This window comes from Oceanobacillus rekensis, from assembly GCF_002153375.1.
Classification (GTDB): Bacteria; Bacillota; Bacilli; order Bacillales; family Amphibacillaceae; genus Oceanobacillus; species Oceanobacillus rekensis.
Genome location: NZ_MTBQ01000001.1, coordinates 1 through 115,343, shown reverse-complemented (window position 1 = coordinate 115,343; position 115,343 = coordinate 1). Strand labels below are relative to the sequence as shown.

The window sequence follows — 115,343 nt, the reverse complement described above, 5'->3', positions numbered from 1 at the left end:
TACTATAGCAGCTTACTACAAGCTGCTTTTTGTTTTTTTAAAGTAACATGGTTTCAACGGAAGGAAATATGGGAAACATGATGTATATGTATAATAAATCGGTTTACACTATTTCATCACTGATTTGATGCATATTTCCAAGATATGGGGTTCGTTCTGTGTTTTATTAGGCACGCTTCGGAGTTCTCCAGCAAATAAATATTGAATAAATCGATACTTTTTGTTGAATTTTATTTCAAACTCAGTTAAGATAAGCCTTGTCATCACTTGAAGCGGATGGCATTTGATAAAAACAGGCAACCAAGTGAGCAAATTTTCACTTCGATGAATTTATTTGTTCCCATGTCGAATTAAACATTTTGGGAGGAGGTGAATGTCATGAACAAAACAGACTTAGTAAATGCAGTAGCTGAGAAAAGCGAGCTTTCTAAAAAAGACGCAACAAAAGCTGTAGACGCAGTATTCGAATCTGTCATGGATTCACTTAAAAATGGTGAAAAAGTACAGTTAATCGGTTTTGGTAACTTTGAAGTTCGTGAGCGTTCAGCACGTAAAGGACGTAATCCACAAACTGGAGAAGAGATTCAAATTCCTGCAAGTAAAGTTCCTGCTTTCAAACCAGGAAAAGCCCTTAAAGATAGTGTAAAATAATATACATAGGGCCTGAAGGGGGCACGTAATTATACGTGCCCTTTTCCTATGTTTTGAATAAGTGAAAATGATTGACTTTAAAATATGATTAAGACATATTATATATAAAAAAGGTAGGTAATATACATGAGTGATTCATCTGTTAACACAGATTTCTTTGTTGTTAAAGCATTGGAAGATGGTGTGAATGTAATTGGTTTGACTCGAGGCAATGATACCAAGTTCCATCATTCCGAGAAGCTCGATAAGGGAGAAGTAATGATTGCCCAGTTCACTGATCACACATCAGCGGTTAAAGTAAGGGGCAAAGCGGTTATCCAGACGAGCCATGGAGAACTGGAAAACAGTTAAAAATACATACAAGTTATTTGCTTCAGTGCGTGTTCAAATAGATGGATTAAAAAAGATGGAGAAGTTCATGGCACCGTAGCTCTTGAGTAAAGGGCTTGCGCGTGATGTCGTGACTTCTATATTGTCCACAGTTCTTTCGATAGGACGAGTAAGTGCGTGGCGGTCTTAGTAGAAGAAGATCTGTATCGCTTACTAGAAACATTAATCCGTCATTTTTACCGGACTATTCAAACAATCTCTTTCATCAGTATTCAATCGTTTTTATCACAGATAAAATATGCTATAATAACTAGAGTACGTGAAAGGATGAAAGGACCCAGGTGATACCTTTGAACACTTCTATCACAGAAATTCAGAATATAAGGGGTCTTCTAGAAGATAAACTACAACATAAATATCTGGAAAAGTATATACAAAAGCCCAAAATTGATGAAGAAAAGCTAAGAATTTTAACTTCTTTAGTTAACAACAAGGTATCGCTTAATCCAATCCAGAGGGAACGATACATAATTACAGCGATGTTGGTCCAGATTGCACTTGATACACATGAACTCGTACCAGTACGCAATGAGTGGGACGAAACGAAAGAAGATAAACTGACAAAACAACTTAGGGTTTTAGCAGGTGATTATTACAGTGGTTTATATTATTTACTATTATCTGAAATAGAAGACTTTGACTTTATACATACACTAGCTAGCGCCATTAGGAAGATTAATGAGTATAAAATAATGCTTTACTATAAAGAAGTGGAGTCATTTGAGGAATTCATTGTATTAACCAAAAAAATAGATTCTATGCTGATTTTGCATGTTGCTCAATTTATATATGGTAGCACCCTTGATCAGGTGATTTCCGATTGGTTATTTACAGACAGAATGACACGCGAGATAAAAGAAATGCAACTAAATGGTGAATTCCCATTATATGAAATATGGCAGGCAATAGATGAAACTAGCAATTATTCTGTTTTTATTACTAAAATTAATGGAATCATTTATGAAAATAGAGTGGAACTTCCCAGCCTAATTTCAAATCTCCCTGATAATTTTATGTTTCTTAAAAAATACTTAAGAAACAGTATCAATGAAACGGAACAACATGATCCTTTTACTGCGGAAGAAGGTTAATTTATGCAGGAACAATCGAAAGAAGAACGAGTACACAACGTATTCGAAAAAATATATCCTAAATACGATACAATGAATTCCATTATTTCTTTTCAGCGACATAAAGCATGGAGAAAAGACATTATGAAACGTATGAATGTAAAAAAAGGATCACATGCACTTGATGTTTGCTGTGGCACTGGGGATTGGTCTATTTCACTTTCAAAAGCCGTTGGCAAGGATGGCTCCGTAATAGGTCTTGACTTCAGCCAAAACATGCTATCTGTTGCCGAGAAGAAAAAAGAGGAACTAAAGCTCAATCAACTGAAATTGATCCATGGAAATGCAATGGAACTTCCATTTGAGGATAATTCATTCGATTATGTTACCATTGGATTCGGCTTAAGAAATGTGCCAGACTATATGACCGTCCTAAAAGAAATGTACCGAGTTGTTAAACCTGGTGGCAAAGTCGTTTGTTTGGAAACTTCGCAACCAACTCTTTTTGGTTTCAGGCAAGGCTATTACCTTTATTTCCAATTTATAATGCCACTTCTTGGTAGATTTTTTGCGAAAAGCTATAAAGAATATTCGTGGCTCCAGGAGTCTGCAAAGGATTTTCCTGGAAAAAGAGAGTTAAAGCAAATGTTCTTGGATGTCGGTTTTTCACATGTCGATGTGAAAAGTTATACCGGTGGAGTTGCTGCAATGCATATGGGAATTAAAAAATAATTAAAAGTAATTGTCGTAATCCAAATAAACGACATATATTTTCAAGGTAAAATAAGGTGACATAAATGAGACTACCAAAAATTTATGGGTTCTTAAAAAAGGATCTAGATATAATTGAATCTGCACTCCGTGAAAGTATTCAAGCAGAACATCCTGTATTACGTAAAGCATCCATCGAATTATTGGACGCAGGGGGTAAACGTATTCGCCCTGTATTTGTTTTGTTGGCAGGACAACTGGGCAATTATGATATGGATAATATTAAACATGTCGCTGTTTCTCTTGAGCTTATTCATATGGCTACACTCGTTCATGATGATGTGATTGATGAAGCTGAATTACGAAGAGGGAAGCCAACAACTAAATCTTTGTATGGTAATCGTGTTGCGATGTATACAGGTGACTATATTTTAGCACGGGCATTGGAAGAAGCATCTACGGTTCGTAATGCAAGTTTCCACCGTTTGCTTTCCAAAACACTTGTAGAAGTCTCCATTGGGGAGATTGAGCAGATCAAAGACAAGTATGTATGGGATCAAACGCTTCGGGATTATTTAAGAAGGATTCGACGAAAGACAGCTCTACTAATTGCTAGTAGTTGCAAACTAGGTGCGATTGTAAGCGGTCTGAATGAAAAGGACGCCGATAGAGTCTATCAGTATGGTTATAATATCGGAATGTCCTATCAGATTATTGATGATATCCTGGATTTCACTTCATCCGCTAAAGAACTAGGAAAACCAGCTGGGAATGATTTGCTCCAAGGAAACATCACACTTCCGGTTCTTTATGCTATGAAGCAACTGGATTTTAAACAAATGATTAAAAAAACATTCGAAGACCCCGATCATGTAGATGAAAACGCAATGGAAGTTCTGTTATCAAAACTAAAAAGCACCGATGCAATCAATCAATCCTATATGGTTAGTGATCTGTATCTTAAAAAGGCATTACGGTCACTTGACTCTCTACCATATTCAAGAGCAAAACAGACATTACAGGATATAGCAAAATATATCGGTAAAAGACGTTCATAATAAGATTGCCATTTGTGCGAAAATTTGATAGAATTTTAATGGTTAGTTTTTAAATACATATTGACGGGGTGGAATGGAGAAAATGGAGAAAACATTTTTAATGGTCAAACCAGACGGGGTACAACGTAATTTAGTTGGAGAAATTATTGGGCGTTTTGAAACAAAAGGTTTTAAACTTGCAGGTGCCAAATTAATGGTCGTTTCTAATGAACTTGCCGAAAAGCATTACGGGGAACATAAAGAGAGACCTTTTTTTGGGGAACTTGTTGACTTTATTACTTCCGGGCCAGTTTTTGCAATGGTATGGGAAGGCGAAAATGTTATTACAACAGCACGCAGTATGATGGGCAAAACAAACCCTATAGAAGCTACACCAAGTACGATTCGTGGAGACTTCGGTGTAACAGTTGGTAAGAATATCATTCATGGTTCTGATTCATTAGAAAGTGCTGAACGTGAAATTTCATTATTTTTTGAGGAAAAAGAAATCGTATCCTACACAAAACAAGACAGTGAATGGATTTACTAACAAAGGGTTAACCTCCGTTTTTTTAAAACGGAGGTTTTTTAACAAGGCTGTTTTCTAGTAGATTGGATTGCGCATTGCTAGTCCTGCCAAAATATATTGTTTTTGCCACAAAAACTATAAACTACGGGTAACTGTTGATTGATTTCTCTATAAGTACGTGCTTTTCCTGCAGGAGTCACCGCTCACGCGGACTAGTGAAGTAGTATGATGCTATTTTAGCTATTAAAAGTGTGGTAATTAATTGAATGTAACCATTTAACTAGCTCTGGGAAATACCCGGAGACTCCTATGGGAAGAGAGGCATAGAGTTGAGACACTAAATGCGGACGCATGAAGGGGCTCACCAGCCGCCTTAGGATGCGCGCAGTATATTTCCCAGAGCGTTTGCCGAAGTTAATTATCCTGTTTCGCACCTTATCTCAACTTAAAGTTATCAGGCAAAAAGCATATCTAATAGAGCCCTTAACAATTAACAATGGAAGAGGCGCAGCATAGTGAAAGATGATTACATAGAATTTATACAATCTGTAAAGAATAAAATTGGGATTGATCTTCATTTATATAAAGAGACACAAATGAAACGGAGATTAACAACTTTAAGGAATAAAAGGGGATATACAAGCTTTGTCTCATACTTCGAAGCTTTTAGTAAAGATAGTGAGCTGTTGAATGAATTCACTGATAGATTAACTATCAACGTTTCCGAGTTTTACAGAAACCCGAAAAGATGGGACGTATTAAAAGACAGGATACTCCCAATGTTAATCGAAAAAAATAATAGACTATCTATCTGGAGTGCAGCATGTTCAACAGGGGAGGAACCCTATAGTTTAGCTCTAATGGCAAAGGAGTATTTCCCAAAGTCAAAGATTGAAATACTTGCTACTGATATCGATGATAATGTACTGGAAAAAGCAAAACAGGGAATATATACAGAGCAAGCTTTAAAGGAATTACCGGATATACTTAAGAAAAAATATTTCGCGAAAAAAGGCAGTCTTTATAAAATCGAGGAATCATTAAAGAAAAACATTACCTTTAAAAAACATAATCTTCTAGCAGATCGTTTTCCTAAAAATATCGACTTGATTGTTTGTCGTAATGTATTAATTTATTTTACAGATCAAGCAAAAGAAAAGATCTATCAAAACTTCAGCAATTCACTTAAATCCGACGGTGTATTGTTTGTTGGGAGTACGGAGCAGATTTTTAATGCGAATAAGTATGCTTTTAACCTTGCAGAAACATTTTTTTATCAAAAAGACGAAACATTATTTTAAATCGAAAATTATTTTTATATAAATTTAACATAATGAAAGATAGATATGATATAGTAATTAGAAAAACTTAATACTTATTAATTTTATAATAATTTACCGTAAAGGAGAATGTACATTGCGCTATTTAACATCTGGGGAATCACATGGCAAACAACTTACTACAATTATTGAGGGATTACCTTCCCAAATGCCCCTATTGAAGGAAGATATAAATGAGTCTCTCTTAAGAAGACAGGGTGGTCATGGTCGAGGAAAAAGAATGCAAATCGAAAAGGACCTTGTCGAAATCACCAGTGGAGTAAGACATGGATATACATTAGGTTCTCCTATTTCACTCGTTATACATAATGATGATTTTAAACATTGGACAGATATTATGGGCGAAGATCCGATGGAAGATAACTCAAAGATAAGACGTGTTGTTACGAAACCTAGACCAGGTCATGCTGATTTAAACGGAGCATTGAAATACGGTCACCGGGATATGCGGAATATATTGGAAAGATCCTCTGCAAGGGAAACCGCTGCAAGGGTAGCAGCTGGTGCAGTTGCTAAAACACTATTAAAGCAACTTGGAATTGAAGTTTGTGGATATGTGAAAGAGATAGCAGGCATCCGAGCAGAAGAAAATGAATCACTTACAATGCAAGAACGAACAAAGATATCTCAAGCCTCACCTGTTATGGTATTGGATAAAAACGTTGAGCAGGAAATGATGGAAGCCATCGATAAAGCAAAAAGTGATGGGGATTCAATTGGTGGAGTCTGTGAAGTTTATGTCGAAGGGATGCCCGCTGGAGTCGGTTCCTATGTTCATTATGACCGTAAACTGGACAGCCGGATTGCAGGAAGTGTTATGAGTATTAATGCATTTAAAGGTGTAGAATTCGGTATAGGCTTTAAAGCAGCAGAATTAAACGGAAGCCAGGTACACGATGAAATTGCTTGGGATAAAGAAAAAGGGTATTACCGAACTTCCAATAGACTTGGTGGGTTTGAAGGCGGTATGACATCTGGAATGCCTATCGTTGTAAAAGGGGTTATGAAACCAATCCCAACTCTAATGAAAAAGCCGCTTCAAAGTGTTGATATTGAAACAAAGGAACCTTTTAAAGCAACTGTTGAACGTTCTGACGCCTGTGCGGTACCAGCTGCATCTGTAGTAATGGAACACGTAGTAGCATTCGAAGTTGCTAAAGCAATTTTAGAGCAATTCCCGAGTGATCAATTTAAACAGCTTAAGAAAGCAATCGATGACTACCGAGAAGAAATCAGGTGTTTTTAGTGAAAGATATTCTTGTTCAATCCAATACGAATTCGTACCATATCGCTGTAGGAGAATCACTCCGTTTTCAATTGAACCAATATTTAACGAAGAATTATTCCTCGATTTTTATTGTTTCTGACGAAAATGTAGCAGCGTTGTATTTGGATGATATCTTGAAAAACTTTACCGATAAACCTGTCTTCCATTCGATTGTTCCGGCGGGGGAGCAGTCCAAAGATATACAGACATTTTATCAACTACAAACAGATGCAATTAACTTTTGTCTCGACCGCGAGTCTTTAATGATTGCACTTGGTGGTGGTGTAGTTGGTGATCTCGCTGGTTTTACTGCAGCCACCTATATGCGGGGGATAGATTATGTCCAAATGCCAACAACGATACTTGCTCACGACAGCAGTGTTGGTGGGAAAGTGGCAATCAACCATGAACTGGGGAAAAATTTAATTGGTAATTTCTATCCTCCACAGGCAGTCATTTATGATGTGGAGACGTTAAAGTCCCTAAACGAAAGGGAAGTACGCTCTGGTTATGCTGAGCTAATTAAAGAAGCATTAATTGCCGATACTGATTTTTACCGTACACTGATTGAGACAGATATATACAAGGTTTCAAACAGCGAACTGCAAGATCACCTGCAGCGGGGGATTAACATAAAGGCACATATCGTTGAAGTGGATGAAAAAGAATCCGGAATTCGCAAGCATTTAAATCTTGGACACACATTGGGACATGCTCTTGAAGCCGATCTAGGTTATGGTAGATTAACCCATGGAGAGGCAGTAGCAATTGGCCTGCTTTTTTCATTGCATGTTAGTGAGCAGTTGTATTCTGATAATCTGCCGTTTGAGGAACTTACTTTATGGTTAAGAAAAAATCGCTATCCACTTAAAAATATTGAATACCATGCAGAACGCTTAATAACTAAAATGAAATCCGATAAAAAATCTGTTAAAAGTAAAATACAAATGGTTTTATTAAAAGAGCTTGCATCACCGGTTATAGTTGAACTGGAAGATGCTGAAATAAATAAATATTTACACTCATTTATAGTAAGGATGGTTTAGAAATGACAAGAGGTGTACGTGGAGCAACGACAGTAACTGAAAATGATGAAAAACAAATGATTGAAAATACAAGAGTCCTAGTTAAAGAAATGATTGAAACAAACCAAATAAAACCAACCGATATTTCGCATGTTTTTATTTCAGTAACGAAAGACCTTAATGCGGGATTCCCAGCAAAGGCATTAAGACAATTAGATGGTGATGGCTGGTCGTTAGTTCCAGTCATGTGCATGGCTGAAATAGAAGTACCTGGAAGTCTCACGCAATGTATCCGTATCATGATGGTCGTTAATACAGAGAAATCACAAGCAGATATTCAACATGTTTTCCATAACGAGGCGGTAAAATTACGTCCCGACTTAGTAAATAAGATAGGAGAATAACTGATGCAAGGTAAACCAGTTTTAGATCAACTTAGCCCATACAAACAAGGCAAACAGACAAAAGAAATACAGGAAGAGTTCGGCTTGAGAAATATCGTCAAATTAGCTTCCAATGAGAATCCATATGGGTACTCCAATCAGGTAAAAGAAAGTCTATCAAACAATATACCTGCGTTAAATATTTATCCGGATGGTTATACAAGTGAACTAAGATCCGTTTTGACAACCAAGTGGGACATTAATCAAAATCAAATCATTTTTGGAAGTGGATCTGAAGAAATTATTCAGTTAATTTGCCGTTCCTTTCTACTTCCAGGTTCTAATGTAGTAATGGCAATACCGACATTCCCACAGTATAAACATTATGCATTAATCGAAGGAGCTTCCGTCACGGAAGTTCCAACAGATGCAAACGGCTATCATGATATGAACGGAATATTGAAGGCAATAAATGAACAAACAAAGATTGTATTTCTTTGTTCACCGAATAACCCGACAGGAACTGTAATTTCCAAAAAGGACTTTGAATACTTTATGGCTAACTGTCCGGAACATGTATTGGTAGCTTTTGATGAAGCTTATAAGGAGTATGTGAACGACGTTACGGATGTTCATGCATTAACCTATATCAATCGTTATGAGAACCTAATTACAATGCGTACATTCTCTAAAGCATATGGACTAGCGGGACTTCGTATTGGTTATGGGATGGCAAACAACAAAATAATTACAACCCTTGATAAAGTTAGAGGTCCATTCAACACCTCTTCCATCGCCCAAAAAGCAGCAATCACTGCAATTGATGACCAAGAATTTATTGAACGTACTTATCGTTTTAACAAAAAAGTGAAAGCATCATTTGAATCGTTCCTGGATAGTATTGGTTGGAAATACTATGATTCTGAAGCAAACTTTTTACTTGTAGCAACACCTGTAAGTGGAATGGAAGTATTCCAGTACCTTATGGAAAACGGGTTTATTATAAGACCTGGAGAATTACTTGGAGCACCAAACACAATAAGAATAACAATCGGAAAAGAAGATGAGATGAAAGAACTTGAGAATTTACTGCTGAAATTTCATCAAGAAATAATGAAGGTGTAATGATGGTTAAGAAAACCATACTAGTTGCCGGCTTGGGTTTGATTGGGGGATCCCTTGCTAAAGGCATGGTAACCACAGAAGAAAATTACATTATTGGATATGATCTAAATGAGGATTCGCTGAAATTTGCGCTGTTAAATGGTATCGTACATGAAGCGAGTACAAATTTCACCAAGTCCGCGTTGCAATCCGATTTTATTATATTGGCCGCACCAATTTCAGAGACCATTTTACTAATGAAAGAAATAAATGAACTTACCTTCACTAAAAATGTTATTGTGTCAGACACAGCATCTGTTAAAGGTCCTATTATGGAGGAAGCTAAACACTTAACTAATAAAAAGGTAACATTTATTGGTGGTCATCCAATGGCTGGATCCCATAAAAAAGGAGTACAAGCAGCAAAAGCACATTTATTTGAAAATGCCATCTATGTCCTATCACCGACGCAAGAAAAACGTGAAGAAGAGTTAATAGCATTACAAACCATTTTAAGTAATTCAAAAAGTAAATTTGTTGTTATGAATCCAAATGAGCATGATGAAATGACTGGAGTGGTGTCACATTTCCCACATTTAATTGCATCTTCATTAGTTCACCAGGCAAAAAAGTGGGAAAAGACACATGAATTTTTACCTAAACTTGCCGCAGGGGGATTTAGGGATATTACAAGGATTGCCTCAAGTAATCCGAAAATGTGGCAAGACATATTCTCGCACAATCGAAATAAAATGTCTGTACTGCTTAGTGAGTGGATTGAAGAAATGAAAGATTTAAAATTACTTTTGGATAACGATGAGAAAGAAAAGATGATTACATACCTTGATATGGCTAAGCTTTATCGAGATGGACTCGCTGAATCGGAAAAGGGAGCCATCCCTGCCTTTTACGATCTATATGTCGATATCCGAGATCAGACAGGCTCCCTTGCTTCTGTCGTTCAATTACTGGCCAGTGAAAAAATCAGTATAAAAAATATCGAAATACTTGAAGTCCGGGAAGATATAACAGGAGTTCTAAGATTAAGTTTCTTCACAAAGAACGCACAATCAAATGGCTCAAAACTATTAGAAAATAACGGTTATGAAACAATGATTCAAAAATAAAACGGGGAGGAAATAAACCATGAGCGAAAAAATATTGAATCCTCTTGATAAAAAATTATCAGGAGAGATTAAGATTCCTGGAGATAAGTCCATTTCACATCGTTCCGTTATACTTGGTTCTTTAGCTCGTGGAATTACAAAAGTTACCAATTTCCTTGATGGGGAAGACTGTTTAAGAACTGTAAACGCCTTTCGTGATATGGGGGTCACCATACAGAAAGATGGTACAAATCTGGTTATCGAAAGTAAAGGTGTAACAGGTTTAACCAAACCTACAAAGCAACTTGATTTTGGTAATTCGGGTACAACAACAAGGCTGATGCTTGGAATTCTTGCTGGTTTGCCATTTTCTACAACCATCTACGGTGACGCGTCACTCTCCAAACGACCAATGAACCGTGTTGTAAATCCTTTACGACAAATGGGTGCAAACATAGATGGTGATGATAATGGAAATTTACTTCCTTTATCGGTTAGTGGGAGTAAGCTTAGGGGAATCAACTATACACTCCCAGTTAAAAGTGCACAAGTTAAGTCTGCTATCCTTTTAGCCGGTCTATTGGCAGAAGATGAAACAAGTGTTACCGAGGAAATTCCTACTAGGAACCATACAGAAAACATGCTTCAAGCTTTTGGAGCAGATATTACATCAGATGGGTACACTACTACAATTACAGGAAAACATGAACTGAAAGCAACAGATGTATACGTACCAGGTGATATTTCTTCAGCTGCTTTCTTTCTCGTTGCCGGTGCAATCGTACCTGACAGCAAATTGACATTGAAAAATGTTGGCCTCAATAAAAGTCGAACCGGTATAATTGATGTTTTGCAGCTTATGGGTGCAGATCTTGTTATTCAGAATGAAAAAACGATTGGCGGGGAAAACATTGGGGATATACAAATATCTTTTGGTCCCCTTAAAGGAATAACCATTGAAGGTGAGATAATTCCTAGGCTTATAGATGAGATTCCCGTTATTGCCTTACTGGCAACACAAGCAGATGGAACGACAATTATTAAAGATGCTGAAGAACTGCGTGTAAAAGAAACAGACAGGATAACTGCTGTTATCGATGTCCTAACGACATTTGGTGCAAGCGTTACACCAACCGAAGACGGAATGATTATAGAAGGAAAAACTACCTTAACTGGAGGGAATGCTGCCTCCTATGATGATCACCGTATTGCCATGATGGCCGCAGTTGCTTCATTAATTACGAAAGATGAAGTAATCATTGATGATATTTCTTGTATTTCGATTTCTTATCCTGGATTTTTTAAGGATTTAAAATCACTAACTTAAAAATTTGCGATTAAAGAAAGAATCTGCATTTAGCAGATTCTTTTTAATTCACATGTTTGAAACAACAACCTGTTTTCGCTAGTATAAAAGATGGTATAATTTAAGTACGGTATATAGAAAGGATGTTCGTCATGGACACCATTATGAAAGCAGTAAAATTAGTGGAGAATAATCAAACTAAAAAAGCAATTACAATGCTTAGTAACTATTTACAAGAAGCAACAGATGATGAGAAATACACAATTGCGGAACTTTACTTGCAATGGGGATTTCATCAGGAAGCACGACAATTATTGGAGGAATTGCTCCATCAATATCCTGATGAAACCGATATAAAAATTTCCCTTGCTGATATTTTTATAGAAATGGAAGAAGACGAACCAGCAATAACATTGCTTAATGAGATAGAAGAGGATGACCCTGCATATATACAAGCTCTTATTCAATTGGCTGATTTATATCAGGCACAGGGATTGTTCGAGGTCTCCGAAAAGAAATTACTGACTGCCAAGCAACTATCACCCGGCGAGATCATTATTGACTTTGCACTGGGGGAATTATATTTCTCTATCGGTGAATATTTGAAGGCAATCAATTATTATGAAAAGGTAAAGTCGAAACAAAATGAAGTAGCCCATATTTCAATTGATGATAGACTCGGTGAATCATTTGCAGCAGCTGGAGAATATGAAAAAGCATTAATTTACTTTAAGGATGATGAAACTGAAAATGCTGATAAACTGTTTAAACACGGTGTTACAGCATTCCAAACAGATAGAAATGATATTGCTATCAAGGCCTTTGAACATGTTCTTGAAATTGATGAGGATTATCATACTGTTTATTACCAACTTGCTAAAGCTTACCAAGAGGAAGGTATGATGGAAGAAGCATTTAAAACAGCCAAAAAGGGAATTGAAAGAGATGCGTTTAATAAAGAGTTGTACTTTATAGCTGGATCTATTGCCCATCAACTGGGACAAAACGAAGAGAGTGAGAAACTTGTTCGTGAGGCTATTGCACTCGATCCCGATTACAAAGAAGCCGTACTGTTTCTGATTGAATTTTTCAAGAAAAATGAGAACTATATGGAGATAACTGAACTTGTGCAAGAAATTAAAAAAACAGATGCTGATGATCCGTTATACGATTGGGAACTAGCAAGAGCATTTAACGAAATTGAATCATTTGATGATGCATTAAAATACTACCAAGAAGCATATAATAGTCTAAATCAAGATAGTGATTTTCTTAAAGAGTACGGATATTTCCTAACGGAGGATGGTAGGATTAAAGAAGCTATTCCCATTTTTGAATCTTATGTTTCTCTCCAACCACTCGATGAGGATGCGGAAGCATATCTGTACAGGTTGAAACAAACATTTGAATTGGATTGATTGTATTTTGTTTACCTTAAAGGGGGGAAAACGATGATAACTCCTGTTACAGCTCAGGATAAAAAAAGTTTTATCCAATGGTTTCTTAATCATTATCGGCTGAAAAGACGTGAAAGTGTCTGGATTCTTAATTATCTTGTCAATCATAATGAACTGCTTACGAATGTTCACTTCGTAAGAGATGTAAAATATTGTCCAAGAGGAATCATGATGACCAGTCACTGTTCAGAAGAGGTACCTTTTCGCTTTTACAAAAATCATCTAGTTACAACAGATGCAGAAAAATCTTTTCATGAAATTCGGCTTAATCAAGATGAACCCTTATATTTACAATTAAATTTCAAAAAATCCAATCAACATTCTTATTATGCATCGGTATTAGAAGAGAACCCTTTTGTACCAGCAGATTACTATATAACCAACCATGATAAGGACTTGACCAAACAGTTACTCGATCATTCATTATATGAATATAAAAAAAGTAAACTCATGAATGAAATTGATCATGCATTGGATGAAATGAATCATGAAAGATTTAAACAGCTAGCTAAAGAATTAAAGGAATTAGAGGAATAGTATAATCGTTATCTCAACCTCAACCTTACTTTAATAAAGGAATAGGTTGATTTTTTTTGCCTTTATAAGATAAACTTGAAAATGGCACAATATATAACGTATCCTAATATAAAGAGAAGGGGTGATACTAACTATGAAATGGAAAAGGTCAGATTTACAACAGTATGTACAAGCTAAGGAATACATAGATACCATTCTTTTACCTTTAGTTCCAATTCAACTTTCAAATGATGAAGAGACAGATAAATACTCTGCTCAAGCCGAAGTAATGTCGATTCTAGCAAATGGGATTGAAAAGGAACTTACAGGCCGAACTATGCTTTTACCAAACTACAATTATTTAAAAACTGTCGATATAACTACAGAAGTACAGCGACTTAATAATTGGACAGTAGATATGCAACAACAGCCCTTTGCCCATATTACCTATATAACCTTTGATTCTCGTTGGAAGAAAGAGGAAAAAGGTTTAATTGGGAACTTATTATGGATGCCAGCTGTGCAGACTGGAGAAATACATTCAAAAGAAATGCAACGTATTATACGTGACCAAGTTGGTCAGACTGTGGAATTAATTCGATCTTATTGGAATTAAACTTCCAGAAATGGTCTTATTAAGGGTGTCAATTGATTGAGAATAATGTTTTATATTGACCGAATTTCAAGATTGCGCTATCATAGTATTGTCCTAGTAATCTGAAATAAAATTATACGTCCGTGATTATTTTTTTAAGGGGGGAAAATCATGAGTGATGAAAAGCAGCAAGTATCCCGTAGACAGTTTCTTAACTATACGCTTACTGGGGTAGGGGGATTTATGGCGGCCGGCCTACTTATTTCTCCAATAAGAATGGCAATCGATCCTGTACTGAAGGGATCATCAGGTGGTGATTTGGCTAACGTAGGCTTATCTGTAGATGATATTACAGCAGATCCACAGCGTATCGATTGGAGCGTTGACCAAGTAGATGGCTGGTATGAATCTGAAGTAAGTCGCTCTGCATGGGTTTATAAAAATGATAATGATGAGATTGTAGCCTTTTCCCCGGTTTGTAAACACTTAGGTTGTATTGTTTCATGGGAAGGCAGTGAACAGCATCCGAACGAATACTTCTGCCCATGCCACGATGGACGCTACTACAAGGATGGAACTAATGTTCCAGGTACTCCACCATTAGCTCCACTGGATGTTTACGAACAGGAAGTCAAGGATGGCATGTTATTCCTAGGCGATGTAATACCACAAGGGGAGGCGTAATGACTTATGTTACAGAAGATTTATGATTGGATTGATGATCGTATAGATATTACGCCAATATGGCGGGATATCGCAGATCATGAAGTTCCGGAACATGTTAACCCTGCCCATCACTTTTCTGCTTTTGTTTATTGTTTTGGTGGTTTAACATTCTTTGTTGTAGTAATCCAGATTCTTTCTGGAATGTTCTTAACGATGTATTATGTTCCAGACATTGAAAATGCATGGAAATCTGTATATTACTTACAGACGGAAGTAGCTCATGGACAAATAGTAAGAGGAATGCATCATTGGGGTGCCAGTGTTGTCATTGTAATGCTATTATTACATACCTTACGTGTATTTTTCCAAGGTGCTTATAAGAAGCCACGTGAACTTAACTGGGTTGTCGGAGTATTGATTTTCTTTGTTATGCTCGGTCTAGGTTTCACAGGTTATTTATTGCCTTGGGATAATAAAGCATATTTTGCAACTCAAGTTGGACTTGAAATGGCTGAACAGGTTCCGTTAATCGGTACACAGTTGAAAATATTATTGGCTGGAGACGCAACAATTGTTGGTGCCCAGACATTAACAAGATTCTTCGCGATTCATGTTTTCTTCCTGCCTGCAGCACTATTTGGACTATTAGCAGCACACTTTATTTTAATACGTAGACAAGGTATTTCCGGACCACTATAAAAAGGAGGGCAAGTGATGCATAAGGGTAAAGGTATGAAATTTGTCGGGGATTCGAGAATCTCCGCTGAAAGGAAACCAAATATACCGAAAGATTATTCTGAGTATCCTGGAAGAACAGAAGCTTTTTGGCCCAACTTTTTATTAAAAGAATGGTTGGCTGGAGCGGTATTTTTAGTTGGATTTTTATGTTTGACATTGGCACATCCCTCACCATTGGAAGGAATGGCCGACCCAACAGATGCAGCATATATACCACTGCCAGATTGGTACTTCTTATTCCTATACGAGCTATTGAAATATCAATTTGCAAGTGGTGACTTTATTCTACTAGGCATGCTCGTGCTACCAGGACTAGCATTCGGTGCACTGTTACTCGCACCATTTTTGGATAATGGGCCAGGACGCAGACCACACCAACGTCCTGTTGCTGTAGGAATGATGTTATTGGGATTAGTTTCAGTAGTATGGTTAACCTATACTTCTGCGGCAAACGTGGATTGGGAAAGTCGAGCTGAAGCGAATAAACCAATTCCTGCATCAGAAGTTACCATTGATACAGAGCATCCTGGTTATGCATCTTATGAAAACAGTTGTCTAGCATGTCATGGGGCTGAACTGGAAGGTGGAGCAGGGCCTACATTGGTTGGTATCGACTTAACTGCTGAAGAGATTGCTACAATCGCAGTAGATGGAATCGGCTCAATGCCTGCTGATCAATTTCAGGGTACAGATGAAGAACTAGAACAGCTAGCAGACTTTATTATAACCGTAAATGAAGCTGCAGAATAATTGATATACTAATGAAACACCTTTGCCATATTTATTTGGTGAAGGTGTTTTAATTAGTACGAACGGAAGGGAAAATGCAATGATTAAATACATACTGCAGGATAAAAAGGTTATTTTCTTATTATTTCTTATTAATTTCTTTGGTACATTATACGGTTATTATTGGTATAAAAGCCAACTCTCTGTTACACCAGACATTTTTCTTATTTTTGTACCGGATAGTCCAACTGCCAGTTTGTTTTTCACCATCTTTTTGTTGTTCTTCCTGTTCGGCAGAAATATTCCATATATCGAAGCGCTCGCTATTATAACGTTATTTAAATATGGAGCATGGGGAGTTATTATGAATCTTCTAACGCTAATTGTTGAAGGTTCAATAGGATGGCAAGGATATATGCTGATAGTCTCACATGCTGCAATGGCAATACAGGGACTTCTGTACGCCCCGTTTTATAAAATCAAGCTAAGACATATTGTGGTAGCTGCAATTTGGACTCTTCATAATGATATTATTGATTATGTATTTGAGATGATGCCAATTTATTCTTCATTAACTAAATATATGAACGAGATCGGTTATTTTACCTTCTGGTTAAGTATTCTTTCTATATTTATAGCTTATTGGCTAACCATTCGCAAAAGGGGATTGTAAATTACTGTTATATACAACCGTTTTTCCTCATACACTTGAATAATAACAAGTTGATGAGGTGATCTCTATGGTTAACAGAAGGAAACTACTTGTTCAGATTACAACCACAGTATTCATAGGGATTTTATTTTATTTGGGGTTCGGCTCTTTTTCGGTGGAAGCGAGTACAGTTACAAATGTAGATTTGTCAGATAAAAAAGTGGATCTTTCTCTCCTTATTTGGACAATTTTTATTGTAGGTGGAAGTATTATCGGTACATTATCTTATGTAAGCTGGAAAAAATATAATGCGGAATTAAAGACAAAGAAAGAGGAAAGGAAAGACAAATCAGTTGACTAAATGAAGATTTTTGACTAAAATTGACCTTAAGTAAAATATTTATCTTCTAATGGAGGAGTGCATATGGGGTTAGGTAGTTACCTAATTTATATAGCTTTATTAATGATTATCCCGATATGGGCACAATCAAGAGTAAAAAGCTCGTACAAAAAATATTCCAAGAAACCAACTTCATCACAAATGACAGGTGCAGAAGTTGCTCGTAAGATTTTGGATGACAATGGCTTATATGATGTACAAATAGGACAAGTTAAAGGTACATTATCAGACCATTATAATCCAAGGAAAAAAGTAATCAATCTTTCTGAGGGTATTTTCCACGGTCGTTCCATGGCATCTTCGGCTGTTGCAGCACATGAGGTTGGCCATGCTATTCAGGATCAACAGGAATATGCATTCTTAAGAATAAGAAGTGCCTTAGTTCCAATTGCAAATTTTGGCTCCAATATCTCATTCTTCCTCATTCTGGCTGGGATGCTGATGGGTGCCATGAATTTATTCCTATTCGGTATTATTTTCATGTCTGCAGCCGTTCTTTTCCAACTTGTAACACTTCCTGTTGAATTTGATGCATCCAATCGGGCAATGACTCAAATGGTTTCCTCAGGGATTATTCGTAATAATGAAGAACGTGAAACGAAAAAGGTTCTGAATGCTGCTGCACTGACTTATGTAGCTGCTGCACTTGTAGCTGTAGCTGAGTTAGTAAGATTTATTCTTATTTACTTGGCCAATAGAGAATAGTTTAAAAAGGATGACATAATGTCATCCTTTTTTTATTTAATCGTTCAACGGATTTTTATTTTCATCTAATGTAAATCCTTCTCCCATTACATCGTGTGCAGTCGTTACTGCGACAAAAGCGTGTGGATCAATGTTATTTACAATACTTTTCAACTTAACGATCTCATTTCTTGCTACAACACAATAGAGGACATTTCTTTTTTCACCTGAGTAGCTTCCGTGGCCGTCTAATACGGTTACGCCACGATCCATTGATTGTAGTATATGATTTGCTATTTCATCACTTTTATTTGAAATGATTGTTGCTCCTTTTGCAGAATAGGCACCTTCTTGTAGAAAATCAATCACCCTTGCACCTACATAAACAGCGACAAGGGTATACATTCCTTGCACCAGATCAAGAATCACAAAAACTGATGTTGCAATCACTAAGAAATCAAACAGGAACATCGTGCGACCCATACTCCAGCCAATATATTTATTTACAATTCTTGCGATTATATCAACTCCACCGGTCGTCCCACCATACCGGAAAATAATTCCAAGTCCAACACCGATGAACACTCCAGCAAAGAGAGCAACCAATGTCATATCATTTTCTAAATGGATAGAAAATTGATAGGTTTGAAAAACTCTTAAAAATACAGATACAGCTACCGTTCCAATTATCGTATAGATAAACGTACTTCTTCCAAGGAATTTCCACCCAATAAAGAAAACAGGAACATTAAGTACAATATTTGTAACTGCCGGGTCCCAACCCCAAAGAAAGTAAAATAACAAGGTAATGCCGGTAAATCCACCTTCTCCAAGATTATTTTGCATATTAAAATGAACGATACCAAAAGAGAAAATTGCTGAACCAAGCAATATATATGCGATATTTTTAATTTTCATGCCAAACAACATTTATTATTTCCTCCTTCTTTTCCTATATCGTTTACCCAATCATAGTATTTAAATACTAAATTTGATAGGAATAATTCAACTTTTTGTATCAAAAATTTGTCAAAATAACTCCTTTTAGCTAACATGATAAGAGAATAGTATAGAAAAGGGGAATTATCATCGACACACCATTATATGATACAAAGGAAATTCAACAAAGGGTAGACCATTATATTTCTCAATATAAGGAAGGTTATTTTTCTCCTTTAGCTTTAATGGCCAGATTAACAGAAGAAGTCGGAGAAATGGCACGTGAAGTAAACCACTATCATGGTGAGAAGCCTAAAAAGCTATCTGAGAGAGAAAATACGATTGAGGATGAAATGGGTGATATTATTTTTGTTCTTGCATGTTTCGCCAATTCACTAAATATTGACCTATCAGAGTCATTCCATATCGCAATGCATAAAATAGAAACAAGGGACAAAAATCGTTGGACCCCTAAAGATTAATCGATTATCTAGTATAGCAATTGACTTATCGCCAAACTCTATTTGCGAAGGTCATCGTCGCACTTATACTGATTTCCTATAAAACGATATACTATCGATGAGTGAACAATATAATACATGCTATTAAGGAGTTGGACAACATGGCAATAACTATAATCTTAGCAGGACCAAGGGGAAGAATGGGTTCTGAAGCTGTAAAAATGGTAGAAAATGAATCAGATTTTAAATTGGTTGCATGCATTGATAGAAAATACGATGGGAAGCAACTAAAGGATATTGAAGGATTGCCTGACTTGAGTGTACCTGTTTTTCAGGATATCGAAAAATGTTTTCAGCAAGTAAACGCTGATATTTTTATTGACCTTACCGTACCCGAGGTAGGTTATTATCATACGAAAACAGCAATAGAAAATAATATTAGACCTGTTGTTGGTACGACAGGATTTACTGATGAACAGATTGTTGAGCTTTCACAGTTAGCTGAAACTAAAAAGACAGGATGTATTATCGCTCCCAATTTTGCAATTGGTGCTGTACTAATGATGAAGTTTTCGGAAATGGCAGCAAAATACTTACCTGACGTTGAAATTATTGAAAAACATCATGACAGAAAATTGGATGCACCTTCAGGAACAGCTAAGAAAACAGCAGAATTAATTATGAAAACCCGAGAAACCAGAAAACAAGGCCATCCGGATGAAAAAGAAACAATTCATGGTTCGCGTGGCGCAGAAATGGATGGTATGAGAATACATAGTGTGCGTCTGCCGGGATTAGTCGCGCATCAAGAAGTAATATTTGGCAGTTCTGGCCAAACATTATCCATTAAACACGATTCTTTAAACCGTGAATCTTTTATGGAAGGAATTAAGGTATCCATCTATAAGGTAATGGATATGAAAGAACTCGCATACGGTCTCGAAAATATTTTATAAGAAAAGCTTCAGGAAAAGGAGGGTTTATATGAATATTGCTTTAATTGCACATGATAAAAAGAAAGATGACATTATAAGTTTCAGTGTGGCCTATACCCATATTCTGAAAAATCATCAATTATTTGCTACAGGCACGACGGGAAAGTTAATTTTAGAAGCAACTGGTATAGATATCCACCGATTTCAATCAGGCCCTCTTGGTGGGGATCAACAAATAGGGGCTATGATTGCCGATAATAATTTGGATATGGTCATTTTTTTCCGTGATCCACTTACAGCACAACCACATGAACCTGATGTAAGTGCTTTATTGCGATTGTGTGATGTCTATCAAATACCACTTGCAACAAATATTGCTGCAGCTGAGATTTTCCTGCATGGCTTAGAACGTGGAGATCTAGAATGGAGAGAAATTGTAAAGGAAAGACAGCAGAAAGAAGGCACAAAGTGAGGAAAATAGGTATTACATGCTACCCAACTGTTGGTGGCTCCGGAATTATCGCGACCGAGTTGGGTAAACTTCTTGCCGAACAAGGTAATGAGATTCACTTTATTACAAGCAGTGTCCCTTTTAGGCTTAATAAAATTCATCCGAAGATATTTTACCATGAAGTGGAGATGAATCATTATCCCGTTTTTCAATATCCTCCATACGATTTAGCACTTACTGCAAAAATGGCTGAAGTAATTGACCAGGAGAAACTGGATATTCTTCACGTTCACTATGCTATGCCACATGCTATTTGTGCTATATTAGCAAAGGATATCGCAGAACATGATGTTAAGATTGTAACAACACTTCATGGTACAGATATTACTGTTCTTGGAATTGACCATACGTTTAAAAAAGTCATTAAACATGGTATTGAGAAATCAGATGCAGTAACAGCAGTTTCTGGCAGTCTTGTTAATCAGACGATCCAAATGCTTGATTTAGATAAAGATATATCTGTTATTTATAATTTTGTAAATGAAGAAGAATACCATAAGAAAAGTGTACCTAACTTGAGGGGACAATATGGAATCAATCCAGACGACAAGATTATGATCCACATATCCAACTTTCGAAAAGTAAAGCGTGTCCAAGACATTATTTATTCATTTAATAAGGTACGAGAACAGATAGATAGCAAGCTGTTGCTAATTGGTGATGGACCAGAATATTCCAATATGGTGCAACTTGTAGAGAAACTTGATTTAAAGGAACATGTACTATTTTTAGGAAAACAGAATAATATTAGTGAGTTACTCTCCATCGCAGACCTGAAGCTGTTATTATCAGAGAAAGAAAGTTTTGGCCTTGTCCTTCTCGAAGCAATGGCCTGTGGAGTTCCATGCATTGGAACGAATGTAGGAGGAATACCAGAAGTGATTAAACATAATGAGACTGGTTATATTGTTGAATTAGGCGATATTGACACCACAGCGCAATATGCTATCGATTTATTAAGTAATAAGCTTTTATTGAATCAGTTCTCCAAAAATGCCATCACACATAGTAAGGAAAGCTTTCAATCAACTAAAATCGTGAATGAGTATTTGGAACTGTATGATACGATTATGAATAAGTAAACGGAAAGAAATTGGTGAATAACATGTTACCGGAAGCATTTTTAATGGCAAAGCCAGTACTTGAACATATTGAGAAACATAATCATAGGGCATATTTTGTGGGTGGGTGTGTACGCGATTTTCTACTAAATCGTCCGTTGGGTGATATTGATATTGCCACTTCTGCATCACCTGAATACATCCAAGAAATATTTCCTAAAGTAATTCCAGTTGGTATTGAACATGGAACAGTCATCGTAAGACATGGTAAAGAATCCTATGAAGTGACTACCTTCCGAATAGACGGCGACTATTCGGATAAACGACATCCGGACACGGTTCAATTTATAGATAGAATCGATAAAGATTTGGAAAGACGCGACTTTACCATTAATGCACTCGCAATGAATTTAAGTGGCGATATGATTGATTTATTTGGTGGTAAAGAAGATATACAAAATAAAGTTATTCGAACCGTAGGAAATGGCTATCGGCGATTTACAGAGGATCCTTTACGGATAATACGAGCACTTCGCTTTTCTAGTCAATTGGGATTCACCATTCATCCAAAAACAATAGATGAAATGTCTTTGGTTCGTCACGAAATAGTAAATCTTGCAATTGAACGAATTACAAATGAATTTACGAAGCTGTTTGCCGGAACTTATGTTACACAGGGAATTGATTATATGAAAAAGCTTGAAATAGGAAGATTTCTTCCTATATTCTCTGATTTTCCTGATCTGATACATTTAATTCCAGCATCCATGAAGCCATTAAAATCTTTCGGTGAGACAATTACTTTATTACATCTCCTAAAACCAGAAGTAACCATAAATCAATGGATAACAAATTGGAAATGCTCCAATAAGACAAAGCTTGAAGCAATACAACTATTAGAAGCATATAACCATTTTACTGCAAATGGATTGGATAAATGGCTTGTATACCGATTAAGAGCTGAGTTCTATCCTGGCTTTCTCCGTTTAGTTGAAATACTGGATCATAAGTCGATCAGCATAGAGCATTTGATTACAATTGAAAGAATTCTGGAAATTAAGCAAAAAAGCGATTTAGCCATTAATGGACATAATTTGATAGAACTTTTCCCTAACAAAAAAAAGGGGCCCTGGCTAAATCATATCATCAAACAAATAGAATTAGAAATTGTCACAGGTCATTTAAAGAATGATAATAAAGCTATAAAGGATTGGTTAAAATGGAATCCACCCGCGATCGATTAATTAATCTGCTGGCTGAGAATGGGGATAATTTTATTTCCGGACAAGTATTATCCGAATCCCTGAATATATCTAGAAACGCTGTTTGGAAACATATGAAAGAACTCGAAAAAGATGGCTTTCAAATGGAAGCTAAACCAAGAATGGGGTATAGAATCAAGACATTTCCCGAGAAGCTTAGCAGTAATACAATTAAATGGGGTCTTGATTCAAATTGGATTGCCAATAAAGTTATCCATATGCAAACAGTTGAGTCTACTCAGACTATTGCACATCAAGCAGCACAGGAAAATGCATCTCATGGCACAATTGTCGTAGCTGATGAACAAACTATTGGAAGAGGGAGGATGGATCGGTCCTGGCATTCCTCCAAAGATAAGGGCATATGGCTAAGTATTATTCTAAGACCGGAAATGCCACCTAATCACGCTTCCCAATTAACACTATTAACAGCGACTGTTCTCGCGGACGTATTGAACGAGTTTGAAATTCTGAAACCACTTATTAAATGGCCGAATGATCTATTATTAAATAAGAAAAAAACCGCTGGAATACTAACAGAAATGCAAGCAGAACAAGATAGAATCCAATATATATTGATTGGTATTGGGTTAAATGTCAATCATTCTATAAATGATTTAAATGAAGATATTCGTTCAAAGGCCACATCACTGCGAATTGAATCAGATATGGAATGGTCGATTAGAGATCTAATTCAAAAATTATTGATTGCCTTTGAGACAGCCTATGATACATATATGGAACATGGCTTTGCACCAATTAAAGAGAAATGGGAAAGCTATGGATTTAAAATAGGGGAAGACATCGCGATTCAAACATTTAATGATAATTGGAAAGGTAAATTCCTCGGCATATCTGAAGAAGGGGCACTGTTGACGGAGTCCAAGGAAGGGAAGCCAGTAAAACTTTATTCAGCAGAAATTGACTGGTTTTCAGAACCATTATAGAGACCAATAACCTTGTATGCTTTCTCTTCATTATTAGAAAAAATAATCCAAAGTGGGGTTAGGCATGGAAATTATTCGAACTATTAAGCAAATGCAGCAAATTAGTACACAGTTAAAAAAAGAATATAAGCAAATTGGATACGTAGCAACTATGGGTTACTTTCACGAAGGCCACCATAACTTGATGAGGCGAGCTAGAAATGAGAATGATATTGTAATAACAAGTATTTTTGTGAATCCATTACAATTTGGTCCTAATGAAGATTTTGAGAAGTACCCACGTGATGAAGAGAAAGATTCCCAGGAAGCAGAAAAGGATGGTATCGATTACTTATTTCTTCCAAGTGTAGACGAAATGTATCCAAATAAGTCAATAATAAACATGCATATTGATGGACGAGTTGACGTTCTATGCGGGAAGTCCAGACCTGGTCACTTTAATGGTGTGCTTACTGTTCTAACAAAGTTATTTCATATTATACAGCCAGATAAAACCTACTTTGGGTTAAAGGATGCTCAGCAGGTTGCCGTTGTAGATGCTCTTATCCAGGAACATAACTTTCCAATTGAATTAATTGGCGTTCCAACGACAAGGGAGTCTGATGGACTGGCTAAAAGCAGTAGAAATGTATTTCTGAACAGACAGGAACGGGAAGAAGCTGTGTGGCTTTATAAAAGCCTATTACACGGGAAACAATTAGTGGTTGACGGTGTGAAAAATCCTGATATCATTATTAAAGAGGTCCGCGAATTATTAAGGGAACATGTTACCGGTGAAGTGGATTATATTGAGATGTTAAGCTACCCGGAGCTTATGCCAATTATAGATGTAGATCAAAATACTATTTTGGCTGCTGCGGTTTATTTTAAAGAAGCAAGAATAATTGACAATATAATATTTAATTCAGATGGACAAATAAAAGAGCTGATTAATTAGGGGTGGATTCTAAATGTTTCGTACAATGATGAAAAGTAAAATACATCGTGCAAGAGTAACAGAGGCAAACCTGAATTATGTTGGAAGTATAACAATCGATGAATCTATCTTAAACCAAGTAGATATATTACCACATGAAAAGGTACAAATAGTCAATAATAATAACGGTGAACGCCTTGAAACGTACGTAATCCCTGGAAAAAGAGGATCTGGAGTAATATGCCTTAATGGCGCAGCAGCAAGGTTAGTACAAGAAGGAGATATCGTCATCATTGTTTCCTATGCAGTCGTTTCAGAAGAGGAATTAGAGTCTCATCGCCCAAAAGTTGCTATTATGGATGAATATAACCAAGTTGAACAACTTATTGAACAAGAGCCACCTCTAACAATCATGTAGGCTTACATGCAAGATTCAAGAACTCTTATCGACTTCATGGATAAGAGTTTTACTATTAGAGGTTGTTCAGAAACTTATAGGTCAAGCTCAAATTAGAAAGCAAGGTGGAAAAGATGGATAAATTCGTAGTAGTTGATCTTGAAACTACAGGACACTCTCCTTCCAAAAATGATAAGATAATTGAAGCCGGTATCGTTGTCATAGAAAATAATGTCATTACAGATACCCACACGACCTTATTGAATCCCAGCAAATCCATTCCACCATTTATTGAAAATTTAACCGGAATATCAGATAAGGACGTTCATAAAGCACCATTATTTTATGAAAAAGCAGATAAAATTATAGAAATATTTAAAGACAGTTACTTAATTGCTCATAATGTAGCTTTTGACTTAGGATTTCTTAACGCTGAACTGGCAGCAAATGGCAGAGAGAAACTAACTAATCCTGTATTGGATACGGTGGAACTATCAAGAATTCTATTCCCTGAAGCACCAAGCTATAAATTGGGACAACTTGCCGAATATTTAGATATAAAACACACGGATCCACATCGCGCCCTTTCAGATGCTTTTGTTACTGCTAAGTTATTTTTAAAGCTAAAAGAAAAGTTAGAATCTCTACCATATGAAACCATTGATCATTTATTAAAAATCGAAAAAATGTTTATATCAGATGTCCGTGAAATTTTATCAAATAGACTAGATAAGCTAGCCTTTTCGACAAATTCTAATCATAATATTGTATCATTTAAGGGGTTAGCCTTTAAGCATAGGGAAGATAACCTTAATGAAACACCTATCGTGGAAACTTCTTTTGGAGAATACTTGGATGATATTTATGAAGAGAATGGCTCCATGCAAAGACAATTTACGAAATACGAAAAACGTCCAGGCCAGCGGGATATGTCTGAAACAATATATGATTCATTCCAATCATCAAACCATGCTTTGATTGAGGCTGAAACTGGAACAGGTAAATCTCTTGGCTATCTGATCCCTGCTGTCTATGAAGCAGTAAAAACAAATCAGAAAATTATTATAAGTACATATACAACCCAATTACAAAGCCAGTTACTTGATGAGGAAATTCCATCCATAAGAAAGTTGACGGATATTCCATTCAAGGTTGCTTTGTTGAAAGGAAAAAGCCATTACATAAGCTTGGAAAAGTTTTCACATGAATTGGATAGCAATCAGTCTGATAATTACGACACAGCATTAACAAAAGCAATGCTGCTTGTATGGCTGACTGAAACGGATACTGGGGATATAGATGAAATACAGTTACCGACAAGTGGATACTTTTTTTATAAAAAAATATCTACGGATGCTGAAAGTAATGTAGATCCACAGTCACAATGGTTTTCTAGATCGTTTTATCAGAAGGCTAGAAGAAAAGCACAAAAAGCAAATATTATCATTACGAACCATGCATTACTATGTACAGATATGTTTAATGATTATCAATTTCTACCAAAGTATGAGAAGGTAATCATTGATGAGGCCCATCACTTTGAAGATACGGCTTCACGGCATTATGGATTGAATTTAGATTATATTAATATGCAGTTTATGCTTAATCAAATTGGGCATACAAATGATGGGAAGATGTTTAGTAAAGTAATAGCAAATTATAAATTAACAGAGGAACAAATTCCACTTGAAAAATGGGATTCTATTTTTGATAATATGAAATATGAAATTGATGACCTATTCCAACAGCTTTATCAATATGTTGTCACAAAACATAAAGCCAATAAATCCTTAAGTGACATCGGAAGACTTCAGTATCATTTTCAAGAAGAAAAGGAAGACCAAACAACTTGGGCAACTATTAAAGAAATGGTTTCAAGAGTTACATTTTATATGCGGGATTTAATTCATATACTTTCACTCACGGAACAACATCTATCCAGACAGGAAACACTCGAGAAATATGATAAGGAAGATTTACAAGCGATGTCCATTATTTTCCAGAAATTTATTGATGGATTAGAACTGTTGTTTTTCACAGAAGGGGCTGTACCTCAAATCAAGTGGATTGAAATCGATACAAAGGGAACGAAGAATGCTGTTTACTTATATAGTGAGCCATCAGATATATCTGAATTGCTGGCAGAAGAATTTTTCCAAAATAAAAAAAGTGTTATTATGACAAGCGCGACACTTACCATGAAGAATTCTTTCGATTTTATTCAAAAAAGACTTGGTATTAAAGTGGAACGGTTGATAACAAAACAAATAGATTCACCATTTTCCTACAAAGAACAAGTTCAACTACTTATCCCTGATGACTTCCCTGATATAAAGTACGGAAAGATGGATGATTTCATATATGCAACATGTGAAGCGATTATTTCTTTAGCCGAAATCACAAAAGGAAGAATGCTCGTTCTATTTACTTCCTATGATATGTTGAAGAAGTCATATACATTATTAAAAGAAATTATTAGAGATAATGAATTTGTGCTTATTGGTCAGGGTATTACGAGTGGCAGCAGATCGAGACTCAAAAAAAACTTTCAAACATTTGATCAGGCAATTCTTCTCGGTACAAGTTCTTTTTGGGAAGGTGTGGACATACCCGGCGAAGACCTTTCTTGTCTGATGATTGTCAGACTTCCATTTCAACCTCCAAACCATCCGGTATTTGAAGCAAAATCGAAAATACTGAAAGAAAATGGAAAAAATGGTTTTATGGAATTATCTCTGCCAAACGCTGTAATTAAATTCAAGCAAGGTTTTGGTCGTTTAATCCGCTCCTCAAGTGATAGAGGAATTGTCTTTGTCTGTGATGCCCGAATTATCAAAGCAAGGTATGGAAAGTATTTTACCGAATCCATTCCAAACGTTCCTGTTTCATTTGATTCAACAAGGAATCTGATGACGAAAGCTGAAGAATGGTTTTAATAACTATGTAAAAGTACTACTGATGCAGCAGGGCTGGATCAGTAGTAAAGTCAGATATGGTGTGTGGGTAAGGAATATTTTATCAAATTAATTAGAAAAGCAAGAAATAATATTGCCTTTTACTTCGCTTCATCAATTTGACTTATCCTTATTGTTTACAGACTGTTACAAGCTATGTATAGTAAAAAATGAAAAAGCATCATTTAAAATATTGGAGGGGTACGGATGAACATACATATTGGAGCGATTTCCTTACTTTCAGTCCAACTTAAATTAAACAAATCGGAAAAAGTATATGGGTAATTCAAGACCAACTTGGCTTATGTGGAGTTCCATACTATTACTAGTTATTATTTTAGCTTGTATCATATATGCTGTATACTTATATAATGATTTATATAATAGCAAGACAGCGGGATTTGATGAAACTAAAGAACAAATCCTGAATCAAACTTCCATAGCAGAAATAGAAAAAATCGAACAATATAATGGTTCATCTCCATATCACGTTGTCTTCGCATTGAATGAAGCTAATGAAGAAAAGCTCATCTTCTATCCAGTCGAAGGAAAAGAAAAAGAACTTACAACCATTAATAGATCAGAAATCATAACAGCAGAAGAGGTTCTTAGTCTTTGGCAAGCTCAATGCAATGAATGCGAATTAGTTAAAATTAACCCAGCTTTGGAAAATAACGAGCCTTTGTGGGAAATTACGTATCACGATAATCAAAATCGATATGTAATGGAGTATTTATCCATTTATGATGGCGCACCGGTAGAAAGTTACCGTTTTAAAAAAATGTTTTAATTAGAGAGGGGAACTATACATGGAATTAGCAAATAGAGTAAAAACATTGTCACCATCTTCAACGCTTGCAATTACTGCAAAAGCAAAAGAATTAAAACAACAAGGACATGATGTAATTGGCTTGGGTGCAGGTGAACCTGATTTCAACACACCGGATTATATATTGGAAGCTGCCAAAAAGGCAATGGATAAAGGGATGACGAAATACACACCAGCCGGAGGAATCGTTGAACTTAAAAAGGCGATTAATGAGAAGTTCGAGAAAGATAATGGGTTATCCTATGCAAATGATCAAATTATTGTTACAACAGGTGCCAAGCACGCATTATATACATTGTTTCAAGTACTGCTAAATCAAGGAGATGAAGTGATTGTCCCATCCCCATACTGGGTGAGCTATCCCGAACAAATTAAACTTGCTGAAGGAAATCCGGTATTTGTTCAAGCTTCCGAACAGAATCAATTTAAAATTACACCGGAACAATTGGAAGAGGCAATTACAAATCAAACTAAGGCTGTCGTTATCAATTCACCATCCAATCCGACTGGGATGATGTATAGCAAGGAAGAACTAGAGAAGATTGGTAAAGTATGCTTGAAACATAATATTTTGATCATTTCCGATGAAATTTATGAAAAGCTTATTTACACGGATAAACAACATACTTCAATCGCATCCCTTTCCAGCGAATTGAAGGAGCAAACAGTAATTATTAATGGAGTCTCTAAATCACATGCAATGACAGGGTGGAGAATCGGATATGCAGCAGGTTCTAAAGCAATCATAAAAGCGATGACAAATCTTGCTTCACATTCAACTTCAAACCCTACTTCGATCGCCCAGTATGCTGCGTTAGCTGCGTATAACTCTGAAAAAGATACGACAATAGAATTAAAACAGGTTTTTGCAGAAAGACTAAATACTTTTTACGATCTCATTAATGAGATTCCTGGTATTAAATGCGTAAAACCAGAAGGAGCATTTTACTTATTTCCGAATGTAAAAGAAGCTGTAAAAAACAATGGTTTTAATACTGTAGATGAATGGGTTACAGCATTGCTTGAAGAAGAGAAAGTAGCATTAGTACCAGGTTCTGGATTTGGTTCACCTGATAATGCTCGTCTTTCTTATGCACTTTCAATGGAGGAATTAATTGAGGCAGCAAATAGAATAAAAAGATTTGTCACCAATCATCAATCAAAGTAAGATGGAGGTCAACGAGTTATGAAAAAAACAATATCACAAGCAGCGAAACATAATGAGAAAACAGTAACTATAGGTGCTTGGCTTGCGAATAAAAGATCCAGTGGGAAAATTGCTTTTCTGCAGCTACGTGACGGTACGGGATTCATGCAAGGGGTCGTCGTAAAAAGTGAAGTATCCGAAGAAACGTTTAACCTTGCTAAAAATTTAACACAAGAAACATCTATATATGTAACCGGAAAAATTGTTGAAGATACCCGCTCTACATTTGGTTATGAAATGCAGGTTAGTCAAATTGAAGTTATCCATGAGGCAACGGACTACCCAATCACACCAAAAGAACATGGCACAGAATTCTTAATGGATCATCGACATCTATGGCTACGATCAAAAAAACAACATGCGGTTATGAAAATCAGAAATGAAATTATCCGCTCTACGTATCAGTTTTTCAATGAAAATGATTTTATAAAGATTGATCCACCAATTCTTACCGGATCATCAGCAGAAGGAACAACTGAACTGTTTCACACAAAGTATTTTGATGAAGAAGCGTATTTATCACAAAGTGGGCAATTATATATGGAAGCAGCTGCAATGGCATTTGGAAAGGTGTTTTCTTTCGGCCCTACTTTCCGTGCTGAAAAATCAAAAACACGCAGACATTTAATTGAATTCTGGATGATTGAGCCAGAGATGGCCTTTGTTGACCATGAGGAAAGCTTGCAAATACAAGAAAATTACGTGAGTTATGTTGTTCAATCTGTACTGAACAATTGTAAGCTCGAATTAGAAATCTTAGAACGTGATACATCTAAATTGGAACAAATCAAAGCACCATTTCCTCGAATCTCCTATGATGATGCAATTACATTATTAAAGGAAAAAGGTTTTGATGATATCGAGTGGGGAGAAGATTTTGGGGCTCCACATGAAACAGCAATTGCTGAGAGCTATGACAAGCCTGTTTTCATAACCAATTATCCAGCCGAAATTAAAGCCTTTTATATGAAACCTGACCCAAATCGTTCAGATGTTGTACTTTGTGCAGATTTGATTGCACCAGAGGGTTATGGTGAAATTATCGGTGGATCACAACGTATTGATGATTTAGAATTAATGAAAGAGCGATACGAACAGCATGGATTGAATGGACCTGCATATAAATGGTATTTAGAGTTAAGACAATATGGTAGTGTACCACATTCCGGATTTGGACTTGGACTTGAAAGAACTGTTGCATGGCTCTCAGGCGTGGACCACGTTAGAGAGACCATCCCATTTCCAAGACTATTAAACCGTTTATATCCATAAGAAACATAAGAAAGGCAATAATTTAAAATCCCTTGCGAACACAAGCAAGGGATTTTAATTTACCCGCCTATACGTGAAGTAAGACTCCCACTTCAAGATCTCAAGGGGATGAAGAAAGATAAGTGGGAGGGAATTGATCCCAAATAAATGAAAGTTCAATTTATCTGAGGTGAATTACCTTTCATGCTATACTAATATTAGAGGTGCTATAATTTTGACGAAAAAAATATCGATACAACAAATTCTCTTGAATCAGTTGCACATACCAAGTGATTTATTATTAAAATATAAAACACTTGGTCTTAATGAAAAAGAGGTTATGATTATTCTTCAATTACTCCGTTATTTAACGGATAAAAATGATTTTCCAACACCATACGACATTTCTCAGCATGTCACTATGGATGAACAGGAATGCGCGAATATACTCCGTAAATTAACACAGAAAAATTTACTTTCCATTGAACAACAAGAAAATGAAAACCACCAATTAAGTGAGGCATATAATCTTGACCCATTATGGGAAAAGCTGTTTATAAAAGAAGAGGAAGTAGAAGTACCGCAAGATGATAATCAAACAGCTGGATCCATTTTTATTCTTTTTGAACAAGAATTTGGAAGACCATTGTCGCCATTTGAGATTGAAATGATCAATGCTTGGATTGATGAGGATGAAATAATACCATCACTAATAAAAGCCGGACTTAGGGAATCTGTACTAATGGGAAAGCTGAATTTCAAATATATCGACAGAATTTTAAGAGAATGGAAAAAGAAAGGTATTCATACCGTAGACCAGGCTCGGCAAGCAACCAAAAACTTTCATAATAAAAAAAATACAAAAGAAGCAAAAACGGTAAAACGAGATACATCCTTTTATTACAATTGGTTAGAAGGGGAAGAATAAAACAATGCTAAACAAAAAGAAGATAAGGCATTGTCTCGATGTGATGGCAGAAATGTTTCCGGATGCAAAAGGGGAATTGGTACATTCCAATCCTTTTGAACTAGTAATCGCTGTATTACTGTCTGCACAATGTACAGACAAGCTTGTCAATAAAGTTACTGCTGATTTATTTAAAAAGTATAAAAAACCGGAAGACTATCTGGAAGTCTCTTTAGAAGAACTCGAATCAGATATAAAATCCATCGGTCTTTATCGTACTAAAGCAAAAAATATAAAAAAGCTATGTCAGATGTTACTTGATGATTATAAAGGAGAAGTACCACGAACAAAGGAAGATTTAATAAAGCTTGCTGGTGTCGGCAGAAAAACTGCAAATGTGGTTGCTTCCATTGCATTTGATGAACCTGCAATTGCAGTCGATACACATGTTGAGCGTATTTCCAAACGTTTAGGAATATGCAGATGGAAAGACTCTGTTATTGAAGTAGAAGAAACCTTAATGAGAAAGGTGCCACGTGATGAATGGAGTGTTACACATCATCGAATGATTTTCTTTGGCAGATATCATTGTAAGGCACGAAATCCCAATTGTCCTGAATGCCCGTTGCTGGAACTTTGTAGAGAGGGACAGAAACGAATGAAAAAAGAAAATACAACAAAAAGAGAGAGGTAAACTCATATAGAGTTCACCTCTCTCTTTTTTATTCCTCTGGAGTGTCTTCTGGATTTTCTTCAGTGGATTGTTCTTCTTCATCTTCAACTGGTTCTTCTGTGGCTGGTTCTTCTACAGGTGGAGCTTCCTCATCCGGTTCTTCTTGACCGTTTGAATTGCCGTTGTCGCCATTGTTTCCACCATTACCATTATTGCCGTTGTTGCCATTGTTGCCGTTATTTTCATTTTCATTTTCATTTTCATTTTCATTTTGGTTTTGGTTTTGGTTTTGTTTTTGTTCCTCATTGTTACCATTTTCTTCATTACCATTATTCTCATTATCTTCATTTGGCTCTTCTTCAGCCGGTACATCAACAGTAGTACTTTGTGATGATCCTCTTACATCATCCTGACCAATCGGAGTGACTTCAATTGTGTATGTCTCACCAGGTGTTGCTCCACTTACTTCCAAACCTTGTGACTCTACTGTTTGTGTTTGTCCATTAACAGATACTTCAAAGGTAGCATCTGGACCATCGTAGGTCCACGATATATCGATTAAAGAATCTGCTGCAATATACTGTGCAGTTAAGCCGCTTACTGATGGTACTGTTTCTTCCTCTTCACCACCAGGTATTGTTAACGATGTGTTCGCAGGATCACTTGTCATTGATCCGCTTGTTGCAACAACCTGTATCTCATAAACTGCACCAGGTTCAACTTCAGAAATCTCCACCTGAGTTTCCTCTGTTGATGAGAGATTTTGCATTTGTCCACCATCAACACTGGCACTGACATTAAATGATACATTTTCATCTGAACCATAATTCCACTTAATCTGTACTGAATTTGATTCTTCATTGTAAGAAGCGTTCAAATCAGAAACTGGATCAAGAGCATCAAACTTTTTAGATGTTTTCGTTGGTTCTGTTCCTTTTACAAACAACTCTGTAACAATCTGTGATGACGGTGTATGTTTGCTTGGTAGTGCAGGTGGATTCGAGCCTTTTTCCACACTTACTTCGATAACAGAACTTGGCTTTTTGAAATCAGTTATTTCTTTTCCTTCTGAGATAGTTTCCATTGTGTTCTTGAATAATGCCTTTGAAATATTAGTATCTTCAAGAGGGACACGTTTTGTTTTACCTTCCTCATCTACAGTATAACCACCTGTCCAGGCGGCTATCGTATAGTTAGTAGAATATCCGCCAAACCATGCATCCGGACTTCCCTCTACATCCTGCAAGTTAGTAGTACCTGTCTTACCGGCAATCGGAATACCTGGAATATTGGCTCCTGTACCAGTACCTTCTGTAACAACCGATTTCATCATGTCTGTGACCATATATGCCGTGTAATCGGACATAACCGCTTCGGCTTCTGGTGTTAAGTCAACAACTTCGCCGTCAGGGAATTCCACTTTTGTAACTGCGTATGGTTCATTATAGATACCTTCATTACCAAAAGCGCGGTACGCTCCTGCCAATTGAAGTGGTGTAACATTGGTTCCCGCTCCACCGATAACATCTGTAAGGGCCATTTGATCATTGTGAAAGTTTATTCCAAGGTTTTCCGCAAACTCTTGGGCCTTTCCGATACCAACTTCCTCCATTAACTTAATAGTTGGTACGTTAAGTGATTGACTTAAGGCATGTCTTGCGCTCATCCATCCTCCACTTGAACGATTCCAGTTGCGAATCGGATGATTTGTTCCGGGAATTATATATGGTGCATCATCATTAATTTGATGATACGTAGATATTTGATTATATTCAATGGCAGGTCCATAAGACATAATTGGTTTCGCTGTTGAACCTAACTGTGAACCACCTTCAATGGCATAGTTAAAGCCATAATCACCTTCATTATTTCTGCTGCCACCAATGGCCTGAATTGCTCCAGTTTTAGTATCTAAAACCGTCATGGCAGCTTGGGTATTATCCGGATATTTAATAGGGTTTTCATCACTGTCTGTAAGTAAGAATTCCACATGTTCCTGTACACTTGGATCCAATGTTGTATAAACCTTTAATCCATCTGTATTGATATCAATTCCATCCATTTTTTCATTTACTTCTTTTTCAACCTGCTGAATGAATGCCTCATATGCTGATGAGTCCGGACGTGATTCAACAAGCAGGGAAGGGATATCCACTTCTCTCGCTTCATCAGCCTCAGCTTGTGTAACTTTTCCATGTCTTACCATTAATGTTAATACTGTATTCATTCTTTCTTTTGTTAAGTCAGGATTTTGAAACGGATTATATGCGGTAGGTCGCTGTGGTAAACCTGCAAGAATAGCGGCCTCTGGCAATGTTAAATCGTTTAAATCCTCTTTCCCAAAATAGTTTTCTGCAGCCTTGGCAACCCCTGATGAATTACTTCCATAGAAGATACCATTTAAGTACATTTCAAGGATCTCTTCTTTGGAATATTCTCTTTCCAACTGTAATGCAAGCCACATTTCTTGAACTTTTAAACTGATTTTTTTATCATGTGAAAGAAAAGCTCTTTCAACAACTTGCTGGGTTATTGTACTCGCGCCCTGCGACCCAAATCCGTCGGTAATGTTTGCGAGTACAGCACCGCCTATTCTACGTACATCAATACCGGGATGTTCAAAAAATCTTGCATCCTCTGTAGCAGTGACGGCATCAATTAAAACTTGTGGCAAATCTTCATAGGTAACCTTCTCACGTTGTGCCTCTTCGCTTAGGTTCGCGAATTCTTCTCCATTTTTATCGTATAAAGTGGAGGAGAAGGGAACAGATAGCTGTGATTCATCAAGTTCGGGTGCTGTCGTTACCCAATACGCACCCATAGCGATTGCTCCAATTCCTAGTGCTAGAATAATAATAAGAGCTGTTAATAGAACTTTTTTCCATATCGGTTTATTTTTATTCTTTTTGGACTTTTTCTGTCTACGTCTAGCTGATCGACTCTGGCTGTTTTCTGCCATTAGTTGTATACCTCCGTCTTCTAAAAATAAAGCTTATCTATAATAGATAAATAATCGACCCTTGTCTGATACTGAAAGGGTATTAAATAACTGTCCTGTTGTACTTGTTTATAAGAGATGGATTTTTTCCCTCCCTTTAATTTGTCGTCCCAATAAGAAAATAGTTTCACTGCTTCCATGAAATATGTTTCATCAAAAGCGGCAAATCGAATAATCATAAAACAAACGCCACCATGACCAATAATTGCTTTCATATGATCAATCTGATGTTCATGAATATTTGCAAGTGGAAAAATCGTTTTATTCTTAGTTTCCTTTGCCTCAAAGTCAATATACTTACCTCGATATAAACCATTATAATCTGTTGTGGAAGCCTGTTTGAAATATGCCTCTGTAATAACCGCAGCACTACGCTTTGGATAGTTCACATTAACAATTTGAACAGGGGTAGGCTTTTTATGAATAACAGCTTTTGCTGTATCCAGATAAAATTGATTCGTTATATTTATATCTTTCTCTAGAGTCATTCCTCGATTACTGAATATATTATTTCCTTGTTCTGATGATGTCTTTCGGACCGGCAAAGTCTTTCTTTGTCCACTTGGATAGTTCAAAAGTTTTTCCCTCCCAGCTTAATACAGTATGATATCAGAAAAAAAGGTAAATGATAACTCTTAACTGTACAATTGTTGTATACCCCATAATTCTGAAAAGAAAGAATGTGTCAAGTATATGACTAAGACTCATAACCAACAATCCTTCTTACATTATATAACAAATTTGACTACATCACATAATTTAGACAATATCTCAAGAACTCTTGCATATCAAAATTTCTATTTCCAATATCCTGAAATGAAATGGGCATTAGTTGCCAGTGTTGTGTCCAGAAATGCAGGCTGGAACATGACGGATTTATCTTTACCGCCATTTCAAGGATTATTAAGTGACAAAGAACTTCGTCGCTTGTTTATGACGTACGAAAGGGCAAACTGGTTAATCTTTTCTGATGCCTTTCCACAATTACTGATATACAGCTTTTCTAAAGAATTCAATCAACCATTGTTTCATTTACTATATGAATTCAATGTTTCCACCTTTATGATTGATGAATGGAATTATTTCTGGAAATCAAATGATAAAGAAAGACTTCTAAATGCGTTAATTATCAACGAACAGAATCTAATTCAATCACCTGTCATTGAGCAGCCTTTTTTTAAGGCTCAAGTATTTAGATCTTTTCCATATTTAATGCAAAACTTTCTATTAATGAACGCTGTTTTATTACCAAATCGCAAAGGGAAGTTACACGGATTTTTTGTACATGGTTTCACAAACATTGACAACAGGATAAAAATAGGTCAAAAAATAGCTGCATTAATCGAAATACCCACCATTTATAATGAACTGATTGATTTTCTGATTTCCATTGAACCAACTGGATCACGTCAAGAATATGAACAATTTTTAAATATAAATCTAACCAAAAGCTCTATGTTAAGAGTTTTATATCCAGTTATTACCCACCAGGATATTATTCGAGAAGACTGGTACAAAGCAGGGGGTATAGAAACAAAATGGCTAAAAAAGCCTAACCTATCATCCAAATTAGAAATCGGTAAATCTTTTTATATAAAAAGGAAAATTTTATTCGCTTACTATCACATTAAAAAGATATATAAAAAGGATTTGTACCAGTAAATAGTACAAATCCTTTTTGCTATAGAAATCATAATTTTCTTCTTATGAGGTTTTCGGACTGTGTAAGCCACATACAGCTCCAGCGCTGAAGCTGCAATAGTTCCGTAATCAGTTAACTCGAAATGCTCCACGTGTTATCTTTATTTTATGTGGATGGACGGTTTGGACCATTTAATTTTTTATCACCGGTTTTTAGAGACTTTGCTTTGCGGTCTGTTGTACTAGGTTGTTGTCGTTCTTTTTTTGACTGTTTCAATTAAAAACACCTCCTTTCTTTTAGTTTGTCTTATTTCGCCCAAAAGATGAGTGTTTCCACTAGTTTTGTACATTTACTTCTAGTTTTGTCGAAGGGGGAGGAGTGTCATGTTAAGGTGGCGAAATACTTATACAACAAATAATAAGTAGGGGTTGATGATCATGACAGCAGTCCTAAGAAAAACAATAGAAAAGAACGGTTCCAGCAAAGACGAAGCACAATTAATCTTACAAGAAATGACGGAACAACTACTGTTAATCGAACAAAAAGTCAAAGTGAATGCAGATAGAGAAGTATGGTTGCGTTATCAAAATGTGATTCATCAAATCGAACACACGAAAGATGCAATCGAAAAGATAATACGATGATTCGATCAGTATAGATGCCTTTAAAAGAGAATAATGATAAAGTAGGTTGTATGTTTTACTCTCTTTATAAAGGTGGCAATTATAGATGGAACTAAGCAAGCAAATAAACTTATTAAAAAATCACCTATCCCGTTTGAAGGATATATTTGAAAAAAATACCCCCCCTGAAAATATAAAAGATAGGGATTTCTTTTTAAAAGTCAAAGAAGAAACAACACCGGTTTATCAACTTTTAGATGAATGGGAGGAAGCAGCCTTAAAAGTCGTTAAAGAAAGAAAGGCCAAAGTACATCCACAGCAAATAACTTCCACAAAGGAGAATATGGAATTAGTGTTAATGCACAGCTATTATGTGGATACCCGAAGGAAGCGTTATATGGAATTACATAATTCCATTTTATATGTCTTTGACTTGCTTTTAGAAGATATTTAAAAGATCAAAGTACTGTTTATCGTGCTTTACAACAATTCTTATTTCTCTTATAATTACCTGCACAAACTCATAAAGGGTGGGAAAGACAAATGAACTCGGATCAATTAATCGAAGAAGCAATTAATATCATGGATAATGCATATGCCCCATATTCAAAGTTTAAGGTTGGTGCAGCGTTATTAACCAAATCAGGAAAAGTTTATACAGGATGTAATATTGAAAATGCCGCATACCCTGTTAGTTGCTGTGCAGAACGTGTTGCTATTTTTAAAGCTATTTCTGAAGGGGAAACGAAATTTCAGGAACTAGCAGTAGCAGCAGATTCTTCAAGACCAGTACCTCCATGTGGATCTTGCCGCCAAGTAATGAGCGAATTTTTCTCAAAAACAATGTACATTCATTTGACCAATCTTAATAAAGAAACAAAATCATTTACAATGGAAGAATTACTACCTTTTTCATTTGATATAGATGATTTGCTAGGAAATTAATTCTTACTGGTAGAAAATTAAGAATCGTCCTTCTTATGTAGATACATGATGTATTAGAACTTTCCTTTATGAAAAGAAAGTTTAATATTACACAGGAGACTGGCAATCAGTTTCCTTTTTTATGGTATAATAAATAATAATTGGTATTTAATTTTTATTTAATTAATAAACTTAGAAATGAAAGTGACCATTAGAAAATTACATTTTACATCGTATATGTGAAAATGATGAGGTGATGAGATGAGTATAAACCGCGTTCAACTAAGTGGAAAAGATATTCTGGAAAAAGATTTTAAAACAGCAATGAGAGGATACAATCAAGAAGAGGTTGATGAATTTCTGGATGTCATCATTCAGGACTATGACTTGTTTAAGCAGGAAGTGGAACGGTTACAGGCAGAAAATGAAAAGCTGAGGAAAACTACTGTAGAACAGCCAAGAACAAGGGCACCACAACCGAATACACAGGTTAATTATGATGTATTAAAGCGTCTGTCCAATTTAGAAAAAGCTGTTTTCGGTAAAAAGTTCGCTGACTCAGCTGAATAAATCTAATTTTTGGTAATTTTTAACATCGATTGATAAAATGCTGTAATCATGTTAATATGAAAGAACATTAATTAAATGCTTGTGTAATCGCTGCATGTATTTGCAGAGGAAAGTCCATGCTCACACAGACTGAGATGTCTGTAGTGTTCGTGCTTGATGAATTCATAAGTCAAGGTAGCTTAATTGCTAACGGCAGAAGACATTCCTAAGTCTTTTTGATATGGAATTATTCTTGAAAGTGCCACAGTGACGTAACTGAGATGGAAACATTTCAGGTGGAACGGGTAAACCCCACGAGTGAGCAACCCAAATAATGGTAGGGGCATCCTTTAGTAGGGAATTCAACCGAACAAGGGACAAGTTTTGCTTGTAGATAGATGATTACAACCGGAGTACGAGGCTGACCACCGTTTGCAGTACAATGGTACAGAACATGGCTTATCGAGTATTTAATGGTCATACATATTAATTTTGAAACCTTTTCATTGTCAATGATGACAGATGAAAAGGTTTTTTTGTTTATTCACTACGGTATTAAAGAATACTACAAATATGGCGGACGGAACCACATCTTTAATTTAGCAGTTCATCTTTTGATTGCACAATGTAATATGGTAAACTGAAACTAATTTTAATTCGAAGGGAATAATTCAATGCGTAAAGTAACATTAATAGCAACTACTGCGATGGGTTTGGAATCAGTTGTTGCACAAGAGGTTAAATCATTAGGATATGAGGTAACGGTAGACAATGGAAAGGTTATTTTTGAAGCACCAGTATCAGCAATTCCGAGGTGCAATCTTTGGCTTCGAGCAGCAGATCGAATCAAAGTCGTTGTCGGGCAATTCAAGGCTTTGACATTTGATGAGCTTTTTGAAGCCACCAAAGCATTACCATGGGAAGAATATATTTCTGAAGATGGTCAATTCCCCGTCTCTGGTAAGTCCATAAAATCAAAGTTATTCAGTGTTTCTGATTGTCAGGCGATTGTTAAAAAAGCAATTGCGGAACGTTTGAAATTAAAATATGGCCTTGCCACGAAGATGCCTGAAACGGGAGGACTATATAAAACGGAAGTAGCATTGCTTAAAGATGTCGTGACATTAACATTGGATACGTCAGGGGCAGGACTTCATAAAAGAGGTTACCGTGTCGGGCAGGGAGAAGCACCTTTAAAGGAAACAATGGCCGCGGCACTTGTTATGCTTACAAATTGGAAAGCCGAATACCCATTTGTAGACCCGTTCTGTGGCTCTGGAACATTAGCAATTGAAGCGGCATTGATTGGACAAAACATTGCGCCAGGCTTCAACCGTGATTTTGCTTCAGAGGACTGGACATTTATTAAAAGAAAATTATGGGACGAAGCATTTCAGGAAGCGGAAGATTTGGCAAACTATGATCAAAAGCTTGATATTACCGGTTCGGATATCGACCATAAAATGATTGAAATAGCTACGGACAATGCAATGGAAGCGGGACTTGGTGACCTTATTTCTTGGAAGCAAATGCAAGTAAGTGACTTATTTATTCGAGAAGATAATGGTTATGTGGTAAGTAATCCACCATACGGTCAGCGTATAGGTGATAAAGATATGGTAGCAAAAATGTATAGTGAGTTAGGCAGCGTTATGAAAGATCATCCTTCATGGAGTGTCTATATCATTACAGCCTTCGAAGCTTTCGAGACACAATATGGTCAACAAGCTACAAAGAAGCGTAAATTATTTAATGGGTTTATCGAAACGAATTATTTTCAGTACTTCGGAAAAAAAACCAAGGAGGAATAAACTTGGATAGCACATATTTGACTGAGAAAGAATTTAAAACCTTATTAAATGAACTTAATGCTTATCGCGAGACACTTACACTCACACAATGGGATATGCGTACAAAAATACCAAGAAAAGCTGTTGAACAAAGATCACAGGTAATTGGATTTCTTGCAAATAAACAACATCAATTGGAAACGTCAAAAGAAATGAAGTACTTTATTGATGTATTAAAAAATCAAACAAATGATCAGATTATCCAGATGATTGTTGAAGAATGTGAAGAAAACTACGAAAGAAACCGTAAAATACCAACTAACGAATACAAAGAATATGTTATGCTGCAGTCCAAATCTGAAGCTATCTGGCAGGAAGCACGAGAGAAAGATGATTTCTCCATGTTTCAGCCTTATCTCGAGGATTTAGTGGGGTATAATAAAAGATTTGCTGAATACTGGGGGTATGAAGACAATATATATGATGCATTGCTTCATACCTATGAGCCTGGTATGACGACAAAAACGTTAGATGATGTATTCCCGAAATTGAGAAACTCACTGAGTGAACTAGTTGATAGAATCAATAACAGTCATACAAAGCCAAATTCCGATTTATTAAAGGCTCATTTTCCAAAGCAGGATCAAAAAGCTTTTACAGTCGAAGTTTTAAAACAAATGGGCTATGATTTCGAGTCGGGACGTGTTGACGAAACCATTCACCCTTTCGCTATTAGTTTAAATTTAAATGATGTAAGGATTACTACGCGATATGATGAAGAAGATTTCCGTATGGCTGTGTTCGGGACGATTCATGAAGGTGGACATGCATTATATGAGCAAAATATTAATGAAAAACTTGCGAATACACCATTGGCAACGGGAACATCAATGGGGATACATGAATCACAATCCTTATTTTGGGAAAACTTTATAGGAAGAAGTAAAGATTTCTGGAGTAACCATTTTGAGCTGTTCAAATCTTTTGCTCCACCTCATTTTCAAACAATTAACAATCAAGACTTTTATCGTGCAGTAAATGAGGTTAAACCTTCCTTAATCCGAATTGAAGCAGACGAATTAACCTATCCGCTACATATTATGATTCGTTATGAGTTGGAAAAGGCATTAATTAACAGTGAAATAGAAGTAAAAGATTTACCGCATTTATGGAATGAATTGATGATGGATTATTTAGGAATTGAACCACCGACAAATCGTGAAGGCGTGCTACAGGATATCCACTGGGCAGGAGGAGATTTTGGCTATTTCCCTTCCTATGCACTCGGCTATATGTATGCCGCACAATTTAATCATGCTTTATCAAAGAAAATGAATATAGGAGAATTGATTGCCGCTGGAAATTTTAAAAAAGTAGGTCTGTGGCTGACGGAAAACATCCATCAGTACGGGAAAACGAAAAAACCGTTGGAAATCATTAAAGATGTTACAAATGAGCCATTAAATCCAGAGTATCTTATCAATTATTTAACTGCAAAATATACAGATATATATAATTTATAATATTGTTCAGGAAGGGTCCGAAATTGGGTCTTGTAGGTCGAATCAATGTAGCTGAAAAGCAGTACTTGAACATTATTAGCCAGGGGGAAAATAATTTTCCATAAAGGTGATATTATTGACCACAATCTGTTCCATTGGATTAGGTATACCAGAATTCAATATTGAACAAGAAGAAATAAAAGGAATCGTTAAGGAAATATTCTCATACTCAGATAAGCAAATAAATCGATTACTCCCTGTTTTCGATCATGCAGCAGTAAATAATCGCCAATTTGCTGTTGACCAATCCTGGTTCTTAAAAGAACATTCATTTAAAGAAAAAAATGATCTTTATCAGGTAGAAGCTAAAAAGTATTCACTAGCTGCAATTGATGATTGTTTAAGAAATCCGGAATTTCTAAATGATGTAATGCCTTACGAAGCAATTGATATGATTATTTTTGTTTCAAGTACAGGTATTGCAACTCCATCCATGGACGTCCATCTTATGAATGCAAGACCATTTAGACAGGATATTAGCAGAATGCCATTATGGGGGTTAGGATGTGCTGGTGGTGCTATTGGCTTATCACGTGCACATGACTGGTTGACTGCCCACCCAGATAAAACTGTCTTAATTATATGCTGTGAGCTTTGCAGCTTAACATTCCAAAAAGGGGACAGCAAGAAGAGTAATATGGTTGGTACAGCTCTATTTGGAGATGGAGTTAGTGCAGCACTAGCAATGGGTAGTAATTCACCATATCTTTCCTTAAGTAAAACTTCCACCCCAAAAGTAATTACTGCAAGTTCATTTCTAAAGCGGGATAGTGAGGATGTAATGGGATGGGAAATTAATGATCTAGGTTTTGAAGTTGTTTTTAAAAAGAACATTCCTTCATTGGTGGATTCATTCTGGCGAGACCATGTGATGAATTTTTTCGAACAAACAAATCTCTTTGAAAAAGATATTCATTCATTTATCTCACATCCAGGTGGCAGAAAAGTGATGGAAGCAATGGAGGAAGTTCTTCAATGTTCAAAAGATAAGTTGAAACAATCTTATCAGGTGCTATCTGATCATGGAAATATGTCTTCTGCAACTGTTTTATATGTTTTGCGTGAGTGGATGAAACAAAATATTATTTCCGGTGAAAAGAGTATTTTGTCTGCGCTCGGGCCAGGATTCAGTTCTGAATTATTATTACTGGAGTGGTATGAATAATGGCAGTCTATATGTGGGTGTTGTTCGTAATTATTATATTACAGCGAGTTATTGAACTGTTTATAGCTAGGAACAACGAAAAATGGATGAAGCATAGGGGTGCTATTGAAAAGGAAGTAGAACATTATAAATGGTTTATTATCCTGCATACGTCCTTTTTTATATCTATCCTAGTTGAAACGTTTTTAAATGATAATAAAACCCTTCCACTTGATTATACATTGCTCACAATCTTTATTTTGACACAGTTGGTTAGAATCTGGTGCATTTCTTCACTGGGAAGATATTGGAATACAAAAATAATTATTCTACCTGGAGTACAGTTGGTAAACAAGGGACCATATAAGTATATCAAGCATCCTAACTATATTATCGTCGGTATTGAACTTTTAGTAATTCCGTTACTTTTTGGAGCAATTATAACTGCGGTGATATTCCCATTGCTTCATATATTATTACTTATGATACGAATACCAGCAGAAGAACGCGCGTTAAATATAGTTCGGTCAAATACAAACAGGGAAGAGGCAGGTAAATAACCTGTCCCTTCCCTAAAGAATTTCTGCTATACTTATATATTGAGATACTTATCTTTTTACAACATTTGCAGCCTGTGGTCCACGTTCGCCATCAACAACTTCGAAAGAAACTTCTTGTCCTTCTTCCAATGATTTAAAACCTTCCTCCTGGATTGCAGAATAATGTACAAATACATCATTACCTTCGTCCATTTGGATAAATCCATAACCTTTTTCTGCGTTAAACCATTTTACTACTCCGTTTTCCATGTTTACATTTCCTCCTAATAATTCCACGTAAAACGCGTGTTAATACAAAAAATCAGCACAGAACATTAAAAAAAGGCAGCTTCTATAGAAGAGTAGGATCACTATTGCATCCACTTCTATAGAAGCTGCCCTGACATAAATGATTCCGTACATCCTCTTTGCTTACTATTAATATTATATTATTCATAATGTACGGTCAAGAAAATGAACCCATATAATCAGAATATACTATTGTTTTAATTTACTCTGTGGTTATACTATTTAGAGAAACATAAAGGGAGAAATGTTACAATGAAGGATAAACAACTAGCTAAAATCAGGGATTTTATATTTCAATTATTCCATACTGATGTTACAGGTCATGATTTTTTTCATATGGAGCGAGTAGCAAATATGGCAAAACAGATTGCCCTTAAAGAAAATGCTGATCCATTTATTTGTGAAGTGGCTGCATGGCTACATGATGTTGGAGACAAAAAACTTTTCAGTGAGCCAGATAAATCCATAGAAGAGATGCATCATTTTCTAGAATCAATTTTTATAACAAATAGCCAAATAAATACGATTGATATGATTATACACAGCGTTTCTTTTAGTAAAGGTAGAATTCCAGAAACATTGGAAGGAAAAATAGTGCAGGATTCTGATAGATTGGATGCGATCGGGGCCATTGGGATTGCCAGGACATTTGCATACGGAGGAGCCGATCAGCAAATGATATATCATCCTGACAACAAATCCACATCCATCCAGCATTTCCATGATAAGTTACTAAGATTGAAAGACTTGATGCATACCGAGACGGCGAAAAATATTGCTTTTGAACGCCATCAATTTATGGAAAATTTTTTAAAACAATTTAGGAAGGAATGGAATTGACTCTATACGAGAAGATGGTACAATAAATTCGATTCAAATGTAATTTCTGTTATAATAAAATATTAAAATCATTCTTTATGCATTCACGTAACGTACATAAATAAGTAAGGAGAGATACCATGCTAAAAGGTGAACAAGCATATCTGGATTTATGCCAGCATGTTTTGGATAAAGGTTTTAAAAAGGAAGACCGAACAAATACGGGTACATATTCTGTCTTTGGACATCAAATCCGTTTTGATTTGACTGAAGGGTTTCCGTTACTCACTACAAAGAAGGTACCATTCCGCTTAGTTGCCAGTGAACTTCTTTGGTTCATTAAGGGGGATACCAATATCCGTTACCTACTCGAAAATAATAATAATATTTGGAATGAGTGGGCATTTGAAAAATGGATAAAGAGTGATAACTATACTGGGCCTGATATGACTAATTTTGGAATTCGAAGTCAGCAGGATGTAGAATTTAATGAACTATATAAGGATCAGATGGAGATTTTTAAGGTAAAAATCTTACAGGATAAAAACTTCGCAGAGGAATATGGTGACCTCGGTTCGGTATACGGGAAACAATGGCGCAGATGGAAAACTTCACAAAATGAAACCATTGACCAGCTAAAAGAAGTAATCGCATCTATCCAGAATAACCCGAACTCACGAAGACATATTGTTTCTGCTTGGAATCCAGAAGATATCCCTAATATGGCGCTTCCACCATGTCACACATTATTTCAATTTTATGTTGCAGATGGGAAGTTATCATGTCAGCTATACCAACGCAGTGCAGATATTTTTCTTGGAGTACCATTCAACATTGCGAGCTATGCATTGTTGACCCATCTCATTGCCCATGAATGCAATTTGGAAGTGGGTGAGTTTGTTCATACATTCGGTGATGCCCATATTTATTCCAATCATATGGAGCAAGTTCAAACACAGCTTAAAAGGGATTTAAGATCATTACCAAAGCTTAAGATTAATAAGGAAAAAGCGTCTATCTTTGATTTTGAACTTACTGACTTTGAGATATTAGATTATCGCCCACATCCAGGCATTAAAGCACCAATCGCAGTTTAGGTAAATAGTTACTCGACAGGAGGGAATAACATGATTTCATTATTGGTCGCAATGGATAAGAATTATGTAATAGGTTTAAAAAATGGCATGCCCTGGCACTTGCCAAAAGATTTACGTTTTTTCAAAGAGAAGACAACAGGAAATACGATTATCATGGGAAGAAAAACATACAATTCGATGGGCGGCGCACTACCAAATCGTGAAAATGTGGTATTGACACGCAACCAAACGGAAATCCTAGAAAATGTTAAAGTAATTGATAATCTCGAAACCATTATAGAATGGAATAAAACGAATCCCGAAAAGGAATATTTTATTATCGGGGGCGGGAATATCTTTAATCAAGTAATGCATCTAGCTGACAGAATGTACATTACGTCAATTGAAGAATCATTTAGCGGAGATACGTATTTCCCAAATTTTTCTGAGGATGAATGGCATTTAACTTCAAAAGTAAAAGGGGAGAAGAATGAAACGAATCCCTATGACTATTATTTTTTACAATATGACCGTAAAAAATAAAAAACTCCAGCATAGTAAATTATTTTGTTTAATGGTATTATATATTTGTATCATCTTAAATTAAAAAGGATGATATCATTCATTTAAGACTGTGAAGAAGGTGTATTTATGTTGGCTAATATAGGAGTACCAGGGTTAATTTTAATTGTAATGCTCGCATTAATTATTTTCGGGCCAAAAAAGCTACCTGAGATTGGTAAAGCAGCAGGGCAAACGTTACGAGAGTTCAAAGCCTCAACACGTAGCTTAACTGAAGATGCTACAACCGAAATTAACGATGTTAAAGCAATCGTTCAAGGTGATAAAAAAACAGAAGATAAATAACTTTTCGGAGTGATAAAGTATGTTCAGTAACATTGGAATTCCCGGATTAATACTTATTCTTATCGTTGCTTTGATTGTTTTTGGACCTTCAAAATTGCCTGAAATCGGTAAAGCCTTTGGAAGTTCCTTACGGGAATTCAAAAATGCTACACGCGATATTGCAAGTGATGCGGACGATAAAAATAAACAATAAAAACATGGCATTTGCTAAGCCTGAAAAAAATCAGGCAGGAAAATGTTTAGCTTTCTTCAAAAAAATATATAAAAATAATTAGAATGAAAATGGAGGTGTAGGGTTATTCCTTACATCTTCTTTTGTGCTATTTATAGGGGAGTGTTATCGAATGTCTGAAGATCAGCAACAAATTGAAAGTGATAAGGAAATGAACCTAGTTGGTCATCTATCTGAATTAAGAAATAGGTTGGTTGTAACAGCTGTTTTCTTTGTAATATTTTTTATTGTAGGGTTTATCTATGTTAAAGAAATTTATTGGTTTTTTGTTAATGATATCGACCTTGAATTGACAGCAATTAGTCCAACTGAAATTATATGGATTTATTTTTCCATGGCTGGGCTTGTAGCTATTATTGGAACAATTCCGATTCTAGCTTATCAGATATGGGCATTTATAAAACCAGGATTAACACCACATGAAAGAAAATCATCTTTGGCTTACATACCAGCATTGTTTCTACTGTTTATTCTAGGGCTAGTATTTGGCTATGTTGTATTTATCAAATTAATTATGCCTTTCTTGCTTTCGTTAAATGATGATATGTTTAACATTATGTTTACCGTAGATAAGTATTTTAAATTCCTGCTCAGGGTAACGATGCCATTTGCAGCTCTGTTTGAATTACCAATCATCGCAATGTTTCTGACGAGTTTGGGAATTTTAACTCCTGACTTTATGATAAAAAATAGAAAATACGCCTATTTTATACTGATTGTTATTGGTGTTCTGATCACACCACCGGATTTTGTTCTGCAAATCATTGTAGCAGTACCGCTAGTTATTCTATTTGAAATCAGTGTTCAATTATCTAAAATTGTCTACCGGAAAAAGCGAAAAAAACACGAAGAATTTATGGAATAAGACAAATCATAAAGAGGTGATATCATGCGTTCCTTTTATCATTTTTTAATGACCTACAGGGGAAAGTTAAATCCTGATGAAAAATCTTTACTAGCAGACTGGGCATTTAATGATCATAATTTCCCAAAGCAGTCAACAAAATATGATGTAATTAGTGACTATTTAGAGTGGAATAGCCCTTTTCCAAATGCATTAAACGTATTTGATGAGATTTGGAACACATATCAAACCACAAACTAATTTTAAACAACCTGGAACATTATTTTCAGGTTGTTTATTTTTATTGGCTAAATATTGATGTTAATGGCGTTGGGCGTAGTTTCTATGAATTTAAACAAACGTTTGATCAATTAACAGGCAATTTATGATAATCATATTATATCTAAGTACATCCATGAATCGCATAAAAGGACCTTTTTCTCGATATATTAAAATGAAAGCAATTATTTTGTTGGTTTCTGCGGTTGCCTGGGAAATATCTTGTTTAAATATCCTGTTTGCCTACACGCAATTCAGGTTCAAGACGTAAGCTAATGTTAGATGACTACTTTTATGAGAAGGGGAGATAATATGATATTTCCACCAGGGCACCAACGACAATATCCAAATCCAATGGAAAGAAATATGAGAAATAAAAGAACTACAATGAAACCATCCAATTTTAACACAAAATCTATTGGGAGTAGCAGTGTGGGTGGCATTACTAAAACATTAGACAATGTGCAGCAAGTGCTAAATATGGTTCAGTCAAGTGCACCATTCATTCAGGAATATGGACCAATGATCAAAAACTTACCAGCTATGTACCGAATGATGAAAGCTTTTAAAGAAATTGAAAGTAGTGAAGATGATACGAAGCAAATTGCAGACTCAGATGAAAAAAATAAAACAGAACCTGTTATACCCGAATATCAGCCGACTAAAACGAAATCCATAGGTGAATCGAAACCTAAATTATATATTTAATATGCTTCCTTAAGTCACACTACTTGATTTTTAATCATAAAAAGGGAAAAATAGAGGTAGAGCAATATGAACTAACGACTTATATGCTTTGTAATAATTGAAAGCAATGGCATTCTATGGTTCACTAATACTAATACAAAATTAGACTGGAGGAATTTTCATGTCGCATAATATGGAAACAGCAACATTTGCCGGGGGTTGCTTTTGGTGTATGGTAGAGCCTTTTGACCAACGACCAGGAATCGAAAGTGTGATCTCTGGTTACACTGGTGGCCATGTTGAAAACCCAACATATGAAGAGGTTTGTACCAACACAACAGGACATGTGGAAGCAGTGCAAATAACCTTTGATCCGAATAAAATGTCATATGAGCAATTATTAAATACATTTTGGCAGCAAATTGATCCAACTGATTCTGGTGGGCAGTTCAACGATAGGGGAGAGTCTTATCAAACTGCCATTTTCTATCATAATGAACAACAACAACAAGTCGCAGAAAAATCAAAACAAGATCTTGAGGCAAGTGGAAAGTTCTCGAAACCGATTGCAACGAAAATTATACCAGCCAAGCCATTCTATACTGCTGAGGAAAATCATCAGGATTATTATAAGAAACAATCGTTCCACTATCGATTATATAAAAAAGGATCAGGTAGAGAAGACTTTATCAAGAATACTTGGAATGATAAAGTTGATAAATCAGAACTAAAGAAAAAACTTACACCAATTCAATTTCATGTTACACAGGAGAACGGTACCGAAAGACCTTTCCAAAATGAATACTGGAATAATGAGAAAGAAGGAGTCTATGTGGATATTGTTTCCGGTGAAGTCTTGTTTTCTTCTAAGGATCAATTTGATGCGGGATGTGGTTGGCCAAGCTTCACGAAGCCCATTGACCCATACCAGGTTGAAGATAAAACAGATACAACTCATGGGATGGTCCGAACTGAAGTTAGAAGTAATAGTTCTGACTCCCATTTAGGACATGTCTTTGAGGATGGCCCTGTAGAAGCTGGGGGCTTACGCTATTGCATGAATTCTGCTGCAATGCGTTTCATTCCAAAAGAAGAAATGGAAGAAAAAGGTTATGAAAACTATTTGTACTTATTTAATTGAGACTTAGTTTACGATAACTTTATTATGTAAACTAAGTAAAGGGAGAATAGAAAATGATTCATTTAGACTGGGAAAATAGGGAAACAATAAAACAAATTGAATGTGTCCATGCAAATGCAAAAAAATTTATTGTCGATAATAAATTAACTCCAGGAAAAAAATACGATGTTAAAAACGAAACAGAAGAATTTTACTTCATTATCGATAATAGTGAACGAATCGCTGGATTTAGAAAAAATTATTTTAAAGAAGGAAGTAAATAAAAATAACAGGAGAAATCCTGTTATTTTTTATGTTTAATATATATAATAAATACTACAAATAAAGATTTGCGAGCATTATTCCTAAACTTTCCTCATAAATTTCATTAAATTGGCCAATAGGGAGAGGATTAATACCTAATCCTAATTCTACAGTGAAGCCCGGTTGTCTAAACTCCTGAATAAACCAATCTTTATATCCTGCATAGCTATCTACATATTGAATAGGATTATAACCACTGACTCTTTCGTATTCATTAACAATATCCACAGATTCCGGTGGCTCTTGGCCTTCAAACCCCCAATAAATCACCTCACCCTGTGTATGAAATGCATTCATCCTTAAAAAATTCCTTTCATAAGCAAGGGCTGCCATTGCAAGTGCCTCAGGTTCTGTCAGTGGTGCTATACCGGGGAAATCTCTTGGTTGTGGAGTAGTAGGCTTCCTCGCAGCTTCTACTTCCCATAACGCTGGATATTGGTTATTCAAATCAACTCCATTTATATTTGCTTTCCAACCAGAAAAATCCTCACTTCCCTGATTAATAGCCAAAACAGATTCTTGAAACCCGCCTGCAGCAGATAAACCTTCAATTACGAGGTTCACTCCATCCGGATTAACCATTGGAACAACAGACAATTTGGCTGTATTATAGAGTGGTAAAGCCGGCAGGTCCCTGATGGGCAATCCATTTGTGGCTGATAACACATATTGATTGATAAATCGCATAATAACTGGGGTCGTAATCCATTCATTGGCATGAAAGGAACCATTTAAATGTACCTGTTTAGGTCCTATGCCAATTTGCAGCTCTGTTATATCTTTACCCATTACCGAATTCCCTGTTGTTTGAGTCATAATGAAGGGATAGATTAATTGGAGTTTATTTATATCTGCTGTCATTTTTTCATGCGTATAATTCGCTACATCATCGACAATCATCTCGGTTACTCTTCTTGGCAGCACAATTGCTTGTCCAATCTGCAGCTGTGAAGGATCAATACCCTGATTTGTTAATTCCAGAATGTCCAAAGGGATATTATTTTCCCTTGCAATGGTCCAGAAAGAATCAGTAGCTTCTATTAAATAGTTTTCTTTTACATAACCAGGTATTTGGATTACCTGACCAATTTGCAATTGATTTACATCCATTCCCGGGTTCGATGTTTCTATAAGAATGGGTGGTACACTAAAAAGTTGACTATAATACCAAACCGTATCACCTGACCTCACCGTAATTTCCATTCTATATCTCCTTTCATATACTTCTTATACATCATATGATAGATATAAGAGATGATGAATCTTTTATTTTCTGAAGATAAGCGTTATAATAGCTAAATACAATTATATTTTCATCATAGATTTGAAGGAGGAGAGTAACTTGGCATTTGTTATTACATCACCATGTAAAGCTGAAAAAGCAGGGGAATGTGTTGAAGTTTGTCCTGTTGATTGCATAGAAGAAGGAAAAGATATGTTTTACATTGATCCTGACATTTGTATAGATTGCGGAGCATGTGAAGCAGTCTGTCCAGTTGAAGCAATTTATATGGAAGACGAAGTTCCGGGAGAAGAAACAGAATATATTTCTTTGAACCGGGTATTTTTTGAAAACAGATAAACGAAAGGGCAAAAGCCGCTTACCATAAATACGGGGCGGTTTTTGTTTATTTATTGTAAAGATTATTCTAAAAAAGGTTTATCCTACATAAAAAATGTTAATTTATATTATAATAGGATACATATATTTTTAAAACGTCCATAATATAAGCATTAAAAATTACGTAAGCAAGAACAAAGCATTAAAAGAAATTCACAAAGACCGTATCAACATAAAAAAAGCTTACCACAGATGATATGGAAATAAAGGAGCAGTTTAGCCTTGAAAATAGCAATCGTAACAGAAACCTTCTTACCATCTACTGATGGGGTTGTCACAAGACTTACACAAGCAATCAAACACTTTCGCTCAAAGGGGCATGATGTATTTGTCATTGCTCCAGATTTAGGAGTATATGAGTATGAGGGTGCAGAAGTAGTTGGCATAAAACCTATAACCCTGCCATTTTATCGTTATAGGCCGTTTACATTACCATCTAAGAAAGTGAAGGCTTTATTAGAGGAATTCCAACCAGATATCGTGCATGCAGCAAACCCAATTTTACTAGCCGCAGCTGCCGTCCATTATGCTAAAAAGTTAGATTACCCATTAATCGCTACCTATCATACTCATGTTCCAAAGTATTTGGATTATTACTGGATGTACAAGCCAGCAAAACCACTTCTCTGGCATCATATTAAAAGGCTGCATAATGCTGCAGATCTGAATCTCTGTACATCAAAAGCGATAAAAAGTGAGCTTATCGAGAAAGAATTTCATAACCTTCATGTTTTACAACGTGGTGTTGATATCCATAATCGTCATCCAAGATACTATAATGAACAGATGCGAGAGCGACTAACAAATGGTGATACGTCCAAAAAATTACTTGTTTTTATCGGAAGACTTGCAATTGAGAAGGAAATTCATAAAATTAAACCTTTATTGGATGCCAGAGATGATATTGCGCTAGCTATTATTGGTGATGGACCTTCACGAAATGATCTGGAAAATACGTTTAGAGGAACAAACACTACTTTTACAGGTTTTTTGCATGGAGATGAACTTTCCCAGGCATATGCTACCGCTGACGCTTTTATTTTCCCATCCGTCACGGAAACACTAGGATTGGTTATTCTCGAAGCTATGGCCTCAGGTTTGCCTGTAGTAGCAGCAAAAAGTGGTCCAACAATGGAACAGGTTAAAGATGAAAAGACAGGGCTATTATATGAAAATGAAGATGTTAACAGTATGATGGAAGCAGTAAACAAATTGAATAATCTAGATCTGATACAGCAAATGAAGAAAAATGCCCGAATAGAAGCTGAAAAGTATGCATGGGAAAAAGCATCCCAGCAATTATTAGATTATTATTACGAAACAATCGAAATACACAAAAACACAGCAAATATGGTCGCAAATTAAATGCAGCCATTTTTTGTTGTGTTTTAATTAATATTGGTCACTGATGAATCCAACGAAGAAATTTTGCTGATAGAATATGACTTTTTATGAGTGCTTAAAAACATACAGGATTAAAAATAAGATAAATAGCATCAATCTTACCGTGAATTTTAACGTTTATCTCAATATCAGAAGTAAACTCCTATATTGAAACGTAATTTCTCTAATTATATATAACTTCCTATAATAAAGATTATGTAAACTAGGATTGATTTTTTGCCAAGACTGGAGATCTTCCCTATAATTATGTGAAATATTCATGGTGCGATAATCCTCCCTTACGATTACCATTTATCAATATGATTTAAATCAATTTATAGACTTACTTTGTAATCATAAATGCCCCACCGATTTGGCTGATTACTATAAACTCAAGTGTGTCATTTTGGTTCTACAACGGGATTGAACTGCATTTTATCAAAAGGATTATAAAAGACGATGAATTTCCAAGAAATTTTTTTTACAAACCTTGCTTTTCCTAGATCGTTTGAAAAAGAAATAAATATTGTAATCCGTGCTACTTGTCTTTCCCCACCACTCACTCGGAATCAATATCATTTTAAATCACATAATCTTTTCATAAGATATCAACTCGTTCTCCGATTTTAATACCTTATTAATGATACATTTGGTTGCACCCATTAAAAGATTCAAGAAAGAACAACTGAACTCTTATGTATACCGGTGTCCATCATCCTTAAAGAAATCAAAATAAATCGATAGATATTTCACTTAATACAAAAAATAGAGTCAAGGTAGCAGTTCAAAAATAAAAAGCCTCTTATTTTTATTTTGTTTAGCTGTATCAATCATCATATCACCCACCATTTACTAATAATTATTATAATCTAGTGAAAAAAATTACGATGTTTAATAATTTTAATTGATAATACCGTTATTAATTGAGAATTAATCATTGGAATCTGTTCATCGAAAATAACCTGATAGAAATCCTGGTATCTTTTTACATAATAGCAGGTTTTTAAATCCATAAAAATCAGGACGCAAATTCCTTATATTGCGCCCCTCTGTAGATATCTATATTTTTTTTAAAAAGAAATCAACTACTCACGTTTACTTTTTACCATCGTTTAATCTTCTTGCTTCTTCCGGACTTGACATTTTTGTTGAACCTTTATAACGCAGACCAACATCCCTATCTGATTCAACACGTCCACTCTCTCTTAACTTTTTTTCTTGACGGTCTCTTCCCATAATTAACACCTCCTATACCTAACATGAGTTTTTTCGCCAAATTTATTCATCCGCTTTCATGATACAAAAAGAGGAAGATACATGACGTATCTTCCTAAGTAAAGTTTCAATTATACTTTAACTTGCTTACCAGAAGTAGTCATCCACTCAAATTGACGAAGCTTTACATCGAATTGGGTAAGTGGATCACGATAAATTTCAGGTTTTTTCCGCATATTGCTTAAGGCATCTTTATTGACGATAATCTCTTTCTCTGTCTCTTTTAAGGTTTGCCGCAGCACTTCATTCGGATTTGTAAAAAACATGTTGATATCTCGCCCTAATGATTGTTCGAATATCTCAAATTGCTGTATAAACTTATTTGTAACCGTTTCAGCGGTTTCACTATAATCCTTACCTTCAATAAATTGCTTATATTTATTCTGAAGCATACCTTTATTTTGCGATAATGCGCCAAACAGCTTACCTGCATTTTTAAATAAAAACTGTGAAGGTGTAGAACGTAGCAATATATTTATATTCTCTGGATGTATGTTCCCCCTTGTCATACGATATGCATCCCGACGCCAGTCATCCAACACTTTAAAATCACAAGTCAGCGCTATTTTTTCTTCCTCGTATAAATAATTAAAACTTCCACTTAATTCATTCAAATTAACCTGGCATTCGTTAAACGCTTCTTCACTATCTGTGATCCAGTCTTTGATTGCTACCCGGAATTCTGGTAAGACTTTTTCTTCTATATGATTAAATACGCGCTTATTCATTTCTTCATTAAGCTGCACATGAATTTTCTCGAAATTGCTTTTTTCATTAACCATATTTGAGCAATTTCGAAGCAATTCTGGTATTTTATCTCTTAAATCCTCTTTCATTTCATCTTTAATTTTACTATAGGATTGAGTAATAATTCGAGTTTTTTCCTCTTCCATGTCACCTAACTGATTTACTGCTCCATTAAGTTTCGTTACCATCTCTTCATTCCACTCAATATTATCAATTAAAGATTTTTCCATTTCTACTCGTTTTTCTAGTAAAGACTTTATTGATTCCTTAACATAATAAAGGATTTTACTTGTTCGATGTGCTTCTATGTTGTATCCATCCCTCATAGATCCAATGAATTTAGATAATTCATCTAATTGGCTTTCCCTCTCGAAATACTTAGAAAAAGCAAAGACATTAGCATTTGAAAAATACGTATTGATTTTTGATGTTGTCGTTTCTACAAGTTCTATTGCTTCCTTGCTATTATCAATCCGCTCCATGTTATTTAATAGAAAATGAATAGGCATATTTGGTTCCTGTTCGTTCATCCTAATAGCCAAGTCAAGTTCTTTACCAGTCATTGGTGAATCTGCATTTAATACAAACAGCACACTGTCCGCTGCACGCATATATGGAAATTCAGTATCCTTCATTCTCGTTTGATTTGAAAGCACTGGAGTATCAATTAGAGCAAGTTTGCTTTTACGTAAATATGGTAGTGGCTTTTTGTATAAAATGAATGGCTGATGTCTCTTTCCATAAACGTCTTCCAAATTAGAAATACTACTAACCTCTTTATCAGATATGGCAATAATTTCTGCTTCCTCTGCATCTTTAAAAAGAATGGCAGGTGATGCACCCTCTTCTACTAGTCCCTCTCCAAGCAGTGAATTCACAAAGTCAGCTTTTCCACTCACTTCATCCCCGGCGATCAGCAGATGGAAATGTTCTAAATTCATAAGCTCACGAATCATCCATTCCAATTTTTCACTTAATAAAACATCATGATGGGATGCCCAATCTTGGATGGCTTCAAAAAGCCCCAGTCCGCTTTCCATACCGTTCTGATAGTAGGGCGAATCGCTAACAGCTCTTTCCGCTTCTGTCACAACAGAAATGTCGATTTGGGACGGGAAAATGTCATTCCATGCAAGTACAGCCGATGAAGAAATGAGTTTATCTGAGTTGGTAGATATTTTCATCCAATTCGTTATGTGCCCTGGAATTAATTGGGATATTTCTCTGATTAAATAATCTCCGTTAATTAATTCATAGTATGTTTCTTTAAACAGGGTCGAAAGATTTTGCCATTGGTGAATATATCCTTGTTCAATGCTTAATATTAAATTATTAATTTCATGAAGCCACGGAAAATATAAGTCACTTTGTTTGTAACTATTCCAAAGTGCTTCTGCAAGGCTTTCAAAACACGTTTGGTCGATTTCGTATACAGTCATTAGTACTTCGTTAAAGTAGTTAGGCGTTATCCCTGCTATATGTCCGTGTTCAACATATGTTTCTAAAACCTTAAACCATGACAGCGACCTTGTTCGAACAGCTTCATTAACAGCAAGTTTCACCGCATTGGCGTAATCCTGTTGTTTCTCAAAAAAGGCCCGTGCTATTTCGGTCACATCAGAATAATCCGGATTTAAGTCTACTGCATTCGTAATAGAATCAGCCGCTAGTTCTATTTTGCCACGTCGTATATACAGTGTAAATAATTGCAGGAGTACCTCCGTTTTTAAAATAACAGATTCGGTTGAAACAGTTTTATAATATTCCTCAGCAATTTCGAGCAATTCCAGTTCATAATGAGCATCCGCAATATTTTTCTGTGCCCAAGGCTCTAATTCATTTGAAATATTTTCCCATTTAAAGATGGCTGCTTCAAAGTCTTTATTTAAAAAGTATATCTCCCCTTGCGAAAAGCGGATAAGTGATAAATCGGTTACTTCATTCTGCTGTTCATTCATATACATCTCACCCAAAATTCGGATAGGATGCATATTCTCTTTGTTTTCAATAATTGTTTCATAATAAGTTTTATTGATTAGTTGCTTTTCCAATGTCATCATGAACCTCCAACATCTTTTCGTGATATTTTAACTAAAAATGAAAAGTATATCTATATATATGTATTTTATAAGTCTATTACCTATACCACTCTTTAATAAATTCGTAACGTCTAAAGATTTTATGGCCTTAAGTATGGATAGATTCTATTAAAAAGATAACGGCAAATCCAGACTGCTTACTGAATCTCCGTTATCTATATTATTCCATAAATACTTGGAAATTACTTTATTTTTAATTCCCAGCGATTAGTTAATATTAAGTTGTCGGCTAAAGATTCTAAACATTACCGGATTGATTATTCTTATAATGCTCGTTAAGTTCAACGATCATGGCACCCATTTTTTGTTTTTCGGACTGAAAAATATTAACGATTCCTTTTTTCTCAAGTTCCGCTGCAGTTACTTTGCCAATAGCTACGGCCAATACTTTGTCATTGAATGCATGAATGACTTCTTCTGTATAGTGCTGGAAAAGGTTTTGCACCTGTGTTTTACTAGTGAAGATAACTGCGTCTAGTGTTTGATCTAAGATATTCTGCTTTAAAGCTTTCAATGTTTTATTATCTGGTGGCATAAATTGATACGGTTTTGATAAATAAACATGATATCCAAGATCCTCAAATGAATATTTTAAGTCTACGTCATCCTGATTATACGCTTGTAGGAATAAACGTTTATCCGTATGCGGCTGTTCTGTAGACATTGCTGCCAACAAATTATCCATCGTTCCATCTTCTGCAATAAACTTTGCAGATAATGAATTCTTTTTCATCCATTTTAATGTTTTACTTCCACGGATTGCCAACGTTGAGTGGTCCAGTTTCTTGATAAAATTAGCATGCTGATTAAGATGATGTGCTGTATTTTCCAATGTTTCAGCGCCAATCCCTGTTGTAAATACAATCATATCGAAAGGATTAGCTAAAAACTCTCTTACATCTTCTTCACAGATGCTTTCATTTAATTGTTGTTCTCCCTGAATGGGGAATAGTTTTGGGATTCCATCACTTTTTTGAATAAGTGTTGAAATTGCGTCCGCTTTACGGTTTGCTGCAACACCAATTACTTTGCCATTCAAGCCTTTCATATGTACTCATCCTTTAAGATAATTATAATAAAGTATCTGTAAGGGAATGAGCATAATCGCTAATTCCCTTACTAATTAATAACCAGATACTTTTATTTCCTCGTACACTGCAATTACTTTAGATAAAGCTTCCCGCTCCAAATCATTTAACGGGATAAGCGGCAGGCGTACACTTCCAACAGGCACACCGATTTGATTTAATGCTTCTTTTACAGGAGTTGGACTTGGAGCATTAAACATTGCATTCATAACTGGTAATAAACGACGATGAATATCTCCTGATTCAGCTACTTCTCCTCTTTGAAAATGATTAATCATTTCCTGCATTTTTCTTCCGATGATATGGGAGGCAACAGATACGATACCCGTACCGCCGATAGCAAGCGTTGGCAATGTTAAACTGTCTTCCCCAGTATAAACACTAAAGTCATCAGACGTATTACTGATAAGCTCAGCTATATGATCTAACACTCCGCTTGCTTCCTTCACAGAGACAATGTTTTTAATTTGAGATAAGCGCACAATCGTATCCACATCGAGGGAGACTACACTTCTTCCTGGGATATTGTACAGCATTATAGGTAAAGAAGTGTTTTCAGCAATCGTACTGAAGTGCTGGTACATTCCTTCCTGTGTTGGTTTATTATAGTATGGAGTTACAAGCATAATTGCATCTACACCCGTTTTCTCCGCTTCTTTTGTTAGTTCAATAGAAGCTTTTGTATTATTTGATCCCGTACCGGCAATCACTGGAACACGACCATTCACCACGTTCACAACAAATTTAAATAACTTTAATTTCTCATCATCTGTCAGTGTTGGTGACTCACCAGTTGTTCCTGCAACAACTAAGCCATCTGAACCATTTGCAATCAAATAATTAACTAAATTCCTTGTCGCTTCAAAATCAATTTCTAAATCCTGATTAAATGGAGTTACCATTGCTGTCAATACATTACCGAAATTCATTATTCATCACACACCTTTTTATATTTTTTTGGATAGGTGTGAGGGCCAAAATAAAAAAACAGCAACGAGAGCCGCTGCTGCTTAGAACGTCATTAATAGTTCTACGCTTTGATAGCCCTCCATATAGTTCTCTATATGACAATTCTGCATTTATTAAATAACAGAACCAGCTTCAGGATAATGAGTATCCTTCTACTTCGGCAAATTCCCCTTTTCTTATATATCGCAGGATCTCATTCTCCTCCACATAAGTACTGATGGTTTCTGCACCTCTATCCCTACTTTAGAATATCTAAAATAAGAAAGTATTAAACTGTTAATTGTATTGTAACAGAATGGCTCTATAATAAACAAGCATTCTATAGTTTTAATACTATTCTTTCGTATTTTTCATTATTAAAGTGGTATAATAGAAAATGTTTTTAAAATATAACCGTACCTGGAGGTAACATGCTCACATTCGAAGAAAAACTAGCAATTATTGAATCCTTTCCGGAATTAATACGTCATGATGTATCACTTGGCCGTGTTAATTTCCATTTTGAAGAAAGTGTACTGGAAAAAAAGATCATCGTATATCGTCTTCACCCAAACGGAAATGGATTTGTTTATGCGGAACAAATAGATGAAAACTATAAGGTTGATTCTAATGGAATGGTAAATATCCGTGATTTTACACCGGATGAACTTCGTAAAATTATAAAGCAATCCATCAAGTCCCTTTCTGAATCAGAACCATTTGAAGAATTATGGGTGAACAGCGAACAACAAAAACTTAAAATCGTTCATGACTTTGGCCTATGGAATATCTATGCAGGTGACTTATTGGACGGGACATATGCAACGTACAATGCAGCTGCTGATTATCTGCAGCAAGAGGGATTCAAACGATATAATGAAGAAGATCTATAAGTAGTATTGAGAATGAACCTCCTGTAAAATGCAGGTTCATTTTTTAACTTTATAAAATTATTAGGAACTTGTATTCTTCAATAGTCTGTAAATGTTATTAAATTCAACTACATTTCAAATTTAGGATTCCCGTGAATTTCTGACTAAAGCCAGTTTATTGTTTTTTCGATTTAATATTTTCTCAAGTATTTCTTCCACATACATTGAAAATGCGGGATGTGTACGCTGTCTCGGCCTTGGTAAACGAATAGGCTGGTTTAAGCTAATCATCCCGTCTTCTATTAAGATCACTCGGTCAGCGATAGCTACTGCCTCTTCGACATCATGTGTAACAAGAATAGAGGTGAACTTTTTTTGTGCCCACAGGGACTCGATAAGATCCTGCATCTCAATTCTTGTCAGGGCATCTAGGGCACCGAGTGGTTCATCTAATAAAAGTAGTGAAGGATTATGGACTAAAGCCCTTGCCAACGCTACCCGCTGCTTTTGACCACCTGATAGTTTGGAAGGCCAGTCATTCAAGCGATCCTCTAGCCCAACTTGTTTAAGAGCATCCTCCGCTCTATCTATTGCATGATCTGGAAGTCCAATACGCACATTATCAATTACCCTTTTCCAAGGAAGAAGGCGCCCATCCTGGAACATAATACGTGCATGTTCATTTAAACGGTTCAATGGCTCAGCATTTACATAGATCGAACCATCATTAATACCTTCCAAACCCGCAATTAGACGTAGTAAGGTACTTTTCCCACATCCACTCTTTCCAACGATTGCTACAAACTCCCCCTTCTCAATACTAAGATTCAACCCTGTAAGAACTGTTCTTTCCCCATAAAATTTATGCAGATTATTAACTGAAATATACGTTTCTTTTCTTAATTCCTCCAATTAAATTACCTCCCTTTGCTACTTACGTATTCCACTGCAGCAGCTTCCCTTCCAAATGCTTTGCTATGACGTCCGATAATTTCCCGAATAAGGCATAGAGTAAAATACTTAAAACAATAACATCCATTTGCATGAATTCCCTTGCATTCATTGCCATATAACCGATTCCAGTATGTGCTGAAATCGTTTCAGATACAATCAATGTTAACCACATGACACCAAGCGAAAATCGAATACCTACAAGAATCGATGACATCGCTCCAGGAAGGATGACGGTAAAGAATAAGGTGGTTCGCTTTAATCCATACGCCCTCCCCATCTCCACTAATCCTTTATCAACCGACTTTATACCATGATAAGTATTAATATAGATTGGAAAGAGAACGCCAAGTGCAACTAAGAATATCTTGGATGTTTCGCCGATTCCAAACCATAAAATGACTAGCGGAATTAGAGCTAAGTGAGGAATATTTCGTAACATTTGAATGGAAGTATCGAAAAGAAGCTCTGAAATTCTAAATATTCCATTGAGCAAACCAAATAAAAACCCAATGACTCCTCCAATAAGAAAACCTGCTAATGCTCTTCCAAGACTTATAGAGACATGGCTAACTAATTCCCCGGTTGACAAAAGCTCCATTCCTGCCTGCAGTACTTTTGTTGGTGCAGGTAATATCCGCTCTGGTATCACTCCTACCCAGGAAAACACTTGCCATCCGACAAGTAATATGAGAGGGATTAACCAGGGAATGAGCGTATTAATTGATCCTCTTATCATCAATTTCATTTTCCCTACCCTCCTTTCCATCTTTTATTGCTTTATCATGACATCCCGAACATCTATTTCCTTTGGGATAATCTCCAACCGAAAAAATGTATCTGCAATTTCCTGTTGTTCTTTTATTATTTCCTCACTTAATGGGTCCACGCCATACAACCTTCGTTCAATTGCCATCTTAATGGATGCCTCATCAATATTTAATATGGGCTCGAGCATTTCTACTAACTCATCATGGTTATTATTAGCCCAGTCAGAAGAGCTTTCAATCTCTTCCAACATAACTGAAATCACTTCTTGATGATCCTTAGCAAACTCCTTATTTGCTAAGAAGAAGTCCCGATCGGTCGTAAACCCCTCTCCATTGACTAGAAGGGTTGCATTCATGTTTATTTCGGTCGAAGAAACAAAGGGATCCCAAACCACCATTGCATCTGTTTGCCCCTGTTCAAATGCAATTCTTGCGTCCCCGGGTGATAAAAACACTGGAGTGATATCCGTATAATTTAATCCTTCACTTTCCAATGCTTTCACTATGAGATAATGAGAACTTGATCCTTTAGCAAAGCTAACTTTTTTATTTTTTAAATCTTTTATGGATGTAAAGCTTGAGTCCTCCGCTACTAATATACCGCTCCCTTCAAATTTGGATTTCCCAGCCGCTACGGTAACAAAAGGAGCGTCTGCTGCCTGTGCAAAAATAGGTGGGGAATTACCAGTTCTCCCAAAATCAATACTACCTGCATTTAGAGCTTCTACTAGTGCAGGACCAGCTTGGAATTCGTTCCATTCCACCTTATATCCAATTTCCTCAAGTCTCTCTTCCAATGTACCTAATGTTTTTAAAATGATCAGCGGGCCATTTTTCTGATAGCCAATGCGGACAATATCTTCTTTGTTATCATCAGCGGTAGAATTATTCATGCTGCAACCAGAAACGACCAAACATAAGATAATCATTAATGACAATGCCATTTTTTTAATCATTTCTCTAAACCCATCCCTACAAAAATTTGATTTTATATCTGTGTTTAGATTATGTATAAAACGAAAGTAGGTTCCTGTCCTATATAAAATACTGCATATTGATATGTGAACCGGAAAGTTAACTCTGGATCATTCCGGATATTATTTCACTTTTTAGGAAAACTGATATAGATGAAATGGAAGGAGGAAATAAAATGGGAGTAATAAATAATAAGCCACAAGATGAACCACTGCATTCCGGAGAGGTTTATAACCTTTGGTCTTACCTATATAGCATGAAAGGAACCCTTGTGACAATGCAGGTCTTTATTAATCATACGGGTGAACATGATTTAAAAGTATTATTGGAGGACCTAGTAGAAAATAGCTTTACGCAAGAAGAACAACAAGTCGAAGCACTACTTAAAGAATCTGGCATTCGTTTGCCACCAGCCCCACCAGACCGGCCAAATGTAGAGGTTCAAGACATTCCAGCGGGTGCAAGGTTTAATGATCCAGAGGTGGCTATTCTCGTACAAAAAGAATTAATGGCTGGCCGATTGTTATGCAGCTATATAACCGGTATAGCTACTCGCGAGGATTTACGAAGCCTGTTTAGTGAATTTGGAACGCAAAAAGAGGAATATGAACTTAAAATCTTGAAACTTATGAAAGAAAAAGGATGGATGGTTTCCCCGCCATTAAATATAAAATAAGGAGTAGGAATAAATTGACGAAGAAAAATAAAGGCATGGTCATTACTGCCATTGGATCCATTCCTCTGATTATGACACTCGGTAACTCCATGCTGATACCTATACTCCCTGAAATGAAATCTTCGCTTGCGCTTTCACAGATGCAGGTGAGTTTAACAATAACCGTCTTTTCCATTGCAGCTGCTATCTTTATTCCATTTGTTGGATACCTCTCCGATCGATTTTCCCGCAAAATCGTCATCATACCATCGTTAATACTTTTTGGTATAGGTGGGTTAATTGCCGGACTCGGTGCAGCATTTTTTTCCCATGCCTTTATATGGATTATGATCGGCAGGACAATACAAGGGATTGGTGCAGCCGGAACATCCCCAATAGCAATGGCATTAACTGGTGATTTATTCAAGGGCGGTGAGCAAAGCAGGGTTCTTGGGATATACGAAGCATCCAATGGATTGGGTAAAGTTTTATCGCCTATCTTTGGATCTATTTTAGCATTAATTGTATGGTATTCCGTATTTTTCACTTTCCCGGCAATAAGCATTATCTCTGCTTTGCTTGTATGGATTTTTATAAAAGAAAAAAGCAATCGTCAGGCCCCCCCTCCATTTCGCAAATATATCAGAGGACTCTTGAGCGTATTTAAGCATGAAGGAAGATGGCTTTTCACAACCTATCTCGCGGGTGGCACCTGCTTGTTTGCTCTTTTTGGAATTCTTTTTTATCTGTCGGATAATCTGGAAACAAAATATAATATTGATGGGGTTATAAAAGGGCTGATTTTGGCAATCCCCCTTCTTGTTATGGTAACTACTTCTTATATCACAGGAAGTAAGATAGGAAAAAATTTGGAGAAAATGAAACGATTAGTGTTGATCGGATTTTTGTTCAAAACGGTCTCTTATAGTTCTCTTGTATTTATCGAGAAACTAATTCCATTTCTTGCTATCCTTGCTTTAAGCAGTGTAGGGGCGGGTCTTATCCTACCTTGTGTAAACAGTATCATTACAGGAGCTGTGGGAAAAGAACGCAGAGGATTTGTTACCTCTTTATATGGGTCCGTAAGATTTATCGGTGTAGCATTGGGGCCACCAATTTTTTCCCGTTTAATGGATTGGTCCAGAACTGGCATGTTTTTATCCATTGCGGCATTTACTCTTTTGGTAGGCTTACTTGTCTTATTCCTGTTGCATGTAAAAGGGAAAGATGGGAAAGAGAACAAACGAACAGCAATACGATATAAATATTTATAAATATTACTTTTTTCGCCAACCTAATGTATAGGATTGAGAGAACGTTAATTGGCACACTTGATCAATAACTTTTGTGGAAATCCATTGACTTACAAGAGCCAAGAGAATAATTTTCCAATCAATGATTATTGCGGTAATGAAAAAAATACAAACATTTACGTAGAACAAAGGTTTTCCGGGTAGTATATTTCTCTTAGTAGATATAATAAGGGCGACTACTCCAACACCCCCGTTGGAGACTCCCTGACGCATAAGAATTCCAATACCAGTTCCAAGAAATACGGATCCAGCTACTACATCAAATAGCAAATTTCTGTCCGGTGAAAAACCTTGTTCAAAAAAGTGAAGCGATATCGATGTGATCGTTATGCCTATAACTGTCCATAATGCAAATCGTTTACCAAGTATTTTCACACCAAAAAACAGCATGAAAATATTAACAATCCATAGTGCAAGTCCCATATTTATATGAAACCAATAGTTTATTAAAACAGCTATTCCTCCAGCCCCCCCGGATGGAATAAAGTTAGGAAATAAAAACAATCCCATTCCCAGTCCTTGTATAGCTCCTCCTGCGACTACTAGTCCAAACTTTATCATAAACTGTTTCACATTCTTCCCCCTACATTCCCTGTTGTGCTATGGACAACCTCCTTTCTAATTTATTCAAGCTTCACTATATTCATGATAAAAGCCGGTATAAAACGGATTACTATTTATTTTTTAAGCGTTATTGTAAAATTGGCTGTCAAAGGTATAAGAATTAAAGTTCGATTTTCATATCTGTCCCGTTATATTCTAAAATTTCTATCCTATCCGTCATTTGTATATTTTCTGATGAATCGTTAACAGTTTGTTCAAAACTACTTTGTAATTCTTTTCCTATCAACACTCCGGTATCATCCACCGTTAAGATCAATTTTATGCTTTTGTAGGTTATGTTGTCATTATAAGATAGAGAATTTTCTAAAGAACTTATTACGTTAGTATCAGCATCTTCTTCTTTCGCCTTGTCCAACTGTTCATTTATCTCAAAAATATTATTCTGCTTTACAGATGAGAGGTAAGAGTCATTATAAGTAATCTCGTAAATTGTTAAATGATTTCCCTCTATTTTCTCTACCTTTTCTATATCATCCTTATTAAGTTCTATTTTCATAAAAGATTGCAGGTAATCAGGGTATCCCGTTGCACCCTCATTAACCATCTGCCATTCAGGTTCTTCTGTTAACACCCTATTATCATTACCAATAAATTGATAACCCTCGTTTATTCTACCAAAACGCTGGTATTGCGTTTTCTCTTTCTGAAAAGTCTCAGTGAGCGTATTATTATTCCCTTCGCCTAACACTAGCTCTGTATGCCAATCAATATAATCATCTTGAACAACAAAAACACCTTCTGTTTCTTGGGTTTGTCCTTCATGTTCGTTTTCTACAACATTAACATAAGAAAATCTCCCGTTTTCAAGCTGAGTAGCTCTATTACTTGCATCTTGAACTGAGGATAGGTCTTCACTAACATCATTATTCAAACAAGCGTTCAAGAAAAAGAAAAAGACAATAAAAATACTTAGAAACATTTTCTTGGCCTTCATAAACACCCTCCTAATGATCGACACTTTTTAAACGTTTACATTTATTGCTAAGTAAAAAAAGATAAAAATTTCCGCTTGTTAAACAATACCGCAATTTAGCACAAGTAGCGATTACCCTTAGCAAATAATCGCACACTTTTATATAAAAAATTCATTAGATGATAAACTTTATTTTTTATACAGTAACTTAAACCTTTAATGTATAGTTTGATGCTGTAGCTGTTTCCGTTCCTTGTAACACAAATATCGCAAGTTCATCAGCCATTTTGTTGCACTATCTGCCCGTTATTCCAATAAGAAAAGGCCGCTGATCGAAATTAGCCTTTTGCTCGTTGAAGAGTTAATAACGAGTTTTATTTTAGGAATAACTTCTATTTTGTTCCGCTTTCCTTAATGAATAATGATAAGCAAACTGCTATTAGGGAAAGTACACTCATAATAATAAAAGCGAATGTTGTTCCCCATATGTTGCAACTTCATACGAAGCATCCATTTGACTCGTTGCAATGCTAATAATGGTTGTTAATATAATAACACCAAAAGCCATTCCGAATTGGCGTATAGTGTTTACAATCGCATCCGTGGGGGATTTCAGACGTATCCAGAGAACAACCTTCAGATGGCGTTATAAAAATTAATGAAATGTTTGAACCAGTGTTGATTAAACACCATGTTAACTGCCTTTCTCATAACTATTTCTATTTGGAGCAACAACAAAGGAGTTGTACTTTTATTTTACTTCCTTAGAACATTCAACTGTTAAAAACAGGCCTTTAAAGTGACATTCCACTTTATGAATTGATATCTTTGTTTGTCTCAATAATTCCAGTGTGTTGCGATTTAGATGGCACCCATCACAAAGTTTCTTCCATGTTGGTGTCAATAAATCCTGCGCTTTCCCTAAGAGTTTTTGATTCATTCTTACATGTTCAAATACCAATATTTTAGCACCAGGCTTACATACTCTTTGAATTTCTTTAATTGCTTTCAAGGGCTCTGGAATAGTACAAAAGACAAGAGTCGCTACTACGGAATCAAATGTATTATCAGCAAAAGGAAGTTTCTCCGCTCCGACCAAATGAGTTTGAATTGGAATATACGAACTCCCTATTTGTTTGATTGACCGTTTATTCATTACAGGATTAGGTTCAATTGCATCCACATGTGACACATCCCTATAGTAACGAAAATTTATTCCTGAACCTGAACCAATTTCTAATACCCTTCCTGTTGCCTTACCTACAAGTGCTTTTCTAATTTTACTAAATTTATTTAGTTCAAGAGGAAGCATCACCATATCGTAAATTCTTGGAAACCATTTTCCCATTACAAAAATCACCTCGAAAAATTTTAAAATGCACTTTCGTAAACAATTTCAAAAATAACAATAATCACTAATAGCGAAAAATAAATCTCACAGGCTTTGAGTGATATGCTCTTTCATCAAGCATAAGTGTTTCAACTTTTATAATTAAATCTTTCATTCTAACCCATCCTTTTATTCTTTATCTTCTCCCAATGAAAAACACACCTCCACTTCAAATTCTAAAATTTATTTTTTTAGGTCTTCTTCTATAATCTTGCACCATTTGTTCAATAAGTCTATCCAGTGGTAACATAATATTCTAAAAACATATTCCTAATAAAAGACGATCGTTTTGGTGATCGCCTTGTTTAGCTAAACTGTTTTATAAGTAATTTTTAAATAACTTAATATTATCCCTGTTATATTAATAATAAAAGCCGTCTAGTTTAGACGACTTTTATTCACCATTTTATCGGTCAATTTTAATGTCATGCGAGTTGTATTTTCTGAAAATGCAACTCAAAACGGAACCTTTTAGTATTTCTTCGGGCTCCTTTCCTTTATGTAACTCAAAGTGATTACTCATCAAATAGATTCATACTCAAATAACGTTCACCTGTGTCTGGAGCAATACAAACGACTTTTTTTCCTTTTCCAAGCTTTTTAGCAACATTGATTGCAGCATACACTGCCGCTGCGCCTGAGGGTCCAAGAAATACGCCCTCTTCACGTGTTAATCTACGCAATAAATGAATTGCATCCTCATCACTGATTTGAATAATTTCATCATATACAGCTATGTTTAAAATATCTGGAACAAATCCGGGACTTGTACCGACGAGTTTATGTTTACCTGGCTGACCACCAGACAGTACTGGAGATCCTTTTGGCTCTACAACTGCAACATGAATTCCCGGAATTTTTTCTTTTAATGTTTCACCAGTTCCTGTCACAGTTCCACCAGTCCCCGCAGTACATACAAATGCATCTAGATTACCTTCTGTTTGTTCAATGATTTCTAATGCAGTTGTAGTTCGATGGATATCAGGATTTGCAAAATTTTCGAATTGTTGTGGGATGAAGCTGCCTGGAATTTCTTTTTGAATCTCTAACGCTTTCTTAATAGATCCAGGCATTTTCTCCTCACTTGGAGTCAATACAACTTTCGCACCATAGGCTTTTAAAATATTTCTTCTTTCCATTGTACTATTATCAGGCATCACCATAATAGCTTTGTAACCTTTTGCTGCAGCAGTCATCGCAAGGCCGATACCTGTATTCCCGCTCGTTGGTTCAATGATGGTGTCTCCCTGTTTGATTAATCCTTCTTCCTCTGCCACTTTAATCATATTATATGCAGCACGGTCTTTTACACTTTTACTAGGATTAAACATCTCCATCTTAATATATACATCTGCCGCTCCCTCAGGGACAACCTTATTTAATTTCAATAAAGGTGTATTACCGATTAGTTCCGTCATATCATTTACAACTTTCATCATCTAAACCTACTTTCTAGCTTTTTTTGTCATTAACCGAGAATCCAATGAGATTTCCGGATTTAAACCTGTGAGAGTATCCAGGAATCGTTGTTGGTCTTCAGGGGAAATGGAAGTGACGTCATATTTCCCACATCTGATTTGAATACGATCCATGGATAGCGCTGGTGAAGTTAATGGGGATTTTGACTTTACAATAACTTTTATTTCATTAATCTTGACCGTTTGCCTGATTGGACCATAATATATCCTAATTTTGTCATTTTCAATTTTATAGCCGGTTTTAAACCAGAACCATAATAAAATTAAGCCAAGCAGCAACATAATGCCCGCAGCTGCTAGTTGTCCTTTGAGTAATGGAGTCATCATGCCCAGTAGAGCAACTGTCCATATTAAAATAGTTAACCATTTATCCTTTTTCGATGGGAAGTACATTCCATTTCCTCCTGCACATTAATAAAATAAATGTGTATTCATAAAGGAGGATAAAACAGGTCGAGTGTCATATTAACCGAACTTTTTAAACATCCTATAATTAATAATTATAGACACTTTTTATACCATTTACCAAGATTTATGCCTAGTCATCATATTTCATCGATTTTACTCAAGTCAAAAGATTTACCCTTCGTCGCAAACCTTCTATATAAGTTGCACTGAGTAACTTACCAGCTCCAGTTAAGATTTCATCAGCATAAACTTCCGTTGGCTTTGTTTCTATACTTTTAGTGATTCCAATAAACGTTAAAACCTCGACATTTCTTCCATCATTCATGTTCACAGAAACAATCATAGGACGATAGGCTTCGACATACACACCTTCACGTTCGTACAAGTAATCAACAGCTTCAATAGGTATCTCGTAGATAATCCCTTCGACAAATTCACTGTTTGCTACGATTATATCTGCTTTCCCGCCGTCTTTTGAATTTCTACTAAAACGAAAACCATAATTGTGTAATTTTCCGCTTCCGATAACCTTACGGAAATGCTGATCTACCTTTGCCAGTTTAAATCTTCTATCATCCATACAGGAACCATAGGCAAAATAGTAGATAGCACCCTCACGGAGGTACTGATAAACTCTCCAGTCCCCATATGGAATTACATCAGTAGAATCTGCAAGTGATCTCCCTGTTGTATAAGTCAGTGCTTCTGTTATTTCTCCAATGTCATCATAGACAGTGACCTTTTTCTTTTCATACAAATTATCGGATCCAACCAATTCGAATCCTTCCAACCGATCAATAGCAGCAAGTTGAGTGTCAGTCACTTCATATAATTCACCGTAAACTTTTTCTTCATTATGCTCCTTCATAACCGGATATCCGTGTTTCGTATCAAATAATTTACCATATATCCAAGCATGCTTCACCAAACATAAAGCACCTTTCAAATACATGTGATTAACCTCATTAAAACGCAATGTTCCATATACAAAAATTTTATTCATTGTGAATCCCTCCTAATTGAGAATGCTGTTCTTTATAAAGGATATAATTATACAAAAGTTATACAACTAGTATCGTGGCGGTCCATTGCTTAATTTATTCACCTTTTCTCTGCCATATACCCTCGACATTTTTACGCATACCCCTCCCCGGTAAAATGATTCTGACGAAAAACAAAAATCCTCTGTAACTGAATACAGAGGATTTTCGATATTTATGATAATAATTTATCCAAATTTTTAAATTCCAATTCCTCAAATTTCATTGTCACTCTATTCTTATCATATTTCCATTGAGCTTGATCCAGCTCACATGTAATAGGCACGTCACATTTAATTTGTGCTAACGATCTTGATAGATGCAGCATATCCAAATTATTGTTAATTTTCGTTTGGACACCTTTTGGTAATTGATCGATATTTTCCAGCAAGTTATCAATCGTTTCGTACTGCTTTAGAAGTTTTAATGCGGTTTTCTCGCCAATCCCCTTCACCCCGGGATAGTTATCGGCAGAGTCACCCATTAAGCCTTTTAAGTCTACCACCTGATTTGGGTTTATTTCTTTCTTTTCATAGAAGTTATCCCAATTAAAGACTTCATAATTTCCCATGCCTTTTCTCATAATTGCAACACTAATATGTTCATCAACAAGCTGCAATATATCCTGATCTCCTGTAAGAATTGTTACATTATTATCTTTTCCGTATAGCTTTGCGAGTGTTCCAATACAATCATCAGCCTCAAAATTTTCAAGACCTATATTTGGCATATTAAATGCCTCGACAACTTCTTTAACTAGATCAAATTGTGGAACCAACTCGATTGGTGCAGTATCTCTATTTGCTTTATAGCCTTCGTACAGCTCTGTACGGAAAGTTTTGCTTCCCATGTCCCAGCAGCATACTACATGTGTAGGTTCAAACGTATCTACCGCATCCAGAAAGTATCTCATAAATTGATAGATACCGTTAGTTGGTATTCCCTTACTTGTAATCATAAAGTTTCCACGAAATGATGTTGCAAAGAAACCTCTAAAAAGTAATGCCATCCCATCAACCAATAAAACATTATTTTTTTCCATTTAAGACACTTCTCCTATATCAACTGCTTTATAATAGAATTGATTTTTTCTTGTTTTTGCACTAATACTGGCATATCAACTGCAGAAATGAGTATTTCAAGATAATTATTCAATTGAATATCGATATTATTTTCAACTTGCTCTTTCATTAAATCAACAATCTCATCCCACTGCTTTGTATATACTTTTATCATATGTGACTGACTTGCATCTACATACTGTTTTGCATAAGGTTCTATTATAGCATACATCTCTTCTTTCATAAATTCCTTTTCGTTTTTCTCAAAAAAAGCTTTCGTATCTTTAAATTTTGAGAGTAATCGATTGAATTGATGGGTCTCCAATGTTGATAATGCTTGTTCATAATCAGGTGTTATCAATTCATATCTGTTCATTTCGGGAAGTTCAAATAAATCGTCTGATACTACACTTTTCGTTGCCAAATTTTTATGGACCTCTTTTAATTGTAATTGAATATAGGCTTCCATCCTCAATGAAACAGCCTGCATTTCCTGATGTAGCTCAAACCCTATATATTCAATAAGATTATCTAAGCAACTTTTCAATTGAAACAGCGCTCTTTTTCCGGACTCTGTAATGGTTGTTGGGTTAAATATTTCTTTAAACATATCATGATAACGGATCGATAATCTTTCTATTACATAAAATAGCTGTTTTTCCACTTTCTGTTCTATTTGATCTTTGTAAGCTGTGGTTGGTAAGCTGCGAATATCTTCCGTGAGTCTTTTTTTCTTTTCGGCTAGCTCTATTTGTCTGTTTTGCTTTTCCTGTTTATCCATCGCGAGCGATTGAATATAATTGTCTAATACATGACTTGTTCTTTGTATGTCCCAAATGGCTGAATCAACTGTTAAAGCAGCTAAGTCATGATAGATGAATTGGTAAAAATCTTGTTCAAACATTAGCATTTGTTTGTTGAGAGAGCGCTTTTCTATTTTTTCCTCCAGGGACATTTTACTTGATACTGGATAAAGTCTTGGAAGACGTATACCTAACTGTTGAAGTTGATCCTGCACATAATCGGTCACTAGTTTCAATTCCGTTTCATCAGAAGCCAAATCAGCTGCATTTACAATGAAAAACATTTTATCGAGTTGAAACGCTTCCTTAACCCGGCCAAGCTGCATCAGAAAGTCTTTATCTGCTCGGGATAACGCATGATTATAGTAAGTGACATACAAGATTGCATCTGCATGTTTAATATAATCAAATGCTACATTTGTATGTCTTGCATTGACAGAATCTGCACCTGGTGTGTCAACTAACGTAATGCCTTTTCTTGTTAACTCACAGTCATAATAAAGATCAATTGCTTCGATATAGCATGCTTTCGTTTCATCTGTTACATAGTTTCCAAATTCTTCTATTGTTATTGTGACGGTATTCCCTATGAAACGCTTTATCTCTTCATATCCAGCAATCATCGCCCGCAAATAGGATTGATACATCTTATTAAGCTGATTACTCTCATCGATCTTATTCGATGTCACCCATTCCATCATTTCATTAAATTCAGTTGCTTTTGGGGACAACTTTTTTGTAATCATAGCTATGTCATTTGTTAAAGATTCCTTATCTTTTAGGGTTACGACGACAGATCCATGCTTGTTTTCTTTGTTTACAGGGCGAATACGATTAACTGTTGCAGTTGTTGGGTTTGGAGATACCGGTAATACCTTTTCACTCATTAATGCATTAGCAAATGATGATTTTCCTGCACTGAAAGCCCCAAATAGTGCGATTGTATAAGAACGGTGTTTTAGCCGATATGCTTTATCTTCTAAATCATTTAATAAAGATTCAAAACCCGGTTGTTCCTGAATCAACTGGATTGTATTATCTATACTTGTTAATACATTTACTGACGAATTCGATTGAGTTACAGGATTCCTTTCATCCTCATTGGTGAAAAGCTCCTTTTCAGAAGAAACAACTGATTTATTTGTTGGTTTACTCTCCTGCCTGATTGGTTTAGGGCCCATAGCCAGTTCATTCTTCATATTTTTCCAAACGGTTTCATCGACATATGGGTTTTCTAATTGATTTTCCAATCGTTCATAGGCTTGTTTCTCTTCATATTGTAATTTTTCTAATTCCTCTTTATCATTTTTTTCTTTACTCAATTCAGCTAGCTTACGAAGATAGTTATCTTTATCTGGTTCATTTTTATTTTTAATGTAGGTCTGTATAGGTTTTAAAATATTTCTCGCAACCTGCCTATAATCATTTTTAATAGCAACTGCTATATCATTCGTATAAATCAATACATAATCACCATTCACTTTTGCACCTGGTTTCACTAGATTACGTATATGTTGACTGCTGTATGTAACTTCTATTTCATTTATTTTGCTTTGAATTCCGGAATCATTCACATCATATTTTTTTACCAATGCATTTAATTTGTCACGGAGCCTCCATTGAATCGATGAATTCATCGTTTCATTTAAGTCGGAAAGAAATTCAGCCTCTCTTAATTGTTGCTCTTCTGCTGTTTTTCTTTTTGAAGCGAAAAAGCCAACCTTAAAATCAGGCTGCTGGGATTCCAAGTAGTGTTGCGCTTTATCTCTAAGGCTGGCAGGCATTAAATATGCATTATTTAATGTTTGTTGCAATTCTTTCATATAATCCTTTTCAAACTGCATTGGTTCATTTTCCAAATTAGAGACTTTTGTATTTGTACTTTCCAGTTCCTTAACAATATCGAAATTGCTCGATTTGGCTTCATCTTCAGTTAATTCATTCTTCATAGTTTCATACATATTTTTGATGAAATTACAATGGTCGTTCATCACCTGTTTTACAGACTGTAAGATATTCAGATGTTGCTTACGATCATCCATGATAGAAAATAGTTTCTGTTTAATCTCTTCTATCTGGTTATGTGCTGCGGAGGGATCCACCAAGGATGTATAGTAGATGTCCTCTGGCTTTAAGCCCCATTGATCAAACGTTTGTTTAATGTTTCTATCAAAGTTATTAAAGGTCAATTCCTGCTCATCATGCTTATCGATTTGGTTGATTACAACATAATATGGTAGACTCTTTTCTTGAACTGTTTTTAGGAATTGTAAGTTAACTTCTGACTGGACATGATTATAATCCATAATATAAAGTAGTATATCAGCTAAATGTAAGGATGCTTCCGTCATTATTCTATCTGCATCATCTGCTGCGTCAATACCTGGAGTATCAATAATGGCAGATCCTGCAGGAATAATCTGTTTCCCTGTACTGATCTCTATCTTGTTGATCGCTTCTTTATCTTTCGAGTATTCTTTTATCATATCGATATCATATGGTTCTTCATATTCTACTGACTGTCCACTCGTAAAATATACACGTGCAACCCCTTCACCAGAGTTAATTTTTACTACATTAGCACTTGTCGGTATAGGGCTCTTCGGTAATATCTCTTCACCTACTAATGTATTGATCATCGATGATTTACCGGCAGAAAAGTGCCCCGCAAAACTGATAACCAATTCCTGCTTTTTAAGTTTTTCATAAATTTCCAACATTTTAATGGCGTTTGCCCTGTCACCATTTTCTCTTATCTCCCTATAAACACCAGCAATTTGATCTGGTTTAAGGGTATGCTTCCTTTCTTGTACGATCATGTTATTCAGTTCCTTTCTTACATATCCCATTTAAAATCTATTATACGGAATTAAAGTATTGTTTGCCACCTCTTTTAAAGCGATTTCATACTAAGTTAATAAAAATTTAGTTAACATAATATAATTATAGTAAATAATGAACGATTGCAAATCATAGTTACCATAGTTTATTATTGGCTATTTTCTAGAAGCTTGGACTGAGGTTTCTTCACTCATCAAAATTGTCGTTTTTTTCACAAAGTCTATAAACTGTTGCTACATAAGATAAGTAACTTCGGCTACCGCTCTGGGTGGAGGTCTGAAATAAAGATTGATTAAAAATACTCTTTGAAACCCAGATGTTGACTCTTCAAATAGAAAGAATCCATTTTGAAAAAAGATTGATCAAAATGAATTCCTATCCAATAGATTAATTTTTATAAAGAAGTTTGATCATTTTCTACTTCTGTTACTCTATTAAACTCTGCAATAGGAGAGCCTTTGATTTCGCCCCCTGCTCCATAAGGAACGTACAAGTTTCTCCGCATTCACCGAAAAGCACTTAATCATAAGTTCCTCGTTACTTAAGCGATTGAAATCACTTTGCTTCACTGACATTGATTAATTCAGGAATTGTCACAAATTCCATTCCTTCTTGCTGCAGACGGGGAATAATCTCATCTAAAGCATTTACGGTACCTGATAAATCCATTGTCCAATCACCGCCATCATGCATGAGTATGATGGAACCCGGCGTAGTATTCGCTAAAGTAATGTCGGCAATAACGTCAGTTCCCAATTGCTTCCAATCCAAGGAATCGACATTCCAGAGAACCACCGTATTGCCCATCTCTCCCAGTAATTCGGCAATTTCTCGGTTTAAAGCACCATAAGGGGGGCGGAATAATCTGGGACGGAATCCCAGAATTTGCTCAAGCGTTTCTTCCGTCGATGTTACTTCCCATTGAATCCTTCCCAGGTTTTCTTCTGTTAAATTGGGATGCCAATACGAATGATTTCCGATGGCATGCCCTTCTGCATGAACTCTCCTGACGATATCGGTATGTTCAGCTGCTCTGGCACCCATCTGGAAAAAAGTAGCGTTGACTTGATATTTATTAAGAACATCCAGCACTTGAGGTGTAAAGCGAATATCAGGACCATCATCAAAAGTTAAAGCCACTCTATTTTCATCAAGTGAACCTCTTAAAACAATAATGTTGGGATATTCACGCTGTAAGACCGAATTCGCGACTAAATTTGGCTCTCTGCCGACACTTTCTGATCCTCCCTCCGGTTGACTTTGAATCATTTGTCTATAGGGATCATTCCAATTCCACCATGAATCACCATAACGAATGTACATATTCATGCTAACCTCCATATTTACCCATATATCTTTTACTATATGACGATTGTGGTTTAGTAGTTACACAAAAGGATATGACACCGGAAGGGATTATTAATCCTGATGTGATTATTATGGTTAGAACGGATGTTATCAAAGCATGAAGGGAGAAAGGATTTGTTATTATCGTACAAAGAGGGCTCTTTTTGTGTAAATTAGGGGTGTCTGTCCCTACCTCGCTAAAGCTTTGAAGTGGTAGAGACAGACGCCCCTCACTACAGACACTCCTTATTGTAAGGGGAATTTGATCGTTTGCTAAGTAATAATTTAATTATATTAAAGAAATTGTATAGATGTATTCTGTGGCTAAGTTATTCAACAATTTAGCCCAATTGTTAAATTTTATAGAAAACAACAAACATGACGAAAAAAGGTTTTATTATACTGGATATACGCCATGCTTTCTTTCGGTAAATGTAATATTTTTTGCTGCGTAGACGGAAAAACGTTTTATTAATTCTTCTCTTAATGTATTTGGATCGATAATCGCATCAATAACCATTTCCGAAGCAAGTCGATAAACATCGATATTTTCTTTGTATTCATCCTGTTTTTGTTTAATGTACGATGCGCGTTCTTCTTCAGGTAACACAGCAATTTTATTTGCTTCCACTGCATTCACTGCTGCTTCTGGTCCCATAACAGCTATTTGGGCATTAGGAAAAGCAAGACAGCAATCCGGGTCAAATGCAGGACCTGCCATAGCGTAGAGTCCCGCTCCATATGCTTTACGTACGATCACAGAAATTTTTGGTACCGTTACCTCACTCATAGCAAACAGCATCTTTGCACCATGTCTAATAATGCCCTGTCGCTCCACTTTTGTTCCAATCATAAACCCAGGAACATCTGTCAAGAATAGTAGTGGAATATTAAATGCATCACATAATTGAATAAATTTGGCTGCTTTATCAGCAGAATCTGTAAACAGAACACCACCTTTAACGCGAGGTTGATTAGCAATGATTCCTACTGAATTCCCTTCAATCCTTGCTAGCCCTGTAATTAGTTCAGGTGCAAATTTCTTTTTAATCTCACAAAAACTTTCTTCATCAATGATTCGATTAATCAGATCATACATATTAAATGGAGCATTTTGGTTTTGTGGGATAATATCTGTAATTGATTTCTCAAATAACTTAGCATTTTTTGTTTCACGTGCTTCTGGTTTTGAACGAAAGTTGGCAGGAAAATAGCTCAAATAATTTTGCGCATACTGGATTGCTTCTTCTTCTGATTTCACCAATATATCGCCAACACCAGATACCGAACAGTGCATAGTTGCACCGCCCATCTCTTCAAGTGAGACTTTCTCTCCAATTACTTTTTCTGCCATTCGTGGAGAACCTAAATACATGGAAGCATTGCCATCAACCATGATAACAATGTCACAAAATGCTGGTATATATGCACCACCAGCGGCAGATGGGCCAAATAGGAGACAAACCTGTGGTACACGTCCAGAAAGTTTTATTTGATTATGAAAAATACGGCCAGCACCACGCCTACCAGGGAACATCTCGATTTGATCGGTAATTCTAGCTCCTGCTGAATCAACAAGATAAATCATCGGCAATTCCATTTTTTTTGCTGTTTCTTGAATCCGCAAAATTTTCTCCACTGTACGCTTTCCCCAGGAACCAGCTTTAACTGTAGAATCATTTGCCATGACACAGACATCTTGTCCGCTAATTTTACCAATACCGGTCACAACTCCATCTGAAGGTAAATCACCATCCATACAATTGGCAAAAAATGCATCCTCTACGTTCAGACCTTGATCAAACAGAAGTTTAAGTCTTTTTCGGACAAAAAGCTTATTCTTAGCTTCATTACTTTGATGGTATTTTTCCTTACCACCTTTTTCTATTTTGCCGATTCTATCCTGCAATTCATCCAAATATGACATAATCATCCTCCTTACCTATTTACCTTCGTAAACAGGTTTCCTTTTATTCTTAAATGCTTGTAATCCTTCGATTCTATCTTTGCTTGGAATTGTTTGACAATAGCTTAAATGCTCGATCGTAAGACCTGTAGTAATATCTGATTGTATACCAATATTAATTGCTTTCTTCGCCTGTTTTAATGCAAGTGGGCCATTAGAGGAAATAGTTTTCGCAAGATTTAATGCTTCAGCTTTAATGTTACCTCCATTCACCGTCTGTTCTACCAGTCCAATCGAAAGTGCTTCCTTCGCACCAATCGGCTTAGCAGTATAAATTATCCGTTTTGCATGTCCCAACCCTACTAATCTTGGTAAGCGTTGTGTTCCACCCGCCCCCGGAATAATCGCAAGTGATGTCTCAGGCAGACCCATCTTTACGTTCACTCCTGCAATTCTTACGTCACACGCTAACGCCAATTCCAATCCACCACCAAACGCAGATCCATTTAAAGCAGCAATAACTGGCATGTTCATATTCTCTATCGCTGTGATTGTCTCTCCTATGTAACGAACTGTTTGGATTACCTCCTCTTCCGACATTCCGCTTCTTTCCTTCAAATCGGCTCCAGCACAAAATGCTTTCTCTCCGAATCCAATTATAATCGTACAGTATATTGAAGCATTGTGATTGATAGATTCTACTGCTTCATTCAATCCATCAAGCATTTTTCTTGATAACGCATTTGCCGCTTGGGGTCGATTGAGTGTAATAACAGCAACATGCTCTTCTTTTATATCCAACTTAATATAATCAGCCATAATAACCTCCATTCATTTATACTAATACGGACTTGACCATATAGAGCCGCTACGGTTCATATGTTTAGGACGGTAGCGACTAATAGAAGGTTATGCTTTATTCGATGATTGCTATTACATCCCCCTCATTAACAAAATCTCCTTCAGCAACTTTTAATTCCTTAACGGTCCCAGCTGATTCAGCAACGATAGGGATTTCCATTTTCATTGATTCAAGAATCACAATGTCCTGATCCTCTTCAATAGAATCCCCTTGTTTTATAACTATTTTCCATACACTTCCTGCCATGCTTGCTTTAATTTCCTGCATCTTCAATCCTCCTATTTTTGTATCAAATAGTAATTCTCAACAAATGACGTCGTTGTATTTCCTTTTAAAAATTGTTCATGTTCGATAATTTCTATTAACATCGGAATATTAGTCTTAATTCCTTCAATCTTATAATTTAAAAGTGCTTCTTTTAATGAAGCAATTGTCTTGTTTCTATCTTTTTCTTTTACAATTAATTTACCTATCATCGGATCATAGAAAGGCGTTACTTGATAATCAGCTTTCACGGCAGTTTCATTTCGAATATGTGGACCTTCTGGTAATTCTAAGACAGAAATATGCCCTGGTGAAGGGAAAAATGTAACTGGATCTTCTGCATAGATTCGTACCTCTATCGCATGACCGTCTATACTCAAATCTCCTTGTTTCACTGTCATTTCATTACCATTTGCGATAATAATTTGCTGTTCAACTATATCTACACCCGTAATTTCCTCCGTTACCGGGTGCTCCACTTGAATTCTCGTATTCATTTCAAGAAAGTAAAAATTCTCCTGTTCATCCACAAGGAATTCAATTGTACCAGCATTCGTATAACCAATCGTTTCCACCGCTTTTACAGCTGCATCACCCATTAACTTGCGCAATTCATCCGAGATGTAAATGGATGGTGCCTCTTCAATTACCTTTTGATTGCGTCTTTGAATGGAACACTCTCGTTCAAATAAATGGACGGCATTACCATGTTCATCAGCTAAAATTTGGATTTCAATGTGACGGGCATTTTCGATTTTCTTTTCCATAAACATCGAACCATCGCCAAAAAAATTCAAGGCCCTATTTGAATTGCTTTCGAATGCTTTAACTAATTCTTCGTCAGATTGTACAACTTGCATTCCAATACCCCCGCCACCAGCTGAGGCCTTTAACATAATTGGATAACCGAATTTTTTTGCGGCTTCTAAAGCATCCTGGGTGGTTGAAACAGCACCATCTGTTCCTGGGACTACCCGCACCCCAGCCTGCCTCATTAAATTTCTAGCTGCAATTTTACTGCCCATTTGATTAATTACCTTACTGTCTGGTCCTATAAAAATAATCCCTTCTGCTGAACAAGTTTCTGCAAACTGTACATTTTCACTTAGAAAACCGTAACCGGGATGAATCGCATCTACATATGCTTCCTTAGCAACCTCTAATATTTTATCGACATTTAAATAACTTTCATTTACCTTGGGCGGTCCAATTAGAAAGCTCTCATCGGCCATGGAAACATATGATGCTTGCTTGTCAGCTTCAGAATATACAGCAACCGTGGCAATGCTCATTTTTTTGCACGTCCGTATGATTCGATCAGCTATTTCTCCCCTATTTGCAATCAGTATTTTTTGTATCATAAACACACTCCTATAGAGTATCGTTAATTAAATAATCATATGCTATTACTTGAAGGACGTATGTTAAAATCTCTTGGATTATTTATTAAATTTTATTATGTTAGCAACCTAGCTCCCTAGCAATTAAAAGTCTTTGAATCTCGGATGTACCTTCACCGATTTCCAATAGTTTTGCATCACGCAAATATCTTTCTACTTCATATTCCCGCATATAGCCATATCCACCATGAATCTGGATGGCCTGATTTGCTGACCTAAATGCTGTTTCCGTTGCAAATAGTTTTGCGAATGCTGCCTCTTTGCCAAATGGTTTCCCATGATCTTTCATCCATGCAGCTTTATGTACCATATTTCTGGCAAGTTCTACTTCCATTGCCATATCTGCGAGTTTGAACTGAATAGCCTGAAAACTAGAAATGGCTTTTCCAAATTGCTTACGCTCTTTCGCATAGGCCAAGGCTTTTTCTAGAGATGCTTGCGCAATTCCGAGTCCTAGTGCTGCGATTGAAATTCTCCCTCCATCCAACGTATAGAGAAACTGTTTATGGCCTTTATGTTCTTCACCCAACACATTTTTTCTCGGAACGCGAACATTTTCGAGAATAATCTCTGCTGTATCGGAACCTCGTACACCCATCTTGTCATAGTTGCTCGTAATTTTGACACCTTCTGTATCCGTTGGCACGATAATAGAAGAAATCATATTTTTCCCCTTATCATTTTTCCCTGTGACAGCGGTTACAATTATTATTTTAGCAAAACTGGCATTCGTAATAAAACACTTTTCTCCATTAATCACATAATCATCACCATCAAGTACAGCAGCTGTTTTTGTACCGCCGGAGTCTGACCCTGCATTCGGTTCGGTTAAACCAAAAGAACCAAGTGCCTCTCCTTTTGCAAGCGGTTTCAAAAATAATTCTTTTTGTTCATCGGTTCCAAAATAATATAGTGGACTTGCTCCAAGTGAAACTGCAGCGGCATAACTTAATCCTGTACTTCCACATACACGGCCAATTTCTTCAACAGCTAGGGCATAGGATAATGTATCCCCACCTGATCCTCCAAATTCTTCTGGAAATGGAATACCTAGTAAACCGAGTTCTCCCATCTGATCAAATATATCAGAAGGAAACGCTGCCATTGTATCAATTTCAATTGCTCTTGGCCTAATTACTTTCTCAGCAAACTCACGTACCATCTTTTTAATCATTGTCTGCTCTTTTGTCAACTCAAAATTCATGACTTAACCTCCTAATTCATTCAGGAGCAGTAGGAAACCACCATACCACTTCCTGAATTGTGCATATAAGACAGATAGTTATGAATCGTTACACATTTATTTTATACCTTATACTCAAAAATGCAACGTATTTTAATTAATTAGGAGTTCATTATTGTAATAAGTTTTACTCTAGATCATAAAATGGCTTTTCATAAGTAGCTTCTTTCCAGACTTTCACGACTTCACCTTTATGATCACTATCAATAATAAATGATCCATTACTGTATCTATCACTAGCCGAAAGTTCCAGTGGAAATACATGATGCGTTTCGCCGTTTGCTGTTTGGAAACAAATTTTGTCATTTTCATTAAGCATGAAGAACCCTCTTATGCGATGTGGTTTTGCCTTCAATTCTCTGAGCATGAGTAAGCCACGTTTAGCCCTGGTTGTTTTTTCGAATTCTTTTAATTTAATTCTTTTACATGCACCTCGTTGGGTTACTATAGCAAGAGAGGGATCTGACAAATGACTAAACACTTGTCCATTCACAACATATTCATCCTCTTTTAGCAAAATTGATTTAACCCCTGCAGCACGCTGTCCAACAACATTTATTTCTGATTCGTGATACCATAATCCATATCCTTTATTTGATGCAATGAAAATATCAGTATTCCCATTGGTCTTACATATACTGACAACTTCATCATCCTGTTTTAAATTCAGGGCGATTAAAGCTTTTGAACGTCGCTGTGCATCATATAACTTAAACTCACTACGTTTGACCATTCCTTTTTTTGTGAAGAACAGTAAATAGTCAGTCGTATCTTTAAAGTCACGTACCGGAATACATTGAACTAGATGTTCATCTTTTTCCAGTTGAACAATGTTTGATACATGCTGTCCGATGTCTTTCCAACGAATATCTGGAAGCTCATGGACGGAGGTAAGAAAGTACTTACCTTTATTGGTGAAGACCAGTAGGTTATCTGTTGTGTTCATTTCAACCAAGCCAATCGGATAGTCATTATCCTTCAATGCTAGATGTTCACCGTTTGATGCACTGTAGGATCTGAGACTGGTCCGCTTCATGTAACCTTCTTTTGTTATAGAAACAATCACATCTTCACTTGCGACGGTAACCTCAATATTTATTTTCAATTCCTCAATTTCATCTTGAATCACGGTACGTCTGCTTTCCGCAAACGTTTTTTTGATTTGTCTTAAGTCTTTCTTTATTGTTTGATACATTTTTTTCTCACTTGCGAGAATCGCTTCTAAATCAGTGATATTTTTCTTCAGTTCAGCCGCTTCATCTTGCAATTGTGTAATATCTGTATTTGTTAATCGGTATAACTGGAGCATCACAATCGCTTCAGCCTGAGCTTCAGTAAATCCATATGCAGCAATAATTCTTTGTTTCGCATCTGATTTATTTTTTGATGCTCGGATTGTTGCAATCAATTCATCTAAAATTGAAATTGCTTTAATCAAACCTTCTAAAATATGTGCTCGTTCTTTTGCTTTCTTCAAATCAAACGTTGTTTGTTTCGTAACAACATCTTTTTGATGTGATATATATGCCTCAAGTAATTGTGATAATGAAAGCAATTTAGGTGTTTTGTCCTGTATTGCTACCATATTGAAATGGTATGTTACTTGTAACTCTGTATTCTTATATAGAAAATTAAGTACACCTTCGCTATTGGCACCTTTTTTAAGTTCAACAACGATCCGCAATCCTGTACGATCTGATTCATCCCTTACTTCAGCAATGCCTTCCACTTTTCGATCGAGGCGCATTTCGTCCATTTTCTTAACCATGCTGGCTTTGTTGATTTCATATGGAATATCCGTAATAACGATTTGCTCATGGGTACTTCTTAAAGTTTCTATTTCAGCCGTACCACGTACAATTACTTTGCCGCGACCTGTCTCATATGCCTTCCTGATTCCATCCACACCTTGAATGATTCCACCGGTAGGAAAATCGGGGCCTTTGATTACTTTCATTAACTCTTGAACAGTTACTTCCGGTTTATCAATTTTCATAATTACTGCGTCAATTACCTCTTCCAGATTATGTGGAGGTATATCTGTTGCATAACCCGCAGAAATACCTGTCGAGCCATTTACAAGTAAGTTAGGAAATTTCGCAGGCAAAACAACAGGTTCCGAAGTAGTCTCATCAAAATTCGGAATAAAATCGACGGTTTCTTTATCGATATCACGCAATAACTCTGATGAAATCTTAGACAGTCTTGCCTCGGTATAACGCATTGCTGCAGCCGGATCACCATCCATACTTCCATTATTACCATGCATCTCAATTAACACATTTCTTAGTTTCCAATCCTGACTCAAACGGACCATGGCTTCGTACACAGACGAATCACCATGTGGATGGTAGTTACCGATAACCGTACCGACCGTTTTCGCCGACTTCCTGAAATGTTTATCAAAGTCATTCTTTTCCACATGCATTGCATATAAAATTCTACGTTGCACAGGTTTCAGGCCGTCCCTTGCGTCGGGAAGAGCCCTGTCTTGAATAATATATTTACTATATCTCCCAAATCTGTCACCGATTACTTCTTCCAGTGGTAGATCTAAAAACTTTTCTATTTGTGACAAAACTACCCCCCCTTACCTAATCAATTGTATATTCTTCTTCATATATATTTGATTCATTTATAACCTATTCTTCGGTATGAATTTTTTCATTTTCCAGGATGTTGGTATCGTCCTCCAGGCCGAACTTCACATTCCCCTCAATCCATTTTCTTCTTGGAGATACTTTATCACCCATTAATGTTGTAACTCGACGGTCGGCTTTTTCCATATCCTCAATTGTTACTCTTATCAATGTTCGGGATTCTGGATTCATTGTTGTATCCCATAATTGATCAGCATTCATCTCACCAAGACCTTTATAACGTTGAATCGTATATCCATTTTTAAATTGCTTTAAAGCCTTTTTCATCTCTTCTTCATCCCATGCATAAACGACTTTCTCATTCTTCCCTTTACCTTTGGATATTTTAAAGAGTGGAGGTAATGCGATGAACACCTTTCCTGCTTTAATAAGTGAGAGCATATAACGATAGAAAAATGTTAATAGTAGTACCTGAATATGGGCACCATCTGTATCAGCATCTGTCATAATAATAACTTTGTCGTACTGGACATCCTCAAGATCAAAGTCTCCACCAACACCAGCACCTATCGTATGAATAATTGTTGAAATCTCTTCATTCTTAAATACGTCCTGCAGTTTTGCCCTTTCGGTATTAATCACTTTACCTCGCAATGGTAGTACCGCTTGGAATTTACGGTCTCTTCCCTGTTTAGCAGAACCGCCGGCTGAATCACCCTCAACAAGGTATAGCTCATTCCGTTTCGGATTCTTCGATTGTGCTGGTGTCAACTTTCCGCTGAGTATATCTTTTCTTTTTCGTTTTTTACCAGACCTTGCGTCTTCACGTGCTTTTCGCGCTGCTTCACGAGCTTCTTTTGCCTTAATCGACTTCTTGACGAGCATTCCTGATACATCCGGATTCTCTTCCAAAAAGTAATTCAGCTTCTCTGAAACAACGGAATCGACTGCGGAGCGGGCTTCTATCGTACCCAATCTTCCTTTTGTTTGACCCTCAAATTGCAGCTTATCCTCAGGAACTCTGACAGAAACAATTGCTGTTAGTCCTTCACGGATATCAGTGCCTTCCAGATTCTTGTCTTTTTCTTTCAGTATGCCAATTCTTCTTGCGTAATCATTAACTGTTCTCGTTATTGCAGAGCGTGCACCCGATTCATGTGTTCCACCATCTCTCGTACGAACATGGTTTACAAAGGAGATCATACTTTCTGCATAGCCATCATTAAATTGAAAAGCAAAGTCTACTTCCAATCCCTGTACTTGTCCCTCAAAGGAAACAACTGGATGTAGGGTATCTTTCTCTTCATTTAAATAAGCAATAAATGATTCGAGTCCATCAGGAAATTCATACATTTCCTTCTCATCATTTCGTTCATCCAGTACTTCTATCTTCAATCCTTTTAGTAAAAACGCCGATTCACGTAAACGCTCGGTAATGGTTTCGAAATTATAGACCGTTGCCGAGAAAATAGAAGGGTCGGGTTTAAAGTGAATAATTGTTCCTTTTTTTCTCGTTGCCCCTCGTTTTTCAAGAGTCGTTACTGGTTTACCACCATTTTCGAATCGTTGGAAGTATGTATTGCCCTCCCGATAAATGGTCACTTCCAGCCATTCAGATAAAGCATTTACGACGGAAGCCCCTACACCGTGGAGTCCCCCACTTGTCTTATAACCACCTTGTCCAAATTTACCTCCTGCATGCAATACCGTAAAAATAACTTCAGTAGTTGGCTTACCTGTACTATGCATACCTGTTGGAATTCCACGACCACTATCCTGTACGGAAATACTGTTATCCTTATGTACAGTGACTTTAATTTCATTTCCGTAGCCTGCTAAAGCCTCATCAACTGCATTATCTACGACTTCAAAAACAAGATGATGCAACCCACGGGTATCTGTACTTCCTATATACATTCCAGGTCTTTTTCTAACAGCATCAAGACCTTCTAATACTTGAATGGAGTCATCCGAATATTGATATTCATTAGCCATTCGATCATCTACTCCTCTCTTACAAAAACACACGCCATCTATTATAATAGAACTATTGTTCGATTTTGTAAATGGATCATTTCCGCCTCACATATGCTATATCATACGCAGATTATGTTCCTAAGTATACTATAATTGCTGATTTCATGCATAAATTTTCGTTTGTACGGCGATTTCCGCAACATTTAGAACCAATGGATAACCAAAGTCGACAATAAAAAGAATGCCATAAATCTGGCATTCTTTTCAAGTTTATTTTTAAAAACTGTTTATTTGACAAGCACTGAATGGACTACTTTAATACATAAATCCATTATAACCGTAAAATCTCTTTCTGTTAAATAGTGATAGGCTTCCTCATTCACAATTCCCTGTTGTGCCCAAAATACACGACATTCTGTTTCTGCTGCATCTTTTGCGACAGATTGTAAATATTCAGGTCTCCTGAAGACATTTATAATATCAATTTTATCCGGTATATCTTTTAATGAAGGGTACGCCTTTTCACCGAGAACCTCATCAACCGTTGGATTAACTGGTATAATTCGGTAACCTTGTTCTTGCATAATTTTGGAGATCTGGTAAGCCGTTTTATCAGGATTATTCGACAGTCCAACAACTGCTATCGTTTTAGCAGATTCAAGAATACGTTTCAATTCACTATTAGCGGGATTTTCCCAAGCCATGTCAACTTCCTCCTTTAATTGGGTAGTAAACCTTCATTTTCTAAATACGTCCTTGCCACTTCATTTGGAGATTCATCATCATAGTCCACCTTGTAATTCATTTGCCGCATCTCTTCATCTGTTATTTTTCCGCTTAGTTGATTCAAAATTGCTTCCAGCTCTGGATATGTTTCCAGTGTATCTGTCCGCATTAATGGTGCTCCTTGATACGGTGGAAATAGATTCTCCGGATCATCCAGGGTCACTAAATCCAATTCTATCATATAACTGTCTGTTGCATAGGCGTCAATGATGTCCACTTCACCATTTGTAAGAGCACTTTGTCTGATTCCTGGTTCCATTGTCTTAATATCAGCAATTTCCAAATTATAAACATCCTGCATTCCCACATACCCATCATATCGGTCGTTAAACTCCAATGTAAATCCTGCTGTAATTTCATTTTCAATTCGCTTCAGGTCGCCGATTTCCCTGAGATCGTATTGATCGGCCATTTCTTTCGTAGTTGCCACGGCATATGTATTGTTAAATGCCATTGGCTGAAGGAATTCCATATCAAATTCATCTTTCATTCCTTGTCTTGCCTGTTCATATACTTCCCGCGCCTCATTACTTTCCGCCTGGTCTTCCATATGTGTAACAATGGCAGTTCCTGTAAATTCCGGAAAAATATCGATACTTCCTTCCTGAAGCGCACTGAATACAAAAGCTGTTTTTCCAAGGTTTGGTTCTAAACTAACCGTCAAATCCGTTTCTTCCTCAATCAATAACTTATACATATTAATCAATAGCTCAGGTTCAGAACCCATTTTGCCTCCAATGACAAGGTCCGGCTGTTTATTTCCATTCCATATAAATGGAGTTGCAATAATAAAGATGGCTATCAGAAACGTCAAAATAAACGATTTTATTCCCGCTTTCTTAGAAAATTTCTCAAGTATTTTTAAGATGAAATCCAGAAGAATAGCGAGCAATGCTGCAGGAATTGCACCGAGTAAAATTAAGTTTATATCTGCACCACGATCCAATCCCAATAGAATGATTTCCCCTAAACCGCCTGCACCAATAAGAGCAGCAATTGTTGTTGTCCCGACAATAAGCACCATTGACGTCCGTATCCCAGCCATAATTACCGGCATTGCTATGGGCAATTCTACCTTTGTCAACCGCTTTAGTGAATTCATCCCCATTCCAGTAGCCGCTTCTGTAAGAGCTGGATTAACTTCATTTATCCCTGTATACGTATTCCTTAATATTGGTAGGAGTCCATATAAAACAAGTGCAATGATTGCTGGCGTTGTACCAATACCAAAAAACGGAATTAGAAATGCTAACACTGCCAGACTCGGAATCGTTTGCATGACTGCAGAGACACCAATAATCGGTTCAGCAACCTTTGGATATCTAGTTAGAATTAATCCTAGGGGTACCGCCAGAATAACGGCGATGATTAACGAGATCATTGAAATTTGCAAGTGTTCTAAAGTGGTCTCCAGTAGCATATTTTGTCTTTTTTGAAAAACGGTTATAAATTCATTCATGTCTTAATCACCCCGTTCTCCTTAGTAGCCGTGCTTCTAAGATGTTCGACAATATTTTGATATGACAATATCCCTACCAACTTTTCCTCTTCCAATACCGGAAATAAGGCTTGGTCACTACCATTTAAACATTCTGCTGCATCATATAACGACATATCATGCTCAATCCTCTGACCTTTCATCACTTTTCCGTTCATAAGAATACCCTGGAATACATTATTCTTATCAACAATAACAAAGCTACCCTGCTGTCGATAATTTGCTCCGTTAAGGTTTTCAGCCGATAGAATCAGATCTTTTTTATATGTTGAGATGCTTCCTACGGTTGTTTGCCATGGTGACTTTTGGTTTCCTATAAAGTTTTTAACTAATTCATTACTTGGATTCATAATTAAATGTTTTGGTTCATCCAGTTGAATGATTCTTCCTTCTTCCATCAGACAAATGCGATCACCCAACTTTATCGCCTCTTCAATATCATGGGTTACAAAGACAATCGTTTTTTTAATCTCTTTTTGTAATTTCTGAATATCATTCTGTAATAGCTCCCTGCTGATTGGATCAAGGGCACTGAATGGTTCATCCATTAAGATGATATCCGGATCCGCGGCCAGTGCCCGAATAACTCCGATGCGCTGTTGCTGTCCACCCGAAAGTTCACTAGGCATTCTATTTTTATAAATAGCAGGGTCTAGACCAACCATTTCCAGTAATTCATTACTTCGCGTCAAAGTTTCTTTTTTACTCCACTTTTTCATCTCTGGAACAATGGAAACATTTTCCTCAATGGTCAAATGGGGAAATAGGGCAATTTGTTGTAACACATAACCAATATTCCACCTTAATTCATGTATGTTATAATCTTTTATATTCTTACCATTTATGTATATTGCGCCAGATGTCGGATCAATCAGCCGATTGATCATTTTCATCGTTGTTGTTTTTCCACAGCCACTTGGACCGATTAATGTCAATGTTTCTCCTCTTCTTACTTCAAGTGAAAATTCCTTAACTGCTTCCGTTCCATCTTCATATAATTTCGTTACGTTTTTAAATTCAATCATATCTGTTCTCCCTTTAAATGCATGCTTAAAATTAAGTTAGGGCGTATGGAATATCTCCCTAGCGCCCTACCTCTTAAATTAGTTACAGCCAAAATCCATCCTACCAACTATATTAAATACCCTTTCATAGCTATGATAAACTAAAAATATTTAAAAATGAAAAATATTATCTCTTTCACTAATAGGTTTGTACATATTTTAGTTCTTTATCTTAGTAGTTCATGCTAAAATAATGGTAGTTATACTAGTTGCGTAACGAATTATTTAATAACGAAAGTAGGAATAATATTGGAGTATATTTTATTTGCTATCCTTGCATACTTATTAGGCTCAATACCTTCAGCATTGCTCGTTGGTAAAATTGGTTATAAAGTTGATATACGTGAACATGGAAGCGGGAATCTTGGTGCAACAAATACATTCCGGGTTCTTGGTATCAAAGCTGGAATAATCGTGATGATTTCAGATATTCTAAAAGGTACTATCGCAACACTGATTCCTCTCTTCTCTGGCGCAGATGTCTACGTGTTGGCAATCGGAATTTTCGCCGTTATTGGACATACGTATCCGATATTCGCCAAATTTAAAGGAGGAAAAGCAGTTGCAACTTCAGCGGGGATTATTTTAGGGATATATCCACTGTTGTTTGTTATCATGATTACTACTTTTTTGATTACCTTGTATCTATCTAAATATGTATCACTTTCCTCCATGATTACTGGTGTGATAACTATCATTTTATCCTTATTTTTAAATGATATTGGACTTGTTATTGTTATTTCATTGTTGACTATTTTTGTCTTTTATCGACACCGGGAAAATATTAAACGAATTAAAAATGGTACCGAACCGAAAATAAAATGGATGTAATTTACTAAAAACCAATAAATTGAATAATGATAGTACATTCAGTATACTTAAAATAAATCATACAAACAAAGCAATCGCTAAGTTTAGTAATTCATCGCTAGAAAGGGGACCATGCTATGCAGCATACAGAAACACTCCCACTAAAACAATTACCGACAAAAGAACAACGACATAAATTGTTTGGTTCTGTTCAACCTACCGAGAAAATAAAACCGGTTGATAAAAGTAAGATGGCAGACTTGCAAAACACAAAAAAGAACTTCCTATTTAACCTTGATGTCGTTGGTATTTCAAATGTAAAATATCCAATTACAATCGATAGTAATATAAGTCCAGAGCGGCAGACAAGCATCGGAACATTCAAATTCTCTTCCAGCTTAACCAACACAAGTAAGGGAACCAATATGAGCCGTTTCATGGAACAATTAAATCATTATCATGATCAAGGTTTTTCTGTAACTATTGCAAATCTGAATGGATTTGTTAAAGAACTAGCAGAACGTCTTGAGCAAAAAGATGCAACAATTGAAGTCTCCTTTCCATGGTTTTTTGAAAGGAAGGGGCCAGATTCAGGATTAAGCGGGCTAAATCATGCAAATGCTTTGATACGTGTAACCTATGATCAGATAGAAGGTTATTCAGCACATGTATCCTTGTCTGCATTAATAACAACTTTGTGCCCATGTTCCAAGGAAATAAGTGAGTATAGTGCCCATAATCAGCGTGGAGAAGTTAGTATGGAAGTCACACTTTCCGAGGATTTTGATGAGACAACTACAGATTGGAAAGAAATGCTGCTAGAAGCTGCAGAAAGTAATGCGAGTGCGAGGCTGCATCCGGTTTTAAAAAGACCAGATGAAAAAATGGTTACGGAACAGGCATATGAGAACCCACGATTTGTTGAGGATATAGTTCGCCTTGTTGCTGCGGATTTATATGAAATGCACTTTGTAACAAAGTTTGAGGTTTCCTGTAGAAATGAAGAATCGATTCACATGCATGATGCAATTGCATCGATAACATTTGATAAACTTTCTTCATTGAACTGGTAATTGATAATGAAATATCTATTTATTGGTCTTATCAAGTTTTACCGGACAGCAATAAGTCCATATACACCAGCCACTTGTAGATTCTTTCCTACATGCTCGGAATATGGACTTGAAGCTTTTAGACGTTTTGGTGTGATTAAAGGTGCTTATCTTACTATTAAAAGAATTAGTAAATGTCATCCCTTTCATCCAGGTGGTGTTGATCTCGTACCTGAGAAGACGAATAAAGATAACTTGTAACAGTCACGAATAAACATAAGAGGGAGTTGCTTTAAGTGAATATTGATATTAGTAAAGAAGCAGCGATTTGGTATAAAGAAGAACTGGAAATTGACACTACAGAAGAACTTCGTTTTTTCGTCAGATATGGTGGAGTTGGTGGTAAAATCCCAGGCTTTTCACTTGGTGTGAAAAAGGATCGGCCGCAATCGCTTCACACTTCTAAAACCGTGGAAGATATTACATTTTACATTGAAGACTCTGATATATGGTATTTTGAAGATAGCGACTTGGATATCGAATTTGATAATCAGCGCAATGAACCAATTTTGAAATATATATAGTGAATTTTCCCCATTATAAAAGGCGTCGGGTTAGACGCCTTTTATAATCTAAACTTTTCAATATGGTCCCACTTTTTTTCTCTTTGTAATATCTCCTTTTGACGTTCACCAAATAAATCAAAATGTGGGTATTTTTCGTCACGGTGAATCCACTCCTCTTGAAGACCATAGGTTTTACCCCAGTCTTTAAGTTTCTCCATATCACTACAACCTACTTTAGTCACCGTATTACAACCAGGAAAACGATCATCAAGCCAAAAATGTGTTAAGAAATCTACCTCTCCATTTTCAACATTTTTCTTCCACGAGATTAGTTCGCTTCTTTTTAATCCAAAAGCCATCCTTATTCACCCTCAATCTGAGCAAGATACGCTTGATGCCATTCAGGAAATGATCTTCTCAATGATATCGGTCGAAATGTATCTTTTTTGACAACGACATGTTTTGAAGATCCACTCACAGCTATATCACCATCGGCATTAAGGATATGATAGCCATAAACAGTCCTAATTCCATCGTATTCTTCTAACCATGTTTCTACAAAAGCATCTTCTCCAAATCGAATCGGCTTCTTAAATGAAACATTTACGTCAAGTACGGGGGATACGACATCATTTTCTTCCAGTTTCACATAACTTAATCCAAGTTCTTCCACATATTTTGTTCTTCCAATATCAAACCAAATTAAATAATTGGCATGATAAACGACACCCATTTTATCTGTTTCCTGATACCTGACTTCTATTGGCGTTCTTAATTTTAACAATTAGCTTCCCCCTAGCTTCCTTTATTTCTTAATCGTATCATAAACGAAGTAAATATCGACATATGAATGTCTTTATAATTGTAAAAAAATACCTCAAATCAACAATGATTTGAGGTATTTTTTTAATTATTGGTTATGATATTCATCTTTGATTTCACTGCGAAAACCTTCAATAGCTTCTTCTCTACGCTTATTTTTGGCTATAATTTGTTCTTTCTCCTGGCCGCTTGAAAATTCCATTGTTTCATGCGCCTTTTCAATATTCTGAATGGTATCTTGTACCATACTCTGTAATTTTTCTACATTATCACTACGGTCATCTGGTTTCGGTTGGTACTGTTTGTCTGTCATTTTTAAGATCTCCTTTCTCCAATAGATTAAGCTTACTTTTTGAATAAAAGTGAATTCTTATACGAAAGAAAGCTATATTCCAATATTCTGGAATATAGCTTTCCACCTTAATTCTCATTAGTCTTTTTTACTGTTTGATTCATTCGCATATCTAAATTGCTTTCAATTTTCTCCATCAGTATGCGATCCTGCAAAATCTGCTTTCGATTTTCGGCTACTAATTCTTCAAAATTAAATTTTTTCTTAAGAGACATGGCAATCCACCCCTTTTAATAAAGAGTATTGCCAGAAACTTTAAATTTTATAATACATTGAATTAATTTAATGCTTGGACCATTTCTTCCATGAACTCATAATCCATCGGACCAATTTTTCTCGGTTCTTGAATAATTCCATCTGTCCCTATAAAATACGAAATTGGAGCAGCATGTATTTTATATTCATCCGCGACAGTTTGATCCCGATCCAATGGTACAGAATAGGTAAATGAAAATTCATCAATAAAGTCATGTACATCCTGCTCACTTTTTTCCATATACGTTAAATTCACCGCAATTATCTCCACTTCATCACTATACTCATCGTAAAACTCCTGCATTTCAGGCATTTCGTCACGACACGGTGGACACCAGGTATACCAGAAATTTAAAATTACCTTTTTACCTTTCAGATCTGATAATTTAAACTGTTGCCCATCAAGTGTTTCTAATTCGAAATCTGGTGCTACTTCTCCTGCTTCAAGTCCAATGCTTTCTTTTGGTGCGATTGCACCACCTTGTACATTGGTGTCACCTGTTACATCATATATATAAGGTTCTTCTTCCTCCACGTATTTTTGTTCAATAAAATTACCGATTACAATTCCAGCTAATACTAATAAAAGGCTAATTCCAAATATTTTTTTAAACAATACGTTCCTTCCCCCATTACTGAAGTTATTAAAGACAAGTATTCCAACTATATCGTATGTACTAATCGTGCATTTGTAAAGAGGTCAGGCTTAAAGTTCTTAAAATAGTCACTAATAGGAGTATCACTAGAGATGAATTCTTTTTTAATATCTCTTCTCGAACATCTCGTTGCTTTTTCAACCTTCACAGTTTAAATAAAGTGCGAAGTAACTGCTGGTTGATTACTATCAGTATGAGAACCTTCGGCGACCGCTCTGGGAAATACACTGCGCGCATCCTAAGGCATAGGTGAGCCCCTTCATGTTAACGCATTTCAGTGTCTCACCTATGCCTCTCTTCCCGCAGTATTCTCCGTGTATTTCCCAGAGCTGGTATTAAGCTTGCAAACAATTAACTGCTTAGTTATTGAATTAAAAATGGCATCACAACTTCACCAGTCCGGCATCGCTGTGGGCGGTGACTCCTGCGGGAAAAGCACGTGTCTGAAGACCTGAAGAGTGGTTTTCTCTTCGGGGCTTTAGGCCGTGCCCTGAGGTGCGCATCCGCCCGCAGCGATCCCGGACGGCCGCAAAAGCAGACGTCTTTGGAAATCAGCCTGTAGTTACGTCACTTTTTATGGTTTTGTGGATAAAATCTAAAATACATAGTAGTTACTTCGCATTTTATCTCAACTACGAGGCAGCTAACAATAATCTTTGTGATTTTTTAAAATTGTATATAAAAAAATACTCCGGCAAAATTTGCACGGAGTATTTTTAGACATCTTTATGCTTTTAATTTATCACGCAATACCATTTGTAGAATACCACCATGACGATAGTAGTCAATTTCTACATCACTTTCAAAACGGGCAACTGCATTGAATTTCGTTACTTTTCCTTGTTCATCTGTTGCTGTAATATTAATTACATCTTGTGGACGAACAGTCTCGTCAACTTCAATATTAAATGTTTCCTTACCAGTTAAACCAAGTTTTTCAGCACTTTTACCCTTTTCAAACTGTAATGGCAATACACCCATCATAACAAGGTTAGAACGGTGAATACGCTCGAAACTTTCAGCAATAACTGTTTTTATTCCTAATAAGTTAGTACCTTTGGCAGCCCAGTCACGGGAAGAACCCATTCCATAATCCTTACCACCCATAACAATAAGGCCGGTGTCAGTTTCTTGATATTTCATTGCCGCATCATAGATAGGCATTATTTCACCAGTAGGCCAGTAGGTAGTATATCCACCCTCTGTACCAGGTGCCAGTAAGTTACGGATACGTATATTTGCGAACGTACCACGCATCATAACTTCATGGTTACCACGACGGGAGCCGTACGAGTTAAAGTTTCTTGGTGATACATCTTTCTCCTGTAAATACTGCCCTGCAGGCATATCTTTTGCGATAGCCCCAGCCGGAGAAATATGATCTGTTGTAACGGAATCACCGAATAGTCCAATAGCACGTAGGTTATTTAAAGGGTCAACGGTTCCGGCTTCTTTTGTCAATCCTTCAAAGAATGGAGGATTTTGAATATATGTTGATTCATTATCCCATTCAAATAATGGCTCATCTGTCGTTTCAATGTCATTCCATTTTTTATTGGAAGCAAATACATTTTCATACTCTTTTCGGAAAATTTCCGGTGTTACAACACTGTGCACTTCCTTCTTGATTTCCTCTGATGTCGGCCAAATATCATTCATGTAAACATCATTACCATCCTGGTCTTTTCCAAGTGGTTCTTTCGTTAAATCGATATCCACCGTACCGGCAAGTGCATATGCAACAACTAGTGGAGGTGATGCCAAATAGTTAGCCTTAACTAATGGATGGATACGACCTTCAAAGTTACGGTTACCTGACAAAACAGATGATACAGTTAGATCACCATCTAAAATTGCTTTTTCTATTTCTTCACGTAGTGGACCAGAGTTACCGATACATGTTGTACAACCATACCCAACAAGGTTGAAACCTAACTCATCAAGATATTTTTGCAATCCTGCATCTTCCAAATAACGGGTAACAACCTTCGATCCTGGTGCCAATGAAGTCTTCACATAATCTGGTACCTTAAGCCCTTTTTCGATAGCTTTTTTAGCTATTAAACCTGCACCAAGCATTACATACGGATTGGATGTATTTGTACAAGATGTAATCGCAGCAATGGCAAGTGCACCTGTTTTCATTGTGCTTGAATTACCGTTAGGATGCTGGACAACAACCTGTTTATCAAATTCTGATTTATCCATTCCATATCCTTGGTTTCCTTCAGGTGCTGTGATAGCTTTATTAAATTCCTTTTTCATATTAGACAAAGAAATTAAATCCTGAGGACGTTTTGGTCCAGATAGATTTGGTTCAAGTTCAGATAAATTAATTTCTAGAACTTTCGTATATTCTGGATCCGGTTGATCAGAAGAATACCACAAATCATTGCTTTTACAATATGTTTCTACTAAATCAATCTGTTCTTCACTACGACCAGTAAGACGAAGATAGTTTAGTGACTCTTCATCGATTGGGAAGAATCCACAAGTTGCCCCGTACTCTGGTGCCATATTAGAAATAGTAGCACGGTCAGCCAATGGCATATCTTCTAGCCCAGGACCAAAATATTCTACAAATTTCCCGACTACGCTTTGCTCACGCAATACTTGCGTAACTTTTAATGCTAAGTCTGTTGCAGTTATTCCATTAGGATAGCTTCCTGTGAACTTAACACCGATAACTTCTGGAGCTGGGAAATAAGATGGTTGACCAAGCATTCCAGCTTCTGCTTCAATACCACCAACACCCCATCCAAGAACACCTAAACCATTAATCATCGTAGTGTGCGAGTCAGTACCTACCAATGTGTCTGGGTATGCATCGTATTCACCAGAATCGTTTTCCACTCCATGAACAACGTTTGCAAGATACTCCAGGTTTACCTGGTGTACAATCCCTGTTGCAGGAGGGACAGCGCGATAATTGTCAAATGCTTTTTGAGCCCAATTTAAGAATTCATAGCGCTCAGCGTTACGTTCAAATTCTAAATCCATATTTGCTTTAAGTGCATTAGCTGTACCATATTCGTCAACCTGCACAGAATGGTCAATTACAAGATCTACTGGTACTTCAGGATTAATTTCATTCGGTTCTCCGCCCATATCAACCATTGCTTTTCTTAAGGAAGCAAGGTCAACAACAGCTGGTACACCAGTGAAATCCTGAAGAATTACGCGGGATGGTTTAAAAGGAACGTCTGTTGCAATTCCCTTCTTTGTACCCCATTTGGCAAGTTCTTCAACATGTTCATCTTTGATTTGTCGTCCATCATGTTGACGTAATAAAGATTCTAAAAGAACACGGATAGAAAATGGTAAACGTCCTACCTTACCAATACCAGACTCTTCCAGGCTTTTTAAACGGTAATAATTGTATTTTTTTCCGTTTAAATCAAACTGTTTTTTTGCATTATACACGTTGCTTTCAGTCATCATGTTACCCCTTTCATTTCCTTCTGATTAACTAAATGTTCGCTTCAAATAAGGGACCTTCAAAAAAATCTTCCCTTTTCACAACACTATCTCAAACTAAGTATGCCTTCAATACTAATAATATAGGAACCTATGAGATAAAACAATTGATTAGCGCAAACTTGCATATATAATTATGTTATGCATTTCGATAACTTTTGCTTATACTAAATCAAGAAGGACTTAACAACAAGTTATCATCGTATCGTTAATCAATATTCGGTTAAGGGGAAAATCAACTGAAAGATACTACCCTTTCTTGTGTTTTGTTTAATATGTAATGTAGCTTCATGGGATTTGAGAATTTGCTTTGTAATTAGTATTCCTAAACCAGTCCCGCTTTGCTTCGTCGTAAAAAAAGGTTCCCCGAGTTTATGTAAAATGTCCGTTGGTATGCCATTCCCTTCATCAGCTATAAAAATATCCACACTTTCTTGTTTGCATTCGACTGAGACGGTAACTGTTCCACCCTCATCCATCGCTTCAATTGCATTCTTAACCAAATTGATTAATACTTGCTTAATCTGTGAACGATCACAAACGATTTCACCTTGAATTGGTTGTATGACAACAAGCTCGATATTTTTCATCTTGGCTTGGGCTTGCAACAGTATGAATACTTCATCGATCATCGCTTGGATGGTTTCTCTCTTTCTATTTTCTGCTAGGGGTTTCGAGATAAATAATAGTTCAGATGTTATGGCTTCTATTTTATTAATCTCATCAATCATCACATGAAAATATTCTTCTTTGTGACTGATCCCAGCTTGAAGTAGTTGCAGAAAACCTTTTAAAGATGTAAGTGGATTACGTATTTCATGGGCGATACCCGCAGCTAACTGGCCAGCAATGGACATCTTTTCAGAACGTATCATCATTTCTTCCGTTTCCTTTTTATATGTAATATCATTTAAATATACTAAAAAATAAAAGGTACCACCAAGTTCATGCCTATACTGATCTAACTTGCATTCTAACAATACGGTCCTGCCATCTTTATTCAGAACATTTACATTTACATTTTTACTTGCTTCAGGAGTTTCCTGTATCTGCTTTCTTACATATTCAACATCTTTATCTGTCAACCATTCATACCAATAGGTTCCAATCAAATCAGAAGCCTTATAACCCGTAAGATTTTCAATCGATTGTGCGATATATAGTAATTTTCCAGCACTATTTGCTAGAATAAACACACCGTCACTATTCTTTTCGATCCATTTGAGAATATTAGGAGGCAATCCAAAAAAATCCTTAATATCCCGTAGATTATCAGTTTTTTATAATACTCTGAATCCCCATCCTCATAATTATTTGTATCCATACCTGCTCCCCTTTCAAAAAGCTCTTATCTCTATTATATGTATGATTAAGTTGAATAGAATATGATGCTTGTCTATCTTAATTCGTGCTATTATAATGAAAGTAATGGTAATCTTTTAATAACACTTAATTTATAAGTAATCTTACTACAAAAATGACAAAAGATAAATTAAATGTTGAAAAAATTAACCATTATTTGTAAATAACAGGAAAGAATTAGGTGAATAAAGTGTCAGTAATTCTTATATTATGGGGATTTTTGCTTATTAGCTTAATGGCAATTGGTGGATATTTTATGTTTCGAAAGTTCCTTAAGAAGTTGCCGAAAGATGATGGTAAATCGGTTATGGATTGGGAAGAATATTATATGGAAAAGACTAGACATATGTGGAAGGCGCCAGAAAAATACTTACTCGAGGAATTAGTATCTCCAGTTCCAGAACTGTTCAGAGATGTGGCCAGACACAGGATTGCCAGTAAGATTGGAGAAATAACATTAGAAAAAGAGCAGGATTACATTAGTCAGACTACATTAATTGAAGGGTACATTCTGGCAACCCCCAAACGTGACCATAAATTTTTAAGAAAAAAACTAAAACAGAAGGAAATAGATGTCAAACCATATGAACATCTTTTCAAACTATCAACAGCAGATTATAGTGATAACTGGGAAACGAAATATAAATAAAGATAATGCGCCTAACAACAGTTAAGCGCATTATCTATAGCTCAGCTTTTTTAATTGTAAAAATTGATAGAGCATCGCAATCCTCCAAGTAAAAATCATACCAAATGCAAGTATGAAAAACATTCCACTGGTCTCAGCGAGAGAAATTTGACTACCTACAAGAAGTTTAATGATAATTCTAGCAACAAGTAGACCAATTAATATTAACGGAAAAGCCCTTGATGGTACTAGAAAAATATCATCATCCCTAATCTCAAACTTCGATGATTTAATAAGAAATATTGAAAAAAACATTCCCACCACAAAAGCCTCGAGTACTTGTATCCAAGCAATTTGGAATACTGGAAAAACAAACATTAGAGCACCAGTACTCATAAAAAGAGGTGGTAGTACTATTTTTTTAATGGAAGCTGGCTTTTTGGATGCTCTTAGACGCACAACAATCATTGCAGAAGCCATTAAAGCTGCACCTACAGTGCTTGCAACTAACCAAAACATTTCACATCACTCTCTCGTATACATGTATCAATGCTAAAGTAATTCCATCAGAATCGTCACCTGTTATTGGTCTTCTGCAATCGATAAGATAATTGTCATAACGACACCGACAACAGTAAAATAAACCCCGAAGTCAAATAACATAGCTGTTGCCAGCTCTACTTCTCCAAATATTGGAAACGTAAAATAACCAAATGTATGGGATAAAAATGGTACATTAAAGATGAATGAACCTAGACCGGTTGCGATTGCAATAAGTAAACCAATAGGAATGAGCATTGTAAAATTGATAGGAAGCATTTTTTTCACAGTAAGACTTCCATATGCCATATTTAATAGTAATATTGCTCCCGAAGTCATCAATCCTCCGACAAACCCGCCCCCAGGTGAATTATGTCCAGCAAATAGTAAATATACCGCAAAACCTAATAAAAGAAAGGCTATCAAAGATGTTGTCGTCTGTAAAATCATATTATTCGGCTTGTAGTTGTCCATAACAAAAATCCCCTTTACCTATACTGATATATATAAGAGTAATATAATATCAGCTAAAAATCCATTAAAATCCCGAAAAACCAAACCATCCTGCTAAAAATGCAGTTAGTTTTGTCATCCAGTCAAAGAACAAGGCAACACCCATGAATATCATAATCCATCCACCTATCTTGACAAAGCGTGCACTGTGTTTTTTTATCCAGCTCAATTTTCCAATAAAGAGGGATAAGAGTAAAAATGGAATGGAAAACCCCAGTATATAACTAATCATCATAATCATACCGATATCTGGATTGGTTGCAGCTAACGAAAGTACAATTGCAAGAATTGGCCCTGTACACGGTGTCCAGCCAAGTGAGAAGGCCATTCCAATTATAATGGAACCAAAGTATCCTGCAGGGCGATTTTTGAATTGAATCTTTCTGTCTTTCATTAGAAATTCGAAATTTAGTACACCGACAATTACCAAACCAAAGAAAATAATTAAAATTGCTCCAATTTGCCGAATCATATCCTGATAAGTCAGTAGAAACTCAGAAATATGTGTAGTTGTAAATCCGATCATAATAAAAATACTTGAGAAACCAATTAGGAAACAAATCGTATGTATGAGTGCTTTCTTATTAACCTTCTTATTTTCTTCTTTGATTTCGCTTACACTCATCCCAGTAATATACGATAAAAATACCGGATAAAGCGGCAATACGCATGGTGATATAAACGATAAGAATCCTGCCCCAAATGCGAGGAATATATTTATTTCTGTCATTGTAACCCTCCTAGTTATCCATCATTAATTCTAACAGATTCAGTAGTAAAAGAAACGATTTGAATTTGGCAAAATGAGGAGTATTTATAAAAGGTGATAAAAAAGACAATAAACTTTCACATATAAAGACCACTTTTCCCGCTCATTGCTGGAAAAAGTGGTCTTTACGTAAAGTAGACATATTAGTGCTTAAAGTACAAAGGTAGTTAACCAAATAACATTTCATCTATGTGAAAACAGATTAGTTAATACAATATAACACCATTATACATCAAGGGTTACTTCTCATTTTGATTGTTCATTGAACGCATCATCTGATTAATTTTCTTTTGTGATGGCTTTTGCCCCATTTGCATCATTAAAGTTCGAAGCATTTGCTCATTAATCGGTGGATTCTTTTTTAGATAACTCATCATATATTTTCTTGCAATAAAAAACCCAAGAGCAACACCAGCAATTAATGCTGCTATAGCAATTAGTACGACCCAAATTGTGCCCATTTCTAGATTTTCCTCCTTCGTGTTGTCTCTTCTATAGTATATTAAATTAGTGGTAAGAATACAATACTTGTCTTACCTTGTGGATATTCTTTTGTTGAATAATAGGAGAAATCCAACCGTAATTTGATACATTTCTTCCCTTCACAAATAGAAAAGGGTGAATGTCCTGAAGCATTGGGAATAATATTAGGACGGCTTCCTGAAGATGGTGACATTGAAAATTTAATAATCCATTCTCTACTTGGAGACGGATAGATTGGTCTTTTCTACGAATATAAATGGCTTGCCCTACTGTATAGATAGTTATATTTTTTTCAGTACGATTATTCAAGTGAGAAATAATTTCATGATATTGAATATCACGAGCAATATATGTGTATTGAGATTTTAAATCATTCCTGTCAGGTTCTGCTTCATATTCTTTCAAAAATCGTAAAAGAATATCACTTTTATGGAAGTAATTTTTCGCAACTTCTTTTTCAATCCAATAAATAGAGTATTCATACATTTCTATATTCCTCCCTCTATCTTTTATTATAATTAAAGAGGATTTAGAAAGTTGTCATATTATAATGCAAATACTAACTACTTTTGTCGAATTCAAAGAAGATTACCTGTCGTAAGCATTTCACACTAAAAAAGATGGCTCTTAACTTGAAAGAACCATCTTTTTTAATAATGCATAAGAATTTGGCAGCAATTAACCCACGGACATGAACAACACTGCAAGTTTCATGTACTTTAGCGTATTTGACCTCCCTCGCCTCTGTACTCTAAATCAACATCAGCTAAAGGGAAGTCCATACGTCGCTATCTGGGCACTTCCACTTTTGTTCTTATTATTTTAAAACTTTTTCAACATGACTGATTACATTTTCTACTGTAAAGCCATATTCCTCTATCACTTTATCACCATTAGCAGAAGCACCGAAACGATCTATTCCGATAACAGCACCTTGGTCACCAACATAACGTGCCCAACCAAATGATGAAGCCATTTCGATTCCAACACGTGCTTTAACTTGTGGTGGAATTACTTGGTTCCTATATGCCGCGTCTTGTTGTTCAAAACGATCCCATGATGGCATACTTACAACACTTACATCAATACCCTTCTCTTTTAGAGCTTCTTGAGATCTTACAGCAAGCTGTACTTCAGAACCCGTTGCAAGTAATAGTGCATCAGGTGTTTCTTTATCTGATTTACTTACTACATAGGCACCTTTTTTAACACCTTCATATGCATTTTCATTTGTTCCTTCAAGTGTAGGTAAATTTTGTCTTGTTAAGACTAATGCTGTCGGTTGATCAGTTGATTCGATTGCAAGTCTCCATGCTGCCTGTGTTTCATTTCCGTCAGCTGGTCTTATCAATGAAAGTCCAGGAATGGCACGTAATCCTGCTATTTGTTCGACAGGTTCGTGTGTTGGCCCATCTTCTCCAACCGCAATAGAATCATGTGTAAACACATACGTAACCGGCACATTCATGATAGAAGCTAAACGAATTGCTGGTTTTAAGTAGTCACTGAAGACAAAGAATGTACCAGCATATACGTTGAGACCACCGTGTAATGCCATACCATTTAGTGCTGCACCCATCGCATGCTCACGTACACCAAACCAGATATTTCTGCCTGCATAGTCTCTTCTTGTGAAATCAGCATCATCATTCATGTACGTTTTATTTGAACCTGCTAAATCTGCACTTCCTCCGAAAAGATTAGGTACTGATTTTGCAATTCCATTTAAAACCTCACCGGATGATGCACGTGTTGCAAGTGCTTTTTCTTCAGGCTTGTATACAGGAAGTTCTTTGTCCCAATTAGCAGGCAGTTCACCTTTTAGTGCTAATTCAAATTCCTCTGCAAGTTCTGGATATTTTTCTTTATAGTTTTCAACCAAATTATTCCACTCAGTTTCTTTCTCTATACCGTTGTCCACAATTTTCGCTTTGAAATCTGCATATACCTCTTCAGGTACATGGAAATCTTCATGTGTCCATTTATAATATTCTTTCGTTAACTTCACTTCATCCAATCCAAGTGGTGCACCATGTGAGGATGCAGAAGCAGATTTATTTGGTGAACCATAACCAATAATCGTTTTAATTTCAATTAAAGTTGGTTGTTCTGTGTTAGCTTGTGCTTCTTTAATTGCGCTTCGGATTGCATTTAAATCGTTACCATCTTCTACCTGAATAACCTGCCAACCATAAGCTTTAAAGCGTTGATCTGTATTATCAGAGAAAGAACGGTTTAATTCACCATCAAGTGAGATATCATTGGAATCATATAGTGCGATTAATTTACCTAGTCCTAAATGTCCTGCAAATGAAGCAGCTTCATGGGAAATACCTTCCATCAAATCACCGTCACTAACAAGAGCATATGTAAAATGATCCACAACAGACATATCTTCTTTGTTGAACTTCGCTCCAAGATGCGCTTCTGCCATTGCCATACCAACAGACATTGCTAGACCTTGACCAAGTGGACCTGTTGTTGCTTCGACACCATCTGTATGGTTTACTTCAGGATGTCCCGGTGTTCTTGAATCCCACTGGCGGAAATTCTTTAAATCATCAATGGTAACATCATATCCAGACAAGTGAAGCAAACTGTAAAGCAACATAGAACCATGCCCAGCAGAGAGTACAAATCTATCTCTATTAAACCATTTTGAACTTTTCGGATTGTGATTCATAAAGTCTGTCCAAAGTGTGTATGCCATCGGTGCAGCCCCCATTGGAAGACCCGGATGACCTGAGTTAGCTTTTTCTATTGCATCAATTGCTAATGTACGAATCGTATTGACGGATAGTTGTTCAATATTTTCTGACATAATTATTACTCCTTTCAATTTTAAGTGGTTATTCCAAAGGTCGGTTAAAATGAAGCGATGAATTTATTTGCCTTTTTATCCTCATTTTAGAACACGCACTTTAAGGAAATTAATATCCTATTACATTCTATAATGAAAAGCTCTTTACAACAAGTGATTACATTCAATTAGTTTGTCAACCAAATTAAATATAGTGTTCTGCTCATTCTAGGTTTCCTAGTTTTTTTTATTCTTACTCTGAAGATCACGTACTTTTTGAGGTGTTACATCTTTACCTTCAGGATCGATAACAGTCATTGATTTAAACTGGTTTTTGAAAGATCCCCTGACATTGTCCAGATACTCTTCTCTCAATGTTTTTTGTTCCACTTTTTCCTTTTCTGTTAACCCTTCATTTTTTGCTTTTTTTGCTAATATATTAATACGCGCAAGCTTTTCTTTTGATAGCATTTCATTAACCTCCCGGTAAATTCAACAAATTAAAAAGGCAAGAATTTTGAGTATTCCTGCCCTTATATCGTACGCTACCATGCTTGGATATTCAAGTGTTTTGGGATTCTAGATATCTCCTATGTACCGTCGCTTTAGAGACATTATAACCTAGACCATTCAACGTTTTTGTTATTTCATCAAACGTCAACTTATTATTTCTTAAGCGTATAACCTCTTCGATGGGAAATGAAATCCGTTCCCTTCCTGGTGCCTTATTGCTATTGGAAAGATTCTGTCTTGGATTATAACCCTCACTTACCGCCTTTTTCATCCCTCTTTTTATTTTCATATTGTGGATCTTACGTTGGTATTCCTCGACAATTCCAACAATTTGAAGCACCATGGAGTCCGACTCCGTCAATTCCAGTTCACCTTCATGGATTGCAGTATAAATTGGAATACGTAACTTTTGAAGCTGATGAAATAGAGCGATTTTCGTATTTCCTCTGCCAAGTCTTGTTTCATCCTGAATCAGTAAGCAATTTGCTTTCTTTTCCGAAAAGTAATCCAACATTTTAAAAATACCATCCCGTTCAATATCATATCCGCTCACCTGCTCTTCAATCGAGTCGATGACAGTAAAATTATATTTATCGGCAAGCCGGAGTAATTCCTCTTTTTGCCGTGCTAATGATGTTTCCTGTGTTTTCTTGTCTGTGCTCACACGACAGTAAATAATTGCATTCAACCTTTGACCCTCCCAACTAATAAATTTACTTAACCACTAATAATCATGGAAAAGTATAGGAAACCCAATGATAAAGCAAAAGCAATTAAATAAAAAGCATCCGTTTTTGAAATTCTTTCAAACATAATATAGTCCCCCTTAAAGTTATTTAGAACTAATGTTCGTATAAACAAAGTATACTACCGAACATACGGTCCTGTCAATATTTTTTAGAACGAATGTTTGCTTATCTACATTAAAAATGGTAAACTACTATTAATTAATCCTATGATAGAGGTGAATTATAGATGACAAAACTTTCAAATAGACAGCAAATGATTCTTGATTTTATAAAAAGTGAAGTAAAGCTAAAAGGTTATCCACCATCCGTTCGTGAAATAGCGGTAGCTGTTGGCCTTGCTTCCAGTTCGACTGTGCATGGACATCTCGAAAGGATAGAAAGCAAAGGTTACATTCGAAGAGATCCTACGAAACCCAGAGCAATTGAGATTCTTGAACATTCCGACGAAAATCAAATCCCCAAAAACGAAGCACGATATGCACCGGTAATTGGAAAAGTAACAGCTGGGCTTCCTATCACTGCTGTGGAGAATATAGAAGAATTCATCCCATTACCAAGTTCTACTTCAAGTCCGGATGACAATTTATTTATTCTTGTAATTGACGGCGAAAGTATGATAGAAGCGGGGATTCTTGATGGAGATATGGTTATTGTAAAACAGCAAAACACTGCGGAGAACAGTGATATTGTAGTGGCCATGACAGAAGATAACGAAGCTACTGTAAAACGGTTTTTCAAGGAAAAAGGTCATATCCGTCTACAGCCGGAAAATGCTACAATGGATCCTTTAATTTATCCAAATGTTACAATCTTAGGAAAAGTAATCGGGTTATACAGAAATATTCATTAAAAAAGTGGCTTTTATCATTAGTTAAAACCGCTTATTCCGAGAAAAACTTTAAGAGCCATCATAAATTGATGGCTCTTATTCACTCCCACCCCAAAATAGTTCCGTAACATCTGGTAAATTTATCTATTTATAAAGGAATGAGGACTTCACAACATGGTTGAGTATATTTCAAGATTCTTAAACTCGTTTAGCCTATTGTACAGTCATAAGTAGGTGAAAAAGCTAAAGGCATATAATAGCACCTGTCTTAAAGTACCTCGATTAATCGGATGTCCCTTTGCAAGTTTCCAATAAATAGTAAAAATCTGTCTATTGTTACACATTTATCTTTTACTAATTTATAATTTTACATGGTTTACATTTTTATAATCTGCCTATAATGCTAAGAATAAACATTGAAGGCGGTAATTTTATATATGAATATCATTGAGTTAATAATAAGAATTGCAATTGGCTTTATCGTGCTATTTACCCTAACAAGAATGATGGGAAGAAAAGAAATTAGCCAAATGACTTTTTTTAACTTTGTTTCTGCCATTGCAATTGGTTCAGTAACCGCAAATCTGGTAGTCAATCAAAACCTTAGCATTCATAATGGAGTTATAGCACTTATTGGATGGTCTCTTTTCACTTTAATTATGGACTTTATTGACATCAAATCAAAAAAGTTAAGGAAAATCGTGACTGGTGATCCTGTAATTGTCATAAAAGAAGGAAAGATAGTTGAAAAGGCATTTCATAAAACCAGATTGGATTTAGATTCATTGAATGCCATGTTAAGAAAACAAAAGATATTTAGTATGGCAGACGTTGATTATGCTATATTTGAAACGGATGGTAAATTATCGGTTATGAAAAAAGAGGATAAAAAAGTACTGACCAAAATGGATATGAATATACCTACCATATCAAAAGTTTTTCCTATTCCAACAGAAGTTATATCGGATGGTAAGATACTAACTAAAAATTTAGGAAATTTAAACCTTAATACTGATTGGTTATCTCAACAACTAAAGCAACTAAATATCAATTCGGCTTCGGAGGTTTTTTTTGGACAGATTCAAACCGATGGAACCCTATTCGTGGATAAGAAAAAGAAGGATTAAAGGCTTGAAGTCTTTTATTGATTTTGGTACATTGGTCCTTCCCTATAGTAAGTAGTAGCTGCTACACCGGTATTAATATAGGTGAAACATAATAAAAAGTTGAGTGTAATCGTATATGACCCACTCAACTTTTTATAGTTAAATTCCTCGTCCTGTTGCCCCTGGACTAGTATTTGAATTTTTACGGTTATTCGTTTTTGGATCTACGTTATTCGCTCGTTGGCTATTATTTGGAAAGTCCGTTTTTCCTCTATTTTGATTTTTAACAAATTTATCTCGTTCTTGGCTTGTCATCATTATTCCTCCTTCACTAATTAAAATACCCAACTGCATTTACTTTAACCTGTCAGAATAAACGGAGGTTTATAATAGTTACATCATGGGTTTTTTCAGGAGTCACAGGAGTATTATTAAACTAAAAATACATATAATCCCCATATAGATTAACAATAGAAGTTAAGTTAAAAAATTTAATACAAACTACTTACCAGAATGGAGGAATTACTATTGGATAAAATAAAAAGAAATTTACCAACGGAACATATACCTGTTGCTCCAGGTATGGACCCAGAGAGTTCGTACGGAGAAAAGGCAACCAAGTCTGAAATTAAAAAAGGTGAATCAACTACTGTTACAAGACTTACCTATGATGAGTATGACCCAAGTAAAAGTTAAATAAAATTCACCTTTAGAGAAAATGGTGGCATACATGAGGATATTCTGCGCTTTATGAGTTTTTACAGGGTAGTTCCTTGGTAACTTAATATCCAAAACCTTAATAAACGATATAGAGAATTTAATGAACAACGATAAAAGCACTTGAAATAAAATTCCAGCGCTTTTATCGTTTTAATTAGTTCTATTTTAGTAAACCATACTAATATTGTGATAATACTTAAATTCCAAAAGATTATTTGCTGGATCAGTCAAGAAAAATGTCATATGTTCTTCCTTTTTGCCTTCAAATCTAACCATTGGCTTTGCAAAAAAAGGAAGTTCCTGTTTAATGGCAAGTTCCAAAGCCTGGTTATATTCAACCTTGTCTAAAAAGGTAATGCCATAATGCCGAGGGTACATTTTTGGTTTTTCATCAATATCATCCGGGCTTAAATGGCACACAACCTGGTCACCAAAATAATCGAATGTTACTCTATCATCATACCTTCGGGCAAGCTCACATCCAAGTCTTTCATAAAAATCCACCGTTTCATCCAGATCTTTACATGGAATTGCTAAATGAAATACTTTATTCGTGTCTCTCATCGTATTCTCTCCTTTGAATAATATTTTTACAAGTGAAAGTTAAATGTATCAGACCGTAATCCTAAACGAAGCGTCTCCAATGAAATAACATCTGATAAGGCTATATTTGCAAGGTTTACATCTTGCCCAAAATATTTAATAAAAAAAGTCTGCATTTTTGTATTTGGAGCTTCAAAAATAAGCTTATCAATGGGTATCCCTGAACCTAAAATCTCTTCAAAGATATCACTTCTAATCTCTCCATTTTCTAAGCAAATTCCACTGGTCCCACTTTCTCTTGCTTCGGTGATAACCTTATTCGCTCCAGCTTCTAAATCCTCATGAATGCTTTCTATCCATTCCAGGGAGTCCTGATTATCAGCTCTAAAATTGTCTTTATTGCCGACTTCACTGAAAACCACAAACTCACTTGAAAAGTCTTTAATGAATTTTGCCTTCTCACTGTTAGGAATCGTTATTGTACCATTTGAAATTTCTACATAACTACAGTGAAACCTTTTACAAAGGTTAAAATACATTTCCGTTTTACCCTGGCTTAAATATTTTTCAAAAAGTGTACCACCAAAGAAAAAATTAATGTCAATTTCCTGCAAAGCCTCTATTTTCTGTTCCAGCAAAGGAGTTATTAGTGAAGTACCCCAACCAAACTTAACGAAATCAATATAGCCACTAGAACTATTGACGGTGTCCATAAATAAGTTCAAGGGGGCACCGTTGTCTATTAAAATTGTTAAACCACTTTCTCTTGGTTTCATGGTCCTTTCCGGCAAATTCAGTCCCGATTCTATCATATGCTAACCCTCTCAATCATTGGTGTCCTACTAAATTTATTTACTTCCATTACAAAATCTGAATTTAGTTCCTTCGCACATAAAAAAATGTCTTCCTCTTTAAAATTCGGTTCACTCTTGTCAAAAAATTTTTGAGCCGCAGATGAATTAAGAATTCTTTTAATTACTTCATTCTTTGTAATTGCATCAGATTCTTGCAAAATACTAGTTATATATTCTGCACAAGCCAGGTCATCGTCTCCAAAAGGATGTGATGCAATAATATTAACTTTACTCGTTTCTACCATTTTCTCTTTAATAAAAAGCGCTGTTTGTTTTGCATTCGTAAAACCGGTCACAAACACTTGTTCCGATGATAAATTGTTTAAGGTTGCACGTACGCCATTCGTAGTCATTTGAACAAGTGTCCTATCTCTAAGATTTTTATCATTAATGTGGTGAGGTGAGTTATCTAGATTAAATCCCTCTATCGATAAACCGCCAACTTCTCCTGCTAGTAAAAATTCAGGATGTTCCTTATGGATTCGAAATGCCTGTTTTACCGTCTCTGCAAGGAATATATTGCAAGCACCTCGTAAAAAGGCATAATGAGCTACAGTAAAGGCTCTTATCACATCAATTACAATAGTAATATTAGCAGCTTCCGGAGAAGGTGCCCTTCCTTGGTATATATTAACCTGCATATACTATTCTCCTTAATTATTTGATGTATCGTTTTAATCCTTTCCCCCTTCAATTAGCTATGTTAAGTATATTCGCCTAGATGATTTTGGTTACTGTTTAAGTGAACCGATTCTTTCGGGAGAATTTCCTTAACAATCATTTGCCATATTGAATATATTTATTCTAAGGCAAATACCTAGTAACAATTGGAGGAAAAATACTAAACCATTAAATCTATACCATATGGAGGATTACCATGGAGAAAATATCAACCTTTTGTAATTGGGGTAAACAATTACAGAGATCAGGAAGGTGGGCAATTTCCAAAAATATTAGAATATGGACTGCACCACATCTAATCAGGAGCTATAAAACGTGTTACTTATAATACTTGCCTGTATCATTGCCTGCTTTTTTGCTATTAATATTGGAGCAAGCGGCGCTGCAGCTTCGATGGGTATAGCATACGGTTCCGGGGTGCTGCAAAACAAGAAAACCGCACTGCTCATTTGTGGGATAGGTGTATTTCTCGGAGCTGCATTTGGAGGAGGAGAAGTTGCTAAAACATTAGGTTCAGAAATAATACCAGAAAATATCGTTTCAGTTAATGTTGCTCTTATTATACTTACCGCTGCATCAATTTCTCTCTTTATAGCAAATATTAGTGGTATTCCTCTATCTACCAGCGAAGTGACTGTAGGAGCTATCGTTGGGGTTGGTATTGCTTATCAAGCATTATACATTAAAACAATCGTCATAATTTTCCTGTTTTGGTTACTTGTCCCTCTCATTTCATTTCTACTGGCCTATTTAGCTAACAAGGTAATTAAAATAATGGATAAAAAGTTATATTTCCTCTCGAAAGGAAACTGGCCAAAAATATTGGCCATATTAGTCATCCTCACAGGATTTTTAGAAGCCTTTTCTTCTGGGATGAATAATGTAGCCAATGCAATGGGACCTATTATCGCCGCTGGGATTATTGATATGAAATATGGGATTATAATCGGAGGGTTATTTGTTGCTTCAGGAGCATTTTTTCTCGGGGCTAACGTAATTGAAACAAATGGTAAAAAGATAACAAATCTGAGTTTATTACAAGGGTCGGCAGTATCCGGAATTGGGGCATCTTTAGTTATAATTGCTTCCGTCTTCGGTATTCCAGTCCCACATACTCAAATAACAACCTGCAGCATTATGGGCATAGGGGCTTCCGACAAGGGAAAGGAAATATGGAAAAAGGCTATAGTTGTAAAATTGGCTAAAACTTGGGTTATTTCACCCGTTTTTTCCCTTGTAATCTCCTATAATTTAGTCAAACTATTTATAGACTTTGATTTTTCGGGAGTAGCAATATTATTTGTTTTTATTATATTCGTCTATTGCGTAAATTTGTGGAAACCTGGCCGGAAAAGTCAGTCAATAGTAGTTGAAAAAATAGTAACTAAAAAATAAGTTGGTAATTAAACAAAATAATATAAGAGTAAGTTTTAGTTTTTGGAGAGTTAATCATTTGTAAGACTCTTATTAGAAATTCTGTTTTTCAAATTGTGCTAAGTGAAACAAAACATTAACTTTACATTTATTTAATGGTCAAAACTCTCAAATCAAAAAAAATCCCCTCTCATATCACTTTAATCGTTGATGAGAGGGGATTTTATTATTTTATTTACCAACTAGCCTTTTTTAGGCCAGGTACTTGTCCTTTATGTGCAAATTTACGGAGACAGATTCGACATAACTGAAATTTTTTCAATACACCATGTGGTCTTCCGCAATGATGACAACGAGTGTATTCGCGGGCATAATATTTTTGATTCTTTTGTTGCTTTACAATTAAAGACGTTTTTGCCATACGGTCTCCTCCTTACTCTTCAATTGGATTTTAAATTAAAAAGAAGCTAATACGAGATACCGTATTAGCTTCTTTTAATTTGCCTGGCGGCGTTCTACTCTTGCAGGGGCAAAGCCCCAACTACCATCGACGCTGAAGAGCTTAACTTCTGTGTTCGAGATGGAAACAGGTGTGACCTCTTCGCTATTGCTACCAGACCTTCCTTAAAAATAAGGACAAATTTTATTATATACATTTTCATATGAAAATGCAAGGTATTTTTTAGTTTATACCTTAAAAACTAAATAAGAGTAAATCAACACATCAATAAAGAAGTTTAGTTAAGTCCTCGA

General features: G+C 36.0%; 122 protein-coding genes, 1 rRNA gene, 1 other RNA gene and 1 riboswitch (1 of these 125 running past the window's edge). Of the genes, 71 read left to right on the top strand and 53 right to left on the bottom strand.

The window, feature by feature from the left end; all coding sequences use genetic code 11:
* The 23 genes from spoIVA to BV906_RS00495 all read left to right on the top strand — a co-directional run.
* Window positions 1–8, top strand: the end of a protein-coding gene (spoIVA, locus tag BV906_RS00605) for a stage IV sporulation protein A (protein WP_087971538.1). 1,471 nt of this gene lie to the left of the window's left edge; only the last 8 of its 1,479 coding nucleotides appear in the window; its start codon lies beyond the left edge, outside the window; the stop codon is at window positions 6–8.
* 370 nt (window positions 9–378) lie between these two features.
* Window positions 379–651 carry an HU family DNA-binding protein gene (locus BV906_RS00600; RefSeq protein WP_087971537.1) on the top strand — a complete coding sequence of 91 codons (273 nt, stop codon included), beginning with the start codon at window positions 379–381 and terminating at the stop codon, window positions 649–651.
* Between the two features lie 126 nt (window positions 652–777).
* Entirely contained in the window at window positions 778–1,002 is a 225-nt protein-coding gene (mtrB, locus tag BV906_RS00595) for a trp RNA-binding attenuation protein MtrB (protein WP_087971536.1), read from the top strand.
* Window positions 1,003–1,331: 329 nt separating this feature from the next.
* A complete protein-coding gene (locus BV906_RS00590; protein ID WP_176330232.1) occupies window positions 1,332–2,132 on the top strand; it encodes a heptaprenyl diphosphate synthase component 1 in 801 nt (266 codons plus the stop codon).
* 3 nt (window positions 2,133–2,135) lie between these two features.
* Window positions 2,136–2,843 carry a demethylmenaquinone methyltransferase gene (gene menG / locus BV906_RS00585; RefSeq protein WP_087971534.1) on the top strand — a complete coding sequence of 236 codons (708 nt, stop codon included), beginning with the start codon at window positions 2,136–2,138 and terminating at the stop codon, window positions 2,841–2,843.
* 65 nt (window positions 2,844–2,908) lie between these two features.
* Entirely contained in the window at window positions 2,909–3,880 is a 972-nt protein-coding gene (gene hepT / locus BV906_RS00580; RefSeq protein WP_087971533.1) for a heptaprenyl diphosphate synthase component II, read from the top strand.
* An 82-nt stretch (window positions 3,881–3,962) separates the two neighbouring features.
* A complete protein-coding gene (gene ndk, locus BV906_RS00575) occupies window positions 3,963–4,409 on the top strand; it encodes a nucleoside-diphosphate kinase (protein WP_087971532.1) in 447 nt (148 codons plus the stop codon).
* A gap of 494 nt (window positions 4,410–4,903) precedes the next feature.
* Complete coding sequence (locus tag BV906_RS00570; protein ID WP_087971531.1) at window positions 4,904–5,689, top strand: CheR family methyltransferase; 786 nt, start codon at window positions 4,904–4,906, stop codon at window positions 5,687–5,689.
* 115 nt (window positions 5,690–5,804) lie between these two features.
* Complete coding sequence (gene aroC, locus BV906_RS00565; RefSeq protein ID WP_087971530.1) at window positions 5,805–6,974, top strand: chorismate synthase; 1,170 nt, start codon at window positions 5,805–5,807, stop codon at window positions 6,972–6,974.
* Window positions 6,965–8,041, top strand: coding sequence for a 3-dehydroquinate synthase (gene aroB, locus BV906_RS00560; RefSeq protein WP_342744325.1), 1,077 nt, complete (start codon window positions 6,965–6,967; stop codon window positions 8,039–8,041). The genes aroC and aroB overlap by 10 nt, the downstream gene beginning before the upstream one ends.
* A 2-nt stretch (window positions 8,042–8,043) precedes the next feature.
* Window positions 8,044–8,424: a chorismate mutase gene (gene aroH, locus BV906_RS00555; protein ID WP_087971528.1), complete on the top strand. Its 381-nt coding sequence runs from the start codon at window positions 8,044–8,046 to the stop codon at window positions 8,422–8,424.
* A 3-nt stretch (window positions 8,425–8,427) separates the two neighbouring features.
* Window positions 8,428–9,528 (top strand): histidinol-phosphate transaminase, encoded by a 1,101-nt coding sequence (hisC, locus tag BV906_RS00550; RefSeq protein ID WP_087971527.1) that lies wholly within the window; start codon window positions 8,428–8,430, stop codon window positions 9,526–9,528.
* A 2-nt stretch (window positions 9,529–9,530) separates the two neighbouring features.
* Window positions 9,531–10,634: a prephenate dehydrogenase gene (locus BV906_RS00545; RefSeq protein ID WP_087971526.1), complete on the top strand. Its 1,104-nt coding sequence runs from the start codon at window positions 9,531–9,533 to the stop codon at window positions 10,632–10,634.
* A gap of 19 nt (window positions 10,635–10,653) precedes the next feature.
* Entirely contained in the window at window positions 10,654–11,940 is a 1,287-nt protein-coding gene (aroA, locus tag BV906_RS00540) for a 3-phosphoshikimate 1-carboxyvinyltransferase (RefSeq protein WP_087971525.1), read from the top strand.
* 131 nt (window positions 11,941–12,071) lie between these two features.
* Complete coding sequence (locus BV906_RS00535) at window positions 12,072–13,337, top strand: tetratricopeptide repeat protein (RefSeq protein ID WP_087971524.1); 1,266 nt, start codon at window positions 12,072–12,074, stop codon at window positions 13,335–13,337.
* Between the two features lie 33 nt (window positions 13,338–13,370).
* Window positions 13,371–13,913, top strand: coding sequence for a ReoY family proteolytic degradation factor (locus BV906_RS00530; protein WP_087971523.1), 543 nt, complete (start codon window positions 13,371–13,373; stop codon window positions 13,911–13,913).
* A gap of 133 nt (window positions 13,914–14,046) precedes the next feature.
* A complete protein-coding gene (locus tag BV906_RS00525; RefSeq protein ID WP_087971522.1) occupies window positions 14,047–14,508 on the top strand; it encodes a YpiF family protein in 462 nt (153 codons plus the stop codon).
* A 150-nt stretch (window positions 14,509–14,658) separates the two neighbouring features.
* The gene (locus tag BV906_RS00520; RefSeq protein WP_087971521.1) at window positions 14,659–15,171 is read left to right on the top strand and encodes a QcrA and Rieske domain-containing protein; all 513 of its coding nucleotides are present in this window, start codon (window positions 14,659–14,661) and stop codon (window positions 15,169–15,171) included.
* A 6-nt stretch (window positions 15,172–15,177) separates the two neighbouring features.
* Complete coding sequence (gene qcrB, locus BV906_RS00515) at window positions 15,178–15,852, top strand: menaquinol-cytochrome c reductase cytochrome b subunit (protein ID WP_087971520.1); 675 nt, start codon at window positions 15,178–15,180, stop codon at window positions 15,850–15,852.
* A 15-nt stretch (window positions 15,853–15,867) separates the two neighbouring features.
* A complete protein-coding gene (locus BV906_RS00510; RefSeq protein WP_087971519.1) occupies window positions 15,868–16,641 on the top strand; it encodes a menaquinol-cytochrome c reductase cytochrome b/c subunit in 774 nt (257 codons plus the stop codon).
* 79 nt (window positions 16,642–16,720) lie between these two features.
* On the top strand, window positions 16,721–17,293 hold the full coding sequence (lhaT, locus tag BV906_RS00505) for a lipoprotein heptaprenylglyceryl N-acetyltransferase LhaT (RefSeq protein ID WP_087971518.1): 573 nt from the start codon (window positions 16,721–16,723) through the stop codon (window positions 17,291–17,293).
* 67 nt (window positions 17,294–17,360) lie between these two features.
* Complete coding sequence (locus BV906_RS00500) at window positions 17,361–17,633, top strand: sporulation protein YpjB (protein WP_087971517.1); 273 nt, start codon at window positions 17,361–17,363, stop codon at window positions 17,631–17,633.
* A gap of 63 nt (window positions 17,634–17,696) precedes the next feature.
* Entirely contained in the window at window positions 17,697–18,377 is a 681-nt protein-coding gene (locus BV906_RS00495; RefSeq protein WP_087971516.1) for a zinc metallopeptidase, read from the top strand.
* A 36-nt stretch (window positions 18,378–18,413) separates the two neighbouring features.
* On the opposite strand, the gene BV906_RS00490 is transcribed toward BV906_RS00495, so the two are convergent.
* Window positions 18,414–19,286: a YitT family protein gene (locus BV906_RS00490; protein ID WP_176330231.1), complete on the bottom strand. Its 873-nt coding sequence runs from the start codon at window positions 19,284–19,286 to the stop codon at window positions 18,414–18,416.
* Window positions 19,287–19,444: 158 nt separating this feature from the next.
* On the opposite strand from BV906_RS00490, the gene BV906_RS00485 reads away from it, so the two are divergent.
* From BV906_RS00485 to nth, 14 genes are all read left to right on the top strand, one after another.
* Window positions 19,445–19,777, top strand: coding sequence for a nucleotide pyrophosphohydrolase (locus BV906_RS00485; protein WP_425435164.1), 333 nt, complete (start codon window positions 19,445–19,447; stop codon window positions 19,775–19,777).
* 140 nt (window positions 19,778–19,917) lie between these two features.
* Window positions 19,918–20,712, top strand: coding sequence for a 4-hydroxy-tetrahydrodipicolinate reductase (dapB, locus tag BV906_RS00480; RefSeq protein WP_087971514.1), 795 nt, complete (start codon window positions 19,918–19,920; stop codon window positions 20,710–20,712).
* Window positions 20,713–20,740: 28 nt separating this feature from the next.
* Window positions 20,741–21,163 carry a methylglyoxal synthase gene (mgsA, locus tag BV906_RS00475; protein ID WP_087971513.1) on the top strand — a complete coding sequence of 141 codons (423 nt, stop codon included), beginning with the start codon at window positions 20,741–20,743 and terminating at the stop codon, window positions 21,161–21,163.
* Entirely contained in the window at window positions 21,160–22,284 is a 1,125-nt protein-coding gene (bshA, locus tag BV906_RS00470; RefSeq protein ID WP_087971512.1) for an N-acetyl-alpha-D-glucosaminyl L-malate synthase BshA, read from the top strand. Before mgsA ends, bshA begins: the two co-directional genes overlap by 4 nt.
* Window positions 22,285–22,307: 23 nt before the next feature.
* A complete protein-coding gene (locus tag BV906_RS00465) occupies window positions 22,308–23,507 on the top strand; it encodes a CCA tRNA nucleotidyltransferase (protein WP_087971511.1) in 1,200 nt (399 codons plus the stop codon).
* Entirely contained in the window at window positions 23,483–24,472 is a 990-nt protein-coding gene (locus BV906_RS00460) for a biotin--[acetyl-CoA-carboxylase] ligase (protein ID WP_087971510.1), read from the top strand. The genes BV906_RS00465 and BV906_RS00460 overlap by 25 nt, the downstream gene beginning before the upstream one ends.
* 64 nt (window positions 24,473–24,536) lie before the next feature.
* Window positions 24,537–25,409, top strand: a complete 873-nt coding sequence (panC, locus tag BV906_RS00455; protein ID WP_087971509.1) for a pantoate--beta-alanine ligase — start codon at window positions 24,537–24,539, stop codon at window positions 25,407–25,409.
* Between the two features lie 13 nt (window positions 25,410–25,422).
* Window positions 25,423–25,806: an aspartate 1-decarboxylase gene (panD, locus tag BV906_RS00450; protein ID WP_087971508.1), complete on the top strand. Its 384-nt coding sequence runs from the start codon at window positions 25,423–25,425 to the stop codon at window positions 25,804–25,806.
* A 113-nt stretch (window positions 25,807–25,919) separates the two neighbouring features.
* Window positions 25,920–28,721 carry an ATP-dependent DNA helicase DinG gene (dinG, locus tag BV906_RS00445; protein ID WP_087971507.1) on the top strand — a complete coding sequence of 934 codons (2,802 nt, stop codon included), beginning with the start codon at window positions 25,920–25,922 and terminating at the stop codon, window positions 28,719–28,721.
* 322 nt (window positions 28,722–29,043) lie between these two features.
* A complete protein-coding gene (locus BV906_RS00440; RefSeq protein ID WP_245843784.1) occupies window positions 29,044–29,529 on the top strand; it encodes a cell wall elongation regulator TseB-like domain-containing protein in 486 nt (161 codons plus the stop codon).
* Window positions 29,530–29,548: 19 nt separating this feature from the next.
* The gene (locus BV906_RS00435; RefSeq protein ID WP_087971505.1) at window positions 29,549–30,736 is read left to right on the top strand and encodes a pyridoxal phosphate-dependent aminotransferase; all 1,188 of its coding nucleotides are present in this window, start codon (window positions 29,549–29,551) and stop codon (window positions 30,734–30,736) included.
* 18 nt (window positions 30,737–30,754) lie between these two features.
* Entirely contained in the window at window positions 30,755–32,047 is a 1,293-nt protein-coding gene (gene asnS, locus BV906_RS00430; RefSeq protein WP_087971504.1) for an asparagine--tRNA ligase, read from the top strand.
* A 214-nt stretch (window positions 32,048–32,261) separates the two neighbouring features.
* Window positions 32,262–32,954 carry a DnaD domain-containing protein gene (locus BV906_RS00425; protein WP_176330230.1) on the top strand — a complete coding sequence of 231 codons (693 nt, stop codon included), beginning with the start codon at window positions 32,262–32,264 and terminating at the stop codon, window positions 32,952–32,954.
* Window positions 32,955–32,958: 4 nt separating this feature from the next.
* Entirely contained in the window at window positions 32,959–33,627 is a 669-nt protein-coding gene (nth, locus tag BV906_RS00420; protein ID WP_087971503.1) for an endonuclease III, read from the top strand.
* A gap of 28 nt (window positions 33,628–33,655) precedes the next feature.
* Here the strand turns inward: nth and BV906_RS00415 are convergent, their stop codons facing one another.
* Together BV906_RS00415 and recU are read right to left on the bottom strand one after the other, a co-directional pair.
* Window positions 33,656–36,565 (bottom strand): penicillin-binding protein 1A, encoded by a 2,910-nt coding sequence (locus BV906_RS00415; protein WP_087971502.1) that lies wholly within the window; start codon window positions 36,563–36,565, stop codon window positions 33,656–33,658.
* Between the two features lie 20 nt (window positions 36,566–36,585).
* Window positions 36,586–37,179: a Holliday junction resolvase RecU gene (recU, locus tag BV906_RS00410; protein ID WP_087971501.1), complete on the bottom strand. Its 594-nt coding sequence runs from the start codon at window positions 37,177–37,179 to the stop codon at window positions 36,586–36,588.
* 118 nt (window positions 37,180–37,297) lie between these two features.
* Between recU and BV906_RS00405 the strand changes: the two genes are divergently transcribed.
* Complete coding sequence (locus BV906_RS00405; RefSeq protein ID WP_087971500.1) at window positions 37,298–38,266, top strand: DUF2515 family protein; 969 nt, start codon at window positions 37,298–37,300, stop codon at window positions 38,264–38,266.
* 145 nt (window positions 38,267–38,411) lie between these two features.
* On the opposite strand, the gene BV906_RS19620 is transcribed toward BV906_RS00405, so the two are convergent.
* Window positions 38,412–38,522, bottom strand: coding sequence for a spore protein (locus BV906_RS19620; protein WP_217896376.1), 111 nt, complete (start codon window positions 38,520–38,522; stop codon window positions 38,412–38,414).
* A gap of 161 nt (window positions 38,523–38,683) precedes the next feature.
* On the opposite strand from BV906_RS19620, the gene BV906_RS00400 reads away from it, so the two are divergent.
* The 9 genes from BV906_RS00400 (at window position 38,684) to BV906_RS00360 (ending at window position 45,398) form a co-directional block, all read left to right on the top strand.
* Window positions 38,684–38,890, top strand: coding sequence for a hypothetical protein (locus BV906_RS00400; protein WP_087971499.1), 207 nt, complete (start codon window positions 38,684–38,686; stop codon window positions 38,888–38,890).
* Window positions 38,891–38,975: 85 nt separating this feature from the next.
* Entirely contained in the window at window positions 38,976–39,323 is a 348-nt protein-coding gene (locus BV906_RS00395) for a DUF1798 family protein (RefSeq protein WP_087971498.1), read from the top strand.
* A gap of 89 nt (window positions 39,324–39,412) precedes the next feature.
* Window positions 39,413–39,814: a cytidine deaminase gene (locus tag BV906_RS00390; RefSeq protein ID WP_087971497.1), complete on the top strand. Its 402-nt coding sequence runs from the start codon at window positions 39,413–39,415 to the stop codon at window positions 39,812–39,814.
* A 240-nt stretch (window positions 39,815–40,054) separates the two neighbouring features.
* On the top strand, window positions 40,055–40,363 hold the full coding sequence (gene gpsB, locus BV906_RS00385) for a cell division regulator GpsB (protein WP_087971496.1): 309 nt from the start codon (window positions 40,055–40,057) through the stop codon (window positions 40,361–40,363).
* 75 nt (window positions 40,364–40,438) lie between these two features.
* Window positions 40,439–40,809, top strand: an RNA gene (gene rnpB / locus BV906_RS00380) — RNase P RNA component class B.
* Between the two features lie 207 nt (window positions 40,810–41,016).
* Window positions 41,017–42,153 carry a THUMP domain-containing class I SAM-dependent RNA methyltransferase gene (locus BV906_RS00375; protein WP_087971495.1) on the top strand — a complete coding sequence of 379 codons (1,137 nt, stop codon included), beginning with the start codon at window positions 41,017–41,019 and terminating at the stop codon, window positions 42,151–42,153.
* Window positions 42,154–42,155: 2 nt separating this feature from the next.
* Window positions 42,156–43,655: a carboxypeptidase M32 gene (locus tag BV906_RS00370; RefSeq protein ID WP_087971494.1), complete on the top strand. Its 1,500-nt coding sequence runs from the start codon at window positions 42,156–42,158 to the stop codon at window positions 43,653–43,655.
* Between the two features lie 106 nt (window positions 43,656–43,761).
* Window positions 43,762–44,859, top strand: coding sequence for a type III polyketide synthase (locus tag BV906_RS00365; protein ID WP_245843782.1), 1,098 nt, complete (start codon window positions 43,762–43,764; stop codon window positions 44,857–44,859).
* A complete protein-coding gene (locus BV906_RS00360; protein ID WP_087971492.1) occupies window positions 44,859–45,398 on the top strand; it encodes an isoprenylcysteine carboxyl methyltransferase family protein in 540 nt (179 codons plus the stop codon). The genes BV906_RS00365 and BV906_RS00360 overlap by 1 nt, the downstream gene beginning before the upstream one ends.
* A gap of 48 nt (window positions 45,399–45,446) precedes the next feature.
* Here the strand turns inward: BV906_RS00360 and BV906_RS00355 are convergent, their stop codons facing one another.
* Window positions 45,447–45,647, bottom strand: a complete 201-nt coding sequence (locus tag BV906_RS00355) for a cold-shock protein (protein WP_087971491.1) — start codon at window positions 45,645–45,647, stop codon at window positions 45,447–45,449.
* 291 nt (window positions 45,648–45,938) lie between these two features.
* Between BV906_RS00355 and BV906_RS00350 the strand changes: the two genes are divergently transcribed.
* From BV906_RS00350 to BV906_RS00305, 10 genes are all read left to right on the top strand, one after another.
* Window positions 45,939–46,526 carry an HD domain-containing protein gene (locus BV906_RS00350; RefSeq protein ID WP_087971490.1) on the top strand — a complete coding sequence of 196 codons (588 nt, stop codon included), beginning with the start codon at window positions 45,939–45,941 and terminating at the stop codon, window positions 46,524–46,526.
* A 119-nt stretch (window positions 46,527–46,645) separates the two neighbouring features.
* Window positions 46,646–47,602: a thymidylate synthase gene (locus BV906_RS00345; protein WP_087971489.1), complete on the top strand. Its 957-nt coding sequence runs from the start codon at window positions 46,646–46,648 to the stop codon at window positions 47,600–47,602.
* Between the two features lie 30 nt (window positions 47,603–47,632).
* Window positions 47,633–48,124 (top strand): dihydrofolate reductase, encoded by a 492-nt coding sequence (locus BV906_RS00340; RefSeq protein WP_087971488.1) that lies wholly within the window; start codon window positions 47,633–47,635, stop codon window positions 48,122–48,124.
* 108 nt (window positions 48,125–48,232) lie between these two features.
* Window positions 48,233–48,448 (top strand): twin-arginine translocase TatA/TatE family subunit, encoded by a 216-nt coding sequence (locus BV906_RS00335; protein ID WP_087971487.1) that lies wholly within the window; start codon window positions 48,233–48,235, stop codon window positions 48,446–48,448.
* A 19-nt stretch (window positions 48,449–48,467) separates the two neighbouring features.
* On the top strand, window positions 48,468–48,641 hold the full coding sequence (locus BV906_RS00330) for a twin-arginine translocase TatA/TatE family subunit (protein ID WP_087971486.1): 174 nt from the start codon (window positions 48,468–48,470) through the stop codon (window positions 48,639–48,641).
* A 151-nt stretch (window positions 48,642–48,792) separates the two neighbouring features.
* Window positions 48,793–49,545, top strand: a complete 753-nt coding sequence (gene tatC, locus BV906_RS00325; RefSeq protein ID WP_087971485.1) for a twin-arginine translocase subunit TatC — start codon at window positions 48,793–48,795, stop codon at window positions 49,543–49,545.
* Window positions 49,546–49,569: 24 nt separating this feature from the next.
* Entirely contained in the window at window positions 49,570–49,785 is a 216-nt protein-coding gene (locus BV906_RS00320) for a YozE family protein (protein WP_087971484.1), read from the top strand.
* A gap of 330 nt (window positions 49,786–50,115) precedes the next feature.
* Window positions 50,116–50,511, top strand: coding sequence for a VrrA/YqfQ family protein (gene vrrA, locus BV906_RS00315; protein ID WP_176330229.1), 396 nt, complete (start codon window positions 50,116–50,118; stop codon window positions 50,509–50,511).
* Between the two features lie 160 nt (window positions 50,512–50,671).
* Window positions 50,672–51,631 (top strand): peptide-methionine (S)-S-oxide reductase MsrA, encoded by a 960-nt coding sequence (msrA, locus tag BV906_RS00310; RefSeq protein WP_087971482.1) that lies wholly within the window; start codon window positions 50,672–50,674, stop codon window positions 51,629–51,631.
* A gap of 53 nt (window positions 51,632–51,684) precedes the next feature.
* Entirely contained in the window at window positions 51,685–51,894 is a 210-nt protein-coding gene (locus BV906_RS00305; RefSeq protein WP_087971481.1) for a DUF6501 family protein, read from the top strand.
* A 52-nt stretch (window positions 51,895–51,946) separates the two neighbouring features.
* Here the strand turns inward: BV906_RS00305 and BV906_RS00300 are convergent, their stop codons facing one another.
* Window positions 51,947–53,137 carry a M14 family metallopeptidase gene (locus BV906_RS00300; protein ID WP_087971480.1) on the bottom strand — a complete coding sequence of 397 codons (1,191 nt, stop codon included), beginning with the start codon at window positions 53,135–53,137 and terminating at the stop codon, window positions 51,947–51,949.
* A 139-nt stretch (window positions 53,138–53,276) separates the two neighbouring features.
* On the opposite strand from BV906_RS00300, the gene BV906_RS00295 reads away from it, so the two are divergent.
* Together BV906_RS00295 and BV906_RS00290 are read left to right on the top strand one after the other, a co-directional pair.
* The gene (locus tag BV906_RS00295) at window positions 53,277–53,516 is read left to right on the top strand and encodes a 4Fe-4S dicluster domain-containing protein (RefSeq protein WP_087971479.1); all 240 of its coding nucleotides are present in this window, start codon (window positions 53,277–53,279) and stop codon (window positions 53,514–53,516) included.
* A gap of 261 nt (window positions 53,517–53,777) precedes the next feature.
* Complete coding sequence (locus BV906_RS00290; protein WP_087971478.1) at window positions 53,778–54,920, top strand: glycosyltransferase family 4 protein; 1,143 nt, start codon at window positions 53,778–53,780, stop codon at window positions 54,918–54,920.
* A gap of 1,113 nt (window positions 54,921–56,033) precedes the next feature.
* Here BV906_RS00290 and BV906_RS00285 read toward each other — a convergent pair.
* From BV906_RS00285 to dapA, 4 genes are all read right to left on the bottom strand, one after another.
* Window positions 56,034–56,174 (bottom strand): YpzI family protein, encoded by a 141-nt coding sequence (locus BV906_RS00285; RefSeq protein WP_087971477.1) that lies wholly within the window; start codon window positions 56,172–56,174, stop codon window positions 56,034–56,036.
* 110 nt (window positions 56,175–56,284) lie between these two features.
* Window positions 56,285–59,017 carry a P-loop NTPase family protein gene (locus tag BV906_RS00280; protein ID WP_087971476.1) on the bottom strand — a complete coding sequence of 911 codons (2,733 nt, stop codon included), beginning with the start codon at window positions 59,015–59,017 and terminating at the stop codon, window positions 56,285–56,287.
* Window positions 59,018–59,297: 280 nt separating this feature from the next.
* Entirely contained in the window at window positions 59,298–60,107 is an 810-nt protein-coding gene (locus tag BV906_RS00275; RefSeq protein ID WP_087971475.1) for a uroporphyrinogen-III synthase, read from the bottom strand.
* Window positions 60,108–60,182: 75 nt separating this feature from the next.
* Window positions 60,183–61,076 carry a 4-hydroxy-tetrahydrodipicolinate synthase gene (gene dapA, locus BV906_RS00270; RefSeq protein ID WP_087971474.1) on the bottom strand — a complete coding sequence of 298 codons (894 nt, stop codon included), beginning with the start codon at window positions 61,074–61,076 and terminating at the stop codon, window positions 60,183–60,185.
* Between the two features lie 104 nt (window positions 61,077–61,180).
* A riboswitch (Lysine riboswitch) is annotated at window positions 61,181–61,359 on the bottom strand.
* 167 nt (window positions 61,360–61,526) lie between these two features.
* Here dapA and BV906_RS00265 point away from each other — a divergent pair.
* Window positions 61,527–61,988: a hypothetical protein gene (locus BV906_RS00265; RefSeq protein WP_087971473.1), complete on the top strand. Its 462-nt coding sequence runs from the start codon at window positions 61,527–61,529 to the stop codon at window positions 61,986–61,988.
* Window positions 61,989–62,108: 120 nt separating this feature from the next.
* Here BV906_RS00265 and BV906_RS00260 read toward each other — a convergent pair whose 3' ends face one another.
* Genes BV906_RS00260 through BV906_RS00250 form a run of 3 tightly spaced genes read right to left on the bottom strand, consistent with a single transcriptional unit; the run spans window position 62,109 to window position 64,644 of the window.
* Entirely contained in the window at window positions 62,109–62,879 is a 771-nt protein-coding gene (locus tag BV906_RS00260; RefSeq protein WP_087971472.1) for an ATP-binding cassette domain-containing protein, read from the bottom strand.
* Window positions 62,880–62,901: 22 nt separating this feature from the next.
* Entirely contained in the window at window positions 62,902–63,666 is a 765-nt protein-coding gene (locus BV906_RS00255) for an ABC transporter permease subunit (protein ID WP_087971471.1), read from the bottom strand.
* A gap of 24 nt (window positions 63,667–63,690) precedes the next feature.
* Entirely contained in the window at window positions 63,691–64,644 is a 954-nt protein-coding gene (locus tag BV906_RS00250; RefSeq protein WP_087971470.1) for a sulfonate ABC transporter substrate-binding protein, read from the bottom strand.
* A 194-nt stretch (window positions 64,645–64,838) separates the two neighbouring features.
* On the opposite strand from BV906_RS00250, the gene BV906_RS00245 reads away from it, so the two are divergent.
* Window positions 64,839–65,339, top strand: coding sequence for a DUF3231 family protein (locus tag BV906_RS00245; protein WP_087971469.1), 501 nt, complete (start codon window positions 64,839–64,841; stop codon window positions 65,337–65,339).
* The gene (locus BV906_RS00240) at window positions 65,306–66,592 is read left to right on the top strand and encodes an MFS transporter (RefSeq protein WP_087971468.1); all 1,287 of its coding nucleotides are present in this window, start codon (window positions 65,306–65,308) and stop codon (window positions 66,590–66,592) included. Before BV906_RS00245 ends, BV906_RS00240 begins: the two co-directional genes overlap by 34 nt.
* A 3-nt stretch (window positions 66,593–66,595) precedes the next feature.
* Here the strand turns inward: BV906_RS00240 and BV906_RS00235 are convergent, their stop codons facing one another.
* The 19 genes from BV906_RS00235 to BV906_RS00145 all read right to left on the bottom strand — a co-directional run bounded on the left by BV906_RS00235 (window position 66,596) and on the right by BV906_RS00145 (window position 92,097).
* Window positions 66,596–67,204 (bottom strand): YitT family protein, encoded by a 609-nt coding sequence (locus BV906_RS00235; protein ID WP_087971467.1) that lies wholly within the window; start codon window positions 67,202–67,204, stop codon window positions 66,596–66,598.
* A 151-nt stretch (window positions 67,205–67,355) separates the two neighbouring features.
* Window positions 67,356–68,189, bottom strand: a complete 834-nt coding sequence (locus BV906_RS00230) for a hypothetical protein (protein WP_087971466.1) — start codon at window positions 68,187–68,189, stop codon at window positions 67,356–67,358.
* A gap of 730 nt (window positions 68,190–68,919) precedes the next feature.
* Entirely contained in the window at window positions 68,920–69,516 is a 597-nt protein-coding gene (locus tag BV906_RS00225; protein WP_087971465.1) for a class I SAM-dependent methyltransferase, read from the bottom strand.
* A gap of 557 nt (window positions 69,517–70,073) precedes the next feature.
* Window positions 70,074–70,994, bottom strand: a complete 921-nt coding sequence (gene cysK / locus BV906_RS00220) for a cysteine synthase A (protein ID WP_087972142.1) — start codon at window positions 70,992–70,994, stop codon at window positions 70,074–70,076.
* Window positions 70,995–71,003: 9 nt separating this feature from the next.
* On the bottom strand, window positions 71,004–71,429 hold the full coding sequence (locus BV906_RS00215; protein ID WP_087971464.1) for a PH domain-containing protein: 426 nt from the start codon (window positions 71,427–71,429) through the stop codon (window positions 71,004–71,006).
* Between the two features lie 172 nt (window positions 71,430–71,601).
* Window positions 71,602–72,447 carry a gamma-glutamylcyclotransferase family protein gene (locus BV906_RS00210; protein WP_087971463.1) on the bottom strand — a complete coding sequence of 282 codons (846 nt, stop codon included), beginning with the start codon at window positions 72,445–72,447 and terminating at the stop codon, window positions 71,602–71,604.
* Window positions 72,448–72,659: 212 nt separating this feature from the next.
* Window positions 72,660–73,526 (bottom strand): 5'-3' exonuclease, encoded by an 867-nt coding sequence (locus tag BV906_RS00205; protein ID WP_087971462.1) that lies wholly within the window; start codon window positions 73,524–73,526, stop codon window positions 72,660–72,662.
* Between the two features lie 14 nt (window positions 73,527–73,540).
* Window positions 73,541–77,167, bottom strand: a complete 3,627-nt coding sequence (locus BV906_RS00200; RefSeq protein WP_176330228.1) for a dynamin family protein — start codon at window positions 77,165–77,167, stop codon at window positions 73,541–73,543.
* Between the two features lie 577 nt (window positions 77,168–77,744).
* The gene (locus tag BV906_RS00195) at window positions 77,745–78,518 is read right to left on the bottom strand and encodes a polysaccharide deacetylase family protein (protein WP_176330227.1); all 774 of its coding nucleotides are present in this window, start codon (window positions 78,516–78,518) and stop codon (window positions 77,745–77,747) included.
* A 415-nt stretch (window positions 78,519–78,933) separates the two neighbouring features.
* Window positions 78,934–80,463, bottom strand: a complete 1,530-nt coding sequence (locus BV906_RS00190) for an acyl-CoA carboxylase subunit beta (RefSeq protein ID WP_087971459.1) — start codon at window positions 80,461–80,463, stop codon at window positions 78,934–78,936.
* Window positions 80,464–80,478: 15 nt separating this feature from the next.
* Window positions 80,479–81,261, bottom strand: a complete 783-nt coding sequence (locus tag BV906_RS00185; RefSeq protein ID WP_087971458.1) for an enoyl-CoA hydratase — start codon at window positions 81,259–81,261, stop codon at window positions 80,479–80,481.
* Between the two features lie 97 nt (window positions 81,262–81,358).
* On the bottom strand, window positions 81,359–81,571 hold the full coding sequence (locus tag BV906_RS00180; RefSeq protein WP_087971457.1) for an acetyl-CoA carboxylase biotin carboxyl carrier protein subunit: 213 nt from the start codon (window positions 81,569–81,571) through the stop codon (window positions 81,359–81,361).
* 11 nt (window positions 81,572–81,582) lie between these two features.
* Window positions 81,583–82,929 carry an acetyl-CoA carboxylase biotin carboxylase subunit gene (locus BV906_RS00175; protein ID WP_087971456.1) on the bottom strand — a complete coding sequence of 449 codons (1,347 nt, stop codon included), beginning with the start codon at window positions 82,927–82,929 and terminating at the stop codon, window positions 81,583–81,585.
* 100 nt (window positions 82,930–83,029) lie between these two features.
* Window positions 83,030–84,172, bottom strand: coding sequence for an acyl-CoA dehydrogenase family protein (locus BV906_RS00170; RefSeq protein WP_087971455.1), 1,143 nt, complete (start codon window positions 84,170–84,172; stop codon window positions 83,030–83,032).
* 166 nt (window positions 84,173–84,338) lie between these two features.
* Complete coding sequence (gene parC, locus BV906_RS00165) at window positions 84,339–86,789, bottom strand: DNA topoisomerase IV subunit A (protein ID WP_087971454.1); 2,451 nt, start codon at window positions 86,787–86,789, stop codon at window positions 84,339–84,341.
* A gap of 64 nt (window positions 86,790–86,853) precedes the next feature.
* The gene (gene parE / locus BV906_RS00160) at window positions 86,854–88,806 is read right to left on the bottom strand and encodes a DNA topoisomerase IV subunit B (protein WP_087971453.1); all 1,953 of its coding nucleotides are present in this window, start codon (window positions 88,804–88,806) and stop codon (window positions 86,854–86,856) included.
* 269 nt (window positions 88,807–89,075) lie between these two features.
* On the bottom strand, window positions 89,076–89,492 hold the full coding sequence (locus BV906_RS00155) for a CoA-binding protein (protein WP_087971452.1): 417 nt from the start codon (window positions 89,490–89,492) through the stop codon (window positions 89,076–89,078).
* A 14-nt stretch (window positions 89,493–89,506) separates the two neighbouring features.
* Window positions 89,507–91,033, bottom strand: coding sequence for an ABC transporter permease/substrate-binding protein (locus BV906_RS00150; RefSeq protein WP_087971451.1), 1,527 nt, complete (start codon window positions 91,031–91,033; stop codon window positions 89,507–89,509).
* The gene (locus BV906_RS00145) at window positions 91,030–92,097 is read right to left on the bottom strand and encodes an ABC transporter ATP-binding protein (RefSeq protein WP_087971450.1); all 1,068 of its coding nucleotides are present in this window, start codon (window positions 92,095–92,097) and stop codon (window positions 91,030–91,032) included. The genes BV906_RS00150 and BV906_RS00145 overlap by 4 nt, the downstream gene beginning before the upstream one ends.
* 288 nt (window positions 92,098–92,385) lie before the next feature.
* Here BV906_RS00145 and plsY point away from each other — a divergent pair, with 288 nt between their 5' ends.
* From plsY to BV906_RS00125, 4 genes are all read left to right on the top strand, one after another.
* Window positions 92,386–92,967 carry a glycerol-3-phosphate 1-O-acyltransferase PlsY gene (plsY, locus tag BV906_RS00140; RefSeq protein WP_087971449.1) on the top strand — a complete coding sequence of 194 codons (582 nt, stop codon included), beginning with the start codon at window positions 92,386–92,388 and terminating at the stop codon, window positions 92,965–92,967.
* Between the two features lie 116 nt (window positions 92,968–93,083).
* Window positions 93,084–94,019: a GTP cyclohydrolase FolE2 gene (gene folE2, locus BV906_RS00135; protein ID WP_087971448.1), complete on the top strand. Its 936-nt coding sequence runs from the start codon at window positions 93,084–93,086 to the stop codon at window positions 94,017–94,019.
* 6 nt (window positions 94,020–94,025) lie between these two features.
* Window positions 94,026–94,259: a membrane protein insertion efficiency factor YidD gene (gene yidD, locus BV906_RS00130; RefSeq protein ID WP_087971447.1), complete on the top strand. Its 234-nt coding sequence runs from the start codon at window positions 94,026–94,028 to the stop codon at window positions 94,257–94,259.
* A gap of 35 nt (window positions 94,260–94,294) precedes the next feature.
* On the top strand, window positions 94,295–94,582 hold the full coding sequence (locus BV906_RS00125) for a HesB/YadR/YfhF family protein (RefSeq protein ID WP_087971446.1): 288 nt from the start codon (window positions 94,295–94,297) through the stop codon (window positions 94,580–94,582).
* Window positions 94,583–94,623: 41 nt separating this feature from the next.
* Here BV906_RS00125 and BV906_RS00120 read toward each other — a convergent pair whose 3' ends face one another.
* The 7 genes from BV906_RS00120 to BV906_RS00090 all read right to left on the bottom strand — a co-directional run bounded on the left by BV906_RS00120 (window position 94,624) and on the right by BV906_RS00090 (window position 101,367).
* Complete coding sequence (locus BV906_RS00120) at window positions 94,624–94,923, bottom strand: hypothetical protein (protein ID WP_087971445.1); 300 nt, start codon at window positions 94,921–94,923, stop codon at window positions 94,624–94,626.
* Between the two features lie 2 nt (window positions 94,924–94,925).
* Window positions 94,926–95,348, bottom strand: a complete 423-nt coding sequence (locus tag BV906_RS00115) for an acyl-CoA thioesterase (RefSeq protein ID WP_087971444.1) — start codon at window positions 95,346–95,348, stop codon at window positions 94,926–94,928.
* A 126-nt stretch (window positions 95,349–95,474) separates the two neighbouring features.
* Window positions 95,475–95,699 (bottom strand): small acid-soluble spore protein Tlp, encoded by a 225-nt coding sequence (tlp, locus tag BV906_RS00110; RefSeq protein ID WP_087971443.1) that lies wholly within the window; start codon window positions 95,697–95,699, stop codon window positions 95,475–95,477.
* A 107-nt stretch (window positions 95,700–95,806) separates the two neighbouring features.
* The gene (locus tag BV906_RS00105) at window positions 95,807–95,953 is read right to left on the bottom strand and encodes an FbpB family small basic protein (protein ID WP_087971442.1); all 147 of its coding nucleotides are present in this window, start codon (window positions 95,951–95,953) and stop codon (window positions 95,807–95,809) included.
* Between the two features lie 62 nt (window positions 95,954–96,015).
* A complete protein-coding gene (locus BV906_RS00100; RefSeq protein ID WP_087971441.1) occupies window positions 96,016–96,609 on the bottom strand; it encodes a TlpA family protein disulfide reductase in 594 nt (197 codons plus the stop codon).
* A gap of 766 nt (window positions 96,610–97,375) precedes the next feature.
* Window positions 97,376–100,087: an aconitate hydratase AcnA gene (gene acnA, locus BV906_RS00095; protein WP_087971440.1), complete on the bottom strand. Its 2,712-nt coding sequence runs from the start codon at window positions 100,085–100,087 to the stop codon at window positions 97,376–97,378.
* A 251-nt stretch (window positions 100,088–100,338) separates the two neighbouring features.
* A complete protein-coding gene (locus tag BV906_RS00090; RefSeq protein WP_245843780.1) occupies window positions 100,339–101,367 on the bottom strand; it encodes an ATP-binding protein in 1,029 nt (342 codons plus the stop codon).
* A 311-nt stretch (window positions 101,368–101,678) separates the two neighbouring features.
* Here BV906_RS00090 and BV906_RS00085 point away from each other — a divergent pair, with 311 nt between their 5' ends.
* Complete coding sequence (locus BV906_RS00085) at window positions 101,679–102,137, top strand: DUF2621 family protein (protein WP_087972141.1); 459 nt, start codon at window positions 101,679–101,681, stop codon at window positions 102,135–102,137.
* A gap of 30 nt (window positions 102,138–102,167) precedes the next feature.
* Here BV906_RS00085 and BV906_RS00080 read toward each other — a convergent pair whose 3' ends face one another.
* The 8 genes from BV906_RS00080 to BV906_RS00045 all read right to left on the bottom strand — a co-directional run bounded on the left by BV906_RS00080 (window position 102,168) and on the right by BV906_RS00045 (window position 108,422).
* A complete protein-coding gene (locus tag BV906_RS00080) occupies window positions 102,168–102,635 on the bottom strand; it encodes a CcdC family protein (RefSeq protein ID WP_087971438.1) in 468 nt (155 codons plus the stop codon).
* A gap of 63 nt (window positions 102,636–102,698) precedes the next feature.
* Window positions 102,699–103,130 (bottom strand): Na(+)/H(+) antiporter subunit B, encoded by a 432-nt coding sequence (locus BV906_RS00075; protein ID WP_087971437.1) that lies wholly within the window; start codon window positions 103,128–103,130, stop codon window positions 102,699–102,701.
* 64 nt (window positions 103,131–103,194) lie between these two features.
* A complete protein-coding gene (locus BV906_RS00070; protein ID WP_087971436.1) occupies window positions 103,195–103,899 on the bottom strand; it encodes a cytochrome c biogenesis CcdA family protein in 705 nt (234 codons plus the stop codon).
* Window positions 103,900–104,177: 278 nt separating this feature from the next.
* Window positions 104,178–104,399 carry a YneF family protein gene (locus tag BV906_RS00065; RefSeq protein WP_087971435.1) on the bottom strand — a complete coding sequence of 74 codons (222 nt, stop codon included), beginning with the start codon at window positions 104,397–104,399 and terminating at the stop codon, window positions 104,178–104,180.
* Window positions 104,400–104,445: 46 nt separating this feature from the next.
* Window positions 104,446–104,907, bottom strand: a complete 462-nt coding sequence (sirA, locus tag BV906_RS00060; RefSeq protein ID WP_087971434.1) for a sporulation inhibitor of replication protein SirA — start codon at window positions 104,905–104,907, stop codon at window positions 104,446–104,448.
* A 331-nt stretch (window positions 104,908–105,238) separates the two neighbouring features.
* A complete protein-coding gene (gene tkt, locus BV906_RS00055) occupies window positions 105,239–107,242 on the bottom strand; it encodes a transketolase (RefSeq protein ID WP_087971433.1) in 2,004 nt (667 codons plus the stop codon).
* Window positions 107,243–107,458: 216 nt separating this feature from the next.
* Window positions 107,459–107,692 (bottom strand): DUF896 domain-containing protein, encoded by a 234-nt coding sequence (locus BV906_RS00050; protein ID WP_087971432.1) that lies wholly within the window; start codon window positions 107,690–107,692, stop codon window positions 107,459–107,461.
* 91 nt (window positions 107,693–107,783) lie between these two features.
* Window positions 107,784–108,422 (bottom strand): YneB family resolvase-like protein, encoded by a 639-nt coding sequence (locus BV906_RS00045; protein ID WP_087971431.1) that lies wholly within the window; start codon window positions 108,420–108,422, stop codon window positions 107,784–107,786.
* Between the two features lie 287 nt (window positions 108,423–108,709).
* On the opposite strand from BV906_RS00045, the gene lexA reads away from it, so the two are divergent.
* Both lexA and BV906_RS00035 read left to right on the top strand, forming a co-directional pair.
* Window positions 108,710–109,333, top strand: coding sequence for a transcriptional repressor LexA (lexA, locus tag BV906_RS00040; RefSeq protein ID WP_087971430.1), 624 nt, complete (start codon window positions 108,710–108,712; stop codon window positions 109,331–109,333).
* Window positions 109,334–109,749: 416 nt separating this feature from the next.
* Window positions 109,750–110,439: a YetF domain-containing protein gene (locus tag BV906_RS00035; protein WP_087971429.1), complete on the top strand. Its 690-nt coding sequence runs from the start codon at window positions 109,750–109,752 to the stop codon at window positions 110,437–110,439.
* A gap of 138 nt (window positions 110,440–110,577) precedes the next feature.
* Here the strand turns inward: BV906_RS00035 and BV906_RS19290 are convergent, their stop codons facing one another.
* Window positions 110,578–110,733 carry a hypothetical protein gene (locus BV906_RS19290; protein WP_176330225.1) on the bottom strand — a complete coding sequence of 52 codons (156 nt, stop codon included), beginning with the start codon at window positions 110,731–110,733 and terminating at the stop codon, window positions 110,578–110,580.
* Between the two features lie 213 nt (window positions 110,734–110,946).
* Here BV906_RS19290 and BV906_RS19060 point away from each other — a divergent pair, with 213 nt between their 5' ends.
* On the top strand, window positions 110,947–111,114 hold the full coding sequence (locus BV906_RS19060; protein WP_245843778.1) for a hypothetical protein: 168 nt from the start codon (window positions 110,947–110,949) through the stop codon (window positions 111,112–111,114).
* A gap of 189 nt (window positions 111,115–111,303) precedes the next feature.
* Here the strand turns inward: BV906_RS19060 and BV906_RS00030 are convergent, their stop codons facing one another.
* From BV906_RS00030 to BV906_RS00020, 3 genes are read right to left on the bottom strand one after another with little or no spacing between them, the layout of a single operon-like run.
* Window positions 111,304–111,702 (bottom strand): VOC family protein, encoded by a 399-nt coding sequence (locus BV906_RS00030; RefSeq protein ID WP_087971428.1) that lies wholly within the window; start codon window positions 111,700–111,702, stop codon window positions 111,304–111,306.
* 26 nt (window positions 111,703–111,728) lie between these two features.
* A complete protein-coding gene (locus BV906_RS00025) occupies window positions 111,729–112,493 on the bottom strand; it encodes a phosphosulfolactate synthase (protein ID WP_087971427.1) in 765 nt (254 codons plus the stop codon).
* The gene (locus BV906_RS00020) at window positions 112,490–113,176 is read right to left on the bottom strand and encodes a 2-phosphosulfolactate phosphatase (RefSeq protein ID WP_087971426.1); all 687 of its coding nucleotides are present in this window, start codon (window positions 113,174–113,176) and stop codon (window positions 112,490–112,492) included. The genes BV906_RS00025 and BV906_RS00020 overlap by 4 nt, the downstream gene beginning before the upstream one ends.
* Before the next feature lie 355 nt (window positions 113,177–113,531).
* Between BV906_RS00020 and BV906_RS00015 the strand changes: the two genes are divergently transcribed.
* Window positions 113,532–114,611, top strand: coding sequence for a sulfate permease (locus BV906_RS00015; RefSeq protein ID WP_087971425.1), 1,080 nt, complete (start codon window positions 113,532–113,534; stop codon window positions 114,609–114,611).
* 214 nt (window positions 114,612–114,825) lie between these two features.
* Here the strand turns inward: BV906_RS00015 and BV906_RS00010 are convergent, their stop codons facing one another.
* Window positions 114,826–115,011 carry a type Z 30S ribosomal protein S14 gene (locus tag BV906_RS00010; RefSeq protein WP_087971424.1) on the bottom strand — a complete coding sequence of 62 codons (186 nt, stop codon included), beginning with the start codon at window positions 115,009–115,011 and terminating at the stop codon, window positions 114,826–114,828.
* Window positions 115,012–115,092: 81 nt separating this feature from the next.
* Window positions 115,093–115,208: ribosomal RNA gene (gene rrf / locus BV906_RS00005) — 5S ribosomal RNA — on the bottom strand.
* Window positions 115,209–115,343 lie beyond the last annotated feature (135 nt).

Bases quoted from the DNA above. Each gene is read 5' to 3' on its own strand.
- BV906_RS00600 (WP_087971537.1), top strand. From the start codon at position 379: ATGAACAAAACAGACTTAGTAAATGCAGTAGCTGAGAAAAGCGAGCTT.
- mtrB (WP_087971536.1), top strand. From the start codon at position 778: ATGAGTGATTCATCTGTTAACACAGATTTCTTTGTTGTTAAAGCATTG.
- menG (WP_087971534.1), top strand. From the start codon at position 2,136: ATGCAGGAACAATCGAAAGAAGAACGAGTACACAACGTATTCGAAAAA.
- hepT (WP_087971533.1), top strand. From the start codon at position 2,909: ATGAGACTACCAAAAATTTATGGGTTCTTAAAAAAGGATCTAGATATA.
- ndk (WP_087971532.1), top strand. From the start codon at position 3,963: ATGGAGAAAACATTTTTAATGGTCAAACCAGACGGGGTACAACGTAAT.
- aroH (WP_087971528.1), top strand. From the start codon at position 8,044: ATGACAAGAGGTGTACGTGGAGCAACGACAGTAACTGAAAATGATGAA.
- hisC (WP_087971527.1), top strand. From the start codon at position 8,428: ATGCAAGGTAAACCAGTTTTAGATCAACTTAGCCCATACAAACAAGGC.
- BV906_RS00545 (WP_087971526.1), top strand. From the start codon at position 9,531: ATGGTTAAGAAAACCATACTAGTTGCCGGCTTGGGTTTGATTGGGGGA.
- aroA (WP_087971525.1), top strand. From the start codon at position 10,654: ATGAGCGAAAAAATATTGAATCCTCTTGATAAAAAATTATCAGGAGAG.
- BV906_RS00535 (WP_087971524.1), top strand. From the start codon at position 12,072: ATGGACACCATTATGAAAGCAGTAAAATTAGTGGAGAATAATCAAACT.
- BV906_RS00530 (WP_087971523.1), top strand. From the start codon at position 13,371: ATGATAACTCCTGTTACAGCTCAGGATAAAAAAAGTTTTATCCAATGG.
- BV906_RS00525 (WP_087971522.1), top strand. From the start codon at position 14,047: ATGAAATGGAAAAGGTCAGATTTACAACAGTATGTACAAGCTAAGGAA.
- BV906_RS00520 (WP_087971521.1), top strand. From the start codon at position 14,659: ATGAGTGATGAAAAGCAGCAAGTATCCCGTAGACAGTTTCTTAACTAT.
- qcrB (WP_087971520.1), top strand. From the start codon at position 15,178: ATGTTACAGAAGATTTATGATTGGATTGATGATCGTATAGATATTACG.
- BV906_RS00510 (WP_087971519.1), top strand. From the start codon at position 15,868: ATGCATAAGGGTAAAGGTATGAAATTTGTCGGGGATTCGAGAATCTCC.
- lhaT (WP_087971518.1), top strand. From the start codon at position 16,721: ATGATTAAATACATACTGCAGGATAAAAAGGTTATTTTCTTATTATTT.
- BV906_RS00500 (WP_087971517.1), top strand. From the start codon at position 17,361: ATGGTTAACAGAAGGAAACTACTTGTTCAGATTACAACCACAGTATTC.
- BV906_RS00495 (WP_087971516.1), top strand. From the start codon at position 17,697: ATGGGGTTAGGTAGTTACCTAATTTATATAGCTTTATTAATGATTATC.
- BV906_RS00490 (WP_176330231.1), bottom strand. From the start codon at position 19,286: ATGTTGTTTGGCATGAAAATTAAAAATATCGCATATATATTGCTTGGT.
- dapB (WP_087971514.1), top strand. From the start codon at position 19,918: ATGGCAATAACTATAATCTTAGCAGGACCAAGGGGAAGAATGGGTTCT.
- mgsA (WP_087971513.1), top strand. From the start codon at position 20,741: ATGAATATTGCTTTAATTGCACATGATAAAAAGAAAGATGACATTATA.
- BV906_RS00465 (WP_087971511.1), top strand. From the start codon at position 22,308: ATGTTACCGGAAGCATTTTTAATGGCAAAGCCAGTACTTGAACATATT.
- BV906_RS00460 (WP_087971510.1), top strand. From the start codon at position 23,483: ATGGAATCCACCCGCGATCGATTAATTAATCTGCTGGCTGAGAATGGG.
- panC (WP_087971509.1), top strand. From the start codon at position 24,537: ATGGAAATTATTCGAACTATTAAGCAAATGCAGCAAATTAGTACACAG.
- panD (WP_087971508.1), top strand. From the start codon at position 25,423: ATGTTTCGTACAATGATGAAAAGTAAAATACATCGTGCAAGAGTAACA.
- dinG (WP_087971507.1), top strand. From the start codon at position 25,920: ATGGATAAATTCGTAGTAGTTGATCTTGAAACTACAGGACACTCTCCT.
- BV906_RS00440 (WP_245843784.1), top strand. From the start codon at position 29,044: ATGTGGAGTTCCATACTATTACTAGTTATTATTTTAGCTTGTATCATA.
- BV906_RS00435 (WP_087971505.1), top strand. From the start codon at position 29,549: ATGGAATTAGCAAATAGAGTAAAAACATTGTCACCATCTTCAACGCTT.
- asnS (WP_087971504.1), top strand. From the start codon at position 30,755: ATGAAAAAAACAATATCACAAGCAGCGAAACATAATGAGAAAACAGTA.
- nth (WP_087971503.1), top strand. From the start codon at position 32,959: ATGCTAAACAAAAAGAAGATAAGGCATTGTCTCGATGTGATGGCAGAA.
- BV906_RS00415 (WP_087971502.1), bottom strand. From the start codon at position 36,565: ATGGCAGAAAACAGCCAGAGTCGATCAGCTAGACGTAGACAGAAAAAG.
- BV906_RS00405 (WP_087971500.1), top strand. From the start codon at position 37,298: ATGACTAAGACTCATAACCAACAATCCTTCTTACATTATATAACAAAT.
- BV906_RS00400 (WP_087971499.1), top strand. From the start codon at position 38,684: ATGACAGCAGTCCTAAGAAAAACAATAGAAAAGAACGGTTCCAGCAAA.
- BV906_RS00395 (WP_087971498.1), top strand. From the start codon at position 38,976: ATGGAACTAAGCAAGCAAATAAACTTATTAAAAAATCACCTATCCCGT.
- BV906_RS00390 (WP_087971497.1), top strand. From the start codon at position 39,413: ATGAACTCGGATCAATTAATCGAAGAAGCAATTAATATCATGGATAAT.
- gpsB (WP_087971496.1), top strand. From the start codon at position 40,055: ATGAGTATAAACCGCGTTCAACTAAGTGGAAAAGATATTCTGGAAAAA.
- BV906_RS00375 (WP_087971495.1), top strand. From the start codon at position 41,017: ATGCGTAAAGTAACATTAATAGCAACTACTGCGATGGGTTTGGAATCA.
- BV906_RS00360 (WP_087971492.1), top strand. From the start codon at position 44,859: ATGGCAGTCTATATGTGGGTGTTGTTCGTAATTATTATATTACAGCGA.
- BV906_RS00355 (WP_087971491.1), bottom strand. From the start codon at position 45,647: ATGGAAAACGGAGTAGTAAAATGGTTTAACGCAGAAAAAGGTTATGGA.
- BV906_RS00350 (WP_087971490.1), top strand. From the start codon at position 45,939: ATGAAGGATAAACAACTAGCTAAAATCAGGGATTTTATATTTCAATTA.
- BV906_RS00345 (WP_087971489.1), top strand. From the start codon at position 46,646: ATGCTAAAAGGTGAACAAGCATATCTGGATTTATGCCAGCATGTTTTG.
- BV906_RS00340 (WP_087971488.1), top strand. From the start codon at position 47,633: ATGATTTCATTATTGGTCGCAATGGATAAGAATTATGTAATAGGTTTA.
- BV906_RS00335 (WP_087971487.1), top strand. From the start codon at position 48,233: ATGTTGGCTAATATAGGAGTACCAGGGTTAATTTTAATTGTAATGCTC.
- BV906_RS00330 (WP_087971486.1), top strand. From the start codon at position 48,468: ATGTTCAGTAACATTGGAATTCCCGGATTAATACTTATTCTTATCGTT.
- tatC (WP_087971485.1), top strand. From the start codon at position 48,793: ATGTCTGAAGATCAGCAACAAATTGAAAGTGATAAGGAAATGAACCTA.
- BV906_RS00320 (WP_087971484.1), top strand. From the start codon at position 49,570: ATGCGTTCCTTTTATCATTTTTTAATGACCTACAGGGGAAAGTTAAAT.
- vrrA (WP_176330229.1), top strand. From the start codon at position 50,116: ATGATATTTCCACCAGGGCACCAACGACAATATCCAAATCCAATGGAA.
- msrA (WP_087971482.1), top strand. From the start codon at position 50,672: ATGTCGCATAATATGGAAACAGCAACATTTGCCGGGGGTTGCTTTTGG.
- BV906_RS00305 (WP_087971481.1), top strand. From the start codon at position 51,685: ATGATTCATTTAGACTGGGAAAATAGGGAAACAATAAAACAAATTGAA.
- BV906_RS00300 (WP_087971480.1), bottom strand. From the start codon at position 53,137: ATGGAAATTACGGTGAGGTCAGGTGATACGGTTTGGTATTATAGTCAA.
- BV906_RS00285 (WP_087971477.1), bottom strand. From the start codon at position 56,174: ATGGGAAGAGACCGTCAAGAAAAAAAGTTAAGAGAGAGTGGACGTGTT.
- BV906_RS00280 (WP_087971476.1), bottom strand. From the start codon at position 59,017: ATGACATTGGAAAAGCAACTAATCAATAAAACTTATTATGAAACAATT.
- BV906_RS00275 (WP_087971475.1), bottom strand. From the start codon at position 60,107: ATGAAAGGCTTGAATGGCAAAGTAATTGGTGTTGCAGCAAACCGTAAA.
- dapA (WP_087971474.1), bottom strand. From the start codon at position 61,076: ATGAATTTCGGTAATGTATTGACAGCAATGGTAACTCCATTTAATCAG.
- BV906_RS00265 (WP_087971473.1), top strand. From the start codon at position 61,527: ATGCTCACATTCGAAGAAAAACTAGCAATTATTGAATCCTTTCCGGAA.
- BV906_RS00255 (WP_087971471.1), bottom strand. From the start codon at position 63,666: ATGAAATTGATGATAAGAGGATCAATTAATACGCTCATTCCCTGGTTA.
- BV906_RS00250 (WP_087971470.1), bottom strand. From the start codon at position 64,644: ATGATTAAAAAAATGGCATTGTCATTAATGATTATCTTATGTTTGGTC.
- BV906_RS00245 (WP_087971469.1), top strand. From the start codon at position 64,839: ATGGGAGTAATAAATAATAAGCCACAAGATGAACCACTGCATTCCGGA.
- BV906_RS00240 (WP_087971468.1), top strand. From the start codon at position 65,306: ATGGATGGTTTCCCCGCCATTAAATATAAAATAAGGAGTAGGAATAAA.
- BV906_RS00230 (WP_087971466.1), bottom strand. From the start codon at position 68,189: ATGAAGGCCAAGAAAATGTTTCTAAGTATTTTTATTGTCTTTTTCTTT.
- BV906_RS00225 (WP_087971465.1), bottom strand. From the start codon at position 69,516: ATGGGAAAATGGTTTCCAAGAATTTACGATATGGTGATGCTTCCTCTT.
- cysK (WP_087972142.1), bottom strand. From the start codon at position 70,994: ATGAAAGTTGTAAATGATATGACGGAACTAATCGGTAATACACCTTTA.
- BV906_RS00215 (WP_087971464.1), bottom strand. From the start codon at position 71,429: ATGTACTTCCCATCGAAAAAGGATAAATGGTTAACTATTTTAATATGG.
- BV906_RS00210 (WP_087971463.1), bottom strand. From the start codon at position 72,447: ATGAATAAAATTTTTGTATATGGAACATTGCGTTTTAATGAGGTTAAT.
- BV906_RS00205 (WP_087971462.1), bottom strand. From the start codon at position 73,526: ATGGAAAAAAATAATGTTTTATTGGTTGATGGGATGGCATTACTTTTT.
- BV906_RS00200 (WP_176330228.1), bottom strand. From the start codon at position 77,167: ATGATCGTACAAGAAAGGAAGCATACCCTTAAACCAGATCAAATTGCT.
- BV906_RS00195 (WP_176330227.1), bottom strand. From the start codon at position 78,518: ATGAATATGTACATTCGTTATGGTGATTCATGGTGGAATTGGAATGAT.
- BV906_RS00190 (WP_087971459.1), bottom strand. From the start codon at position 80,463: ATGTCATATTTGGATGAATTGCAGGATAGAATCGGCAAAATAGAAAAA.
- BV906_RS00185 (WP_087971458.1), bottom strand. From the start codon at position 81,261: ATGGCTGATTATATTAAGTTGGATATAAAAGAAGAGCATGTTGCTGTT.
- BV906_RS00180 (WP_087971457.1), bottom strand. From the start codon at position 81,571: ATGCAGGAAATTAAAGCAAGCATGGCAGGAAGTGTATGGAAAATAGTT.
- BV906_RS00175 (WP_087971456.1), bottom strand. From the start codon at position 82,929: ATGATACAAAAAATACTGATTGCAAATAGGGGAGAAATAGCTGATCGA.
- BV906_RS00170 (WP_087971455.1), bottom strand. From the start codon at position 84,172: ATGAATTTTGAGTTGACAAAAGAGCAGACAATGATTAAAAAGATGGTA.
- parE (WP_087971453.1), bottom strand. From the start codon at position 88,806: ATGGCTAATGAATATCAATATTCGGATGACTCCATTCAAGTATTAGAA.
- BV906_RS00155 (WP_087971452.1), bottom strand. From the start codon at position 89,492: ATGGCTTGGGAAAATCCCGCTAATAGTGAATTGAAACGTATTCTTGAA.
- BV906_RS00150 (WP_087971451.1), bottom strand. From the start codon at position 91,033: ATGAATGAATTTATAACCGTTTTTCAAAAAAGACAAAATATGCTACTG.
- BV906_RS00145 (WP_087971450.1), bottom strand. From the start codon at position 92,097: ATGATTGAATTTAAAAACGTAACGAAATTATATGAAGATGGAACGGAA.
- folE2 (WP_087971448.1), top strand. From the start codon at position 93,084: ATGCAGCATACAGAAACACTCCCACTAAAACAATTACCGACAAAAGAA.
- yidD (WP_087971447.1), top strand. From the start codon at position 94,026: ATGAAATATCTATTTATTGGTCTTATCAAGTTTTACCGGACAGCAATA.
- BV906_RS00120 (WP_087971445.1), bottom strand. From the start codon at position 94,923: ATGGCTTTTGGATTAAAAAGAAGCGAACTAATCTCGTGGAAGAAAAAT.
- tlp (WP_087971443.1), bottom strand. From the start codon at position 95,699: ATGACAGACAAACAGTACCAACCGAAACCAGATGACCGTAGTGATAAT.
- BV906_RS00105 (WP_087971442.1), bottom strand. From the start codon at position 95,953: ATGTCTCTTAAGAAAAAATTTAATTTTGAAGAATTAGTAGCCGAAAAT.
- acnA (WP_087971440.1), bottom strand. From the start codon at position 100,087: ATGACTGAAAGCAACGTGTATAATGCAAAAAAACAGTTTGATTTAAAC.
- BV906_RS00080 (WP_087971438.1), bottom strand. From the start codon at position 102,635: ATGTTTTGGTTAGTTGCAAGCACTGTAGGTGCAGCTTTAATGGCTTCT.
- BV906_RS00075 (WP_087971437.1), bottom strand. From the start codon at position 103,130: ATGGACAACTACAAGCCGAATAATATGATTTTACAGACGACAACATCT.
- BV906_RS00070 (WP_087971436.1), bottom strand. From the start codon at position 103,899: ATGACAGAAATAAATATATTCCTCGCATTTGGGGCAGGATTCTTATCG.
- BV906_RS00065 (WP_087971435.1), bottom strand. From the start codon at position 104,399: ATGGGCACAATTTGGGTCGTACTAATTGCTATAGCAGCATTAATTGCT.
- sirA (WP_087971434.1), bottom strand. From the start codon at position 104,907: ATGTATGAATACTCTATTTATTGGATTGAAAAAGAAGTTGCGAAAAAT.
- tkt (WP_087971433.1), bottom strand. From the start codon at position 107,242: ATGTCAGAAAATATTGAACAACTATCCGTCAATACGATTCGTACATTA.
- BV906_RS00050 (WP_087971432.1), bottom strand. From the start codon at position 107,692: ATGCTATCAAAAGAAAAGCTTGCGCGTATTAATATATTAGCAAAAAAA.
- lexA (WP_087971430.1), top strand. From the start codon at position 108,710: ATGACAAAACTTTCAAATAGACAGCAAATGATTCTTGATTTTATAAAA.
- BV906_RS00035 (WP_087971429.1), top strand. From the start codon at position 109,750: ATGAATATCATTGAGTTAATAATAAGAATTGCAATTGGCTTTATCGTG.
- BV906_RS19290 (WP_176330225.1), bottom strand. From the start codon at position 110,733: ATGACAAGCCAAGAACGAGATAAATTTGTTAAAAATCAAAATAGAGGA.
- BV906_RS00030 (WP_087971428.1), bottom strand. From the start codon at position 111,702: ATGAGAGACACGAATAAAGTATTTCATTTAGCAATTCCATGTAAAGAT.
- BV906_RS00025 (WP_087971427.1), bottom strand. From the start codon at position 112,493: ATGATAGAATCGGGACTGAATTTGCCGGAAAGGACCATGAAACCAAGA.
- BV906_RS00020 (WP_087971426.1), bottom strand. From the start codon at position 113,176: ATGCAGGTTAATATATACCAAGGAAGGGCACCTTCTCCGGAAGCTGCT.
- BV906_RS00010 (WP_087971424.1), bottom strand. From the start codon at position 115,011: ATGGCAAAAACGTCTTTAATTGTAAAGCAACAAAAGAATCAAAAATAT.